This window comes from Mycobacteroides sp. CBMA 271 (assembly GCF_009729205.1).
Classification (GTDB): Bacteria; Actinomycetota; Actinomycetes; order Mycobacteriales; family Mycobacteriaceae; genus Mycobacterium.
This window is the reverse complement of the sequence record NZ_VTHB01000004.1, coordinates 340,979-456,321: the sequence shown is the minus strand read 5'-3', so window position 1 is coordinate 456,321 and position 115,343 is coordinate 340,979. Positions and strand designations below refer to the sequence as shown.

107 protein-coding genes, 1 tRNA gene and 1 pseudogene (2 of these 109 running past the window's edge) are annotated in these 115,343 nt (G+C 64.7%); 28 read left to right on the top strand and 81 right to left on the bottom strand.

From position 1 onward, the window contains the following. From FZI91_RS13530 to FZI91_RS13510, 5 genes are all read right to left on the bottom strand, one after another. Positions 1-197, bottom strand: the start of a protein-coding gene (locus FZI91_RS13530; protein WP_155939454.1) for a YafY family protein. 754 nt of this gene lie to the left of the window's left edge; only the first 197 of its 951 coding nucleotides appear in the window; its start codon is at positions 195-197; its stop codon lies beyond the left edge, outside the window. Beyond that, entirely contained in the window at positions 194-1,186 is a 993-nt protein-coding gene (locus FZI91_RS13525; protein WP_162526399.1) for a YafY family protein, read from the bottom strand. The genes FZI91_RS13530 and FZI91_RS13525 overlap by 4 nt, the downstream gene beginning before the upstream one ends. A 113-nt stretch (positions 1,187-1,299) precedes the next feature. Continuing rightward, positions 1,300-2,658, bottom strand: a complete 1,359-nt coding sequence (gene pafA, locus FZI91_RS13520) for a Pup--protein ligase (RefSeq protein WP_309224156.1) — start codon at positions 2,656-2,658, stop codon at positions 1,300-1,302. A 9-nt stretch (positions 2,659-2,667) separates the two neighbouring features. Next, positions 2,668-3,948 carry an isoprenylcysteine carboxylmethyltransferase family protein gene (locus FZI91_RS13515; protein ID WP_155939452.1) on the bottom strand — a complete coding sequence of 427 codons (1,281 nt, stop codon included), beginning with the start codon at positions 3,946-3,948 and terminating at the stop codon, positions 2,668-2,670. Continuing rightward, positions 3,945-4,916: a hypothetical protein gene (locus FZI91_RS13510; protein ID WP_155939451.1), complete on the bottom strand. Its 972-nt coding sequence runs from the start codon at positions 4,914-4,916 to the stop codon at positions 3,945-3,947. The genes FZI91_RS13515 and FZI91_RS13510 overlap by 4 nt, the downstream gene beginning before the upstream one ends. 138 nt (positions 4,917-5,054) lie before the next feature. Between FZI91_RS13510 and FZI91_RS13505 the strand changes: the two genes are divergently transcribed. After that, a complete protein-coding gene (locus FZI91_RS13505) occupies positions 5,055-6,299 on the top strand; it encodes a glycosyltransferase (protein WP_155939450.1) in 1,245 nt (414 codons plus the stop codon). A 4-nt stretch (positions 6,300-6,303) separates the two neighbouring features. Here FZI91_RS13505 and FZI91_RS13500 read toward each other — a convergent pair whose 3' ends face one another. Further along, positions 6,304-6,948: a pyridoxal 5'-phosphate synthase gene (locus FZI91_RS13500; RefSeq protein WP_309224155.1), complete on the bottom strand. Its 645-nt coding sequence runs from the start codon at positions 6,946-6,948 to the stop codon at positions 6,304-6,306. 115 nt (positions 6,949-7,063) lie between these two features. Between FZI91_RS13500 and FZI91_RS13495 the strand changes: the two genes are divergently transcribed. Beyond that, on the top strand, positions 7,064-8,539 hold the full coding sequence (locus FZI91_RS13495; protein WP_162526397.1) for an amidase: 1,476 nt from the start codon (positions 7,064-7,066) through the stop codon (positions 8,537-8,539). Between the two features lie 135 nt (positions 8,540-8,674). Continuing rightward, positions 8,675-9,901 (top strand): ankyrin repeat domain-containing protein, encoded by a 1,227-nt coding sequence (locus tag FZI91_RS13490; RefSeq protein ID WP_155939448.1) that lies wholly within the window; start codon positions 8,675-8,677, stop codon positions 9,899-9,901. On the opposite strand, the gene FZI91_RS13485 is transcribed toward FZI91_RS13490, so the two are convergent. The 10 genes from FZI91_RS13485 to dop all read right to left on the bottom strand — a co-directional run bounded on the left by FZI91_RS13485 (position 9,898) and on the right by dop (position 18,464). Beyond that, entirely contained in the window at positions 9,898-10,707 is an 810-nt protein-coding gene (locus FZI91_RS13485; RefSeq protein ID WP_162526396.1) for an ABC transporter ATP-binding protein, read from the bottom strand. The genes FZI91_RS13490 and FZI91_RS13485 overlap by 4 nt on opposite strands. Then, complete coding sequence (locus FZI91_RS13480) at positions 10,691-11,719, bottom strand: ABC transporter substrate-binding protein (RefSeq protein WP_155939447.1); 1,029 nt, start codon at positions 11,717-11,719, stop codon at positions 10,691-10,693. Before FZI91_RS13480 ends, FZI91_RS13485 begins: the two co-directional genes overlap by 17 nt. Next, positions 11,716-12,579 (bottom strand): ABC transporter permease, encoded by an 864-nt coding sequence (locus FZI91_RS13475; protein ID WP_162526395.1) that lies wholly within the window; start codon positions 12,577-12,579, stop codon positions 11,716-11,718. The genes FZI91_RS13480 and FZI91_RS13475 overlap by 4 nt, the downstream gene beginning before the upstream one ends. A gap of 125 nt (positions 12,580-12,704) precedes the next feature. After that, positions 12,705-13,877, bottom strand: a complete 1,173-nt coding sequence (locus FZI91_RS13470; protein WP_155939446.1) for a hypothetical protein — start codon at positions 13,875-13,877, stop codon at positions 12,705-12,707. Continuing rightward, positions 13,874-14,224: a hypothetical protein gene (locus tag FZI91_RS13465; protein ID WP_155939445.1), complete on the bottom strand. Its 351-nt coding sequence runs from the start codon at positions 14,222-14,224 to the stop codon at positions 13,874-13,876. Before FZI91_RS13465 ends, FZI91_RS13470 begins: the two co-directional genes overlap by 4 nt. Positions 14,225-14,314: 90 nt before the next feature. Then, positions 14,315-14,959, bottom strand: a complete 645-nt coding sequence (locus FZI91_RS13460; RefSeq protein ID WP_155939444.1) for a phosphatase PAP2 family protein — start codon at positions 14,957-14,959, stop codon at positions 14,315-14,317. A 5-nt stretch (positions 14,960-14,964) separates the two neighbouring features. After that, entirely contained in the window at positions 14,965-15,768 is an 804-nt protein-coding gene (gene prcA / locus FZI91_RS13455; protein ID WP_155939443.1) for a proteasome subunit alpha, read from the bottom strand. Then, the gene (gene prcB / locus FZI91_RS13450) at positions 15,765-16,613 is read right to left on the bottom strand and encodes a proteasome subunit beta (protein ID WP_162526394.1); all 849 of its coding nucleotides are present in this window, start codon (positions 16,611-16,613) and stop codon (positions 15,765-15,767) included. Before prcB ends, prcA begins: the two co-directional genes overlap by 4 nt. After that, a complete protein-coding gene (locus FZI91_RS13445) occupies positions 16,610-16,804 on the bottom strand; it encodes a ubiquitin-like protein Pup (RefSeq protein WP_030095612.1) in 195 nt (64 codons plus the stop codon). The genes prcB and FZI91_RS13445 overlap by 4 nt, the downstream gene beginning before the upstream one ends. 163 nt (positions 16,805-16,967) lie before the next feature. Continuing rightward, positions 16,968-18,464, bottom strand: coding sequence for a depupylase/deamidase Dop (gene dop / locus FZI91_RS13440; RefSeq protein WP_155939442.1), 1,497 nt, complete (start codon positions 18,462-18,464; stop codon positions 16,968-16,970). A 151-nt stretch (positions 18,465-18,615) separates the two neighbouring features. On the opposite strand from dop, the gene FZI91_RS13435 reads away from it, so the two are divergent. Further along, the gene (locus FZI91_RS13435) at positions 18,616-19,440 is read left to right on the top strand and encodes a class I SAM-dependent methyltransferase (protein ID WP_155939441.1); all 825 of its coding nucleotides are present in this window, start codon (positions 18,616-18,618) and stop codon (positions 19,438-19,440) included. A gap of 78 nt (positions 19,441-19,518) precedes the next feature. On the opposite strand, the gene FZI91_RS13430 is transcribed toward FZI91_RS13435, so the two are convergent. From FZI91_RS13430 to FZI91_RS13405, 6 genes are all read right to left on the bottom strand, one after another. Then, entirely contained in the window at positions 19,519-20,553 is a 1,035-nt protein-coding gene (locus FZI91_RS13430; RefSeq protein WP_162526421.1) for an aminotransferase class I/II-fold pyridoxal phosphate-dependent enzyme, read from the bottom strand. 2 nt (positions 20,554-20,555) lie between these two features. Beyond that, entirely contained in the window at positions 20,556-21,599 is a 1,044-nt protein-coding gene (locus FZI91_RS13425) for a 3-oxoacyl-ACP synthase III family protein (protein ID WP_155939579.1), read from the bottom strand. Continuing rightward, entirely contained in the window at positions 21,596-22,300 is a 705-nt protein-coding gene (locus tag FZI91_RS13420) for an SRPBCC family protein (protein WP_155939440.1), read from the bottom strand. Before FZI91_RS13420 ends, FZI91_RS13425 begins: the two co-directional genes overlap by 4 nt. After that, entirely contained in the window at positions 22,242-23,942 is a 1,701-nt protein-coding gene (locus FZI91_RS13415) for a thiamine pyrophosphate-binding protein (RefSeq protein ID WP_155939439.1), read from the bottom strand. The genes FZI91_RS13420 and FZI91_RS13415 overlap by 59 nt, the downstream gene beginning before the upstream one ends. A 191-nt stretch (positions 23,943-24,133) precedes the next feature. Continuing rightward, on the bottom strand, positions 24,134-24,880 hold the full coding sequence (locus FZI91_RS13410) for an anti-sigma factor (RefSeq protein ID WP_155939438.1): 747 nt from the start codon (positions 24,878-24,880) through the stop codon (positions 24,134-24,136). After that, entirely contained in the window at positions 24,877-25,359 is a 483-nt protein-coding gene (locus FZI91_RS13405) for a sigma-70 family RNA polymerase sigma factor (RefSeq protein WP_155939578.1), read from the bottom strand. Before FZI91_RS13405 ends, FZI91_RS13410 begins: the two co-directional genes overlap by 4 nt. 241 nt (positions 25,360-25,600) lie before the next feature. Between FZI91_RS13405 and FZI91_RS13400 the strand changes: the two genes are divergently transcribed. Then, positions 25,601-26,749: a hypothetical protein gene (locus FZI91_RS13400; protein ID WP_309224154.1), complete on the top strand. Its 1,149-nt coding sequence runs from the start codon at positions 25,601-25,603 to the stop codon at positions 26,747-26,749. On the opposite strand, the gene FZI91_RS13395 is transcribed toward FZI91_RS13400, so the two are convergent. Next, the gene (locus FZI91_RS13395; RefSeq protein WP_239001841.1) at positions 26,746-27,354 is read right to left on the bottom strand and encodes a maleylpyruvate isomerase family mycothiol-dependent enzyme; all 609 of its coding nucleotides are present in this window, start codon (positions 27,352-27,354) and stop codon (positions 26,746-26,748) included. The genes FZI91_RS13400 and FZI91_RS13395 overlap by 4 nt on opposite strands. A 142-nt stretch (positions 27,355-27,496) precedes the next feature. Here FZI91_RS13395 and FZI91_RS13390 point away from each other — a divergent pair, with 142 nt between their 5' ends. Then, positions 27,497-28,372 (top strand): SAM-dependent methyltransferase, encoded by an 876-nt coding sequence (locus FZI91_RS13390; RefSeq protein WP_155939437.1) that lies wholly within the window; start codon positions 27,497-27,499, stop codon positions 28,370-28,372. Positions 28,373-28,430: 58 nt separating this feature from the next. Here FZI91_RS13390 and arc read toward each other — a convergent pair whose 3' ends face one another. Further along, positions 28,431-30,239 carry a proteasome ATPase gene (arc, locus tag FZI91_RS13385; RefSeq protein WP_155939436.1) on the bottom strand — a complete coding sequence of 603 codons (1,809 nt, stop codon included), beginning with the start codon at positions 30,237-30,239 and terminating at the stop codon, positions 28,431-28,433. 163 nt (positions 30,240-30,402) lie between these two features. On the opposite strand from arc, the gene FZI91_RS13380 reads away from it, so the two are divergent. Next, positions 30,403-30,918, top strand: coding sequence for a hypothetical protein (locus FZI91_RS13380; RefSeq protein ID WP_155939575.1), 516 nt, complete (start codon positions 30,403-30,405; stop codon positions 30,916-30,918). 117 nt (positions 30,919-31,035) lie between these two features. Continuing rightward, complete coding sequence (locus tag FZI91_RS13375; RefSeq protein WP_155939435.1) at positions 31,036-31,602, top strand: hypothetical protein; 567 nt, start codon at positions 31,036-31,038, stop codon at positions 31,600-31,602. Between the two features lie 7 nt (positions 31,603-31,609). Here FZI91_RS13375 and FZI91_RS13370 read toward each other — a convergent pair whose 3' ends face one another. Next, positions 31,610-32,446: a tRNA (adenine-N1)-methyltransferase gene (locus FZI91_RS13370; protein WP_155939434.1), complete on the bottom strand. Its 837-nt coding sequence runs from the start codon at positions 32,444-32,446 to the stop codon at positions 31,610-31,612. A gap of 299 nt (positions 32,447-32,745) precedes the next feature. On the opposite strand from FZI91_RS13370, the gene FZI91_RS13365 reads away from it, so the two are divergent. Then, positions 32,746-34,056 carry a DEAD/DEAH box helicase gene (locus FZI91_RS13365; RefSeq protein WP_162526392.1) on the top strand — a complete coding sequence of 437 codons (1,311 nt, stop codon included), beginning with the start codon at positions 32,746-32,748 and terminating at the stop codon, positions 34,054-34,056. Between the two features lie 9 nt (positions 34,057-34,065). On the opposite strand, the gene FZI91_RS13360 is transcribed toward FZI91_RS13365, so the two are convergent. Next, positions 34,066-34,986, bottom strand: coding sequence for an acyl-ACP desaturase (locus FZI91_RS13360; protein ID WP_155939432.1), 921 nt, complete (start codon positions 34,984-34,986; stop codon positions 34,066-34,068). Between the two features lie 190 nt (positions 34,987-35,176). On the opposite strand from FZI91_RS13360, the gene FZI91_RS13355 reads away from it, so the two are divergent. Beyond that, complete coding sequence (locus tag FZI91_RS13355; protein ID WP_155939431.1) at positions 35,177-36,100, top strand: RecB family exonuclease; 924 nt, start codon at positions 35,177-35,179, stop codon at positions 36,098-36,100. After that, positions 36,097-36,900: a thioesterase family protein gene (locus tag FZI91_RS13350; protein ID WP_155939430.1), complete on the top strand. Its 804-nt coding sequence runs from the start codon at positions 36,097-36,099 to the stop codon at positions 36,898-36,900. The genes FZI91_RS13355 and FZI91_RS13350 overlap by 4 nt, the downstream gene beginning before the upstream one ends. Positions 36,901-36,905: 5 nt before the next feature. Here FZI91_RS13350 and FZI91_RS13345 read toward each other — a convergent pair whose 3' ends face one another. The 23 genes from FZI91_RS13345 to metH all read right to left on the bottom strand — a co-directional run bounded on the left by FZI91_RS13345 (position 36,906) and on the right by metH (position 63,489). Then, positions 36,906-37,550 carry an MOSC domain-containing protein gene (locus FZI91_RS13345; RefSeq protein ID WP_162526391.1) on the bottom strand — a complete coding sequence of 215 codons (645 nt, stop codon included), beginning with the start codon at positions 37,548-37,550 and terminating at the stop codon, positions 36,906-36,908. A gap of 34 nt (positions 37,551-37,584) precedes the next feature. Next, entirely contained in the window at positions 37,585-38,271 is a 687-nt protein-coding gene (locus FZI91_RS13340) for an ABC transporter permease (RefSeq protein WP_375234377.1), read from the bottom strand. Positions 38,272-38,360: 89 nt separating this feature from the next. Beyond that, on the bottom strand, positions 38,361-39,602 hold the full coding sequence (locus FZI91_RS13335; protein WP_155939429.1) for a fatty acid desaturase: 1,242 nt from the start codon (positions 39,600-39,602) through the stop codon (positions 38,361-38,363). A 99-nt stretch (positions 39,603-39,701) separates the two neighbouring features. Further along, complete coding sequence (locus FZI91_RS13330) at positions 39,702-41,582, bottom strand: hypothetical protein (RefSeq protein WP_239001839.1); 1,881 nt, start codon at positions 41,580-41,582, stop codon at positions 39,702-39,704. A gap of 231 nt (positions 41,583-41,813) precedes the next feature. After that, entirely contained in the window at positions 41,814-43,424 is a 1,611-nt protein-coding gene (gene nuoN, locus FZI91_RS13325; protein WP_155939428.1) for an NADH-quinone oxidoreductase subunit NuoN, read from the bottom strand. Next, positions 43,421-45,016: an NADH-quinone oxidoreductase subunit M gene (locus FZI91_RS13320; RefSeq protein WP_155939427.1), complete on the bottom strand. Its 1,596-nt coding sequence runs from the start codon at positions 45,014-45,016 to the stop codon at positions 43,421-43,423. Before FZI91_RS13320 ends, nuoN begins: the two co-directional genes overlap by 4 nt. Positions 45,017-45,021: 5 nt before the next feature. Further along, positions 45,022-46,920, bottom strand: coding sequence for an NADH-quinone oxidoreductase subunit L (nuoL, locus tag FZI91_RS13315; protein WP_309224153.1), 1,899 nt, complete (start codon positions 46,918-46,920; stop codon positions 45,022-45,024). An 11-nt stretch (positions 46,921-46,931) separates the two neighbouring features. Further along, on the bottom strand, positions 46,932-47,231 hold the full coding sequence (nuoK, locus tag FZI91_RS13310) for an NADH-quinone oxidoreductase subunit NuoK (protein WP_043077524.1): 300 nt from the start codon (positions 47,229-47,231) through the stop codon (positions 46,932-46,934). Further along, positions 47,221-47,967 carry an NADH-quinone oxidoreductase subunit J gene (locus FZI91_RS13305; RefSeq protein WP_203448853.1) on the bottom strand — a complete coding sequence of 249 codons (747 nt, stop codon included), beginning with the start codon at positions 47,965-47,967 and terminating at the stop codon, positions 47,221-47,223. Before FZI91_RS13305 ends, nuoK begins: the two co-directional genes overlap by 11 nt. A gap of 17 nt (positions 47,968-47,984) precedes the next feature. Beyond that, positions 47,985-48,515 carry an NADH-quinone oxidoreductase subunit NuoI gene (nuoI, locus tag FZI91_RS13300; RefSeq protein WP_155939426.1) on the bottom strand — a complete coding sequence of 177 codons (531 nt, stop codon included), beginning with the start codon at positions 48,513-48,515 and terminating at the stop codon, positions 47,985-47,987. Then, positions 48,508-49,776, bottom strand: coding sequence for an NADH-quinone oxidoreductase subunit NuoH (gene nuoH / locus FZI91_RS13295; protein WP_155939425.1), 1,269 nt, complete (start codon positions 49,774-49,776; stop codon positions 48,508-48,510). The genes nuoI and nuoH overlap by 8 nt, the downstream gene beginning before the upstream one ends. Next, the gene (locus FZI91_RS13290) at positions 49,773-52,157 is read right to left on the bottom strand and encodes an NADH-quinone oxidoreductase subunit G (protein ID WP_155939424.1); all 2,385 of its coding nucleotides are present in this window, start codon (positions 52,155-52,157) and stop codon (positions 49,773-49,775) included. The genes nuoH and FZI91_RS13290 overlap by 4 nt, the downstream gene beginning before the upstream one ends. Continuing rightward, on the bottom strand, positions 52,154-53,467 hold the full coding sequence (gene nuoF, locus FZI91_RS23970; protein ID WP_162526390.1) for an NADH-quinone oxidoreductase subunit NuoF: 1,314 nt from the start codon (positions 53,465-53,467) through the stop codon (positions 52,154-52,156). Before nuoF ends, FZI91_RS13290 begins: the two co-directional genes overlap by 4 nt. Next, positions 53,464-54,207 (bottom strand): NADH-quinone oxidoreductase subunit NuoE, encoded by a 744-nt coding sequence (gene nuoE, locus FZI91_RS23965; RefSeq protein ID WP_162526389.1) that lies wholly within the window; start codon positions 54,205-54,207, stop codon positions 53,464-53,466. Before nuoE ends, nuoF begins: the two co-directional genes overlap by 4 nt. Continuing rightward, positions 54,207-55,478 carry an NADH dehydrogenase (quinone) subunit D gene (nuoD, locus tag FZI91_RS13280; protein WP_375234379.1) on the bottom strand — a complete coding sequence of 424 codons (1,272 nt, stop codon included), beginning with the start codon at positions 55,476-55,478 and terminating at the stop codon, positions 54,207-54,209. Before nuoD ends, nuoE begins: the two co-directional genes overlap by 1 nt. A 26-nt stretch (positions 55,479-55,504) precedes the next feature. Continuing rightward, positions 55,505-56,152 (bottom strand): NADH-quinone oxidoreductase subunit C, encoded by a 648-nt coding sequence (locus tag FZI91_RS13275; RefSeq protein WP_309224161.1) that lies wholly within the window; start codon positions 56,150-56,152, stop codon positions 55,505-55,507. A gap of 35 nt (positions 56,153-56,187) precedes the next feature. Continuing rightward, positions 56,188-56,742 carry an NADH-quinone oxidoreductase subunit B family protein gene (locus FZI91_RS13270; RefSeq protein ID WP_155939568.1) on the bottom strand — a complete coding sequence of 185 codons (555 nt, stop codon included), beginning with the start codon at positions 56,740-56,742 and terminating at the stop codon, positions 56,188-56,190. Positions 56,743-56,813: 71 nt separating this feature from the next. After that, the gene (locus FZI91_RS13265; RefSeq protein WP_162526387.1) at positions 56,814-57,200 is read right to left on the bottom strand and encodes an NADH-quinone oxidoreductase subunit A; all 387 of its coding nucleotides are present in this window, start codon (positions 57,198-57,200) and stop codon (positions 56,814-56,816) included. A gap of 209 nt (positions 57,201-57,409) precedes the next feature. Next, entirely contained in the window at positions 57,410-57,817 is a 408-nt protein-coding gene (locus FZI91_RS13260) for a hypothetical protein (RefSeq protein WP_155939422.1), read from the bottom strand. A 56-nt stretch (positions 57,818-57,873) separates the two neighbouring features. Beyond that, on the bottom strand, positions 57,874-58,755 hold the full coding sequence (hisG, locus tag FZI91_RS13255) for an ATP phosphoribosyltransferase (protein ID WP_155939421.1): 882 nt from the start codon (positions 58,753-58,755) through the stop codon (positions 57,874-57,876). A 1-nt stretch (position 58,756) separates the two neighbouring features. Continuing rightward, on the bottom strand, positions 58,757-59,038 hold the full coding sequence (locus FZI91_RS13250) for a phosphoribosyl-ATP diphosphatase (protein WP_155939420.1): 282 nt from the start codon (positions 59,036-59,038) through the stop codon (positions 58,757-58,759). A 16-nt stretch (positions 59,039-59,054) separates the two neighbouring features. Beyond that, positions 59,055-59,738: an HAD family phosphatase gene (locus FZI91_RS13245; RefSeq protein WP_155939419.1), complete on the bottom strand. Its 684-nt coding sequence runs from the start codon at positions 59,736-59,738 to the stop codon at positions 59,055-59,057. 46 nt (positions 59,739-59,784) lie between these two features. Continuing rightward, the gene (metH, locus tag FZI91_RS13240) at positions 59,785-63,489 is read right to left on the bottom strand and encodes a methionine synthase (RefSeq protein WP_309224160.1); all 3,705 of its coding nucleotides are present in this window, start codon (positions 63,487-63,489) and stop codon (positions 59,785-59,787) included. A 378-nt stretch (positions 63,490-63,867) separates the two neighbouring features. On the opposite strand from metH, the gene FZI91_RS13235 reads away from it, so the two are divergent. Next, entirely contained in the window at positions 63,868-64,749 is an 882-nt protein-coding gene (locus FZI91_RS13235; RefSeq protein ID WP_162526386.1) for a PAC2 family protein, read from the top strand. A 3-nt stretch (positions 64,750-64,752) separates the two neighbouring features. On the opposite strand, the gene FZI91_RS24335 is transcribed toward FZI91_RS13235, so the two are convergent. From FZI91_RS24335 to FZI91_RS13220, 3 genes are read right to left on the bottom strand one after another with little or no spacing between them, the layout of a single operon-like run. Next, positions 64,753-65,331 carry an Mce protein gene (locus FZI91_RS24335; RefSeq protein ID WP_162526385.1) on the bottom strand — a complete coding sequence of 193 codons (579 nt, stop codon included), beginning with the start codon at positions 65,329-65,331 and terminating at the stop codon, positions 64,753-64,755. Further along, positions 65,328-65,915, bottom strand: a complete 588-nt coding sequence (locus FZI91_RS13225) for a hypothetical protein (RefSeq protein ID WP_155939416.1) — start codon at positions 65,913-65,915, stop codon at positions 65,328-65,330. The genes FZI91_RS24335 and FZI91_RS13225 overlap by 4 nt, the downstream gene beginning before the upstream one ends. Then, positions 65,912-67,066 (bottom strand): alpha-hydroxy-acid oxidizing protein, encoded by a 1,155-nt coding sequence (locus FZI91_RS13220; protein WP_155939565.1) that lies wholly within the window; start codon positions 67,064-67,066, stop codon positions 65,912-65,914. The genes FZI91_RS13225 and FZI91_RS13220 overlap by 4 nt, the downstream gene beginning before the upstream one ends. Positions 67,067-67,339: 273 nt before the next feature. On the opposite strand from FZI91_RS13220, the gene FZI91_RS13215 reads away from it, so the two are divergent. Then, positions 67,340-68,725 carry a SagB family peptide dehydrogenase gene (locus FZI91_RS13215; protein ID WP_155939415.1) on the top strand — a complete coding sequence of 462 codons (1,386 nt, stop codon included), beginning with the start codon at positions 67,340-67,342 and terminating at the stop codon, positions 68,723-68,725. A gap of 7 nt (positions 68,726-68,732) precedes the next feature. Here FZI91_RS13215 and FZI91_RS13210 read toward each other — a convergent pair whose 3' ends face one another. The 3 genes from FZI91_RS13210 to FZI91_RS13200 are packed head-to-tail and all read right to left on the bottom strand — an operon-like array spanning position 68,733 to position 81,845. Next, complete coding sequence (locus tag FZI91_RS13210; RefSeq protein ID WP_155939414.1) at positions 68,733-72,233, bottom strand: non-ribosomal peptide synthetase; 3,501 nt, start codon at positions 72,231-72,233, stop codon at positions 68,733-68,735. 19 nt (positions 72,234-72,252) lie between these two features. Further along, complete coding sequence (locus FZI91_RS13205) at positions 72,253-76,815, bottom strand: non-ribosomal peptide synthetase (RefSeq protein ID WP_155939413.1); 4,563 nt, start codon at positions 76,813-76,815, stop codon at positions 72,253-72,255. Continuing rightward, the gene (locus FZI91_RS13200; RefSeq protein WP_162526384.1) at positions 76,812-81,845 is read right to left on the bottom strand and encodes a non-ribosomal peptide synthetase; all 5,034 of its coding nucleotides are present in this window, start codon (positions 81,843-81,845) and stop codon (positions 76,812-76,814) included. The genes FZI91_RS13205 and FZI91_RS13200 overlap by 4 nt, the downstream gene beginning before the upstream one ends. 243 nt (positions 81,846-82,088) lie before the next feature. On the opposite strand from FZI91_RS13200, the gene FZI91_RS13195 reads away from it, so the two are divergent. From FZI91_RS13195 to FZI91_RS13175, 5 genes are read left to right on the top strand one after another with little or no spacing between them, the layout of a single operon-like run. Continuing rightward, entirely contained in the window at positions 82,089-82,853 is a 765-nt protein-coding gene (locus tag FZI91_RS13195) for a thioesterase II family protein (protein WP_162526383.1), read from the top strand. Further along, the gene (locus FZI91_RS13190) at positions 82,850-84,163 is read left to right on the top strand and encodes a polyketide synthase (protein ID WP_155939412.1); all 1,314 of its coding nucleotides are present in this window, start codon (positions 82,850-82,852) and stop codon (positions 84,161-84,163) included. Before FZI91_RS13195 ends, FZI91_RS13190 begins: the two co-directional genes overlap by 4 nt. Before the next feature lie 55 nt (positions 84,164-84,218). Then, positions 84,219-87,242, top strand: a complete 3,024-nt coding sequence (gene nbtC, locus FZI91_RS13185; protein WP_309224159.1) for a nocobactin polyketide synthase NbtC — start codon at positions 84,219-84,221, stop codon at positions 87,240-87,242. Between the two features lie 39 nt (positions 87,243-87,281). Beyond that, positions 87,282-87,698, top strand: coding sequence for an MbcA/ParS/Xre antitoxin family protein (locus FZI91_RS13180; RefSeq protein ID WP_155939410.1), 417 nt, complete (start codon positions 87,282-87,284; stop codon positions 87,696-87,698). Then, positions 87,699-88,256 carry an RES domain-containing protein gene (locus FZI91_RS13175; RefSeq protein ID WP_155939409.1) on the top strand — a complete coding sequence of 186 codons (558 nt, stop codon included), beginning with the start codon at positions 87,699-87,701 and terminating at the stop codon, positions 88,254-88,256. A 3-nt stretch (positions 88,257-88,259) separates the two neighbouring features. Here FZI91_RS13175 and FZI91_RS13170 read toward each other — a convergent pair whose 3' ends face one another. From FZI91_RS13170 to FZI91_RS13135, 8 genes are all read right to left on the bottom strand, one after another. Then, positions 88,260-90,200, bottom strand: a complete 1,941-nt coding sequence (locus FZI91_RS13170; RefSeq protein ID WP_155939562.1) for a heavy metal translocating P-type ATPase — start codon at positions 90,198-90,200, stop codon at positions 88,260-88,262. A gap of 236 nt (positions 90,201-90,436) precedes the next feature. Then, positions 90,437-90,760, bottom strand: coding sequence for a hypothetical protein (locus FZI91_RS13165; RefSeq protein WP_155939408.1), 324 nt, complete (start codon positions 90,758-90,760; stop codon positions 90,437-90,439). Positions 90,761-90,863: 103 nt separating this feature from the next. Next, positions 90,864-91,157: a hypothetical protein gene (locus FZI91_RS13160; RefSeq protein ID WP_239001838.1), complete on the bottom strand. Its 294-nt coding sequence runs from the start codon at positions 91,155-91,157 to the stop codon at positions 90,864-90,866. A 47-nt stretch (positions 91,158-91,204) separates the two neighbouring features. Next, entirely contained in the window at positions 91,205-91,549 is a 345-nt protein-coding gene (locus FZI91_RS13155) for a hypothetical protein (RefSeq protein ID WP_239001837.1), read from the bottom strand. A gap of 288 nt (positions 91,550-91,837) precedes the next feature. Next, the gene (locus FZI91_RS13150; protein WP_155939406.1) at positions 91,838-92,284 is read right to left on the bottom strand and encodes a hypothetical protein; all 447 of its coding nucleotides are present in this window, start codon (positions 92,282-92,284) and stop codon (positions 91,838-91,840) included. Positions 92,285-92,362: 78 nt separating this feature from the next. Then, the gene (locus tag FZI91_RS13145) at positions 92,363-93,232 is read right to left on the bottom strand and encodes an SDR family oxidoreductase (RefSeq protein ID WP_155939405.1); all 870 of its coding nucleotides are present in this window, start codon (positions 93,230-93,232) and stop codon (positions 92,363-92,365) included. Positions 93,233-93,252: 20 nt separating this feature from the next. Next, positions 93,253-94,491, bottom strand: a complete 1,239-nt coding sequence (gene mshC, locus FZI91_RS13140; protein ID WP_155939404.1) for a cysteine--1-D-myo-inosityl 2-amino-2-deoxy-alpha-D-glucopyranoside ligase — start codon at positions 94,489-94,491, stop codon at positions 93,253-93,255. A 20-nt stretch (positions 94,492-94,511) separates the two neighbouring features. After that, positions 94,512-95,288 carry a 3'(2'),5'-bisphosphate nucleotidase CysQ gene (locus tag FZI91_RS13135; protein ID WP_162526381.1) on the bottom strand — a complete coding sequence of 259 codons (777 nt, stop codon included), beginning with the start codon at positions 95,286-95,288 and terminating at the stop codon, positions 94,512-94,514. Between the two features lie 55 nt (positions 95,289-95,343). On the opposite strand from FZI91_RS13135, the gene FZI91_RS13130 reads away from it, so the two are divergent. Further along, positions 95,344-96,180, top strand: a complete 837-nt coding sequence (locus FZI91_RS13130) for an LLM class flavin-dependent oxidoreductase (RefSeq protein WP_155939403.1) — start codon at positions 95,344-95,346, stop codon at positions 96,178-96,180. Between the two features lie 3 nt (positions 96,181-96,183). On the opposite strand, the gene FZI91_RS13125 is transcribed toward FZI91_RS13130, so the two are convergent. The 7 genes from FZI91_RS13125 to FZI91_RS13095 all read right to left on the bottom strand — a co-directional run bounded on the left by FZI91_RS13125 (position 96,184) and on the right by FZI91_RS13095 (position 100,871). Then, the gene (locus FZI91_RS13125; RefSeq protein WP_155939402.1) at positions 96,184-96,519 is read right to left on the bottom strand and encodes a DUF732 domain-containing protein; all 336 of its coding nucleotides are present in this window, start codon (positions 96,517-96,519) and stop codon (positions 96,184-96,186) included. 65 nt (positions 96,520-96,584) lie between these two features. Then, a complete protein-coding gene (locus tag FZI91_RS13120; protein WP_155939401.1) occupies positions 96,585-97,508 on the bottom strand; it encodes a hypothetical protein in 924 nt (307 codons plus the stop codon). A 70-nt stretch (positions 97,509-97,578) separates the two neighbouring features. After that, complete coding sequence (locus FZI91_RS13115) at positions 97,579-98,388, bottom strand: SCO1664 family protein (protein WP_155939400.1); 810 nt, start codon at positions 98,386-98,388, stop codon at positions 97,579-97,581. Beyond that, a complete protein-coding gene (locus tag FZI91_RS13110) occupies positions 98,372-98,959 on the bottom strand; it encodes a DUF3090 domain-containing protein (RefSeq protein ID WP_155939399.1) in 588 nt (195 codons plus the stop codon). The genes FZI91_RS13115 and FZI91_RS13110 overlap by 17 nt, the downstream gene beginning before the upstream one ends. A gap of 21 nt (positions 98,960-98,980) precedes the next feature. Then, positions 98,981-99,673 carry a histidine phosphatase family protein gene (locus tag FZI91_RS13105; protein WP_162526380.1) on the bottom strand — a complete coding sequence of 231 codons (693 nt, stop codon included), beginning with the start codon at positions 99,671-99,673 and terminating at the stop codon, positions 98,981-98,983. Then, a complete protein-coding gene (locus FZI91_RS13100; protein ID WP_155939558.1) occupies positions 99,670-100,500 on the bottom strand; it encodes an undecaprenyl-diphosphate phosphatase in 831 nt (276 codons plus the stop codon). Before FZI91_RS13100 ends, FZI91_RS13105 begins: the two co-directional genes overlap by 4 nt. A gap of 56 nt (positions 100,501-100,556) precedes the next feature. After that, positions 100,557-100,871, bottom strand: a complete 315-nt coding sequence (locus FZI91_RS13095) for a hypothetical protein (protein ID WP_155939398.1) — start codon at positions 100,869-100,871, stop codon at positions 100,557-100,559. 90 nt (positions 100,872-100,961) lie between these two features. On the opposite strand from FZI91_RS13095, the gene FZI91_RS13090 reads away from it, so the two are divergent. The 3 genes from FZI91_RS13090 to FZI91_RS13080 are packed head-to-tail and all read left to right on the top strand — an operon-like array spanning position 100,962 to position 103,335. After that, on the top strand, positions 100,962-102,017 hold the full coding sequence (locus tag FZI91_RS13090) for a YncE family protein (protein WP_155939397.1): 1,056 nt from the start codon (positions 100,962-100,964) through the stop codon (positions 102,015-102,017). Further along, positions 102,014-102,274, top strand: a complete 261-nt coding sequence (locus FZI91_RS13085; protein WP_162526379.1) for a DUF5703 family protein — start codon at positions 102,014-102,016, stop codon at positions 102,272-102,274. The genes FZI91_RS13090 and FZI91_RS13085 overlap by 4 nt, the downstream gene beginning before the upstream one ends. After that, on the top strand, positions 102,274-103,335 hold the full coding sequence (locus tag FZI91_RS13080; RefSeq protein WP_155939396.1) for a quinone-dependent dihydroorotate dehydrogenase: 1,062 nt from the start codon (positions 102,274-102,276) through the stop codon (positions 103,333-103,335). The genes FZI91_RS13085 and FZI91_RS13080 overlap by 1 nt, the downstream gene beginning before the upstream one ends. Here the strand turns inward: FZI91_RS13080 and FZI91_RS13075 are convergent. Together FZI91_RS13075 and FZI91_RS13070 are read right to left on the bottom strand one after the other, a co-directional pair. Continuing rightward, complete coding sequence (locus FZI91_RS13075; protein ID WP_155939395.1) at positions 103,332-103,853, bottom strand: YbhB/YbcL family Raf kinase inhibitor-like protein; 522 nt, start codon at positions 103,851-103,853, stop codon at positions 103,332-103,334. The genes FZI91_RS13080 and FZI91_RS13075 overlap by 4 nt on opposite strands. Positions 103,854-103,876: 23 nt before the next feature. Then, complete coding sequence (locus FZI91_RS13070; RefSeq protein ID WP_155939394.1) at positions 103,877-105,232, bottom strand: M20/M25/M40 family metallo-hydrolase; 1,356 nt, start codon at positions 105,230-105,232, stop codon at positions 103,877-103,879. A gap of 100 nt (positions 105,233-105,332) precedes the next feature. Here FZI91_RS13070 and FZI91_RS13065 point away from each other — a divergent pair. Continuing rightward, positions 105,333-105,418, top strand: a tRNA-Leu gene (locus FZI91_RS13065). A gap of 80 nt (positions 105,419-105,498) precedes the next feature. Here the strand turns inward: FZI91_RS13065 and FZI91_RS13060 are convergent. Beyond that, positions 105,499-106,047, bottom strand: a complete 549-nt coding sequence (locus FZI91_RS13060) for a TetR/AcrR family transcriptional regulator (protein ID WP_162526378.1) — start codon at positions 106,045-106,047, stop codon at positions 105,499-105,501. 177 nt (positions 106,048-106,224) lie between these two features. Here FZI91_RS13060 and FZI91_RS13055 point away from each other — a divergent pair, with 177 nt between their 5' ends. Continuing rightward, positions 106,225-106,788 (top strand): carboxymuconolactone decarboxylase family protein, encoded by a 564-nt coding sequence (locus FZI91_RS13055; RefSeq protein WP_155939393.1) that lies wholly within the window; start codon positions 106,225-106,227, stop codon positions 106,786-106,788. Position 106,789: 1 nt separating this feature from the next. Beyond that, complete coding sequence (locus FZI91_RS13050; protein WP_155939392.1) at positions 106,790-107,764, top strand: MBL fold metallo-hydrolase; 975 nt, start codon at positions 106,790-106,792, stop codon at positions 107,762-107,764. Positions 107,765-107,776: 12 nt separating this feature from the next. Here FZI91_RS13050 and FZI91_RS13045 read toward each other — a convergent pair whose 3' ends face one another. The 4 genes and pseudogenes from FZI91_RS13045 to FZI91_RS13030 form a co-directional block, all read right to left on the bottom strand. Beyond that, complete coding sequence (locus FZI91_RS13045) at positions 107,777-108,361, bottom strand: D-alanyl-D-alanine carboxypeptidase family protein (protein WP_375234376.1); 585 nt, start codon at positions 108,359-108,361, stop codon at positions 107,777-107,779. A 278-nt stretch (positions 108,362-108,639) separates the two neighbouring features. Beyond that, positions 108,640-108,835: pseudogene (locus tag FZI91_RS24330) on the bottom strand (hypothetical protein); the annotation flags it as partial. A 45-nt stretch (positions 108,836-108,880) separates the two neighbouring features. After that, entirely contained in the window at positions 108,881-109,717 is an 837-nt protein-coding gene (locus tag FZI91_RS13035; RefSeq protein ID WP_155939389.1) for a DivIVA domain-containing protein, read from the bottom strand. A gap of 229 nt (positions 109,718-109,946) precedes the next feature. Then, positions 109,947-110,240: a YggT family protein gene (locus FZI91_RS13030; RefSeq protein ID WP_155939556.1), complete on the bottom strand. Its 294-nt coding sequence runs from the start codon at positions 110,238-110,240 to the stop codon at positions 109,947-109,949. Positions 110,241-110,450: 210 nt separating this feature from the next. On the opposite strand from FZI91_RS13030, the gene FZI91_RS13025 reads away from it, so the two are divergent. Genes FZI91_RS13025 through FZI91_RS13015 form a run of 3 tightly spaced genes read left to right on the top strand, consistent with a single transcriptional unit; the run spans position 110,451 to position 112,023 of the window. Continuing rightward, on the top strand, positions 110,451-110,915 hold the full coding sequence (locus tag FZI91_RS13025) for an SRPBCC family protein (protein WP_155939388.1): 465 nt from the start codon (positions 110,451-110,453) through the stop codon (positions 110,913-110,915). Beyond that, positions 110,912-111,250 (top strand): metalloregulator ArsR/SmtB family transcription factor, encoded by a 339-nt coding sequence (locus FZI91_RS13020; RefSeq protein ID WP_162526377.1) that lies wholly within the window; start codon positions 110,912-110,914, stop codon positions 111,248-111,250. Before FZI91_RS13025 ends, FZI91_RS13020 begins: the two co-directional genes overlap by 4 nt. Positions 111,251-111,276: 26 nt before the next feature. Further along, positions 111,277-112,023: a DUF899 domain-containing protein gene (locus tag FZI91_RS13015; protein WP_155939386.1), complete on the top strand. Its 747-nt coding sequence runs from the start codon at positions 111,277-111,279 to the stop codon at positions 112,021-112,023. A gap of 60 nt (positions 112,024-112,083) precedes the next feature. Here the strand turns inward: FZI91_RS13015 and FZI91_RS13010 are convergent, their stop codons facing one another. From FZI91_RS13010 to ftsZ, 4 genes are all read right to left on the bottom strand, one after another. Next, positions 112,084-112,716 carry a cell division protein SepF gene (locus FZI91_RS13010; protein WP_155939385.1) on the bottom strand — a complete coding sequence of 211 codons (633 nt, stop codon included), beginning with the start codon at positions 112,714-112,716 and terminating at the stop codon, positions 112,084-112,086. 88 nt (positions 112,717-112,804) lie between these two features. Then, positions 112,805-113,515: a YggS family pyridoxal phosphate-dependent enzyme gene (locus FZI91_RS13005; protein ID WP_155939384.1), complete on the bottom strand. Its 711-nt coding sequence runs from the start codon at positions 113,513-113,515 to the stop codon at positions 112,805-112,807. Next, positions 113,515-114,222 (bottom strand): peptidoglycan editing factor PgeF, encoded by a 708-nt coding sequence (pgeF, locus tag FZI91_RS13000; protein ID WP_155939383.1) that lies wholly within the window; start codon positions 114,220-114,222, stop codon positions 113,515-113,517. The genes FZI91_RS13005 and pgeF overlap by 1 nt, the downstream gene beginning before the upstream one ends. A 20-nt stretch (positions 114,223-114,242) precedes the next feature. After that, on the bottom strand, positions 114,243-115,343 hold the 3' portion of the coding sequence (ftsZ, locus tag FZI91_RS12995; RefSeq protein ID WP_155939382.1) for a cell division protein FtsZ. Its footprint extends 57 nt past the window's final position; only the last 1,101 of its 1,158 coding nucleotides appear in the window; its start codon lies off the right edge, out of view; its stop codon occupies positions 114,243-114,245.

Below are 115,343 nucleotides of genomic sequence, written 5' to 3'. Positions count from 1 at the left end.
GAGAACGACAGGTCGATCAGATCGCCCGGGCCGTAACCGGGCAGACCGCACATCCACAGTTGGTTGAGGTCGGCCATCAACTGTTTGGTGGTGACGCCCAGGTCGGCGGCGGCCTCGGCAGCACTGATGCCCGGGTTGGCCTGAAAGTACGGAACCATATTCAGCAGGCGCGTCAGGCGATTGGATAACTCGGTCATGCCGACACTCCTGAGTGCTCGCGAAGCCTGGCCACAACCTCATCGCGCACCTGCACCGGTTCCAATGCCACCGCATCAGCCCCGTGCGAGGCGATCGAGCGGACCAGCCGATCGGGCGAGGCAACTTCGATCTCGACCACGTCGCCGTCACGCTCCGCCAGCCGCCGCGGTTCGACGACGACACCCATCCGGCGCAGCTCTTGGGCGCGCCCTTCGGCGATCCACACCCGGGCGGTGATCCGCACTGGCCCGTCGCCGACGGCCTTGGCCACAATGTCCCGCAGGTCCACACCCGCTGGGCGCCGTACCGTTCCCGGTTTGTCCAGCATCGTGACGTCCTCGCCGATGCGGGAGAGGCGGAAGGTGCGGGTCGCGTCCCGGTCCCGGTCATGCCCGACGAGGTACCAGCGACCACGATCGGTGATCACACCCCACGGCTCGACGGCGCGGGTGACATACGGTTCAGCACGGGACGGCCGGTGCCCAAATTGCACGGCTTGCCCGGAATCGATGGCGGATAACAGGATTCGCAGCACAGATTCAGATCCACGACCGCCGGGCAGGGCGGCCGGTGCGGCCACCGAAACATTCTCGGCGGCCGGGTCCACGTCCACTCCCGCCGCACGCAGTTTCAGCAGCGCCCCTTGGGCGGCGGTGACCAGCTCGGGCGACTGCCACAGCTGCGTGGCGACCGCCACGGCCGCGGATTCATCGGCGGTGAGGGTGATATCGGGCAGCTCGTAGGCGTCGCGGCGAATGCGATAGCCCTCGGTGGCATCGAAGGACGACACCTTGCCCGTCTCCAACGGGATGCCCAGGTCGCGCAGTTCGTTCTTGTCGCGCTCGAACATGCGGCTGAACGCCTCATCGCTGGGCGAGTCCGAATAACCGGCGACGGAGGTGCGGATCCGCTCGGCGGTGACATAGGTGCGGGTGGACAGCAGGCAGATCACCAGGTTCATCAACCGCTCGACTTTGGAGATCGCCACGGCGGAAAGCTTAGAGGACTATGGCGTGTTTCCTGCCAGCGCTTTAGGGGGTGTTGCGAAAGTTTGTTCGAGCCTTTGCGCCGAGATGACATCCATCTCGACGAGAGCGGGACTTACATGCTGGCGATAAGCCGTTCGACGCGCTCGTCGACGGACCGGAACGGGTCCTTGCACAACACGGTGCGCTGAGCCTGGTCGTTGAGCTTGAGGTGCACCCAGTCCACTGTGAAATCGCGGCCGGCCTCCTGGGCAGCGGTGATGAAGTCACCGCGCAGCTTGGCCCTGGTGGTCTGCGGCGGCTGGTCGACGGCGGCCTTGATTTCCTCGTCGGTGGTAACGCGCGCGGCCATGCCCTTGCGTTGCAGCAGGTCGAACACGCCCCGGCCCCGCTTGATGTCGTGGTAGGCCAGGTCCAGCTGGGCGATCTTCGGATCGGACAGCTCCATGTTGTACCGGTCCTGGTAACGCTGGAAGAGCTTGCGCTTGATCACCCAGTCGATCTCGGTGTCGATCTTCGAAAAATCTTGAGCTTCAACGGCATCCAGGGTGCGGCCCCACAGCTCGACGACCTGCTCGACCTGCTCATTGGGCTCGCGAGTGTTGAGGTGCTCCACAGCACGGGCGTGGTACTCGCGCTGGATGTCCAGTGCGCTGGCCTGCCGCCCCCCGGCAAGCCGGACCGGGCGGCGTCCGGTGAGGTCGTGGCTTACCTCGCGGATGGCCCGGATCGGGTTGTCCAGCGAGAAGTCGCGGAAAGCCACGCCGGCCTCGATCATCTCCAGCACCAGTGCCGCGGTGCCCACCTTGAGCATGGTGGTGGTCTCGGACATGTTGGAGTCTCCGACGATGACGTGCAGACGCCGGTACTTCTCGGCGTCGGCGTGCGGCTCGTCGCGGGTGTTGATGATCGGCCGGCTGCGGGTGGTCGCCGAGGACACGCCTTCCCAAATGTGTTCGGCGCGTTGCGACAAGCAGAAGGTCGCGGCCTTCGGGGTCTGCAGCACCTTTCCTGCGCCGCAGATCAGCTGACGGGTGACCAGGAACGGCAGCAGCACATCAGAGATCCGGGAGAACTCCCCCGCGCGCACGATCAGGTAGTTCTCGTGGCACCCGTACGAATTGCCCGCCGAATCGGTGTTGTTCTTGAACAGATAGATGTCGCCGCCGATGCCCTCATCGGACAAGCGCTGCTCGGCGTCGATCAGCAGGTCTTCCAGGACGCGCTCCCCGGCGCGGTCATGGGTGACCAGCTGCACCAGGCTGTCGCATTCGGCGGTGGCGTACTCGGGATGGCTGCCTACGTCGAGGTAGAGCCGGGCGCCGTTGCGCAGAAAGACGTTGGAACTGCGACCCCACGACACCACCCGGCGGAACAGGTACCTAGCGACCTCGTCGGGACTCAGTCGCCGGTGGCCGTGGAACGTGCAGGTGACACCGAACTCGGTCTCGATCCCCATAATCCGACGTTGCACATATCGAGCCTACTGGGTGCGGCCCCGCTGAGGAGGCAAGGCACGGGGCCCGGCACCGGCCGCGTCGGCAACCAGTTGGACGAACGAGGCCACGACCGGCACTCGCATGATCCAGCCCGCGAGCGCCCAGCCGAGCCCCACATGTTCTAGAGCAGCGCCGATTGCCCGTGTCCCACTCAAGGTCAACCCGTCGGCGGCCTCGTAGCGGACGCGTCGCAACGATTCGTGACACTCCTCGGCGGGACGACACTCCAATGCGACAGGTCGCCGCGCCTCAAGCCACCTTCGGACGTCGCTACACGCCTCGCAGCTCTGCGCCACGTACAGCACCGCCGGCTGGCGCAGATCCGTCGGATGTCCACGCGGCAACCAATCGCGGACCTGTGCGCGGTAGTCGCCCCAGCCCGCTCCGAATCGCGCCCGCAAGTCCTCTTGCTCGCTCCAAGCGGCCAGTCCCGCGCTGAAGGCCGCAGCGACGAGTGCGGCCAGCACCATCACCGGTGACCGAAGGATGGCCGCGATCAACAGCAGCATCACAACCGACGACAACTGCATCGGATTCGCGACATACGCATACGGCCCCGTCGTCACCATTCGCGCCGGCGGGTCCCATGGGTACGGCGTTCCGCCGTGCCTGACGAACTCGGCCACCGCCCGCACCGCAACCACTCCAACCACCACGATCAACTGGCACAACGCCATCACCGGCACGCTGCTCCAGCTGTCCGGGAGGCGGGCGAACCGGTCGACACCGAGCGTCAGCGCGGGCAACACGACGAGAAGGATCGTCGCGAACAGCAGCATCTGCAGGCCCACCCGAATACGCACCTGCCGTTGCTGCGCCGTGAGCCGGCCCAACAGCACACCAGGAACCAAGCACGCTGCCACGGACAGCATTTCACCAAGCCACCAGTGCGGCCGCAACACCACCAACGGTTCCAACGAGCCCATCGCCGCCATATCCCAGATCAGGAGCAGACCGGCCGTCACCGCCGGGTTGATCCACCGGCCCAGCAGGATCGGCGTGGCACCCCATAGCACCGACCAGGCCAGCACCAGATCCACCGGCACGCCGTTCCAGACCGCGCCTTCAACGCCAAAGCTCCACCAGTTCTGCTGCATTGCAAGCATATTCACCGGGACGAGGAACACCGCATTCCACAGTGCGGCCAGGAAGGCCGCACCCCGCGTGCGCGGGTCGGGATTCAACAGCCAGAGCGCGGCGACGAACACGACGGGGACGAGCACCACGCAGGTTCGCAGCGTCGCGCCGTCCAATCCGGTGGTCATGCCGGCAGATCGACCGCGTGTACTAGGTAGTTGGCCGCGCGTTGGACGGTGAAGCGCTCCAGCGGGCCGAAGTACCAGGACGGCGACAGATTCCTGGTGTAGTGAAACGTCCAGGTGATCATCGTTTTTCCGGAACCGTCATCCCGCCAAGATATTTCGACTGACCTCCAGGAAAGCCAGGTGGAGATCGGGGTGGTATCCGCCTCAGCGGTGTAGCGAACATGCCCCGGGGTGCGTTCGGTGACAACGAGTGTCAGTTGGGACCGCGATTCGCCCCAGTGGTGGGATGCGACGAACGGTGGACGGTGATGGGCACCATCGAAGGTGATCGTTCTGCGGTCACCGACGTGGAGGCCGTCGCTGTGATCGTGCTGCGGACGCGGAAACCCGAGCGCCAGCATGCCGGTCAATGGGTGGACATCGAAGTCGATGGGCCGCGCAAGAGCTGCCTCCACCTGAGCCGGCCCGGCCGAAGACAGCCTGGTCGCCGATACCGTCGCATCACCGGACACCGCGATACCCGGCACGACGCCTTCGAAGGACAGCAGCACCAACAGCAGCGGAGCCGCCAGGAATGCCTGTGCGCCAGGGGGCTTGCGTTTATCGCGTGCCTTGTCCACCGACAACGCCACGAGCAGAGCCACCAGATAGAACAGCGGGGCCGCGCAGATGACACACACGAACCCCTCACCGAGCAGCGGCATGGATAACAGCAGGAAGATGGTGAGCACCTTCATCGTCATCCCCACCGCCCGTTTCGACGGGGTCGACAACGTCAGGATCAGCGCAAGGATGGTGGGGATTCCGACATAGAAGGCCGCCGTCTGTCCCAGACCTACGCCCTTGATGAGTTTGAAGAGCACCACCCCGGCCACGAACGCCACGATGATGGCGGCAACCGTCCACTGCTGGCGGGTGGGCCGATAGCTCCCGCCCGATTGATCACCCGAAATGGGCTCCGGCATCATTGCTGAAGTGGACCATATCCGGGTGCCGGATGTGGCATTCGTGCCCGTCCGACCGACTGTCCGTGTGATAGAGCCGACAATCCGATACCGTTCGACCCGGCCGGGGATCACGGCTCGGCTCCTTGGAAGGGTTTCGCAATGCATGTAGCGCTGTTCACCGATCTTCACCCCGAGAGCCTGGGCGGGGCGCAGATCTCGGTGGCACGCCAGCGTCACGGCCTGGAGCGCCTTGGGCACAAGGTGACGGTGTTTACCGCGCCGCTGGCCCACACCGTCGACCCCGACCCGAATGTCGTCGAGGTCAAGCCGGTGCCGTTCGTGGCCGAGGCGATGCGCAAGCTCGGCAAGCATGACGACTTCACCTTCGTGTGGCCGGGAGCGGCCAACGCGGCGCTGATCGATCAGGAGCTTCGCGCCCGCGGACCGATCGACATCATCCACAGCCAGGGCGACCTGGGCGTCTGCATCGCCGGTGTCGAGGCCGCACGCCGCAATGGCATCCCCGTAGTGCAGACCAAGCACACCCGGTATGACGTGTATTTCGAAAAGGCGAGCCCCAACCCGCTGCTGCTGGCCTGGATCTTCAGTCAGATGCAGGAGCGCCACCTGCCCAAGGACTTCCACCTGACCACGGTGCAGGAGTCGGCCGCGTCGCGACGGGCATGGCAGCTGATGATGGCCCAGGCACAGGCCGTCGACCACGAAATCACCCCGACGACGCATTTCGCCAACGCCCTTACCGACCGCGGTCTGCAGCGCCCCATCTCGGTCGTGTCCAACGGCGTCGACGACGAGCTGGTGGACATCGCGCGCGAAGCCGCGGACGACAAGCCCACCGATGACGAGCCGCTGCGACTGATCTGGTGCGGGCGCCTATCCCCGGAGAAGCGAGTGCTGGAGGCGGTGAAGGCGGCGACCCAGGTCAAGAACTGCTTCATGGACATCTACGGCGACGGCCACCTGGAACATGCCATCAAGAAGTACGTCGATTCACACGGCGCGTCCAACCGCATCCGGCTGCGCGGGCGGGTCAGCCAGGACAGCTGCCTGGCGGCGATGGGAGCCAGCAGCGCTCTGCTGTTCACCTCCTACGGCTTCGACACCCAGGGACTGGTTCTGCTGGAGGCGATTTCGATGTCGACCCCGGTCGTTTTCTGCGACGAGATCCTGGGCGAGTCGGTGCCCGACGGTGGTGGCCTAGTCACCGACAACGAGTCCGTAGAGGCGATCGCGAAGGCCATCCGCTCGCTGGCCGATGACCGCGCCAAGCTGCGACAAATGACCGAGATTGTCGCCGCGCACCAGGATGAGCCGCGGCAATCACTGCAGACCGAGAAGATCGTCGCGATCTACAACGATGTGCTGGCGAAGACACGCGCCTGAGGCCCTACGGCCAAAGCAGGGTGTGCTGCCAGCCGCTGTTGTGGCGGCGATACTGAACGCGAGCATGCTGACGGTCCTTGTCCGCCTGCCAGAACTCGACAGATGTTGCGTCAACCGCATAAACCTGCCAGTCCGGTGACACCAGCTCGGGGTTGTCGGCCAGTCGCTTGTCGGCTTCTGCGACGGCCACCTCGCACGTTGCCCGGTCCGGCAAGGGCTGACTCTCATGGCTGGCCAGCGAAACAGCCTTGGCGCCAGGCCCGCGAGCCCGGAAGTCCGCCGCACTCCGATCGAGTGAGCCCGGCCGAACGGCGCCTCTGACCCTGACCTGTCGCGCGACCTCCGGCCAGTAGAAACTCAATGCCGCGCGGGGGTGAACCGACAACTGCGCGCCCTTTACGCTCCGCGCATTCGAGGAGAACCACCACCCGTCGGCGTCGATATCCTTGAGGATCAGCGTGCGTGCATCCGGGATGCACTCGGCATCCACCGTGGACAGTGTCATGGCGTGCGGCTCCGGTACCCCCGCGTCGACCGCTTCGCGGAGCCATCGCTCGAACAGCGCCTCAGGCTCTGGCGGAACATCGTTGACATCGAATTCGCTTATGGCACCGGAAAATACTGGCAGCGAACGAAGAAACTCACGCACCTCCCCGAGACTACCTACCGGCACACGGACGGCAACCGAAATTCGGGACGGGCACCGAATTGTGGAGTACGCGCGTGCCCATGTCACGCGACCGCGCAGCGCCTAGGCTGGTCGGGTGGACTTCACCGAGTACTCCCAGTATGACGCCACCGGCCTTGCCGAGCTGGTCGCCACCAAGCAGGTCACCCCGGCCGAGCTGCTCGCCGCCGCACGTGCACGCGCCGAGGCAGTCAACGGCAAGGTCAACGCCATCATCCGGGACATCCCGGAGGCCGACCAACAAGTCACCGGCGAGCTGACCGGAGCCTTCGCGGGAGTGCCGTTCCTCATCAAGGACCTCCACCAGGACTACAAGGGTCACCCGACCGCGGGCGGCTGCCGGGCATTGTCCACGCTCCCGGCGCAAGAGCACGCGACCATCGTGCAGCGCTGGCTCGACGCCGGTCTGGTCATCTTCGGGAAGACCAATACTCCTGAATTCGGGGCGAAGGGCATCACCGAGCCGGAACTGTTTGGACCAACCCGTAATCCGTGGGACCTGAACCGCACACCCGGTGGATCCTCGGGGGGCTCGGCTGCCGCGGTGGCCGCCGGGATCGTGCCGGTGGCCGGCGCCAGCGACGGTGGTGGGTCGATCCGCATCCCTGCGGCATGCTGCGGACTGGTGGGTATTAAACCCGGGCGCGGCCTGACACCTCAGGGACCGGCATTCGGCGAGCCGATGCACGGTGCGGCCGTGGCCGGCACGGTGTCACGCACCGTCCGTGATGCCGCCGCCATGCTCGACGTCATCGTGGGCCCGGAGCCGACTTCACCGTATCTTCCTGCGGTGTCGGAGGATTCGTACGCATCACAGGTAGGCCGGGACCCCGGCAAGCTGCGGATCGGCGTGCGCGTCCCCACCGTCATCACCCCCAACCCCGATCCCGCTGCGCGGGCCGCCGTCGACAATGCGGTACGCGTCCTGACACACCTGGGCCATGAGGTCGTGGAGGTGAGCGCTCCCTACGACGACGGGCAGCTCGCTCGCGACTTCCTGCTGACCTGGTTTGTGTTTGCCGCGTACGAGGTGGACGACACCAAGGCGCTGACCGGGGCCGGCGACGAGGGCTTCGAACGTGACACCCTGCTGATCGCCGCGCTCGGCCGCAGCACCAGCGGACCCGATTACGTTGCGGCCGTGGAGCGTCGGCACAACTATGTGCGGGAGCTGGCGACCTTCTTCGGCGACTACGACCTGCTGCTCACGCCGACGCTCGCGAAGATCCCGCCGAAGATCGGCGAGTTCAACCTTCCGGCGCCGCTGGCTGCGGTCTCTGACGTGCTGCTGCGCACGAAGACCGCCCGGCTACTCAAGTACGCGAACGTCGTCGACAGCATGATCAACGACAACCTCGGCTGGGTTCCATACACCCAGTTGGCGAATCTAACTGGGCGCCCTGCGATTTCACTGCCGTTGTATCAGACGCCGCAGGGGCTGCCGCTGGGCGTGCAGTTCGTTGCGCCGCTAGGCGGCGAGTCGCTGCTCATTCGGTTGGCCGCTCAGCTCGAAGCGACCCAACCGTGGGCGGATCGGCGACCCACTCTGTAATGTGGGTGCCGGGCGTGCAGGAACGCCCGGTGTCCGCCCGAAGAGGCTCAGCCTCCCTGTCTGCGCCTTCAAAAGGTGCACCGACCTCTTCTCGGCCCGGTCTCGCGGACGTCGGGCTCACGAGAGGAGGCCGTCATGGCCAGCACCCTTCCCGATAATCCGTCGCTCGACCGGCTCCGCGATGACGCGCGCAGGATCCAGCGCGGAGCGCGAGCCGCCGATCCGGAAGCGGTCGCCGTGGTGCAGCAGCATCATCCGCGCCCCGATATCGCTTTGGCGGGTGAGCAATTCGCCTCGCACGATGCCCAGTTGACATTGGCCCGCCGGTACGGGTTCACCGGGTGGCCCGCACTCGTGCGCTATCTGGAGCTCGCCGCCGGCCTCAGCACCGACCCGAGCGCGGTGAACGAGACCGCTCTCGCATCCGCCGACCGGTTCTGCGCCCTCGCGTCGCTGCGATATGACGAGTTCGACGAGCCACCGCGCTGGCAGGCGGCAGCGGACCTTCTCGCCGCCGATCCAGATCTGGTCTACCGGCACGTATGGGCAGCCGCGGCGGCCGCCGATCCGGCCGCGCTCGCGCGGCAGCTGGCGGATCAACCAAACCTGGCGGCCACCGGCGGTGGTCCGTACCAGTGGTTTCCGCTGATGTATCTGTGCTACGGACGCGCACCGCTCGGACGCAGTCTCGACGACACCGTCTCTGCCGCACGGCTTCTCCTGGATGCCGGCGCCGATCCGAACGCGGGGTACCTGTGGCGCGGAATGTCCACCCCGTTCACCGCGCTGACCGGGGTGTTCGGTGAGGGCGAGCAGGGTCCGGGACGCCAACCCCGCCACCCATTCGCCGGTCCACTAGCCGAACTGCTGCTGGAGCGGGGTGCGCATCCGGTGGATCAGCAGACTCTGTACAACAGGATGTTTCGCCCCGACGATGCGCACCTGGAGCTGCTGTTCGCTCATGGATTGGCCGATGCGGGCCCGAGCCCATGGGAACGGCGCCTGGGTGAGGCCATGGAGACTCGGGACCAGATGTGGCGGCGGCAGGTCGACTGGGCCGCCCAGCATGGGTTCACCGACCGCCTGAAACTGCTCACCGCGCACGGAATCGACACCGCGGGAGTCACTCTCGTCGAGCAGCGCTTCCCCACCGATGTCAACGCCCGCGATGAGGAAGGCGCGACACCGTTGCACCAGGCCGCGTGGGCGGGCGATCTCACGCTGATCACCAGGCTCCTGGACGCGGGTGCAGACCGTACGATCACCGACACGCGATTCGGGTCGACCCCGCGGCAATGGGCCGAGCACGCCTACCAGACCGAGGCCGCCGAGCTGTTGCAGGAACCCGCGCAAACAACCTAAGCCGCTGCGGCTTTCACGGCCTTACCCACCTCGATACGCAGTTCTGCGTACTCGGGTGAACAGCGTAGATCGTCGGGATCGATGCCGGTCCTGGGCAAGTCCACCGGGATGTCCAGTGCCACCCGGCCGGGCTGTCGGGTCAGCACCACGATGCGTGACCCGAGGAACGCCGCCTCGTCCGCGCTGTGAGTGACGAATACCGTGGTGCGCCCCGACTCGGCGCTCACCTGCCGAACATCCTCCTGGAGTCGTTCCCGGGTGAGGGCGTCGAGCGCCGCGAAGGGCTCGTCGAGGAGAAACAGCGGGGTCTCCGCTGCCAAGGCGCGGGCGATGGCGACACGCTGCTGTTGGCCACCACTGATCTCCCACGTACGCCGGTCCGCAGTACCTTCCAAGCCGACGCGGCTCAACAGCTGATCGCGGCGTTGCGTCCACCGCTCTCGGGGTACTTTCGCGTATTTCAATGCGAGCTCGACATTTCCCCCAACGGTGCGCCAGGGGAACAGGCGCGGCTGCTGAAACACGACTCCGGAGCTGATGCCCGGCGTGGGCGCGCCGCCGGCCACCTGCACGGCCCCCTCGCTCGGCGATTCAAACCCGGCGAGAAGTCGCAGCAGTGTGCTCTTGCCACAGCCCGATGCCCCGACCAACACGAGGAAGGTCCCTGGATCGACGGTCAGGTCGACGGGCCCCAGCGCCGCCGTCCTGGCAGCGCCGCTGCCGTAGCGGTGGGTAACCCCGCTGATCCGTATCGATCCGGTATTGCGTTCCTCGACAGCGGTTTCCGCATCATCGACCAATGACACCGGGCAGGCCCTTCGTATAGATAGCGTTCTCGAACGTCGACGGCGGTGCTGCCGCGGGGATCTGTTTCTGATCGGCCAGGAATTGCGAGGAACGCTGCAGATCACGTACTACATTGCCCGGCTTCCCTTCGGTGCCCAGCCATTTCGGTGAGGCAATCTCCTCGGGCGTGAGGTAGATCCCCTGTGTGAGCTGACCGGCCACTTCCCGCGGAGTGAGCCCGCTCTCGGCGGCGATCGCCTTGGCTGCCGTGCTTGGATCGTCATGGATGAGCCGTAATGCCCGGGCCTGTTGTTGGCGCCACGCATCGACAATCTCGGGGTGTGCGTCGGCGAACGCATTGGATACCGCCGCAAGGTCAAGCGTCGGCCTGCCCTCCCCGGCCAGCTGGCGGCTGGTAACCAGGTCCCTGCCGTTCTTACGCGCCTGATCGACCGTGGGCAGCCAGGTGTAGACGGCGTCGATATCGCCGCGTTCGAAGGCGGCCAGCGCGGCTTGGGGTTGCAGATCGACCAGCTGAACATCGCTGGCCCCCAGTCCATTCTGCGTTAGGGCGGCCAGCAGGCTGTAATGGGCCGTCGAGGCGAACGGGGTACCTACGCGCTTACCTTTAAGACCGGCGACGGTCGTGACTCCGCCGCGATTGCTGGCCACCAGCGCCTCATTGTCTCCGGCCACGTCGAGGATGAAGGCCACCCGATACGGGATGTTCAACGGCGCCGACAACCCGCGCGCGAAGGGACTGGAGCCCAACGCCCCGAAGTCCAGTTCCCTGGCGATGAATGCGGTGTTGACGTCTGCGCCAGAGTCGAACCGTGTCCACTTGATGTTGTATTCGGGCAATGCCGTTTCCAGCCAACGGTTTTGCTTGATCACGAGGTCGCCGCTCGGGAAGTTCTGGTATCCGATGCGGATGGTGGGCTTACCGTCCCGCAGGCCCGAGTGGTCGATGGCGCACCCCGACAGGACCGCCATCGCCACGGCGAGCGTGGCCGCGATGCGGCCCGGTCTCATACCTTTCCTCGCCACGGCACCACTCGGCGTTCCACCGCGCGCAGCGCGGCGTCGATCACCAATCCCGAGATCCCGATCGAGAAGATCCCGACGAGCACCACCGGCGTGTTGTTGTAGTTACTGGCGTCTTTCACGAGACCACCGATGCCGGGTATGCCGTTGAACAACTCGGCGGCAACCACCGACGAGTAGGCCATACCGACTGCGAGCCGCACCCCGGTAAAGGTTTCGGGGAGCGATGAGGGAACGACGACATCGCGAACCACCTGCCACCCGGTGGCCCCCAACGCCCGGGCGGCCTCCACCAGGCCCACGGGAGCGGCAACCACGGCAGCCGTGGTGGCGACGGCGGCGGGCGGGAGTGCGGCCAGCGCAAGCAGCGTGATCTTGGGAGCTTCATCGATGCCGAGCCAGATGACCAACAGAAAGAAGTACGCCAGGGGTGGCAATGCACGCAAGAAGGTCAGCCAGGGTTCGAGCACACTGCGCACCCACCTGATCGACCCCATGACGAGACCCAACAGCACCCCTGCCGTCACTCCGATCACGACACCGGCCAGCAGCCGGCGCAGAGTCATGTAGAGGTGCTCCCACAGCAGGTAGCCGCCGTATCCGTGCACGCCGTCGTGGTTGGTGGACACCTCGACGAACGCCTTCCAGACACTACTCGGATAGGGCACGAAGGTTTGGTTCCAGATCCCGCTTGCCGCCGCCAACTGCCATACGCCCACGAAGGCGACGACAGACAGGAGCGGCAGGATGGCGCCGATCAGCCGACGGCGCCATCCCGACTGGTGCGCAACGGATTCGGCGGTTTCGGCGGGCGACTCGTCGGGAACGATGTCAACGAAAACAGACACTGTGCAATCGACTTTCTGTGGCTAGGCGCAGCGGGGCGGCGTCAGCCAACGGCAGCGATCTGCGGGCAGTGTGGAAGGCACCCGGTATTGATACCGATCTAAACCCGGGCCCTCAAGGGTCCGGCTCAGCGCGAACGAAATCCGCGTCGCGGAGGTGGTCCGATACCGTCGTCGTCCCCGCGCTCCCAGAGCCCGATGACGGGGTCCGTCCCCCTGGGCAGCTCCCCCAGTAGTTCGCGGGTGTTGTCGCGATTGACCAGGTACTGCGGGCTGTAATGCTCGTTTTCGTCGCCACGACGTTGTCCCGCGTGCGGCGGATACATGCCCATCATCGGCATCATCGCCCCTGCGGGACGCGGTGTCGGCCCACCGCCTGCGCCCGCGACGGTGGGTGTCGCACCGGCGGCGGGCATCCGGTCCGGAGGTAGCGGCAGCGGCGCCGTGCCGCTCGTGGGCACGGCGGTGTCGAATCCCGCACTGCGGGTGGAATTCTCGCGCCATAGCGGGTCGTGCGTCCAGTCCTGGTTCGCGTATACGTCGTCTTCATCGAGATCATCAGCGCGCGAACCGGATGGCGAGTATGCGTCGAAGCCCTTGTCCGCGTTCATGTTACCCACCGCGGTCGGCGGTGTCTGCAAGGGTGTGGCCGCGGCGCCTTGCGGTGTGTGGTCCAGTCCCCATCGAGAGAAGAACTCCTCGGCACGCTCGGCCTGCTCGTCGCGGCGTCCTACGGGCGGATCGACGGCCTCCGGCATCTGCGTCTGCGCACCTGAACCAAACCAAAGGCGTTCGCGGGGGCCGGCCAGTTCGGCCACCGCATTGCCGGCCGCGACCGCCGGGCCGCTGTACACGGTGCGCACGTGATTCAGCGCCGCCTGCCATAGGTCGAAGTCCGGTATGTTCGGGCCTCCCCACCCCGGGTTCTCACCCGGTGCGCCGCCGGCCGGCATGAACTGGGCCGTCATCTTCGACTGCAGATCCCTCGTGGCCGACGACAACACATTCAGTCCGTCCGACAGCGAGTGCGCCTGTGCGAGCATCGCCCGCGAATTCTCCACATACGTGCGCATGGTGCTCAGTGCCGACTGCGCGCCGGTGCCGCTCCAGCTCTCCCCGATCGTGGCGCGCACGTCATCCAGAAAGGTCGAGAACAGCGAATCTAGGCCGTCCACAATTGTTTTCCACTCCCGGGCCATGCGCGAGATATCCTCGGGCGCCATCCGGGCCTGCATGTCCAGGATCGCGTCGTGGCTCCACTTGTCACCGAGCCATACGTCGGGCCGCACGGTGCCGGTCATCTCTGGCGTCCTACTTCCGTAGCGCGGTCGGCCGAGCCTCGGTCGGTATCCAGGTAGGCGTCTCCGATGCGCCGGAAGGTGTCCGCGAACTCGGTCAGCAGGCAGCCGTGTTCCTCAAGCGTGGCAGTCAACGATCCTGTCGGCGCCCAGGCGATGTCATGTAGCACCCGATTCCACCCCCGACCCTCTTCGCAGTCACCGAAGATGGCGTGGTTCACCGGCGCGAACATATCCAAACGTGCGACGGCGCCCGCAAGCTCGCTGCGCAGTAGCTCGCAGCGTGCGGCCAGCTTCTCGCAGGCGCCATCGGCAAGCCGTAGCGTCGTGACATCGATGTATGCAGACATGGCTGCTCCTACCTGGTCAAAACGGTTTCTTGGTAGGTGGGACCACCGATGCGCATGCACGGTTCCATCGTTTCTCGCCCTGTGGATAAGTCAGGCTGCGGACAAGTACCTGGGCGCGTAGGCCGCGTAGACCGATGCCGCCACGATCACGATCACACCGCCGAGAAGCACGCCCCCGGTGACATCGGTGAGCCAGTGCACGCCGAGGTAGAGCCGCGTCAGCGCGACCGCCACCGTGCCGACGGCCACGCCCACCCACAGCCACGTTCGGATGGCCACGCTGCGCCCGTGCCCAAGGATCACGGCGAGCACCCCCAGCACCGAGATCGTCGTCAACGAATGCCCCGACGGATAGGACGGGGAACCCTCCACGACGAGCCGTACGGCGTGTGGCGGACGCTCGGTGCCCACAATGTGTTTCGTCAACGGAATCATGATCCTGGTGGTGATCAGGGTTCCGAAGATCACCAAGGCAGGCAACGGTTTACGCCAGCGCCACCAGAGAACGGCACCAACGACTATCCCGAGCGGCCACATGCCGTCGGGTCCCACCACGTCGGTGATGAATCTCGCGATCGGGGTCAGCCAGTCCCGCCGGTGGCCCAGCATGAAATCCAACACCGAGTGGTCGACGGCGGTGCCGGCATGCGCCCGATGCGCGACGAATCCCAGCACCACAAAAAGCATGGCAAGGATCGAACCGACGACCGCCGGCCACGGTCGAGCCGAAAACATGAAAGCTAGCTGTCCTTGGAACCCTTGGAGTCCTTCGACTCCTTCGATTCACCGGACTCCGGCGCGGGATCGCCGCCACCCTCGAGCTGCCCCGGCGTGAAATCTTCGGGCAGAAGCGCTTCCAGCGCAGCACCCTTGATCCTCCGGAACGCCCGACGCGGGCGGCTCTGCTCCAGGACCGCGACCTCCAGGCCACCGAGCACCCGGCCCTCCGCGGATCCATTGGCCGCACCGGCGCCGGCCTGCAGCGCCTTCACCGCAAATCCGACCGCATCCTTGAGCGTTGCACCCTCGGCGTAGCTCTCCTTGAGGGAGTTGATCACGGGTTCGGTGTTACCGCCCATGACCACCCAATGTGGCTCGTCGGCGATCGACCCGTCGTAGGTGATCCGGTACAACACCGGATCGGTGTCCCGGCCCTGGCGGGCTACCTCGCCGACACACAGCTCCACCTCGTACGGCTTGGCCTGCTCGTTAAAGATGGTGCCGAGCGCCTCCGCATAGATGTTGGCCAACTGCCGCCCGCTCACATCTTGGCGGTCATAGGCATAGCCACGCATGTCGGCCCACTGAATACCACCGCGGCGCAGTCGGTCGAACTCATTGAATTTTCCAACGGCTGCGAACCCCACGCGGTCATACACCTCACTGACCTTCTGCAGCGAGTTGGACGGGTTCTCGGCGACGAAGAGCACACCGTCGGCATAGGTGAGCGCCACCACCGAACGGCCACGGCTGATTCCTTTGCGCGCCAACTCCGAACGGTCGCGCATGAGCTGCTCGACCGAGGCGTAGTACGGAAAAGTCATGAGGGGTCACCGCTCTCGGCTGCTTCGGTCCGCTTTTCGATGACCTCACGCGCGATGCGTTCGATGTCCGCCTCGGGCACTCTGACCGCGCCCCCGGAATCGATCCGAACGGCGGTCGGGAACACCCGGCGCACCAGATCCGGTCCGCCCGTAGCCGAATCGTCTTCGGCCGCGTCGTAGAGCGCCTCCACGGCCACCGCAAGCGCGCCCAGCGCGTCGCCGCTGGACTTGTAGAGCTTCTTGATCGAGGACTTGGCGAACATCGAGCCAGAGCCCACCGCCTGGTAACCGTCACTCTCCACGTGCCAACCACCCGCAACGTCGAAAGATACGATGCGCCCGGCAGTTTCACTCTTCGGGTCGTCGATGTCGTACCCCACCAGCAGCGGCACCGCCACCAGCCCCTGCATCGCGGCGGCAAGGTTGCCACGCACCAGCGCCGAGAGCCGATTCGCCTTGCCGTTGAAGCTCAGCTGCACACCTTCGAGCTTCTCGTAGTGCTCCAGCTCCACGGCGTACAGCCGCGCGAACTCGACGGCAATTGCGGCGGTTCCGGCGATGCCGGTCGCCGAATAGTTATCGGTGATCTGCACCTTGTCGATATCGCGGTTGGCGATGTAGTTGCCCTGCGTCGCACGCCGATCACCGGCAATCAGCACGCCGCCGCGGTAGGTGAGTGCCACGATCGTGGTGCCATGCGGCAGATTCGCAATCACGTCACTGGACGCCTTTCCGAGCGCCGGAAGTAGTTCCGGGGCCTGGACCCTCAGGTACTCCGAAAACGAGGAAAGGTGCGAGTGCCGGATGAACTGCTGGGGCGCGATCGAGTCATCGCGCCAGATCACTGGCCACCCTTTTGGACGTACGCCCGCACGAAGTCCTCGGCGTTCTCTTCCAGCACGTCATCGATCTCATCGAGCAGATCGTCAGTGTCCTCCGCCAGCTTTTCGCGGCGCTCCTGCCCGGCCGGTCCCCCAAGGTCAGTGACATCGTCCTCGTCACCGCCACCACCGCGCTTGGTCTGCTCCTGCGCCATCGCTGCCTCCTGACTCTCACGTCGGTTCTGTCCAGCCTACCGGGCAGCGTCCTTGAGACGGCGGCAACGCACCCGGCACAAGTGCCTTGCATCGAGTGTGACCGCCAGGGCGCGAAAAATGCCGAGTGCGAGCCCTGGTGCTCACACTCGGCATTTGGGTGCGCTACGTGGTGAGCTGGTCAACCAGTTCGGCTGCCGAATCCACCGAGTCCAACAGCGCACCGACATGGCTCTTGCTGCCGCGCAGCGGTTCCAGGGTAGGAATCCTGACAAGCGAATCCCCGCCCAGATCGAAGATGACCGAGTCCCAGCTGGCCGCGGCGATCTCGGCACCGAAGCGGCGCAGGCACTCGCCCCGGAAGTAGGCGCGGGTGTCCGACGGGGGCCGGGTCACCGCGTCCAGCACCTGTTGCTCGGTGACCATCCGCTGCATGGACCCGCGGGCGACCAATCGGTTATAGAGGCCCTTGTCAAGGCGCACGTCGGAGTACTGCAGATCGACCAGGTGCAGACGCGGCGCCGACCAGCTCAGGTTCTCGCGCTGCCGGAACCCCTCCAACAACCGCAGCTTGGCGGGCCAGTCCAGCAGATCGGCGCATTCCATCGGGTCGCGCTCCAACAGATCCAACACCCTGGCCCACGTCTCCAGCACGTGGGTGGCCTGCGGGTCCGGGTCACCGGAAGCGACGAGCTCGGCCACCCGGTCCAGGTAAATACGTTGTAGCGCAAGCCCTGTCAGCTCGCGCCCGTCTACCAGTGCCACCGTGGCCCGCAGCGACGGATCACGACTGATCACGTGCACCGCATGCACCGGCCGTGCGAGTGCGAGGTCGGACAAGTCGGCGCCGGATTCGATGAGGTCGAGCACCAGCGAGGTGGTGCCCACCTTGAGGAATGTCGAGGTTTCGGCGAGGTTGGCGTCCCCGATGATGACGTGCAAACGCCGGTACTTGTCGGCGTCGGCGTGCGGTTCGTCGCGGGTGTTGATGATGCCCCGCTTGAGGGTGGTTTCCAGGCCGACCTCGACCTCGATGTAGTCGGCGCGCTGCGATAGCTGGAAGCCCGCATCGTCACCCGAGGGCCCAATGCCCACCCGACCCGACCCCGTGACCACCTGGCGAGACACGAAGAACGGGGTGAGGCCGGCGATGATCGACGAGAACGGTGTCCGCCGGTCCATCAGGTAATTCTCGTGGGTGCCGTACGAGGCGCCCTTGCCGTCGATGTTGTTCTTGTACAGCTGCAGCCGAGCTGCGCCGGGCACGCTGGCGACGTGGCGCGCAGCGGCCTCCATGACTCGTTCACCGGCCTTGTCCCAGATCACCGCATCGAGCGGGTTGGTGCATTCGGGTGCCGAGTACTCCGGGTGCGCATGATCGACGTACAGCCGGGCCCCGTTGGTAAGGATCATGTTGGCGGCGCCCACCTCGTCGGCATCCACGATGGGCGCCGGGCCGCTGGTACGTCCCAGATCGAAGCCGCGAGCGTCGCGCAGCGGCGATTCCACCTCGTAGTCCCATCGGGTGCGCTTGGCCCGCTGAATCCCGGTTGCCGCGGCATACGCCAGCACCGCCTGCGTGGAGGTGAGGATCGGATTGGCGGCGGGGTCCGTGGGCGACGAAATGCCGTACTCAACCTCGGTACCGATGATCCGTTGCATGACGTTCAGCCTAGATCCCCCGATCGCTGCACTCGCCCCCGCAGGCGGGAGGTGCCCCCAGCCCACCGGCCTTGGAGACGCCACTGAACACCACGCCGGGGACTGTTCAGACTCCTGTGTGTGGCACCGAAACCGCATTAACGTCGCGCTCATGAGCCATCCCGAGAAGATCCACGTCGACCTCAGCGGAGCACCCCAGACCATGCTGGCGACCTTCTACGCCAAGTCCCTGGACGCCGATCTGCCCGAGCCGATTCTGAACGACGTCTACGCGCGCGACATCGTGGATCGCATCGACTACGACTGGTCCAAGACCACGATCACGGCGAAGAGATCCCCCGCGGTGACGACGCGTTCCGCGCATTTCGACAACTGGGCTCGCACGTTCCTCTCCGCGCACCCGGACGCCGTCGTGCTGCATCTGGGTTGCGGACTGGATAGCCGGTTCTTCCGGCTCGATCCCGGCCCTGGCGTCGAGTGGTACGACGTCGACTACCCGGACGTGACGACACTGCGCGAGAAGCTGTATCCCGAACGCGAGCACTATCACGTCGTCGCGGCATCGGTCACCGATCCCGCATGGCTGGCCGGCATCCCGGGCGACCGGCCGGTGTTGGCAATCGGCGAGGGGCTCACCATGTACCTCATGGAAGAGGACGGCATCGCGCTGTTCCGCCGGATCGTCGAGCACTTTCCTTCCGGTGAACTGCAATTCGACGCATTCAACACGTTCGGCATCAAGACGCAGTGGTCCAATGCCGTGGTGCGACGTTCCGGCGCAACGCTGCACTGGGGCGTTGACGGGCCCGACGATCTCATCCGGGCGGTACCGCAACTCCGGCTCCTTGGGTGGGAGTCACCGTTCGATTCGTTCTCGTTCCAGAGAGTTCCGGCCGCGTATCGCCTTCTGGCCAAGGTGATGTCGCTGTCCCCGAAGCTGCGCTACATGGCGCAGTACCACCGCTACGCATTCTGAGAAGTTGGGGTTGGCCGCGGCGGTCCTTGCCGTTTCGGGGCCGGCAATCGGGGGGATGGATCACCGCGGCCAACCGGTCTATGACGCCGGTCTGTTCAACTGACGCGTTGCTCCTTCTCCGGTGTCGTCGACCTCGAGTAGTCGCCGCGCGACAATCGCCATCTCGCGCGGATCGCCGACGGTGAGACGGACGCCGCCATCCGGGTACTCCTTCGCCACCACATCACCGGTTCCGAGGATGGACATCCAGGCCTCACCGTCGCCGCGTGCCGGGAGATACACGAAGTTGGCATGCGATTCGGGAATGTGCGCACCCATCTCGGCAAGCCGCGCCCGGAGCTGGTCACGTTCGTAGACAATCGAATTGACCCGCAGGCGCAGCTCGTTCTCGGCCGCGTAGGACGCCGCCACTGCCACCGCTGCCGCGCGGTTCATACCGAATGGCAGCTGGTATCGGCGGATGACACCGCATACCGCGGGCGAGGCCAGCCCATAGCCAATCCGCAACCCTGCCAGCCCATACGCCTTTGAGAATGTCCGCAACACAACCAGATTCGGGTGCACCGCAAGCAGACGTGGAATGTCCAGATGCTCCTCGGGATCCACGAACTCGATATAGGCCTCGTCAAGGATCACGACACTGGTGGGAGGTGCCTCACGGACAAACTCGTACACCTGATCGGCCGGTATCAACGTTCCGGTCGGATTGTGCGGTCGGCAGAGCACCACAGCGGTCGCATCGGCGTCATACGCCGCACCCAACAGTTCGTCGAGATCGGTCATACCGTTGTCCGCCAGCGGAATCGGCACCTGAATAAGCCCCGCGATATCGGCCAGTATCGGATACCCGTCGAACGTCGGATGCGCGTACACCAGCGAATCACCCGGCTGACACAACGCCTGCAGTACCTGCAGCGCTACCCCGGTGGCCCCGACGCCCACCACCACTTCATCGGGTGTCATACCCACGCGTTCGGCGATCAGATTCGGGAGCACCACGGGAAGGAATTCGGGGTACCGGTTGACCTCGGCGATGTCATGCCTGAGCGCATCACGCACCGATGGCAGTGGACGATAGGGATTTTCGTTCAATGCCAACCGCAGCGGACTCACTGTCACTGTGCATTCTCCTCTTCGCCCACGTGGCTCATCGACCCTCTACCTCCCCATCGCACCGCGGCAGCAGCCGCGAAGTCCCCGGCGTGTGCGAAGCCCGCGAGCATCACGGTGTCGCCGGTCTGGACCGTCCCCTCAGAGATCGCCTGATCGAGCGTGTGCGGAATGCCCACCCCGAACAGGTTCCCGCACTCATCAAAGGTATCCGGGTGCTTCTCCTTGGGTAGCTGCAGCGCGTCCCGCCAGTTCCGCAGGAAGATCCGGTTCGGCTGATTGGTGACCAACGCGTCCAGATCAGTTGAGGGAATACCGATTCGGTCGCAGACGGTCAACGCGACCTCCGGCACCATGCGGTTGCCTCGAGCCAGCACCTTGCTGATCTTGTGCTCGGTGAACGCGACCCGGCCCTGCCCGGAACCGGCCTCCCAGTACTTGCGGTGGGGAGACACCGCATAGGTCATGTCCCCCGCGTACTCGCCGTAGTTGCGGGTCTCGATACCCAAGACGGGAGAGTCGCCGTCGCGGGTGATCAGAGCCGCCGTTGCCCCATCTCCGGGAATCGAGGCCTGGGCGGTGGAACGCACCTGCTCTTGCACAAAGATCTGGCCCGCGGCGTTCTGCATGTTGACCAGCAGAGCCGAGCGCGCACCCGACGACGACATGATCTGTTGAGCGAGCTTGAGCATCAACACAAATGACACGCAGCCGCCGTTGTGCACGTCGAGAATCCACTCCGGGCGGATCTGCAACCTGTTCGCCACCTCCCCACCGCAACCCACGAACGGCAGGTCGGGCAGCTGAGTGTGCGTCAGCAGAATGTCGACCTCGTCGAGCACTGTGTCGCCGTGCCGTTCTTTGAGGCCGGCGACCGCGCGCTCGGCCATGTCGACCGCCGTCTCGTCGGCCGCCACGTGATGCCGGTGGGCCGGGCTGCGGAACATCACGTTCTCTGCCAGGTCGTCGTCCTTGGCGTACTGCGCAAAATAGTCTGCGCTGACCCGGTTCTCGGGCAGATAGCTGGATATGTCGAAAAGACTGATCATTTCATCCACTCCGGAACGATCGGCAGACCGTGGCTGTGGCGATACTCGGCGATGGCCTTGAGGTTCAACAGCTCCAACAGGTGCCCCGCCCCGAACATGTCCCAGAAGTCCCCCACCCAGGGTTTGCGTTCGGGCGGAGCGGTTTCCGGATAGGGATTCTCGTCGTAGAACGGGTGATGGCAGTTGGTCCACAGCACCACGGATCCGGGCTTGTTGAGCACCACCTGCGCGTCAACTACCCGCATGAGATAGATCATCCACAGGTGGTCGCCCTGGTCCCACGCACAGTGATAGTCGACGGTCCCGGATTCGGCATTGGATTCGGTGCGGGTGTAGATGAGTGTTTCCGAGCCCAGCCGGTCGTGCGCCACCCACAGCCCGGGCTCATCGGTCTCCTCGAAGCCGCGCAGGCTGTAGGTCCATTCCTCCAGGCTGCGGGTATCGGACAGATACCTGTGCAGTTCGTCGGGTGGGCAGTCCACGTATTCCTGCACGGTGCAGAACGGCCCGAACACCTGGTCATGCGGATACACCGACCGCATCATGTCCATGATGATCGGGGTGGCCTTCTCCCTCGGCGAGGTCTCGATCCGATGCACCCCGGGCAGTGCTTCCTCGTTGCCGGATTCGGCGACGATATCGCTAAGCGCGGGAAAGGCTTTCAGCCCAGGATCGGACATTTCGGAAATGGTGTCGGTCATGCGTTTCCTCCTTGGGGATTGCGGATGACAAGAACGGGGCGAACGGGGGTACCTCATCGGTGGAGCAGACGACCTCCACCACGGCGGGGCCGTTGTGGGCCAGCGCCTCTCGCATGGCCGCTTCGAAATCGGCTACGGTGTCGGCCGAACGGCACACCAGATCGGGGAACATTGCGGCCAGACCGGCCGCAATGTGCGAGGGCGCGAACCGGTTGAAGCTGTACTGGCCTCCGTAATACAGCTGCTCACGGGTGACGCACATGGCGTGTGCGTTGTTGTTCACGATGACGAACGTCACCGGAAGTCGGTGTTCGACGGCCGTGTGAATCTCCATGCCGTGCATGAAGAATGCGCCATCACCCGCGATCACCACGGTGCGACCCGCCCGAGCAAGTGCGCAGCCGATGCCGGCACCGAAGGCGTATCCCATGCCGCCCATCCCGAGGGCGACGACATAGCGCCCTCGAGGCCGCGCGCCCAGGTAGTGCACGGCCGCGGCCCCGGTGTTACCCGCGTCAACGAACACGTCAGCCCCGGCAGGAATCGCCCGATCCAGCACGTGCATGGCATCGTGATATCTCACGCCCGCCCCGTCATACACGGGCGGTTCGAGATGAGCCGGTGCATAAAGTGTTTCGCTGTCAAGGTCCTCCGCGCGTGCGGGTAGAGCGGCGGTGAGGCCGGCCAGCGTCGACGACAGATCCTCGGTCTGTAGGTGCCGAGACGCGATATGCGGTGTGGCCGATCCCACGGATAGCACTGGTGTGGTGGAGAAGTCGACGCCTCCGCGGGTCATCACGGGCATCGTCGTGCCGATGCACACGCAGGTGACACCGTGGTGCAGCACCTGCTCGACGGCGGGGTGCCCCATCACCCCGATCACCCCGAGCAGACGTGGATTCTCACTATCCACAGCATCTTTGGCGTCGGGTGATACCGCGACGAACGCGTCAAGCCGATCAACGAGCTCCGAAAGTTCCTCGCGGGCATCGTGACGCGCCACCTCGGGTCCCACCACCACCAGGATGCGGCCGGGCGTGTCGGCCAGATGCTCGGCGAAATCGGCAAGCTGCGCGGGCACCGCTCCGGCCCGAACATGGGGTTCCCGTATCTGCGGCACGGCCGTCAGGTGAGCCTGCTGAACATCCTTAGGTATCAGAAGAACCGCCGGCAGTCCGTCGCGAATCGCGGCCAAGGCATGCGTGAGCGCCTCTGCAATCTCTTCGGGGCGCGCAACCCGCGTACAGAATCCGGAAATCGGACGGAAGACTGCCTGTAGATCCATGCTTCCGGCGCGTCCACTCCCATCCTGAAACGCACCGTTGCCCTCCAGAGGCCGCGGCGGCTGGCCGACGATCGCCAACACCGGAACCCCGCTGGCATAGGATTCTGCAAGCGCCGGAACGAGATTGACGGCACCACCGCCCGATGTCGTGGCTACCACACTCATCCGTGAGGTGGCACGCGCGTAACCGTCGGCCATCGTGCCTGCCGAGAATTCGTGTTTGGCAACGATTGCTTCCAGGCCGGGCGTGTAGTGCACGGCATCGTAGAGATCCTCGATGTTCGCGCCGTCCACTCCGAAGATGAAGTCGATATCGTGGCGACGCAGCTCAGCGGCGAGCCAGTCAACCACTCGCATGTACCCGTCTCGAGCGCATATCGGCGTGGTCATGACTAGTACACGACCTCCACACGTGACGGGTTCAACAATCCGCCAGAAAAAGTGATCAAGTCATCTCAATCATGCCATGGCACAACATGAATCGAGTTTCAGGTAATCCCAGTTTGGGCACGTCACAGCGCCAAGGGACCGCGCAAGGGGTGAGAACGTCAGCGGCGCAGTTCGAGGAACACCAGCGGTGAGGCGTCGCCATGGTTGTCGATCACCTGGACGCTCTCGATCTGGTCCTGCGCCGTCGGGATAGTCGTCGAGGTCATCATCGTCGACCCCGGCTTGGCCGTCCACGAACTGGCGATGATGTTCCCGCCGTTGCGGGTGCCGATCCGCAGCGCATACGGCGCCGCCGTGTCATCGGCATCGTCGCCGTACACCGGGTAGCTGCACCACATTTCGATGCGGGTGCCGACGCCGTCGCGAACCAGTGCCACCTGGGCGCTCAAGGGCGACGGTGTTACCTGGCGCATCGGTTGCCAATGCTCACCCGACGGTAGCGAGCCCGCCGCGACATTCATCGGTGCGGGCCGGTGATACCAGGGCGGCGGAACCAGCGACACCGTCAGCGCAATGGCCGCCGCTACCGCGAGCGCACCCGCATAGGCGAGCCGACGCACGGCGCTCTGCCTGCGCCACCGAGCCTGCAGCTTGGGCCACAGTGCCTGCACCGGGCAACTGGTGGCCGGCCTAGCGAGCGTCGGAGGGTCTTCGAGTTCCATCTTCTCGGCGTAACCGCGATCAACCTTCGACAACAGACCGGGCATCGCGGTGACCTCGGAGAGCGCGCGCTGGCAGCTGGCGCAGTCGACCAGGTGCTGCTCGTACTCGCGGCGGTCGGCCGACGACAACGCGCCCAACACGTAGGCCGCATCCCAGTCGGAGTAGACATGTTCGACAGTCATCGCGTGACCCCCATTTCCTGCAGCGACAACCGCAGCGCACGCACGCCATAGTGCAGGCGTGACTTGACGGTACCTTCGGGCACGCCCAGCTCGGCGGAGATATCAGCGACCGAGCTCCCGCGGTAGTACGCACGCAAGATTACGGCTCGGTGATCGGTGGATAGTGTGCGCAGCGCCTCGGCGACGAGCCACGCATCCAGCGTCGCGTCCACCTGGTCGGGCCCCGCGAACTCGGGCGTCTCTGCGGTGGCAATCTCGCTGCGGAAACGCGAGCTCCGTGCGTTATCCCGGACGAGGTTGTGGGCGACCGTGAAGAGCCAAGCGCGCGCCGACCCTTCAGTCTGGTCGACGAGCGTCGGATGCCGCCACGCCCGCAACAACACCTCCTGCACGATGTCTTCCGCCAGCGCCGAATCGTGCGTCAGATGCATGACATAGCGGTGTAGCGGGCCCGCATACTCGTCGTAAAAGGCGCGCATCAGGGATGATGAGCCGCTTGCGCGAAGACCATCATGCTTCGACGAGCCGCCTACGCGACGCCCGTCAGGCTTCGCCTGCCCATCCGCCATGCAACACCTCCGACGGTTACACGATTCGACCGCCCGATTGGTTCAAAATACGCGCGTTCTACTCGGCCGAACAGCCTTTTCGCTCGTCACACCCAGAAACACGCCGCGCTGCGTCGACGGGTATCGCCGCCGCTCGGGTGATCATGACGTGGTGCGCAATCTTGAGGACGTCCATGAGTGGTTCCTGGGCCGGGGGCTGCCCGTCGTCCTGGACCGTCGCGTCCGTTCGCGCGAGCTGCTGGACCGCTCCGCACCCATGATCGGGGTGGCGGGCGCTGGCGTCTCGCTGTACGAATTGGTCTCCACCGACAACGACACCCGCTCGATCGTGCTGATGATCCTTCTGGTGGTGCTGGCTCTGCTAATGGCGGCGCAGCCGTTGGTGCTGACGACACTGCAGCGCCTCGGTACCGTCCGCGCCGACACCGTGCGCCGCGCCCTGTCCTGGCTCGTCATCGCGATCTTCGTGATCGTGCTGCCCCTCGCCGATACCGGCACATGGGCCGCCGCCGCCACGATGATGCCCGCGTTTCTGGTGGCCGCGCTGGTGCTGATCTGGCTGACCTACCTGGGCGCCGGTTCTATCGGTCTGTGGGCACTGCGTTACGCCTCAACACAATTCGGAGCGCTCGGCACACTGATGTCCCGCGCGTTGCCGCTACTCATGTTGACCGTGGTGGTGTTCTTCACCGGCGAGCTATGGCAGCTGTCGGCGCGTGTCACCCGAGAAAGACTCTGGCAGACAATCGGTTTCCTCGCGCTGACGGCGGTGGCGTTCATGGCGGTGACTGTGCGCGACGAGCTGGCCAGCCTGCGCGAGAACCGTGCCGGACAACCAGCGACCCGGGCGCTGCTGGTGGGGACGCCACTGGCGGACCTCGCCGAAGATGAGGCGCCGAGCCCCGCCTTGCGATGGCCGGAACGGTTGAATGTGCTACTGGTCATGGTGGTCTCCCAGGCAATCCAGGTCGCGTTCTTCACCAGCGGGGTGTTCGCCTTCTTCATGCTGCTCGGCATTGTGGCGGTGCCCCACGACGTCATGGCACTGTGGTCCAACGAAGCCACCTGCCCTTCCGGGGCGGCACCACCGTGCGCCGGGACATGGTTCGGTATCCGAATCGGGGTGCCACAGACGCTGATTCACATGGCGCTGTTGGTCGCGGTGCTTTCCGGGCTGTACTTCACGGTCAATAGCAGCGTTGACCCGCAGTACCGCAGCCGATTCTTCGACCCACTGATTGCCGATGTCGCGGTGAGTCTGGCGGGCCGCGACGCCTACCTGGTTGCCGCGCGCGTTTAGCGCATGCGATCAGCCAAGGTCGGTACACCGTCGCCGTCCAGTTCGCCGAGCACCACGGGGCGGCCCGCCATCGCCAGCACCAAGGCCTCCCCGGTGCCGCGCACCTCGGGCCCGGTTCCCTTGGCCCACCCAGGCACATCGGTTGCCACGAAACGCAGCCCTTTGGTGTACCGCTTAGGGTGCGCACCAAAATCCGGATGGTCTAGGGCGAAGACCAGCCGCTGCTCGGGTATGGTCCGCGGCCTCCCCAATGGTCGCCTGATGTCCTGGTGATGCACCATGGCGTCGGTATGAAGCGCCGCCGGCGCCATCTTGCCGAAGGCGCCGGGTTGTACCGCCGACTCGAAATGACGCAGCAGGTCCCGATTCGACAAATGTCCGGTGCGTTCGATGAGGGCGCCGTTGAGTTTGTTGATCGACGGGTTTCGCAGTGCGGTCCCCAGATACGCACCTAGCGAGACCGCGTCGACTGACGCGTGCGCCACCACATCGCGGACGGTCCATCCGTCGCACAATGACGGCGCCAACCAGTCATCTTCGGACAGCGTGTGTAGGAACTCGGCCAAGCTGGCACGTTCGGCGGCGAGCATTTCCTTGGGCTTCATACGTCCTCCCATGTGGGCTGATGTGGGCTGTGCTCGTCATGCTAGGTCGATCGCCCTCACCAGCACCGCCGCAACCTGCCAGGCACTGCCATGCACTGCCAGCACGTCAATTTCGACCACCGCGTCTCTCTATTCTCGCGGTATGCCCAAGCGACGACTCGACCAAAGTGCAAGCCTGACCGCACAGTTCAACGCATGGCAGCGGGCGGCCGAGTCCCTTCAGCGCGACGGCCTGCTGAACGATCACCCGTCCGGACGGTTCGTCACCAATCCGCTGTTGCGTGCCACGCTGACGTCACCACGCCTCGCGCGCTGGGGACTGCGTCTGGTGGATCGTTGGTGCGCCGGATTGCACGCCCACATCGTGTTGCGGCGGCGGGTGTCCGATGACCAGGTCCGGTCTGCAGCGGTCGCCGGTATCACCCAGGTAGTGGTGCTAGGCGCGGGCTTCGACACAACGAGCCAGCACCTAGGCTCCTCGCCTGTCACGGTGTTCGAGGTGGACGCACCCACTACGCAGCGCGCGAAGCAGATCCGCATGCACTCGAGCGGCGCCGATGGGTCGCGGCTCGTCTGGGTTCCGTGCGACTTCGAGCATGACGACGTAACAACCCTCCTACTCGATGCCGGATTCGATACGGCCGCAACGGCACTCGTGGTGTGGCTCGGGGTGACGTACTACCTCACGGAGGCCGCGCTCGAATCGACGCTGACGCAGTTGGCAAAGCTCTGCGCGCCGGGCAGCAGGCTCCTTATGGACTACGGCGATCCCGACATCGTCGGCCACCACAGCCCGCGCCCCGAGGTGCGTCGGGTGTCCAAGTCCGTGACGCGACGGGGCGAGCCGTATCGCACAGGGATGACGAGTGTTCAGGTCGATGAATTGCTTGCGCGCCACGGCTTTCAGACGATCGAACACCTACGCGTTCCAGACCTTCTGGGCCGCTATGATCCCGCCGACGCGCGTCGGCTCGCCCCCGGCGACTGGCAGGCGGTGATGACCGCGCGCCGAGTGTGAAGTTATAGCGGGTTTCCGCGTGATTCTCCGCAACAGCTTCACGCTCGGCGTTCAAGCGTTACAGGTACTGGCCCAGGCTCGATTCGGTGTCGATGGCGCGGCTGGCACTGGACGACTTGCCGGTGACCAGCGTGCGGATGTAGACGATCCGCTCGCCCTTCTTGCCCGAGATCCGTGCCCAGTCATCCGGATTGGTGGTGTTGGGCAGGTCCTCGTTCTCGGCGAACTCGTCGACGATCGAATCCAGCAGATGCTGAATCCGCAAGCCCCGCTGCCCAGTCTCGAGCACCGCCTTGATGGCGTTCTTCTTCGCGCGGTCCACGACGTTCTGAATCATTGCCCCGGAGTTGAAGTCCTTGAAGTACATGACTTCCTTGTCACCGTTGGCATAGGTGACCTCCAGGAACCGGTTGTCGTCGATCTCGGCGTACATCCGGTCCACGACCTTCTCGATCATCGCCTTGACTGTCAACCCGCGGTCTCCGCCGAACTCGGCCAGATCGTCGGCGTGCACCGGCAGCTTCTCGGTGAGGTACTTCGAGAAGATGTCCTGTGCCGATTCGGCATCCGGTCGCTCGATCTTGATCTTGACGTCCAGGCGGCCGGGCCGCAGGATCGCCGGGTCGATCATGTCCTCGCGGTTGGAGGCACCGATGACGATGACGTTCTCGAGGCCCTCGACACCGTCGATCTCACTGAGCAGCTGAGGCACCACCGTCGTCTCCACATCGGAGCTGACACCGGTTCCACGGGTGCGGAAGATCGAGTCCATCTCGTCAAAGAAGACGATGACGGGCGTTCCCTCGGAAGCCTTTTCGCGGGCCCGCTGGAAGATCAAGCGGATATGCCGCTCGGTCTCACCGACGAACTTGTTGAGCAGCTCCGGGCCCTTGATGTTCAGGAAGTACGACTTCGCCTCGCGCGAGTCGTCGCCGCGCACCTCGGCCATCTTCTTGGCCAACGAGTTGGCAACGGCCTTGGCGATAAGGGTCTTTCCGCATCCGGGTGGTCCGTAGAGCAGCACACCCTTGGGCGGGCGCAGTGCGTACTCCCGGTAAAGGTCCTTGTGCAGGAACGGCAGCTCGACCGCATCGCGGATCTGCTCGATCTGTCGGGTCAGACCACCGATGTCGCTGTAGCTGACGTCCGGAACCTCTTCCAACACCAGGTCCTCGACCTCGGCCTTGGGAATGCGCTCGAAGGCGTATCCGGCCTTGGTGTCCACCAGCAACGAATCGCCGGGCCGCAGTTTCCGCGGCTTCAGGTCATCGTCATTGTCGTCGTCCGTCTTGTCCGCGAGGTCAGGTGCAATCAGCGGATCGGCCAGCCAGACGATGCGTTCCTCATCGGCATGCCCCACCACGAGTGCCCGGTGCCCGTCGTCGAGCAACTCCCGCAAAGTGCTGATCTCACCGACCGATTCGAAGTTGCCGGCCTCGACTACGGTGAGCGCCTCGTTGAGACGCACAGTTTGTCCGCGGCGCAGCTCACTGGTCTCGATGTTGGGAGAGCAGGTCACGCGCATCTTGCGGCCTGAGGTGAACACGTCCACCGTCTCGTCGGCCTGCACGGCCAGCAGCACGCCGTAACCACTCGGCGGCTGCCCCAGCCGGTCGACCTCCTCGCGGAGCGCTAAGAGCTGCTGACGGGCCTCCTTGAGGGTGTCCATCAACTTGGCGTTGCGCGCGTTCAGAGAGTCGACGCGGGCCTCGAGCTGATTGAGATCGCGGAGGCGAGCGGCATCACCGGGCGCGTGCGTGGCGCTGTCTTCCAGCTGTTGGCGCAGCGCGGCAATCTCTCGGCGTAGCCGCTCCACTTCGGCGGCATCCGGTGTGCTGAACGCCTCAGAACGCTCCGACTCACTCATGATGTCCTCCTTTCCCACACCGAGAATTGGTGCGGTGGATACTTCAACGCTACCGGCGATTGGCAAGCCGTGCGGGGTCTACCCGTTGCCTAGGACGTCTACGCTGTTAGCGTTCGTCACATTCAGGTAGATCGAAAGGACAACCGTGAGCTCACGAACCAGTATGTCGGGGGCCGCCATGCTGGGTTTACTCACGGTGGCAGCGGTTGGCCTGGCCATGCCGACAGCCAGCTCTCCTGGTCCCGCAGCAACGACCGCTATGCCAACCGCCGTGGTCCCCGCAGCGTGGGATGTTCCGATGGACGTACCCGCCGACCCGGCCGAAGCGGCGCCCACCTCCGACGAGCTGAGCGGTTTGCTGTACTCGCTCGCCGATCCGGGCGTGTCGGCCCTTGCCAAGGGCGGTCTCGTCGAGGGCGGCATTGGCGCCGGCGAGGCGATCTATGCCGACCGCGCCTTCAAGAACGCCAACCGTGACGGTTTCCTACCGCTCGCATTCACCGTGTCCGATATCAAGTCCACCGGTCCGGGCCTGGCCGCAGCCGCGGTCACCATCAGCGGTCCCAGAACGCAGGCCTACTCCACGAAGGTCAACTTCGTGAATCAGGACGGCTGGAAGATCAGTAAGGCATCGGCCATTTCACTGATCCAGGCGGCGTCCGGTAAGTCTGGGCGGTAGAACGGTAGGACGTAGAACCGCGCGATGGACGGCGGAAAGATTTTCACGAACCCGATCACCGCACATTGTCACCGCACTGTCGAACGATTTCGCCGACAGACTTAGCCGATACGTCGAATGGGAGTCACCTCGATCATGGCCCGTCACTTTGGTCTCGCTGTCGTCGCCGCCAGCGCAGCCTTTCTCGCCCTGACCGCTTGCAGCAGCTCGAGCGATAAGGCAGGTCCGGCCACGTCGTCGGCGACGCAGACGGCATCGTCGGCTGCCGCCGCGGCCGTCCCGGATCATCCGCTGCCGGATCCGGCGGTGCTCACCGACGTCCTGAACCGCCTCGCCGATCCGAACCTGCCGGGCACCGAAAAGGTCAGCGCCGTGCAGGGCGCCACCCCCGAGCAGCTGGATAAGTTCACCAAAGCGATCGGTGACGCCGGGTTCTCGCCGCTATCGTTCACCGTGAAGGACCCCAAGTGGTCGACGGAGACGCCGGGCGACGTCGATGCCGTTGTCACCATCAACAGCCCCAGCCCGAAGATGGGCGGATTCGCCGTCCCGATGTCCTTCTCGCCCGAGAGTGGCGGCTGGAAACTGTCGAAGCGGACTTCCGACCTGCTACTCAAGACCGGAACCTCACTCGCGGGTACTGGCGTGCCGAGTGAAGCGCCTGCCCCTACGCCCACCCCCTAGGCGAGCCCTAGCTCGGTAAGCGCTTACGCCGCAGCGGCGTCGGGGTGATCGTGCCCGGCGCCAGGCGGCGGGCGCTGACCAAGAACGCGGTGTGGCCGCGCATGTTGTGCTCGGGTCGCACCGCCAGGCCCACGACGTTCCAGCCGCGCTGCATCGTTTCCCAGGACCGCGGCTCGGTCCAGCATTGCTGCTCTCGCAACGCCTCGACCACACGTGACAGCTGGGTGACGGTAGCGACGTAGACGATCAGCACGCCGCCGGGCACCAGCGATTCGGCGACCGCCGGCAAAACCTCCCAGGGCGCCAGCATGTCCAGGACCACCCGGTCGACCTCGCCGGCGTCGGCCGGCCGCTCAGCAAGATCGCCGAGCACAAGCTCCCAGTTGCCTGGTCGCTCACCGAAGAACGTTGTGACGTTACGCACAGCGTGTTCGGCGTGATCCTCACGAATCTCGTAAGAGATCACCGTTCCCTCGGGCCCCACTGCTCGCAGCAGTGAACAGGTGAGAGCGCCCGAACCCGCGCCGGCCTCCAGCACCCGCGCGCCGGGAAAGACGTCACCGTCGTGCACGATCTGCGCGGCATCCTTCGGGTAGATCACCTGGGCGCCACGCGGCATCGACAACACATAGTCGACGAGCAACGGACGCAGCACCAGGAACTGATCGCCGTTGGTGGACTTCACGACGCTGCCTTCGGCAATGCCGATCACCTCGTCGTGCACGACTGCGCCGCGGTGGGTGTGAAATTCCTTGCCTGGCTCCAGCACCATCGTGTAGTGCCGACCCTTGGGGTCCGTCAGTTGTACGCGATCGCCGACGACAAATGGTCCGGTTCGAGACATGCGCTCACCTTGCCAGGTATGGGTTGACGATTGCTAATGGGCCGATCTACCCGACAGATAGCGCAGTCTTACCACTGTGTTTCGCCGCACAGATTTAGCTATCGACGCCAAGAGGCAGTACTGTCTTGCATTGAGCGCTGATTTTCGCGCTCGCGTCGAAGAACGTTTCTTGCGTCAGCCACGCTGACTTTCAGGCTCTTCTCTCGGCGATCGATATTGCCCATCGGCAATCTCGCCACCACGATGCCTCGAAAGGCGTTCAAACACCCATGTCTCAACCCACATTTGATTCTCTCGGCGTGCCCGCACCATTTATCGATGTCTTGCAGGGCCAGGGAATCAGCGCGCCGTTCCCCATCCAGGCCGCGACCCTTCCAGACACACTCGGCGGACGTGACGTACTGGCCCGCGGCAAGACCGGCAGCGGAAAAACCCTCGCGTTCTCCATTCCCGTTGTCGCCCGTATCGCCAGTGGCAACCGGGCGCCGGGCAAGCCGCGCGCACTCGTGCTTGCGCCGACACGGGAGCTTGCGACCCAAATCAGTGCAGTCATCGAACCTTTGGCGACAGCCTGCCGCCTCAAGGTCACCACGATCTTCGGTGGCGTCTCCCAGCACCGGCAGGTCCAAGCCCTCTCGGCCGGCGTCGACATCGTGGTCGCCTGCCCAGGACGCCTGGAAGATCTTCTGAAGCAACGTCATCTGACTCTGGACGCCGTGCAGATCTGCGTCCTGGACGAGGCCGACCACATGGCAGACCTCGGTTTTCTCCCGGTTGTGACCCGACTGCTGGCCGCGACGCCGAGTTCCGGTCAGCGCCTGCTGTTCTCGGCCACCCTCGATAACGATGTCGACAAGCTCGTCAAGCGATTCCTGCACAACCCCGCCGAGCATTCGGTCGATTCGGTCGACTCCCCTGTCGCCGCAATGACCCATCATGTGTTCACCGTCAGCGGCCCCGACGCCAAGCGTGATCTCGTCAACACGCTGGCCTCCGGCACCGGGCGACGCATTCTGTTCATGCGCACCAAGCATCAGGCGAAACGGCTTGCGCAGCAGCTCAATCAGTCGGGTATCCCATCGGTTGACTTGCACGGCAACCTTTCTCAGGGTGCACGTGACCGTAATCTCGCGGCCTTTTCCAACGGCGAGGCACGTGTGCTGGTCGCGACGGATGTCGCCGCCCGCGGCGTCCATGTCGATGACGTGACACTGGTGGTGCACGTCGACCCGCCCGCCGAACACAAGGCGTACCTGCACCGCTCGGGCCGTACCGCGCGCGCCGGCGGCGCCGGCGACGTGGTGACCGTGGTGCTTCCTGAGCAGCGCCGCGACGTCACTCAGCTGTTGCGCAAGGCGGCCATCACAGCCACCCCGCAGCAGGTGACGGCCCATTCCGACGAGGTCAAGACGTTGGTCGGCGAGATCGCGCCGTACGTGAAACCCGCTCCCGCGCAAAAGGTTACCGGATCACCCGCGGCGAACAATCAGCGTGGCCAACGCCAGCAAAGGCACCGCGGTGGCGCCGAGGGTCGTCCGGCACGTGCACCGCGACGCAGCGGGAACGGCCAGCGGTCCACGCGCAGAGCGGGCAGCGCCAGCCCGAAGTAGGTCAGGCGCTCACGCGCCCCTAGCCAGGCGCGCGGCAGCCTTCTCTTCGTAGTACTTTGCGCGGTCATCCACGGCAGCAAGGAATTTCGCAAGAGTCTCGCGGGCCTGCTCACCCTCTGGCCCGATGTCGGCACGTTCGAACACCTGCCAGAAACGCAGGATGGGCTGCAGGACGTCGTCGTGGTGGATGCGCAGGTCGTAGATGCCGGCCTTGGCTATGGCTATCGCGTTCTGCGCAAAACCCGCCATGCCCATACCAGGCATCGAGAAGCCGACGATCTCCTTGCAGATCGCCTGCATCGCGGCATCGGGCTCGATGTCGAGCGCTGCCGACATGAGATTGCGGTAGAAGACCATGTGCAGGTTCTCGTCCAGCGCGACCCGCGCCAACAGCTGGTCGGCAATCGGACAACCCGAGGCCCTTCCGGTGTTGCGATGGGATATTCGGGTGGCCAGCTCCTGGAATGACACATAGGCCAGCGCCTCCAGCGGCGTCTTATCGCCCGAGTCATAACCGGCCACGGTGTGCGCCATACGCATTGCTTCGAGGTTGTCCGGGTCGACGCCGCGGGTGACCACCAGGTAGTCGCGTAGCGCGATGCTGTGCCGCCCTTCCTCGGCGGTCCATTGGCCCACCCATGTCCCCCACGCACCGTCGCGCCCGAATCTCGTGGCGATCTCCCGGTGATACGACGGCAGGTTGTCTTCGGTCAAGAGGTTGACGACCAACGCCGACTGCGCCACCGGGTCGAGCGGGCTGTCCTCCGGTTTCCAGTCCTCACCCCCGAGGAATGCGAAGTCCCGACCCCTACTCCAGGGCACGTAATCGTGTGGAGACCAGGGCCGCGCGGCCCCTAGATGCCGTTCGAGATTCGCCTCGACAACGGGCTCCAACTCGGTGAGTAATCGCGTTTGTAAACCAGTCACCATCTCATCCACCTCTCTCGCAGTCGATCGACCATCCCTAACCTACGGTACCGTAAGTTACAGAAAAATGGGTGGCCGATTCGGTGAACCGCTGCGGGTTACGCGGACGATCGGACGGCGACGCTACCTGGCTATATGCCTGCGTTGGCGTGTCGGTGGCGTGTTGTCGGACCCGTTGCCTACGCTGCCAACCATGGAGGACGGTCTTCGCGCAAGCGGCTCATCCGCGGAGGAAACCACGCAGAACCGGCCGCGGCGCCGGCCGGCGCTGTCTCCTTCACGCGCCAGCGACTTCAAACAGTGCCCGCTGCTATACCGGTTCCGCGCGATCGACCGGCTCCCCGAGCCCGCGTCGACCGCACAGGTGCGCGGCAGCCTGGTGCACGCCGCCTTGGAAGATCTGTACGCGCGCCCCGCGGCCGAACGCGAGTACGCCACCGCCGCCGGTTTAGTGGAGCCCGCGTGGGAGCGTCTCGTGGAGTCGAAGCCCGAACTGGCCGAGGTCGTCGAAGCCGAACGCTTGCCACGATTCCTCGACGAGGCACGCGACCTGTTGTCCGGCTACTACCGGCTCGAAGATCCCACGGGATTTGACCCCGACAGTTGCGAGGAACGCGTCGAGGTCGAGTTGTCCGATGGCACGATGCTGCGCGGCTTCGTCGACCGCATCGATGTCGCCCCCGGGGGCGCGATGCGACTGGTGGACTACAAAACCGGACGCTCACCCCGCGCCTTGTTCGAGGCTAAGGCCTTGTTCCAGATGAAGTTCTACGCGGTGGCGTTGTATCGCACCCGCGGCGTGGTACCCCGGCGGCTACGGCTGCTGTACCTCTCCGACGGCGAAGTCCTCGACTACAGCCCGGACGAGGCAGAGCTACTCAAGTTCGAGAAGACGCTGATGGCGATCTGGAAGACGATTCAAAACCTGGGCACCACAGGCGATTTCCGACCGAACCCATCCCGACTGTGCGATTGGTGCGCGCATAAGTCATTGTGCCCCGCCTTCGGCGGCACCCCGCCGCCCTACCCGGGCTGGCCCGCTGATTACGGCGTCTCCGACTCCGATATCGAAGACGCCGAAGACGCCGCGACCGCGATTCCGGGAGATGCCGCATGACATTGGACCTGACGGGCTATTACTACCGACGGCTGGAACCGGCCGGCGAGTTCCAGATGTTCGAGCCCACCGAGCTGACCGCGAGCGGTTGGGGCCCGAATCTGCAGCACGGCTCGCCCCCTATGGCGTTGTTACTCAAGGCCATCGAGGAGTTACCCGAGCCGCGCGAGAGCCTGCGAATCGGGCGGGTGGCGTTGGACATCCTGGGCGCGGTGCCCCTGGAACCGGTGCGGGTGCGGGCCTGGATCGAGCGGCCGGGCCGCCGGATCGCGCTTGCCGTCGCCGAGATGGAGGCGCACGCCAACGGCGGATACCGAGCGGTCGCGCGGGCCAGCGCCTGGCTACTGGCTACGTCAGTGACCGCCGACAAGGCCAGCGACCGATACCCGCCACTGCCCGACTACCCGGGCGCCCCGAAACCGCCCGGGTTCGAAGGCTCCGGTTATGCCAAGTCCGTTGATTTTCAATGGTTCTCGGTGCCCGAGGGTGACGCACAGGTGGCCTGGATGCGACCGCACGCGCACATCGTCGATGCCGAGCCGACCACACCATGGCAGCGCCTCGCCTCGGTGATCGACTCCGCCAACGGAATTGGTGCGGTACTCAATCCACTGCGGTTCGTCTACATGAACACCGACACCGTGATGCATGTGCATCGAATTCCGCAAGGAGACGATTTTGGCGTGCGTGCCCGCATGTCGGTCGGGCCCGACGGGGTCGGAGTGACCAACGCAGAAATCTTCGACCGCCACGGCTACATCGGCACCAGCGCGCAGACGGTGCTCGTGCAGCGGCGGTAGTCACCTCAGCTTCTGCGGATGACCGTCTCCTTGATTCGCGCCGGCAGCGCGTGTGCGTCCAAAAGTTGCGGGAGCAGCTCTTGTTCCCGGGTGAGCGCACGGAATGCAAGCCCCACGCTCACATCATGCTCGGGCCGGTTCCGGACGGTGATGCAATCACCCTTGCGCACTGCGCCCGGCGAAACCACCCGTAAGTATGCGCCGGGAATGGCTTGCACCGTAAAGGTTTTGACCCAACCTTGCAGATCCAGCCAGGCCGCGAAGGTCCGACACGGTATCCGCGGGGCCGACACTTCCAACACAAGACCGTCGGTCCCGATGTGCCATTGCTCACCGATTCGCGCGTCCGTCACGTCGATATCGCGGGTGGTCAGGTTCTCACCGAACTGTCCGTTGCCGAGTTCCTGGCCGAGTGCGTCTTGCCACCAGTCCAGATCTTCTCGGGCGTACGCGTACACGGCTTGATCGTTTCCACCGTGCACGCTGTGATCGCCGATGGCGTCGCCGTCCAGGCCGCTGCCGACCGCCGCAACAGGTGCGCGAACGATGACCGCCGAATCGCTGGGACGCTTGTCGATTCCGGTGGGCGTAGCTCCGCGCGCCGGGTTCGCACGCAGCGTACCGATGTTCACCGTCAGGACTGTTGCCACTCCACCAGGGTACGGAGCGCGGCAGTGCTGGAGCCTAGGCGGCGCCACCCTCCGTGGCCACCGGCCGACTCAATGCGGAAACGGCCTTGTAGCAGGCGATCAGGCCCCCAATGAACCCAAGGACCGCAGCCTCGACCACCAGAATGAGGACGTTAGTGGGGCTTATCAGCTGCGTCAGGTTGCCGGTGAATTGACTTATCGGAGTGTGCTTGCCGAAGGACGAGAAGAAGAAGACACCCGCCGCCCCCACCGCGACTGCCGCCAGGGGTACCGCGGCAACCGCGGTGGCAAGGACGCGTGGGACAACGAACCCTTGCATGGCGTCTTTGCCCCTGAGTCGGATGGCGTCGATCTCCTGTTGTAACTGCGACGAATCAGCTTCGGCAAAGAGCACGGTGGCACCCGTAGCCGCCGCCACCAAGACAGCGTGCGTCGGGAATCCCGTTGGGCCGAAAACCAAGGCCTCGAGGATGAGTACCAACAGCACTGCCAGCGGTATGGCCACCATGCACATGGGCAACAGTGACGCTCTGGATATCGACCACGCCTGCCGGAAGAATTCGGGCACGGCGGGTGGGCGAGTCAGCATCGTGACGAACGTATCGCGTGCCATCGCCAAGAAACCGCCGACGGAGCGCCTGGGCTTCTCGGCAGAACTCAAGATCGGACTGTCCCCTCGGTCCGCCGCGGCCGTTCTGGGGGCTTCTAGATACGTGGTCACCCATGACTACATATCGCGTTCTGCCCGCCGCCGCGGCGGAATCACGAAAATCCGCCAAAGAGGCCCTGCCGCACCCTGCGGCGCAGAAGCTAGGCGGCAACCTTCTTGCGACGCCGCTCCCGCACCATGGCGATGGCGGTCTTGAGTCCGCGCCGCTGGTCCGAAGGCTGTTCGGCGACGGGAGTCTCGAGCATGACGAACATCCGCTCGCTACGTGTTTCCGGCGCATTGTCGGCGGTGGCGCGCAGGAATCGGTCGGGCAGAGACAATTTCGCGATGGTCCGCCAGGTCTTCGCATATTGGAAAAGCATCGAGCCGGTGGTGTACGGCAGGTCGTAACGATCGCAGATGTCCCGCACCCGCACCGAGATCTCGTGCAGCCGGTTGCTGGGCAGATCCGGGTAGATGTGATGTTCGATCTGGTGGCACAAATTGCCGCTCATCAGGCGCATCGTCGGGCCGGCGTTGAAGTTAGCGCTGCCCAAAAGCTGGCGCAGGTACCACTGGCCCCGCGTCTCGTTCTCCATGTCCGTCTCGGTGAATTTCTCGGCGCCGTCCGGGAAATGTCCGCAGAAAATGACCGCGTTGGACCAGAAGTTTCGGATCACGTTGGCCGTCGCGGTGGCGGTCAGAGTGGAGCGGTAGCTCGCCCCCGGCGACAGCGCGGTGAGCGCAGGGAACGCCACGTAGTCCTTGAAGACCTGCTTGCCTGCCGAGGTGGTCAGCTCACGCACCCGCAGCGCGGTTGCCGCGCGGGTTTCCTTCGTCCAAAACTTCCGGAACTCCAAGTGTTGCAGGGCGATCCCCCACTCGAATCCGGCGGCAAGTATGAAGTTGAGGGGCAGGTTCAGGAGGTTGCGAACCTTCCACGGCTCGTCACGTGTCACTCGCAGGATTCCGTAGCCCACATCGTCGTCCAGGTCCAGGATGTTGGTGTACTTGTGGTGCTCGACGTTATGCGTGACCTGCCAATGCTTGGCAGCACCGGCCATGTCCCATTCCCACGTTGAGGAGTGGATCTCGGGATCGTTCATCCAGTCCCACTGACCGTGCAGGACGTTGTGGCCGATCTCCATGTTCTCGATGATCTTGGCAACCGCGAGCGTCACCGTCCCTGCCCACCATGCGGAGCGTTTCTTGCTTGCCGCCAGCAGCACCCGGCCGGTCAGCTCGAGGGCGCGTTGCGCGGCGATGGTGCGCCGGATGTACCTGGCGTCGCGCGTGCCGCGCGACTCCTCGATCTCGCGCCGAAGCCCATCGAGCTCAACAGCTAGGTTCTCGACGTCCGCACTGGTGAGATGCGTGAATGCCGAGATATCTGTGATTGCCATCGGCCTCCTTCCGCGATCACGATACCGTCACCCTACGGTCCCGTAGGTTACTCGTCGGTAAATGGGAGCGCTACAGGTGGTGACTTCCGAGATCAACGACTACGGCGCGGGGCAGAGGCTGAACGTGCAGCGTTCGTGTAGCCGGATATGGACAATCGCCTCCCCTGCGGCACTCGCCGTCACCTCGTGCTCCTGACCGCCGCCAATCAGCCGATACCGACGCCCCGGATGGAGCCGAGCCAAGCGCAGCGGCTCGTGGGCCCTCGGACCGTCACCTGGCTCGAGGATCATGCTCAGCTCGCCGCCGAGTGCGACCGCTCGGGCAACCAGCACGTCAGGATAGGCAACCTCCGCCAGCATCGGCGATGTCGCATCCGCCGTCGCGACCGCCGCCCGATGGAATCGTGCAGCGGCGTAACCAGCGTTGGTGAGGACCGACAAACGCGGGAAGTAGCTCATGCCCTCCCTGGTATCGCGGACGGCACACCGCTCGACCGCAGCGAGCATTCCCTCCCTGATTTCTCCATCACCCAGGACCGCCGCCGCGGCGGCCAGCGCCGCGTATGTCGCCGCCGACGATGGCCGGTACGTTCCCGGGTCCACTCGTTCCCACGGGGCCATCCGAACATCGATCTCGCCATCGCGGAACCGAATTGCGTCGTCCCGCATAATGTTCCACGTTCTATGAGCAATATCAGGCAAGACGGGCTGCAGCACCGCGGCAATGGCTGCGTCATTGGCGGCCATGCGCAGCATGGGAAGAGTCAGGCCGAGCCTGCTCGAACGCATGAGGAGAGGGCGCCCGGAGTAAGCCAGGAACTCCTCGTCCCACGATTTCCGAAAACGCGGGATGACCTGTGCAGCCAGCGAAGTCCCGTGACTCTCGTCATACGCAAACAGTCCTGCCAGGCCGATCGCGTTGCACACCGGGTAGATGAAATTCGGCTCGCACGGATAGAGGCAGAACTCCCCACGGATCATGTTGGTGTGCACGGCCTGCGCGACGCGCCCGTGGTCGTATCGGAATTCATGTCCACCCGACCGAAAAACCAGGCAACCCTCGATGTCGAAGCTAGTGTCACTCGTCCCGAGGCGATAGGTGCCGAGCATCGCCCCGAGGTACCCGCTGAACATGATGTTGTCCCTCGCTACCGGATCACGGTCGATCCGGAAATTTCCGATCAGGTTCTCCCAGAACCAATATCGCCACACGCGCGCATCAGTCATCTTGCGCACCGTCGCCTGTTGGGCCTCGACCAAGTAGCCGCCGAACGCCGGCGTGTGTGCCGACTGATACACGGCAAGTGCCGTCTGCACTGCGGTCAGCTGGTACCGGATCGAGCTGGTCTGAAACTGATCGATGAGATCGAATCCCTCGAACGAATCCACTGGTTGCAGCACGAGATTGAGTAGATATCGCAGCAGGCCAAGATCTTGGCCGCCCGGCTCAACAGGCGGAGTCGACGGCCACACACGGGGAGTTCGAACATGTTCAGCCAGACGAGCATTGACCGTTTCGGTACGTCGTCGGGCGATTACCCATGCGACCGCGCGCGCCGCTATGCAGCCCGCCAGGAAGAGCCCCGTGACAACGGGAACGAGCCACCGCGCCGCCGGCCACACAGTGAGGTGGTGCCCGGAGGCGTGATGGGCAGCCAATCCCGCAGCACCGATCCATAGCAATGGCCACACGAACATGGCCCCGGACAGGATCCAGACCAGACCACCCAAGACGATCACCACCACAACGGCGACAGCTGCCTGGCCGGGCGAGGCCACGAGCCATAGCCCCCCGCCCGGCGAGATCAGACCGAGCCCGAAGGCGGTCCACGTCGGCGATTGCGACGTCACGGCCAACCCCAGCCCACTGGCCGCAACCAAAAGGTAGACAGCTAACGTCCGTTGTAGTTTTTTTGAGGTAACCGGTCCCGCGAGTGCGGCGCGCCCCGGAAGCGGCGCAGGCAGGGTGTCGCTGCTCATCGATATTCCCACTAGAGTGGATCCATGATCTGCTGCGTTATCGCAGGTGTCGTTGTTTCGCTACTACTTGCTCCGCTCCGTCTGGTCCGCGGCACGCGGAGAAACAACGGCGGTGCGCAACCACCTGCTGCACGACGAGAGTTTGGGCAACATTCGTCCATGCCGAGTGACTATATATACAAATAGAGCTTCTAGTCTCTATATGTGAGGCGCGAATCCGCCCCGCATTGCTCACTTCACGAAACTGGCTAGATTCCCGACCAGCTCGAGCAGCGGCTGAGGCACGACGCCCAGCAGCACGGTGACAAAGGCACTGACCCCGATCGATATCGCCACCGCCGGACCGGGAATCCGAAGCACCCCCGAATCCTCGACCGGGTCGGCGAAGAACATCAACACGATGACCCGCACGTAGAAGTACGCGGCGATCGCGCTACACACCACACCCACCACCACTAGGGGAACCGCACCACCGGAAGCCGCCGCCTCGAACACCGCGAACTTGCCGACGAATCCGCTCGTCAACGGGATGCCCGCGAATGCGAGTAGAAACAGGGCGAAGACGATGCCGAGCACCGGAGCCCGGCGACCTATTCCCGCCCATCGACTCAGATCGGTCACCTCGTCGTCATCGTCGAAGTCGCCGTCCGCACCATCGTCTGTGTTACCCGAGCGCACCAGCCCGGCGACGGCGAACGCCCCTACGGTGCTGAAACCGTATGCAGCCAAATAGAATAGCGTCGACGAAACGCCGCGCTCGTTGGCGGCGGCGACACCGGTGAGCAGAAATCCGGTGTGCGCCACCGCCGAATAGGCCAGCATTCGCTTCACATCGGTCTGCGTCACGGCGCCGATTGATCCGATCAGCATGGTGGCGATGGCCACCGCCCAGAGCACCGGGCGCCAATCGGATGCGATGCCCGGCAGCGCGACGTAGAGAACCCGCAGCAGCCCACCGAAGGCCGCGATCTTGGTGGTGGCCGCCATGAAGGCGGTGACGGGGGTCGGCGCCCCCTGATACACGTCGGGGACCCAGAAATGGAAAGGCACCGCCCCTATCTTGAACAGCAGGCCCACCGACAGCATGGCGACACCGAGTAGCAGGAAAGACCTCTCCCCCGCATCCGCGCTCACCGCACGCGCGACGGCATCGAGTTCGACCGTTCCCGCGTATCCATACACAAAAGCCGAACCGAACAAAAAGAACGCGGACGAGAAGGCGCCAAGCAGGAAGTACTTGAGTGCCGACTCCTGCGACAACAGACGGCGGCGCCGGGCAAGCGCGCACATCACATAGAGCGGAAGCGAAAATACCTCCAGCGCAACGAACATGGTCAACAGGTCGTTGCACGCCGGAAACAGCATCATGCCGGCGATGGCGAACAGTGTCAGCGGGAAGATCTCGGTCTGGGTGATACCGGTCCGATTCAGCACCCGTTCCGGCTCGCCGCCCGGAACGCTGGAGGCCTGCGCGGCAAAGGCATCGAGCCCATTCCCCACCGAGACCTTTCCGGGCAGTGCCGCGGTCGCTCTGCGCTGGGCCATGACCGTCAGCGCCAGCGCCGAAGCCACCAGGATGAGCCCCTGCAGAAACAGTGTGGGGCCATCGATGGCCACCGCACCGTTCATCACCACCTCACGCGAACCGGCCAGCGCCACCACGGCAATGAAGGAACCGAGCACGCCGCCGCCTGCCAGCACCAGTTGGGTGACAAGCCGATAGCGCCGCGGCGCAAACGCCTCCACCAGAACAGACACCACCGCGGCGCCGAACATGATGAGCATCGGTGAGAGCGCACCGTAGGCGATCGACGGAGCCGGAAGGATCCCGATATCGGTCATCGTCGCTCACCTTCATGCCGGAGTGCCACATCCGCGACCGCCGGCGACGGATCCTTCTCATTGACGGTGCGTAACGTCTGTTCCACAGCGGGATTCACGATATCCAGCAGCGGCTTGGGATAGATGCCCAACACCAGCAGCAGCGCGACCAACGGCGCCACCACGGCGAGTTCACGGCGTTTGAGATCACCGATGCTCTCGTTTCCGGGGGCCAGTGGTCCCGTCATCATCCGCTGGTACATCCACAGCACGTAGATGGCAGCCAGGACCAATGCGATCACGGAACACGCCGCGGCGACCGGATAACGCGTGAATGTTCCTACCAAAACTAGGAATTCGCTGATGAACGGTGCCAACCCGGGTAGGGACAGGGTGGCCAGACCGGCCACCAAGAAGGATCCGGCGAGCACCGGCGCCACCTTCTGCACCCCGCCGTATGCGGCGATGAGACGGGTCCCCTTGCGGGACACCAGGAAACCGGCCACCAACATCAATGCGGCGGTGGATATACCGTGGTTTACCATATACAGCATCGATCCCGATTGCCCTTGACTGGTCATCGCAAAGATACCCAGGATGATGAAACCGAAGTGCGATATCGAGGTGTAGGCGATCAGACGCATCACATCGGTCTGGCCGATGGCCGCGATCGCACCATAGATGATGCCGACAACGGCCAGTGTGATGATCACCGGCGTGAAATACCTACTGGCATCGGGGAACAGCTGGATGCAGTATCGCAGCATCGCAAAGGTGCCCACCTTGTCGACGATCGCCATCATCAGCACCGCGCTCGCCGGGGTGGCGTGCACCGCGGCATCGGGCAGCCACGTATGGAACGGCCACAGCGGGGCCTTGACCGCGAATGCGAACATGAATCCCAGGAACAGCGCCTTGGCGATGCCCGGATCGATCCCGAGTGCCCCGGTGGCCACCATTTCAGTGATATCGCGCAGATCGAAGGTACCCACTTGGTGGTCCGGCCGACTTTGCGCGGTGACCACGTACAGCCCGATCACCGCGGCCAGCATGATCAGCCCGCCAAAAAGGTTGTACATCAGGAATTTCACCGCAGCGCGGGACCGCTGCTTAGCATCCGAGTGTGCACTTCCGAATCCCCCGATGAGGAAATACATCGGGATGAGCATCGCCTCGAAGAAGATATAGAACAGCAGCACGTCCAGAGCACTGAAAGACAGCAGCACCATGGATTCCACGACCAGGATCAGTGCGACATAACGTTGCGCCACTGGACGGTTGGCGTACCCGGGGGCCTCAGCGCCGTCGTTCCATCCGGCCAGCAGCAGGACGGGAAGAAGTCCGGCCGTGAGCAGCACCAATGCGAGGCCGATGCCGTCGAGACCTACCACGTACTTCATCCCGAATGCCGGTATCCACGAATGCGATTCGACGAATTGGTACTGCGGGCCACCAGGCTCGAAGGCAACGGCCAGCCCGAGGGCGAGGATCAATACGAGCAGCGAGGCGCCGAGCGCGGTGTACTTCGCCAATGTGCGCTGGTGAGTCGGCATCGCCAGCACGGCGCCGGCCGCCGCCAATGGAATGAGCCAGAGAGCTGTCACGACACCCATGGCATTCACCACCTCACTGCCATCAACGCCGCCACTACGAGAGCCGCGCCGGCACACATGGATAACGCGTAGGAGCGGACGTGGCCGGTCTGCATGTGCCGGACCCAGCCGGAAACCGCGCCCAGCGTGGAGGCAACGCCGTTGACCAGGCCATCGACTCCCTTGTCGTCGGCGAGCACCAGGCCGCGGGTGAGCCGCTGTCCGGGACGCATGAATACCGCCTCGTTGAGCGCATCGCCGTAGAGGTCTCGACGCGCGGCAACGGTCAGCACCGAGCCCTGCGGCGCCGTCTCGGGGATCTCGGCGCGGTACATCCGGTACGCCACACCCACCCCGCACAGCACCACCGCGACGGTGACGACACTGATCACCCATGCCGGGACGGGCAGCTCACCATGGTGAGCACCAACGACCGGCTCCAGCCAATTCTGCAGGGCTCCACCGAAGCTCAGCAGGAATCCCGCACCCACTGAACCGACGGCGAGCACGATCATCGGCCACGTCATCACCGATGGCGACTCATGTGGGTGAGCCGGTGCTTGATGCTCTTCGCCCGAGCGGCTCATCGCGGACGCCCACCGTGCTTTACCGAAGAACGTCATGAGCATTACCCGCGTCATGTAGAACGCGGTGATTCCGGCGCCCAGCAGCGCCGCGGCGCCCAGCAGGAAGCCTCCGGCGCCGCCGTGTCCGAAGGCAACCTCAATGATCTTGTCCTTGGAAAAGAACCCCGCGAACGGCGGAACACCAATGATGGCAAGGTAACCGAGGCCGAAGGTCACAAACGTGATCGGCATGACGGTGCGCAACCCGCCGTAGCGGCGCATGTCGGTCTCTTCGTTCATGCCGTGCATGACCGAGCCGGCGCCGAGGAACAGCCCGGCCTTGAAGAATCCGTGCGTGAGCAGATGCATGATCGCCACCGCGTATCCGGCCGGCCCGAGCCCAGCCGCGAGCACCATGTAGCCGATCTGCGACATCGTGCTCGCGGCAAGGGCTTTCTTGATGTCGTCCTTGGCGCAGCCGATGATCGCACCGAAGAGCAGGGTGACGGCGCCGACGATCACCACGGCGGCCTGTGCGTACGGGGCGTGTTCGAAGATCGGGCCGGATCGGGTAATCAGGTAGACGCCCGCGGTCACCATGGTGGCGGCATGGATGAGCGCCGACACCGGGGTGGGGCCTTCCATGGCGTCGCCGAGCCAGGACTGCAGCGGCACCTGAGCCGATTTTCCGCAGGCGGCCAACAGCAACGCCAGTCCGATTGCGGTGTCGCGACTCTCGCCGGCCGCACCCGCCGACCCGAGCACCTGAGCGAAGCCGACCGAGCCGAAGGTTGCGAACATCAACATCATGGCCAGGGCCAGACCCATGTCGCCGACCCGGTTGACGATGAATGCCTTCTTGGCCGCGGCGGCCGCCGACGGTTTCTGATACCAGAACCCGATCAGCAGATAGGACGCCAGACCCACCCCTTCCCAGCCCACGTAGAGCCCCAGGAAGCTGTCGGCGAGCACCAGCAGCAGCATGGCCGCCAGGAACAGATTCAAATAACCGAAAAACCTTCGCCGTTCGGAATCGTGCGCCATGTATCCGATCGAGTAGATGTGGATCAGTGAACCCACCCCGGTGATGAGCAGCGCGAAGCACACCGACAGCTGATCCAGGGTCAACCCGAAGTCGACGTGCAGCGCCCCGACCGGCACCCAGCTGAAAAGGTGCTCGTGCACCACCCTTTCGGTTCCGGGCCGGCCCACCATGCCGACAAATGAGACAACGGCAACCAGGAAGGACGCCAGCGCCGTCGCGCAGCCCAGGAGGTGCCCCCAGGCGTCGCCTCGGCGGCCGACGAGCAGGAGAACGACGGCACCCGCCAGGGGCAGTGCCGGCATGAGCCATATCACGGATACTCCCCCTAGAACTTCAAGAGATCGGCGTCATCGACCGAGGCCGACCTACGGGTCCGAAATATGGTCATGATGATCCCCAGCCCCACCACCACTTCGGTGGCCGCGACCACCATGGTGAAGAAGGCGATGACCTGACCGTCTAGGTTTCCGTGCATGCGAGCGAAGGTGACGAAGGCTAGATTGGCCGCATTGAGCATGAGTTCGACACTCATGAAGACCACGATCGCGTTGCGGCGCAACATCACCCCGGCGGCGCCGATCGTGAAGATGAGCGCGGCCAGATAGAGATAGTTGTCAGGATTCACGCCGGCTCACCTCTACCTCTATATCCCGTGGGGTAAGCACACCACTGACTGACAACTCCGAGAACGAACCGTCCGGGAGCAGCGCCGGAACATCCACCGCGTTATGCCGCGCGTACACACCGGGATTCGGCAGTGGCGTGGCCCGCTCTCCATGTTGGAAGCGCCGGATGACCAACTCACGCTGCCCGCCGGTATGCCCCAGCTTTTCCCGGTGCGCCAGTACCATCGCCCCGATGGTCGCCGTGATCAGCAGGGCGCCGGTCAGCTCGAATGCCCACAGGTAGTCGATGAAGATCCGCTCGGCTAGACCCTCGACATTTCCGCGACTGTTCACCTGGTCAAGACCGACGAACGCTGTGGTGGAGGCGCTTCCGATGCCGGCGACGGCCAGGATGCCAAATCCCAGGCCAGCCGCGATGGCACCCACGCGCTGGCCCGGCAGGGTCTCCACCAGCGAGTCCGAGGAATCCACGCCGACGAACATCAGCACAAACAGGAACAGCATCATGACCGCGCCGGTGTACACCACCACCTGGGCGACGCCGAGGAACAGTGCCCCCTGCGCGACGAAGAACACCGCAAGAATGATCATCGTCATGGCGAGGAAAATCGCCGAGTACACCGCCTTGGGAGCGGCGATCACGCCCAGGGCGCCGAGCACGGCAATGGCGCCAAGCACCCAGAAGGTCACTCCTTCCCACGTCGGCGTGCGGGACAGTCCTTCGGCCACAAGCAATGTCATGTGCTGCGCGCTCACTTGACGTCACCCTTCGGCACATTGCCCAGGTAATAGTCGGTGTCGGTGGCGCCCGGATACATTGCGTGCGGCGGCAGCGCCATTCCCGGCTGCAGGGGCGCCAGCAGCTTGTCCTTGCCGTAGATGAGGTCGGCCCGGTTGTCATCGGCCATCTCGTAGTCGTTGGTCATCGTGAGGGCGCGAGTTGGGCACGCCTCGATGCACAGTCCACAGCCGATGCACCGCAGATAGTTGATCTGGTAAACCCTGCCGTAGCGTTCGCCGGGCGAGAAGCGTTCCTCTTCCGAATTATCTGCGCCCTCAACGAATATCGCGTCAGCCGGGCACGCCCAGGCACACAGCTCACAGCCGATGCACTTCTCGAGCCCGTCGTCGTACCGGTTGAGTTGATGACGCCCGTGGTAGCGGGGCGCGGTGGGCTGCTTCTTCTCCGGGTACTGCTCGGTGAGCCGTTTCTTGAACATCGACGAGAAAGTCACCCAGAACCCCGCGAGGCCATCGACCGAACGTCGCAGCAGATCAGGCATGTGCGTCCTCCTTGGAGGTCGGGGTGGGGTTTGTATCGACGCGCTGACCGGGTAGCGGTGGCACCGGAAAACCACCAGCCATGGGGTCGAAGCTGGTAGACAACACGGATCTTGGCGGTTCGGTACGGCGAGATAGCACGCCGACCAGCGCGATGCTGCCGACCGATACGACAAGCCCGGTGATACCGAGGATTATCGACGGATTTCCGAATCCGTAGAGCGCCATGGCCTGTACGACACCAACGACAACGATCCACACCAGCGCCACCGGGATGAGTACCTCCCAACCAAGTCGCATGAACTGGTCATAGCGCAGCCGTGGCAGCGTGGCGCGCAGCCACATGAACAGGAACAAGAAGCCCCAGACCTTGGCCACGAACCACAGCACGCCGAGCCATCCGTCGTTCGCACCGTCGATCATGCTCAGCGGCCAGGGTGCGTGCCAGCCCCCCAGGAACATGGTGGCGGCCAGCCCGGAAACCGTTGCCATGTTGATGTACTCGGCGAGCATGAACATCGCGAAACGCAGGGAGGAGTACTCGGTGTGAAAGCCCCCAACCAGCTCGCCCTCGGCCTCGGGCAGATCGAATGGCGCCCGGTTGGTCTCGCCGACCATCGCAGTGACGTACACAAGGAAGGACGGGAGCAGTAGGAAGACGTACCAGCGTCCCGCCTGAGCCGCGACGATCCCCGAAGTCGACATCGTTCCGGCAAGCAGGAACACCGCCGCGAAGGTCAGGCCCATCGCGATCTCGTAGGAAATTACCTGCGCCGATGATCTCAATCCGCCCAGCAGCGGGTAGGTGGAACCGGATGCCCAGCCTCCCAACACAATCCCGTACACGCCCACCGAGGTGACCGCTAGCACGAACAGAATTGCCACCGGCAGGTCGGTGAGCTGCAGAGGCGTCCGGTGGCCGAACACCGAGACCACGGGGCCGAAGGGGATGACCGCGTACGCGACGATTGCCGGCACTACCGAGATGATCGGCGCCAGGAGGTAAATCGGCTTATCGACTCCGGCCGGGGTTAGTCCTTCCTTGAGGGCAAGTTTCACACCGTCGGCCAGACTCTGCAGCAGCCCGAACGGGCCCACTCGGTTGGGGCCGATCCGACGCTGCATCCAGGCCAGCACCTTGCGCTCCGCCAGGATGGCAACAAGCACTGTGAGCACCAGAAATGCGAATACCGCAACGCATTTGACGAGAACGAGCCACAACGGGTCGATCCCGAACTGAGATAGGTCCGTCTTACCGGTCATCGCGCCACCTCGATGCGTACGACGGCCCCCAGCGCCGGACCCAACTGCTGGTGCACCTCCGACCCCGCCGAGCGCATGGGCGCCCACACCACTCTGTCGGGCATCTCGGTAACCCGTAGCGGCAAGGTAATCGACCCGCGGATCGACTCCGACATGCTGCGCACGGTCACCGATTCGCCGTCGGAAGCGCCGATTTCATTGGCTGTTGCCTCCGAGAGCCGGACCTCGGCCCGATGCGCGGTACCGGCGAGAAACTGCTCGCCGTCCTGCAACCGACCGGCATCCAGCAGCAGCCGCCATGACGCCAGCACCGCCTCGCCGGCATCCGGCTGAGGCCGCGCCGTCGCACGCACCGCGCCCGGCGCCTCCCGCGGTCCCTCCCACGGGCCGATGTCTGCGAGCTCGGCGAGCGCATCAGTCCCGCGCGCCAGGCCTATCGGTCGGTCCATCCGCTGGGCTAGTGCGGCCAGCACCCGCAGATCATCCAGCGCGTCGCTGCCTTCCAGAGTGGTCTCGAACGGCCGCAACCTGCCCTCCCAGTTCAGGAAGCTGCCAGACTTTTCCGCCACCGCCGCGACCGGAAGCACCACATCGGCGAGCTCGGTCACCGCGCCATGGCGCATCTCAAGGCTCACCACGAACGCTGCCGAGAGAGCCGCAACCGCTGCGGCCGGATAGGGAAGATCCGCGAGTTCGACGCCACCGACAAGAAAAGCCCCGAGCCCGCTACCGGGATCCAACATGGCGGTCGCGTCGAGCCCCGGCGTATCGGGTAGTGCTATCACACCCCACTTTTCGGCGATCTGCCGTCGTGCCGCGCTGTCGGATACCGGGTGCGCGCCCGGCAGGATCCTGGGCAGTGCTCCAGATTCCAGCGCCCCGCGTTCGCCGGCCCGGCGTGGAATCCACACCAGTGTTGCCCCCGTCCTGCCGGCCAGCTGTACCGCCGCTGACAAGGCGCCTGGTACCGATGCCAGCCGTTCCCCCACCATGATCACCGCTCCGGGCTGCCGCAGCGGCTCCGAATTGGACAGGCCGGCGATGGTTTCCGGTTCCGTTCCCGGGATAGCGGCAATGACGTCGGCCGAGAGCTTGGACGAACCCCGACTGCTGAACGGCGCGATAGTCAACACCTTCAGTCCCCGTTTGCGGACCCCCTTACGCAGCCGCAGGAAGACGATGGGCGATTCCTCTTCCGGTTCGAATCCGGCCAGCAGGACCGCAGGCGCCGCCTCCAGGGCCGCGTATGTTTGCGTCATCCCGTGCCCGGCCACCGCGGAGCCGAGGAAGGCGGCCTCCTCGGCGCTATGGGCGCGAGCCCGGAAGTCGATGTTGTTGGTGCCCAGCACCATGCGAGCGAACTTCACGTAGGCATAGGAATCCTCGACGGTGAGTCGGCCACCCGTGAGCACCCCGGCGTTGGTGCCCGCATCGGCCAAACCCTTTGCGGCAGTTTCCAAAGCCTGCGGCCACGACACCGGCACCAGATTCCCGGACTCGTCGCGGACCATCGGGGTGGTGATCCGGTCCCCGGCCGTAGCGTATGTGAACGCCCAGCGCCCCTTATCGCAATTCCATTCCTCATTGACTTCCGGATCGTCACCGGCCAGCCGGCGCAGCACCTTCCCCCGCCGATGGTCGGTGCGCTGCGCACATCCACTGGCACAATGCTCACAAACGCTGGGAGAGGACACCAGATCAAATGGGCGGGCGCGGAACCGGTATGCGGCGCCGGTAAGCGCACCAACCGGGCAGATCTGCACGGTGTTGCCGGAAAAATAGGACTCGAAGGGCTCGTCGTCGGCGATGCCGACCTGTTGCAGCGCACCGCGTTCCAGCAGCTCGATGAACGGATCCCCGGCCACCTGCTGGGAGAACCGAGTGCATCGAGCACACAGCACGCAGCGTTCTCTGTCGAGCAACACCTCGGTGGACAACGGAACCGGCTTGGGGAAAGTCCGTTTGGCCTCGGTAAAGCGGGTTTCGGCGCGCCCGCTCGACATGGCCTGGTTCTGCAACGGGCATTCCCCGCCCTTATCGCAGACCGGACAATCCAGCGGATGGTTGATGAGCAGCAGTTCCATCACACCGCTTTGCGCCTTCTGCGCGGCCTCGGACGTCACCTGAGTGTGGACAACCATTTCGTCGGCGACGGTGGTAGTGCACGCGGCCAACGGTTTACGCTGCCCCTCCACCTCCACGAGGCATTGGCGGCATGCGCCCACCGGCTCAAGAAGCGGGTGATCGCAGAACCTGGGGATCTGTACACCGATGAGTTCGGCGGCGCGAATCACCAACGTGCCCTTGGGTACCGAGATGCTGGTCCCGTCAATGTTGACGGTGACCAGGCCTGTATTCGTGGCCGGCTCTATGGCAGTCATCGGCTCCCTTCCCCGAATGCGGTGCTGGCGACCGGATCGAACGGGCACCCGTTTTCCAGGTGCGCCTCGTACTCGGCGCGGAAGTATTTGAGAGAGGACATGATCGGGCTCGCCGCGCCGTCGCCGAGAGCGCAGAACGACTTACCCAGCACGATGTCCGAAATATCGAGAAGTTTGTCCAGGTCTTCGGCCGCACCCTCGCCGGCCTCCAGCCGCTCCAGGATGCGTACCAGCCAATAGGTGCCCTCGCGGCACGGCGTGCACTTCCCACAGGACTCGTGCGCGTAGAACTCGGTCCATCGCAGCACCGCGCGCACCACGCAGGTGGTGTCGTCAAAGATCTGTAATGCCTTGGTGCCCAGCATTGATCCGGCAGCACTGACGCCCTCGTAGTCCAGGGGTACATCCAGATGCTCGGTGGTGAACAACGGTGTCGACGAGCCGCCGGGCGTCCAAAACTTGAGTCCATGCCCGTCCCGCACTCCCCCGGCCAGCTCCAGGAGCTGGCGCAGAGTGACCCCCAGCGGAGCCTCGTACTGACCGGGCGTACGCACATGCCCCGATAGCGAATACAGCGTGAATCCCGGCGACTTCTCCGACCCCATCGTCCGGAACCAGTCGACCCCGCGCCGCAGGATGACCGGGACGCTGGCGATGGACTCGACGTTGTTGACGACCGTCGGACTGGCATAAAGCCCGGCGACAGCGGGGAACGGGGGACGCAGCCGCGGCTGTCCGCGCCGTCCCTCCAACGAATCCAGCAGCGCGGTCTCTTCACCACAGATGTATGCGCCCGCACCTGCGTGCACCACCAGTTCCAGGTCGAAGCCACTGTCAAGGATGTTGCGACCGAGATATCCGGCCTCGTAAGCCTGCGCCACCGCAGTCTGCAATCGCCTGATCACCGAAACAACTTCGCCGCGCACATAGATAAACGCGTGCGAGGCGCGGATTGCGTAGGCAGCGATGACGATTCCCTCGACGAGAGTATGCGGTGTCGCCAACATCAACGGAATGTCTTTGCAGGTACCGGGTTCGGACTCATCGGCGTTCACCACCAGGTAATGCGGCTTGCCCCCGGCTTCACCGCCCTGCGGGATGAAAGACCACTTGGTACCCGTCGGGAATCCGGCGCCGCCGCGACCACGCAGACCCGAGTCCTTGACCAACGCGATGACCGCGTCGGGTTCCATGCCGAGCGCGCTGCGCAGTCCCTGATAGCCGTCGTGGCGCAGATATCCATCGAGCGTCCAGGAGTCGGCCTCGTCCCAATGCTCCGAGAGAACCGGGGTAAGGATCGTGGACGTCACGGCGCGATCCCCTCTGCCATCCCCTTCACATCGCGCTGAACGTCCCGGGCCAGCCGCAGGCCCGCCAGGGTCGGACCGCCCGCCTCGGCGGCGGCCACCGCGTCGGGACGCTCGTCGGCGAATCCGGCCAAGATCCTGGCGGTCTCCTTGAAAGTGCACGGCGGCGCACCGCGGCGGGGTACGGGAATTCGACCGCCCCGCAGCCCATCAACGAGATCAGCTGTCGTGTCCGGGGTTTGGTTATCAAAGAACTCCCAGTTGACCATCACGACCGGGGCGTAGTCACAGGCAGCGTTGCATTCGACATGCTCAAGGGTGACCTTGCCGTCTTCGGTGGTAGCGCCGGGCCGAATGCCCAGCTCGTCCACCAGCCGGGCCAGGATCGCGTCACCGCCCAGCACCGCGCACAGAGTGTTGGTGCAGACACCGACGAGATAATCCCCGGTCGGGCCGCGCCGATACATCGAGTAGAAGCTCGCCACCGCGGTGACCTCCGCGGACGTCAATCCCACTTGCCCGGCACAGAATTCGATGCCTGCCATGGTGACGTATCCGTCCTCGGACTGCACCAAGTGCAGCAACGGCAGCAACGCCGACCGGCGGCTCGGATACCGATCGAGAATCACCTTGGCATCGATGGCCAGCCGCGAAACCGCCTCCGGCGGATAGCTCTTGCGGCCTGCGAACCTACCTGCGTCCTCCGGCGGACGGCTCCCCAACTCCAGAAATACATCACTCATTATCGGTCCACCCCGCCCATCACCGGATCGATGCTCGCCACCGCGGCGATCAGATCGGCCACCATCCCGCCCTCGCACATCGCCGAGACCGACTGCAGATTCGTAAAGGAGGGATCGCGGAAATGTACACGGTAGGGCCGGGTTCCGCCGTCGCTGACCATGTGCACGCCAAGCTCGCCCCGGGGCGATTCGACCGCGACGTACACCTGCCCGGCCGGCACTCGTATTCCCTCGGTCACCAGTTTGAAGTGATGGATCAGGCCCTCCATCGAGGTCCCCATGATTTTGGCTATGTGTTTGGGCGAGTTACCCAAACCATCAGGCCCCGAGGCGAGGTCGGCGGGCCACGCGATCTTCTTGTCGTCGACCATGACCGGTCCCGGCCGCAGCCGATCTAGACACTGCTGGGCAATCTTGATGGACTCGTGCATCTCCTTGACCCGGATCAGGTAGCGGCCATAGGAGTCGCAGTCCTCGTGCGTGATCACGTCAAAGTCATAAGAGTCGTACCCGCAATATGGCTGCGCGCGGCGCAGGTCGTGCGCCAGGCCGGTCGCGCGCAGTACCGGGCCGGTGATGCCCAGGGCCATGCATCCGGTGAGGTCCAAGTAGCCGATGCCCCGAGTGCGCGCCTTCCAGATGTAGTTCTCGTTCAACAGGTTTTCCATATCGCGCAACCTGCCGGGCAGAATGTTCAGCAGATCCTGCACCTCCTGTTCGGCGCCATCGGGCAAATCTTGCGCAAGCCCACCGGGCCTGACGTACGCGTGGTTCATGCGGAGTCCGGTGATCGCCTCGAAGACCTTGAGGATCATTTCGCGTTCACGGAACCCCAGGAACATCGCCGTCATCGCGCCGAGCTCCATACCGCCGGTAGCGAGCGCGACCAGATGCGAGGAGATGCGGTTGAGCTCCATCAGTAGTACCCGAATCACGGTGGCGCGCTCCGGGATTTCGTCGCTGACATCCAGTAACTTCTCCACACCCAGGCAGTAGGCGGTCTCGTTGAAGAACGGTGACAGATAGTCCATCCGGGTGACAAAAGTGACGCCCTGAGTCCAGTTTCGGTACTCCAGATTCTTCTCGATACCGGTGTGCAGGTAGCCGATCCCGCAGCGCACGTCAGTGACCGTCTCCCCTTCGATCTCCAGGATCAGACGCAGCACGCCGTGCGTCGACGGATGCTGGGGACCCATGTTGACAATGATCCGCTCATCGGTGGCTTGCGCTGCGGCAGTGACGATATCGTCCCAGTCCTGACCACCGGCCATGAGATGGGTTTCGGATCCTGCTGTCATTAGTTGTAGGACCTCCGCTGATCGGGTGGCGCGATGGTCGCACCGTGATACTCGACCGGAACGCCGCCGAGCGGATAGTCCTTGCGCTGAGGATGCCCTTCCCAATCGTCCGGCATCTCTATCCGAGTCAGCGCGGGGTGATCGTCGAAGACGATGCCGAAGAAGTCGTAAGTTTCCCGCTCGTGCCAATCGGTGGTCGGATACACGGCGTTCAACGAAGGAATATACGGATTATCTTCCGGCACAGACACTTCCAGCATGATACGGCGATTCCACGTGATCGACATGAGCGGGTAAACGGCGTGTAGTTCACGCGCGGTGTCCTCGGGATAGTGCACACCGCTGACACCGAGGCTGAGCTCGAAGCGCAGTTGCGGGTCGTCCCGCAGGGACTGGGCCACCTGGACTAGGTGTTCGGCCCGCACGTGGATCGTGAGCAGATCCCGGAAGACGACCACGCCCTCGATGGCATCGTCGAAGGTGACGTGTTCCTGGGCCGCGAGCACCGATTCCAGCCGGTCGACAACGTCATCGAAGTACCCGCCGTAGGGGCGGTTCGAGCTCGCGGGCAAGGAAATTGGCCGAACCAGCCCGCCGTATCCGGAGGTGTCGCCACTGCCCCTGACCCCGAAGAGGCCGCGCCGCACCCCGATGACCTCATTTGGCTTCTGCTCGTTACCCGTCACCGCAGCAGGCCCTTCATCTCGATGGTGGGTGTCGCCGCAAGTGCGGCTGCCTCCGTTTCACGGATGACTTCCTCGCGATTGACGCCGAGCGGCATCTGCCCAATTTTCTCGTGCAGCTTCAAGATCGCATGCAGCAGCATCTCCGGGCGCGGCGGACAGCCGGGAAGATAGATATCCACGGGGACAACATGATCGACACCCTGGAGGATGGCGTAGTTGTTGAACATGCCGCCCGATGACGCGCAGACGCCCATGGCGAGCACCCATTTCGGTTCAGCCATCTGGTCGTAGATCTGACGCAGCACCGGGGCCATTTTCTGGCTGACTCGTCCCGCCACGATCATGAGGTCGGCCTGCCGTGGTGTCGCCGAAAACCGCTCCATACCGAAGCGGGCGATATCGAACCGCGGGCCTGCCGTCGACATCATCTCGATGGCGCAGCAGGCCAGCCCAAAGGTGGCGGGCCACAACGAACCTTTGCGCACATACCCTGCCAGCGTCTCGACGGTGCTCAGCAGAAATCCGCTAGGCAGTTTTTCCTCAAGACCCATGACTCTCCCAACAGGTGTGCTCATTCGTGATGTTGCAAGGACTTACGCACCGCCCCACCTACGCACCGGGGCTAATCCCAGCTCAGGCCACCGCGCCTCCATTCGTACGCGTACGCCACCGACACATTGACGATGAACAGGGCCATGGCGAGCAGTCCGAACACTCCGAGGGCGTCGAAATGGACGGCCCACGGATACAAGAAGACGATCTCGATATCGAAGATGATGAACAACATCGCGGTGAGGTAGTACTTCACGGGCACCCGATGGCCGCCCGACGCCGCACCGTGATGATCACGGCCCATCGAGTGTGGAGTGGGCTCGATCCCGCATTCGTATGCCTCAAGCTTGGCCCGGTTGAACCGGCGGGGGCCCACGAACGACGAAATCCCAACGGAGAAAACGGCAAAGGCCACCGCAATGGCGCCAAGTACCAAGATCGGCACGTACGCATCCACGGCAGACCAGCCTCCCGAATAGATCTATCGGGTCCCTGTAGCTGGATCGGCAACACTGCCGCGTCATTGCTGTGTGTGGTCGAGGGCTGCCGACCAGTACAGATGTGACCTAACAAACACACTATCGGTTGGGGCGTGATCCATGCCACCGTTTGACGGTGTTTTGCGTAATTAAGTACCGGCGCCGCCGGGCATTGAAAGGTGCGAAGTCAGCGGCGCGATGCGGCGGCTGTACCGAGCAGTTCGATCACGACGGCAGTGAGCCGCATCGGGTCGATGGGCCGCGGCACCACCGCCTCGGCGCGAGACCAGTTCGCCAGCCAGTTGTCCTGTGGCCGACCGGTCAGGACCACGATCGGCGGCGGCGCGTCGACCTCGTCCTTGACCTGCTTGGCCACGCCCATCCCGCCGAAGGGAGTCGCTTCACCGTCCAGGATGGCCAGATCGATGCGCCGTTCTTCGGACGCGTCAGCGAGGCATTCGATGACCATGGGCCCGGTCGCTACCTCGATGAACTCCAATAGCGGCAGTGCGGTATCCGGCCGAGTGCCGATCCCCTGAATTACCTTGCGCCGGACCGTGATGTCATCGCTATAGACGAGGACGTGCAGCGCCATGCCGCCATGCTAGGCCGTTTCCTCCCGCGATGACCCGCCTTCTCGCAAAGAACTTGCTAGGCGCGGAAGAAGCGGACCTCGGAAGCCAGGATGGCCTTCGCGCCGATCGCAGCCAGCGCGTCCATGGTGGAGTTGACGTCCTTACGCGGAGCGAGTGCGCGCACGGCCACCCACGCCTCGTCGGCCAGCGGGGCGAGCGTCGGAGACTCAAGACCGGGCGTCACCTTGAGCGCCGCGTCGAGAACCTCGCGAGGGCAGTCGTAGTCGAGCATCAGGTACTGCTGGCCGAATACAACACCTTGGATGCGCGTGGTGAGTTGCATGCGAGCCGTTTCCGTTGCCGGATCGGCGTTCTCCCGCTCGATCAGCACAGCTTCCGAATCGCACAACGATTCCCCGAACGCCACCAACCCGTGCTGGCGCAAGGTACGGCCGGTGCCGACGATATCGGCGATCACATCGGCCACACCGAGCTGGATCGAAATCTCGACCGCTCCATCTAGCCGGATGACGTCAGCTTCGATCCCTTTGGTGGCCAGATCCTTTCGCACCAGGTTGGGGTATGCGGTGGCGATCCGTTTGCCCGCAATGTCGTAAATCGTCCAGTCCCGCTCTGCCGGCGCGGCGTAGCGGAAGGTCGAACCGCCAAATCCCAGCGCGAGCCGCTCGATCACCGGCGCATCGGAGTCCAGCATCAGATCACGACCGGTGATACCGAGATCAAGCTCGCCCGAGCCGACATAGATCGCTATGTCCTTGGGCCTCAAGAAGAAGAACTCGACGTCGTTCTGCGGATCGAGCACGGTCAGGTCCTTGGCGTCGCCCCGCCGCCGATAGCCCGCCTCCGACAGGATCTCCGATGCGGCCTCGCTGAGTGCCCCCTTGTTGGGGACGGCCACCCTCAAGGCCCTGTGCAGGGCTCCGTTTGCACCAGTCATGTCAGAGCTTCCGGTAGACGTCGTCGAGAGTCAGACCGCGGGCGATCAGCAGCACCTGTGCCCAATAGAGCAGCTGACTTACCTCTTCGGCCAGCGATTCGTCGCTCTCGTGCTCGGCGGCCAGCCATACTTCGCCTGCCTCTTCGAGCAGCTTCTTGCCCAGGGTGTGCACCCCCGCATCGAGGGCGGCGACGGTGCCGCTCCCCTCAGGCCGGGTCTTGGCGCGGTCACTGAGCTCAGCGAACAGCTCATCGAAGGTCTTCACGGGTGGCGATTGTGTCATGACCAGGCCCGGCGAGTCATATGGGTTTGCATGCGGTACCGGAAAAGACGTCGGCGTGGGTCAGCCGCAGATCGTCAGGCGACAGGCCCGACAACGAGGTGACATGCCTGCGCTGCACGCCGCCGGGCACCTCGACGTGGTTGGGTACCACCAGCACCGCACAGCCCGCGGCCTCCGCGGCGATCGCCCCGGTCACCGAGTCCTCGATGGCCAGGCAGTCTCTCGGGTCCACTCCCAGCAGCTCCGCGGCCCGCCGATACGGGTCGGGGGCGGGTTTGCCGTCGGCCACCTCGTCGCCGCACACTGACGCGGTAAACCATTGTGTACCAATGGTCTTAAGGGCCTGGTTGGTAAGCGACCTGATGGTGTTGGTGACCAGGGCCATGGGCACCTGCTCGGCAGCGAGCTGTACCAGCATGTCCTCGGCGCCGTCGCACCAGGTGAGTCCGGTCTCGAAGAGCTCAGATGTGTACTCGTGCAACCAATCGTTCTCGCTGGCCATCAGCACCGGATCGGGCTCGCGTCCCAATGCCTCGAACACCATCCGCATGGTGGCATCCGCCGCGCCACCGACGAGGGCGGTCCGCAGCTCCGTGGTCATCTCACCGCCCAGCCGTCGACACAGCTCGCGCATCGAGATGTCCCAGAGCTTCTCCGATTCGATGAGGGTGCCGTCCATGTCCCACAGCACCGCACGCATACGACCAATTCTGTCAGAGGTCGTCTGCTGCCGATGACCCTGGTGCTCAGTCCTCCGGGTTGTAGCCGAGGTTCGGGCCGAGCCAGCGCTCCGCTTCCTTCAGCGTCCAGCCCTTGCGCTTGGCGTAGTCGGCGACCTGATCCTGAGCCAACCGGCCGACCACGAAGTACTGCGACTGCGGGTGCGAGAAATACCAGCCGCTGACCGCGGCGCCGGGCCACATCGCCATCGATTCGGTCAGCTCGATGCCGGTCCGCTTCGTGACGTCCATCAGGTCGAACAGCGTCGCCTTCTCGGTATGCTCCGGGCAGGCCGGGTAACCGGGTGCCGGACGGATTCCCCGGTATTTCTCGCCGATGAGCGCCTCGTTGTCCAGCTGCTCGTCGGGTTGGAAACCCCAGAACTCCTTGCGGACCCGCTGGTGCATCCGCTCGGCGAAGGCCTCGGCCAGTCGGTCGGCGACCGACTCCAGCAGGATCGCGCTGTAGTCGTCCAGATCCGCCTTGAACTCCATGATCTTGTCCTGGCTGCCGAGCCCCGAAGTGACCGCGAAGGCGCCGATGTAGTCGGCCAGGCCAGTGTCCTTGGGCGCGATGTAGTCGCCCAGCGACCGGTTCGGGATGCCCTCGCGGTGCTCGCCCTGCTGGCGCACGTTGTGCAACGTGCTGAGCACCTCGGTGCGGGAGTCGTCGGTGTAGACCTCGATGTCTTCCATATTCGAGCCGACCGCATTCGCGGGGAAGAAGCCGATCACCCCGTTGGCCGTCAGCCATTTCTCCTTGATCAGGGTGTCAAGCATCTCCTGGGCGTCGTCATACAGCTTGCGCGCGGCCTCACCGGTCGCCGGGTTGTTGAGGATGTCGGGAAAACGACCTTTCATCTCCCAGGCGTTGAAGAACGGCTGCCAGTCGATGTACTCCCGCAACTCGGCGAGGTCGTAATTAAGGAACTCTCGGACCCCAATCCCCACGACGGGTACCGGCGGCGTGTATCCGTCCCACTCGACCGGTGTCCGGTTGGCTCGGGCCTTCTCCAGCGTCAGCGTCGGCCGCTCGTTCCTCTGCGCATGCCGTTCGCGAAGCGACGCGTAGTCCTTCTCGGTGGCCTCCAGTAGTCCTGGCCGCTGCTTGTCGTCGAGGAGTGCGGCGGCGACCGGCACCGAGCGGGACGCGTCCTTGACCCAGACCACCGGGCCCTTGCGACGCGGCGAAATCTTCACCGCTGTGTGGGCGCGCGAAGTGGTCGCGCCACCTATCAGCAGTGGGATCTCCAGACCTTCGCGTTCCATCTCGACGGCGAAGTTGGCCATCTCGTCCAGCGACGGGGTGATCAGGCCGGACAGCCCGATGATGTCGGCGTCGTGCTCCTTCGCCGCGTCCAGGATCTTCTGGGCGGGCACCATCACACCGAGGTCGATCACTTCGAAGTTGTTGCACTGCAGGACAACCCCGACGATGTTCTTGCCGATGTCGTGGACGTCGCCCTTCACCGTCGCCATGATGATGGTGCCGTTGGTGTCCTTCGAGGCTCGGACATCCCCCGTCGCTTCGCTCGCCCCGGCGGCGGCCGCGTACTCTTCCTTTTCTTTCTCGATGAACGGCAGCAGGTACGCGACGGCCTTCTTCATGACCCGCGCCGACTTCACCACCTGAGGCAGGAACATCTTGCCGGCGCCGAAGAGGTCACCGACGACGTTCATACCGTCCATCAGTGGACCTTCGATCACCTCGATCGGACGGCCGCCCGCCTCGGCGATCTCGGCGCGCAATTCCTCGGTGTCAGCGTCGACATGGGCATCGATTCCCTTGACCAGGGCGTGCGTAATCCGTTCGCGCACAGGAAGACTGCGCCATTGGGCCGCGACCGGGTCCTCGGCCTTGTCGCCCGAGCTGTTGAACCGTTCGGCGATCTCCAGGAGCCGTTCGGCCGCGTCCGCGCGACGGTTCAGGACGACGTCCTCGATCCTTTCTCGCAGGTCTGGGGCGATCGAGTCATACGGCACCAGCGCACCGGCGTTGACGATGCCCATATCCAGGCCGGCCTTGATGGCGTGGAACAGGAACACAGCGTGAATCGCCTCGCGGACGGGGTTGTTGCCGCGGAACGAGAACGACACGTTCGAGATACCGCCGGAGATATGCACCCCCGGCAGGTTCTCCTTGATCCAGGCACAGGCCTCGATGAAGTCGATCCCGTACGTCGCATGCTCCTCGATACCTGTCGCCAGCGCGAAGCAGTTGGGGTCGAAGATGATGTCCTCGGCCGGGAAGCCGACCTCTTCGGTCAAAATCCGGTAGGCGCGTCCGCAGATCTCCTTGCGCCGTTCCAGATTGTCGGCCTGGCCCTTCTCATCGAAGGCCATCACCACTACGGCGGCACCGTACTTGCGGCAAAGCCGTGCTTCGCGGATGAACTTCTCCTCGCCCTCCTTCATGGAGATCGAGTTGACGATCGGCTTGCCCTGCACGTTCTTCAAGCCGGCCTCGATGACCTCGAACTTGGAGGAGTCGATCATCACTGGAACACGGCTGATGTCCGGTTCGGCCGCGATCAGCTTGGTGAACCGGTCCATCGCGGCGACACCGTCGATCATGCCCTCGTCCATGTTGATGTCGATGACCTGCGCACCGACCTCGACCTGCTGCAGCGCCACTGAGATCGCGGTGTCGTAGTCCTCGGCCTTGATCAGGTTGCGGAACCGGGCCGAACCGGTGATGTTGGTGCGCTCACCGATGTTCACGAACAGCGAGTCTTCGGTGATGTTGAGGGGCTCCAGGCCGGACAGGCGAGTCGCGATGTCGATGCTCGGTACATCCCTTGGCTTCACACCCTCGACAACCTTGGCGATCTCCGCGATATGCGCAGGCGCGGTCCCGCAGCACCCTCCAACCAGATTGACCAGGCCAGCCTCGGCGAACTCGGCAAGGTAGCCGGCTTGGTGCTCAGGGGACTCGTCGTACTCGCCGAAGGCGTTGGGCAGACCTGCGTTCGGATAGCAAGAGACGAAGGTGTCGGCAAGGCGCGACATCTCGGCGATATAGGGCCGCATCTCCGGGGCCCCCAGGGCACAGTTAAGGCCCACCGCGACGGGCTTGGCGTGCCGGATCGCGTTCCAGAATGCCTCGGTGACCTGGCCGGACAACGTCCGCCCCGACGCGTCGGTGATAGTGCCCGAGATGATGATCGGCCAACGCCGCCCGCGCTGCTCAAACAGCGTCTCTACGGCGAACACCGCCGCCTTGGCGTTCAGCGAGTCGAAGATGGTCTCCACGAGGATGATGTCGGCACCGCCGTCGACCAGGCCGTCGGCCGCTTCGAGGTAGGCGGCGACCAGCTGGTCGTAGGAGACGTTGCGGGCTCCGGGATCGTTGACGTCAGGCGAAATCGACGCGGTCCGGGTGGTCGGCCCCAGCGCCCCAGCGACATAACGGGGCTTCGCAGGGGTGCTGTACTCGTCGGCAGCCGCCCGCGCCAGCGCGGCACCGGCATAGTTCAGCTCGTAGCTCAGCTTTTCCATACCGTAGTCGGAGAGCGACACCGCGTTCGCGTTGAACGTGTTGGTCTCGAGGATGTCCGCGCCTGCCTCAAGGTACTCACGGTGGATGCCCTCGATGATGTGCGGCTGCGTCAAAGTCAGCAGATCGTTGTTGCCGATGAGGTCGCTCGGCCAGTCGGCGAACCGTACGCCGCGGTATCCGGCCTCGTCGGGCCGATCGCGCTGGATCGCCGTACCCATCGCACCGTCGATCACCAGGATCCGCTGTTCGAGAGCAGTTGTCAGCGGGTCCGTGCAGTCGGGCCGGATATTCGGCTCGCCGACTTTTGGCTCAAGGGCGTTCACGCGCATTCCTTCCAGAGCGGAAGGCGTCCTTAACTCTGCCGAGCGTGGCGGTCACGGGTTGTGATCCGGAACCGTTGCAACGCCTCTCGACCAGATGGAGTCTACGTCGTCACCCAACAGTCGTGCGAACGACTAAACGTTGCGAACGCCCAGTTCGTCCTGCGGGGTGTCGTGCGGTTTACCAGGGCGGTCATATCAACCGGTCATGTCAACACTGTGACCCGGCTATCCAATCCATTCTCCGCCAGCCGCGGCTCGTCCCCGTCACGCGGGGCTTACGCTGACACCGTGACCCTGTCGGATATCCCCCAGAACGGGCTACCCGTGCTGCGCGACCCAGTGGTGGTTGCCGCTTTCGAGGGCTGGAATGACGCCGGCGATGCCGCCAGTGCCGCGCTGGAGCACCTGGACACCATCTGGCAGGCTACCCCGCTGATGAGCATCGACGACGAGGATTACTACGACTACCAGGTCAATCGTCCCATCGTCCGCTTGGTGGAGGGCGTAACCCGCGAGCTCGAGTGGCCGGGCATGCACATCTCCTACTGCTCGCCGCCCGGCTCGCAGCGCGATGTGGTCCTAATGCACGGTGCCGAACCGAACATGCGCTGGCGCACCTTCTGCAACCGCTTGCTAGCCATTGCGGACCGCCTCGAGGTATCGACCGTGGTGATCCTGGGCGCGCTGTTGGCCGACACCCCGCACACCCGGCCGGTGCCGGTGAGCGGGACCGCCTATTCCCCCGAAGCCGCCAAGTTCTTCGGCCTAGAAGAGACCCGGTATGAGGGCCCCACCGGAATCTCCGGGGTGTTCCAGGATGCCTGCGTGAACGCGGGCATTCCCGCCGTCGCGTTCTGGGCGGCCGTGCCGCACTACGTGTCACAGCCGCCCAATCCGAAGGCGACGGTGGCGCTGCTGCAACGTGTCGAGGACGTGCTCGACGTCGAGGTACCGCTCGGGGACCTGCCCGAGCAGGCCGAGGAGTGGGAGCAGGCGGTCACCGAAATGACCACAGAGGATGAAGAGATCGCCGAGTACGTGCAGTCGCTTGAGGAGCGCGGCGACGCCGAGGTGGATACGACAGAGATTCTCAGCAAGATCGACGGGGACGCCTTGGCTGCCGAGTTCGAGCGGTATCTGCGACGGCGTGGCCCTCGCTTCGGGGGCTAGTCCCTAGACGTATTGCAGCTTGCTCGCGAGCCACCGGCCCTCGACCAGTTCCATGGTCATCTTGAACCGGACCTTGTCCACGCGCGGAGCCCGCACCTGGTCGTTGGTAATGGACTGATCCACCGCGAGCAGGACTACCACCTTCTCCGGCTTGTCGAGACTGCTGAACTGCACGGCGGAAGTGATGACCTTGCCGCTCGCGACGGCATGGTTGTCGACCAGCAGTTGACGCAGCTGGATGCTGGCCTGCGTGAACTCCTTCTTGAGATCGCCGGTGGAGGCGTCCAGAACCTTGGCAAGGCCGTCATCGATAGTGCTCGAATCGATTGACGTCAACATGACGGCCACCGACTCGGCGGTTCCGCGCGCCTGCACGCGCAACTCGTCCATCCGACGATCGCGTTCGACGTCGGCATGTTCCTGAGCGGCCTTCTCGAGCTTTGCATCCACGATGGGACCCTCGTGGAGCAGCTTCCAACCCAGGAATCCACACGCACACAACACGACGATGGCAGCACCAATCAATATGCTGGCCACGATGATTCGCGCCTGACCCGTTCGATTCGGCGACTGTCCGGTCATAGGATCTCGACCTTGCTCGCCAGCCAGCGGTCGCCGACCTTCTCCATGGTGATGCTCACCCGACTTCTGTCCATCCGCCCGTCCGGCACCGCGGTGTTGCTCACGCTCTGATCGATGAAGAGCAGCACAGTCACCTTGTTCGCAGATTCAGACGCAATGGCGGAGTCGACGACGATGCCATGGGCCTTCGCCTTGTTGTCGACAATCGTCCGACGCAGTTGGTCAGTGCTCTTCGCATAGGTGTCCTTGAATTCGCCTGTCGAATTCTCCAGCGTGGCAGCGACATTTCGGTCGAAATCCACGTAGTCCAGGTTGATCATCAGCCCGGCGAAGGCCTTGGCCGCCTCGTGCGCCTGACCGCCCGTCGCACGCGCGTCGCGATCCTGCTCGAATTCGGTGTGCCACTGCGCCGAGGTCTGGGCCGCGTCCCGCTGCGCCGCAAGCTTCCACACCAGGAACCCGCACGCACACAACGCCATCACGGTGACCACGCCAGCCAGGACGATCGCCACGGCCGGCCAGCGACTCGGTCGGGGCGTCGTGTCCGGGTACAGAGTGGGCCCTTGGGGCCACTGCTGGGTCATGACACCCGCTGCACTGACAACTCGTCAAGTGACAGATAGCAATTGACCGCCATCGTCAGATCGGCCTCGGCGAGCAGCGACTGGAAGACGTGCTTGACTCCGTTGGTGCCGTCCAGCGCCAGCCCGTATACATACGGGCGCGCGATCCCCACCATGCTGGCGCCCAACGCAACGGCCCGCAGAATGTCGACGCCATCGCGGACCCCGGAGTCGAATGTCACCGGAACCGACCCGGCCGCTTCGACGGCCGCGGCCAGACCATCGATGGCGGGAATTCCTCCATTTGCTTGTCGCCCACCGTGATTGGAGTAGGCGATGGCGTCGACGCCGCGATCGACGGCCTCCCGTACGTCGCCGACATCGCAGATGCCCTTGAGGATGATCGGCAGCTTTGTCAGCTCGCGGTAGTGCTCGATATCCGCCCATGTCAGCCCCGGGTTGCTGAACAACGACGCCCACACCAGACCCGCATGCATCGGCGCCAGCTCCGCGGCCGAACGCACCCCGGCGATCTCCAGGAAACGCGGATCGGAGGTGTAGTTCGCAAGACAGTGCCCGTGCAACATCGGCAGATAACCGTGTTTCAGATCGCGGGGACGCCAGCCCAGCATGCCGGTGTCGAGGGTCACCGCGAGTGCGTCGAATCCCGCCGCCTCGGCACGCCGGACGAAGTTGTCGGTCAGCTCTTGATCCGATGACGGGTACAACTGAAAGACCCCGTACGAATCACCACGCTCTGCCGCGACCTCCTCCAGGGTGGCCGCCGAAAGTGTCGAATACATGGCGGGCAGGTCGAGCTCCCGGGCGGCGGTCGCGGTCAACAAATCGCCGCGATCGCGGACCGCGCCCAGCACGCCGACCGGGCAGATGAACGCCGGGCTGGGGAACTGACGCCCCAGGAACGACGTCGACATGTCCCGGGCAGTGCGGTCCCGCAACATCCGCGGCACCAGCCCGTAGCGGCGCAGCGCGGTGGCGTTCACGTCTTGAGTGTGTTCATCCCCGGCGCCGCCGCGCACGTAGCCGAAGATCCCCTCACCCAGCGCCTGTTCGGCACGGCTCTCCAGCTCGGCAAAGGTGAATGGAAGGGTAGACACCTTTCCGAGCGCACCCGCCGCATAGAACTGGAGCTGGTAATCGGCGAACGTCATCGAATACTCCTCGTCGGTACGCGTCGTCACTGGAAGTTGAGCGTACTGGGCACTTTCCGCTTCAGCCAGCACATTCCCCAAGGTGCACGCGGATGCTCGTTCGTCGGACCGCACATCGCGCCCACTGTGCGGGAATCTCACGCGCTGAGTCCGTTGTCAGCAACCCGACCCTCCAGCAAATGCGAACCCAGGTTAGGGGTACCTTACCGGGGTTCCTTATCATGGGCACGAACGCTGTTCGTCCGCGTTGCCACATCTTCCGGAAGGCTCCCGTTGTCCCCTCTCACCTATCCTGCCGGGACCCGGTTCGCCCTGCGCGAGGGCGCAACGTGCCTCGTCACGGCGGCGGGCGGGATCCTCCTGAACCCGCCGCGCAACGAGAAGCTCACCGGGCTCACCGGTCAGCAGCGGCGCGTGCTCAAGACGCTCAACACCGGCCCCGCGACACTCGCCGAACTCAGCGGCGACGCCGCCGGCGAGGACACCGAGACCCTCGTCACACGACTGCTCGAGGGCGGCTGGCTGTCGGTGACGGTCCGCGACGATAAGCATGACCTCTACGCCATCGAGTGCTTCGGAGTGCCCAGTCCCCGACCCACCACCGCCGTGCCGTCCACCGCCCACCTTTCGAAGTTCTCAGTGCTGCACCGTGATCCACGTGGGTATGTGCTTGAAAACCCGCTGAGCTGGTGCGATATCCGCATCCAGGATCTGCGCCTGCTCCCGCTTCTCGATGGGCCCGGACGCTCCGATGCCACCACCGGCCTGCCCGGCGATGTCGCGGCGCGCTTCCTGGCGGATCTGCGCTGGGCGGGATTCCTCGTCGCCAGCACCGATGACGAAAGCCACGAGTTCACCTCCATCAGCTGGAGCGCACCGGATCTGTGGTTCCACCGGCGCAGCACCCTGGGTGAGCGCACCATCACCTGGGACCGCTTCGGACCGACGAAGTGGGCCAAGGGCAAGTTCCCGCAGCCCGCGGCGCGTAGACCCGACTACCCGGGCAACCCCGTCGCGTTGCCCGCGCCGGACTTGGCGGCGCTTCGCGCCGGGGACCCGACCCTGACCGCGGTTATCGAGGACCGGATCTCTGTGCGTGCATTCGATGAAGCCAATCCTATTACTGTCCAACAGCTTTCCGAGCTCCTCTATCGCACGGCCCGCACCCGAAGCACGCGATCGGAAAGCGATGGCGAGGAACTCGTATCCCGCCCCTATCCATCGGGTGGCAGCGTGTACGAGCTCGAGTTGTACCCGGTAGTGCGCAATGTCGCCGGGCTCGCGTCCGGCATGTACCACTACGACTCCTTTGAGCATGTGCTGCGGCCCGTCGCCGAGGCGGACTCCACCGCCGTGAAGCAGCTTCTGAAGACCACATCGGCAACGCTGGAGGGCGGCGCCGAACCTCAGGTGCTGCTGGTGATGGCGGCCCGCGCGGGTCGGGTGATGTGGACCTACGAGCAGGTCGCCTACTCGGCCATCCTCAAGCACGTGGGGGTGCTCATGCAGACCATCTATCTGGCCGCCACGGCCATGGGTCTGGGTGCCTGCGCCCAGGGATTCGGTGACACCGCGGCGTTCACTGCCGCCGCTGCACTCCCCGAGCTGCAGGAGTGCAGCGTCGGCAGCATGGTGCTGGGTACGCCGGCACCCGCCTGATGCACCGCTAGCTGGTGCCGGCGAGGATCTCCTCGTCGGTCATCGCCGCGATCTCCAGATAGTGCCCCGCAATGACGGCCAGACGATCCGGCGTCCCCCGCTCGGCCTCGCGCTTCTGCAGTCTGTCGGCCAAACCGGCGATAGTGCGGGTCGCGAAGAAGTCACCGACGAGTGCGTGATCGACCTCGAGCCAGTCACGCACCCGGGCGATCACCGTCGTCGCCAGTACCGAGTCACCGCCCTGCGCGAAGAAATCGTCGTGCACCCCAATGGATTCCACGCCGAGCACACCCGACGCCAGATCGGCCAGGGCCGCGTCGAGATCGTGCCTCGGCGCGGAGTCGACGCTCCCGGTGCTCACCTGCTCCAACAGCGCGGCGACCGCTCGTCGGTCGACCTTTCCGTTGGACGTCAGCGGCACCTGATCGAGGAGCTCGACACGGGTCGGGATCATGTAGCTCGGGACCAGCTCACCCAGGAGCGCGAAGAAATCCACCGACTGATCCATCGAACCCGCAACCGCAGCAACCAAATTCGGTACATCGCCACCGACGATGGCGGCAACCGCATGGCGCACCCCCGGCACCAGCCGCAGCGCGCTCTCCACCTCGCCCAGCTCAACGCGGTACCCGCGGATCTTGACCTGATGGTCGGCGCGGCCTAGGAATTCCACCGTCCCATCCGGCCAGTACCTCGCCATGTCACCCGTGCGATACCAACGCAGCCCGTCGTGCTCGACGAAGCGTTCCGCGGTGCGTTCGGGGTCGTTGCGGTATCCGGAGGCCACACCGGCACCGCCGATCCACAGCTCCCCCGGCACCCAGTCCAGGCAATCACGACCCGCCGCGGAAACGACGCGGCACCGCACATTGCGCATCGGCACGCCGAAAGGAACTGTGGCCCAATGCTCGGGCGGATCGCCAACCACTTCGCAGAGCGTGCTGTGGATGGCGGCCTCGGTCGCCCCGCCGAGACCCGTGAAGCGGCAGCCCGGGACCTGTGCGGCAAGCCTGCGGGCCAAATCCGAACTCACCCAATCACCCCCGAGGATGACGGCACGCAGGGAATCTCCCAGTTCGCTCCCACCGATCTCCAAGATCATGTCGAGCAGGCCGGGCACACAGTTGATGATCGAAACCCGATGACGCCGTAGGAGTTCCACCCAGGTGGTGGCCTCGCCGCGCTGAGCGGTGTCCACGGCGACCACCGCGGCGCCCACCGAAAACATGCCGAAGATGTCGTACACCGACAGGTCGAACTCCAGCGCGGACAACCCGAGCGCACGGTCGGAAGACACCACCTCGAACTCGTCGTTCAGCGCGTCGATGGTGTTCATGGCGGCGGCGTGCGAGACGTCGACGCCCTTGGGGGTACCGGTGGATCCGGAGGTGAAGAGAACGTACGCGATCTGCGCGGCATCGGGCAGCACCGGTGCCGCGAGCGGTTCCGGGTGCCTGCGGGCGGTGTCGATCGGCAGATGGTCGACAGGCATGTCGGATCCATCGGTGGTGAGAGCCATGGTGATTCCACCGGTTTCGAGAATCGTGGCGCGGCGCTGGGCCGGCTGATCGAACCCAATGGGCACGTAGACGCCACCGGCGGCCAGCACGCCTAGCACGGCGAGAATTTGGTCGCGCCCCTTCGGCAGCTGCACGGCAACCGAATCGCCCGGGCGCACTCCGTGGGCTCGCAATGCCCCGGCCACCGCCAGAGCCTGGGCGGCGAGCTCGCCATAGGTCCACACGCCATCCTCACCGCCTGAGCCGTCGCCGAAGCCCCATAGCACTGCGGGCGCACCGCGGTGGGTGTTCGCGATGTCGAAGAAACCCTCATGCAGACGACGGCCCGTGACCCGTCCGTCCGTCGCGTTGACGACCCCGCGCACCTTCGCCTGATCCGCCGGAAGCCGCACCGCGGCCTCGGCATTCCAACCGGCATCGCCCGTGCACAACGCGGCCACCGCGTCCGTGTACCGGGTGAACATTGCCTCGACCATGCCCTGCGGGAAGGCCGATTCGCGCACATCCCAGTTCAACAGGAGTCCACCGCGCACCTCGGTGACCTGGGCGTCCAACAGCACCTGGGGACCCTGCGAAATGATCCACACCGGTTCGCCGAAGGTCTGCATCACCGAGTCGGCAAACAACTCCCCCAGATTTAGCGCACTCGTGTACACGATCGGCGCCAATACCGGTTCGCCGCGATGCCGGCCCAGATCGCGCAGCACGTTGAGCCCCGGATATGCCGAGTGCGCCCCACTCTCATACATGTTGCGCTGCAACGCCCGTGCCCTGTCTGCCACCGACATGTCGTGGGTGAGATCAACGTCGAGCATGATCGACGAGGTGAAATCACCAATCACTCGGTCGATATCGGGATGCACCGATTCACGGTGAAACAGCGGAACATTCAACAGGAATCGGCTCTGTGCCGACCAACCGCCGATGGTCTCCGCGAAGACGGCGGCCATCGCCATCGCGGGAGTGATGCCGCGCTGGTGAGCGGTAGCGAGCAGCTGCGCCTTGGCCTGTGGCTCTAGCCAGTAGTTGTACCGGACCGTACGGTGCGGATCTGTGCGCTCGCTGACCGGGACGACGGGCAGTTCCGGCGCTCCCGGCAGGTCGTCGAGGCGTTCCTGCCACCATTGCTTGTCGCGCTCCCGCGCCGACCCATCTTTCGCGGCCTGGGCGATTTCCTCCGTGCGGTACTGCCGGTAGGTGTACTGCGGCTCCGGTTGCGCGGCACCGTGATACAGCGCCGCCAGATCCGAGACCAGGATGCGGTAGCTCATCGCGTCGCCGGCGAGCATGTCGACATCCAGATGCAGCCGGCTGCTCTGCTCGTCGCGCAGGGTCAGCGTGACATCGAGCACCTGGCCATCCTCGATGGCGAGACGTTGATGCGTCTTGACTTCGCGTAGATCGGTCAGCGCCGTCTCGATCTCCGCCGCCGAACGACCACGCAGATCCACCACGCTGAACACGTCGCGGCCCGGCGCCGTCAGTGTCTGCTGGGTGCCGTCGGGCAGAAACTTGGTGCGCAGCATCGGATGTGCGCCCACCAGCTGATCGACCGCGCGCCGTAGCCTGTCGGGGTCGATTGCTCCACCGTCGAACTCGACGTACAGATGCGCAGCGACTCCGCCGAGCTCCTGATCCTCCGAACGCCCGATCCAATAGGCATGCTGCATGGTGGCCAGCGGGTACGGAGCCTCCGCCGCGTGGTCCGCAATATCCGTTGCGTTGGAGGCACTCTCGTCCCCGCTGTCGACAACCGAGTCGGTGCCGCTGCCGAGCAGCGAGTACCAGGAATCGACAGACGGCTCCGCGGCGAGCTGCGCAAAGGTGATGCCGCTACCGCGCTTTCGCCACCCGCCGGCCAGCGTCATCATCCTGATGGAGTCGAGCCCCAGCGTGATGAGGTCGTCACCGTCCGAGATCTCCTGCGGGGTAAGCCCGATGAGGTCGGCGACTGACGCCTTGATTTCGTCCCTGCTGATTGCATCCATCCGTAATGTCTTCCTCTAGCTATCCGTCGAGTGCCGCGGCCAGCGCGGTGACACTTCGTTCCCACAGCCGCGCCAGCGCATCGGCGTCGGAGGGTGTGAACAGTGCAGAGCTCAACTGCCAATTGGTGATGAGCTGCGGGCCATCGGGGGTCGTCATGACCGCCGCGCCGATGTTGATCGCGAAACGCAGCGGCAGATCGGGTTCGGAATCCGGCGGCACAGCGAGGCTGCGCACATCGGTGATCAGTGACCACGGCTGATCATCGATACCACTGATATCCATCCGGCCCACATAGTTGAACTGGATCTGGGGATCCCGCGCGGACGCCAGCTCGTCGCAACGCTCGCCATAGCGCAGCAGTCCGTAATCCAGCCCCTGATGAGGAATTTCGCCGAGATGCTCGGTCACCCCGGTCAACAACCGCCGGGCAACCTCGCTGTCGCCTTCCACTCGGTCGATGTCTATCGCCGTCTCACCAGCTCCGACCCGCACCGGATAGACGGTGGTGAACCAGCCGACGGTGCCGCTGGTATCGGTGTCGAGCTCAGCGTCCGCCCTGCCGTGTCCCTCCAGGGACACCACGGTGCCTGCAGCCGGATCCTGTCCCCGCTGTACCCGCCAACTGGCCACCGTCACCGCCAGCGCCGCCAACAAGAATCCGTACACACCTTCGGGTTTGTTCAACGAGGCCAGTAGGTGCGCGGTCGTATCGACCGGGGTCGGCACCGCCGTGGTCTGCAAGGTCCCCCAGGTGTCGCGGTCCGGGTCGGCGTGCCGAGAGCCCAGCTCCGGATCGGCGCCGGATACCTGCGCGGCCCAATAGTCCCGCTGACCCAACACGTCCCGACTCGAGGCCCGCTGCTGCATCAGCTGACCCCACTGCCGATAGGAAGTGAATTCCATGGGTGCCTTGGGAGTTCCGCCGGCTTCCACCACAGCCCAGGCGTCGGCGAGGTAGCCGAGCACGATATGCCAGGACACCACATCCATCGCCAGATGGTGGACGGTCAGCAGCAGTGCATCATCCGAGGCGCCGCCCGCCAGCCAGGTTGCCCGCAGCATTGCGCCCGACCGCGGATCCAGTGCATCGAAGGAGTCACGAGCAGCCGCGGTGATCGCCGCGTGCTCGGCCTCATCTGCGGGCAATTCCACTCGGCTGAGCACGCTTTCGGCGCGCACCACACCCGGTTCGCGGGTGACGACTCGGGGACCGTTCGGGGTGTCCACCAGTGTGGCCCGCAACATGTCGAACCCGTCCAACAACAGCTGAAGCATCTGCTCGATCAGCGGGCGTTCGACACCCTCGGGCAAGCGCACAAGCACTGACAACGAGAGCCGACGGTAGGTTTCGCTGTCGTACATCCACGACACCACCGGCAGCGGCGGGACCTCACCGTAGTCGGCTTCTCCAGCAAGGGAATTCAGGTCTTCGGAGCGACTAGCTCTGTCGTCGATAAGGGCTGCGAGCTGGCGGATGGTCGGTGCCGCCAGCACCATCCGCGGGGTGATTGTCAGGTCACGCTTGCGCGCCTTGTTGACCAACGAGATCGCGACGATGCTGTCCACCCCGAGCGCGAAGAAGTCTTCGTCGATTCCCGGCGAAGTGCCATCGAAAAGCTCGGCGCAGCACTCACACAACGCGCATTCGGTGGTGCTGACCGGCTGTGCCGCTTCGCCTTCGGCAGTGCCCCCGGTCAGCGCGTCCAACGCGAGCCGCTCCAACACGTCCCCGTCCAGCTTGCCGTTCACCGTGACCGGCAACCGTGGCAGCTCCACCAGACGCGCTGGCATCATGTAGGACGGCAACCTGTCCGCAAGTCGCAGCAAGGCACGAGCCGAATCGAACTGTGTTCTATCCTTTTGGGCCTCGTTCTGTTGGGAGACAACGAAACCCACGAGCGTCGCGCCGCCGGCGCGGCGCACCACCGTCACCGCGGCGGTCTGCACACCCGGTTGCACACGCAGCGCTGACTCGATTTCGCCGACCTCGACGCGGTAACCACGAATCTTCACCTGCGAGTCCGCACGGCCCAGATACGCGAATCCACCGTGCTGCAGTCGACGCACCAAATCGCCTGTCCGGTACATCCGCAGACCGGGGCGCTGCGGATCCGCCACGAAGGCAGCCGCCGTTACTCCGGGCTTTCCGGCATAACCCCGCGCAAGCTGGGCACCCGCGAGGTACAGCTCGCCTACGGCGCCGTCCGGCACCGGCCGCAGCCGCGAATCCAGGACGTACCCGGCCATACCCTGATTGGAGGTGCCGATGGTGGGCGTCGGATAGTCCTTGACCGTCGCCACCACGGCTTCCACCGTCGTCTCGGTGGGGCCGTAGCAGTTGTAGACCGCAGTCCCGGTCAGGGATCTCAGCCGATCCCACAGCGCGGTCTCGATGGCCTCGCCGCCGAGCGCCAGCACCGCCAGCTCTCGATCCAGCAGGCCCGCCGAGGACAACTGCGCCAACATCGACGGTGTGGTGTCGATCATGTCGATACCGTGCTCGGCCATGCCGTGCACCAGTCGACGCGCGTCCCGCATTGCCTCGGCGTCGAACAGGTGCACCGTGTGACCGTCCAGTAGGCCGATCATCGGCTGCCATGAGGCGTCGAAACTCAACGACCACGCGTGGGCAATGCGGAGTTTGCGCCCCAATCGCGCTGTCGCGGGCCGGTACACGCGGTCGCGATGATCGGCGAAGTAGCTCATTAGCGCACCGTTGGTGCCGATGACACCCTTGGGCTCCCCCGTCGATCCGGAGGTGAAGATCAGGTAGGCGCTGTGCTCGGGATGCCTGGACACACTGGGGGCTAGGACGGGCCGGCTCGTAATCCGCTGCGCGACCGCCGACTCGTCGAGCACCAGCGTGGGGTATTGCTCTCCGGCAACGGCGCGGCACTCGGCGACGGTGACAATAAGCTTCGGATCGGATTGGCGCAGAATCGATTCGATACGCGCGGATGGCAATCCGATATCAATCGGGACATAGGCTGCCCCCGCGGCCAGCACCGCGAGAATGGCGACAATTGAATCCGTGGAGCGCGGAAGAACCAGTGCCACTGAGGCCTCCGGGCCCACGCCGTGTTCGGCCAGTTCGACACTCAGACGACGGGCAGCGTCATGCAAGTCCGCATAGGTGTGCTGCTCGTCGGCGCCTGCGGTGAGTGCGACCGCCTCCGGGTTCTGGGCCGCCTGGCACGCGAACAGCTCCCATACCGATGCCGCTGATTGATCAGCCGCCGAGGCGGTGACGGTGATTTCGGCACGCTCGCGCGCGGTCAGGACATCGAGCGCATCGGGTGTCCGGTCGCCGATCTCCGGGAGCTGACGCAGCACCGACACCAGCCGATCGCCGATATCAGCACCCGAAAAGTGCGGCAGTGCTTCGGGAATGGCCTCGATGAGTACCAGCAGCGAGTCACCGTGCATGTGCGACACCACGGTCACCGGGTAATGGGCCAGGCTTTCCATCTCGACCGGACGGAAGCGTGCTCCGTCCGGCATCTGGATATCTTGGGTGGTGTCGCCGATAGGGGCGTTCTCGAAGACGAACAAGGTGTCGAACAACGCGGCACTGCCTTCGGCCCGTTGCAGCGCCGACAGACTCAGATACCCGATGTCACGCATGGCCGCCGATTCGCGTTGCAGCTGCGCGCATTGCTCGATCACCGAGGTCGCGTAGTCGATGTGATGCACCATCGGCACCGAGTTGATGAAGAGGCCGACCATCCGCTCGACATCGGGCAGTTCCTTGGGACGTCCCGACACGATGGTGCCGAAAACGACATCGGTGCGATCGGTAAGCCTGCCGAGCACAAGCGCCCACGCGAAGGCCGTCACGGTGTTCAGGGTGAGTCCGTTTGCGCCCGCCCATTGCCGCAGCCGCGCGGTTTCCGCTGGTGTCAAAAGGAATTGCGTCTTCTCGGGCACGCTGTCATGTGCGGCGACGACACCCTCGGCCAGCATCAACGGCCCCGATACGGTGCTCAGGTAGCGCGTCCACCGCTCGGTTGCGGCTGTGGTGTCTTGCGCATTGAGCCACGCGATGTAATCGCGATACGGACGCACCGTCGGTAATCCGTCGGCCGAACCGCCCGCCTGATAGGCGGCGAGCATCTCGCTGAAGAAGATCGCAATCGCCCAGCCATCCATCAGGATGTGGTGGGTGGTGACGACCATCCGGTACCGCGATTCCCCCGGAACACTCAGCAGCACGATGCGGATGGCCGGCCCCTTGCCCAGGTCGAACGGGCGGCGGCGCTCACTCAGTGCGATCTCATCGAATTCGGTTGGTCGCGCGGCACGTTCCTCCCACGGGATGTCCGCGTGCGTGGGCACGATCTGCACGGGCTTGGGCAGTCCACGGTCCCAGAAGGCGGCGCGCAGGTTGGGATGCCGGGTCAGCATCGCCTGTGCGCTGCGGTGCAGCAGATCGGTATCGAGGCCGCCTTCGATGTCGGCGACGAACTGCATGCTGTACAGGTCAACGCTCTCGTCGGCGAGCTGGGACAGCGCAAAGAAACCTTCCTGCAATGGGCTCAGCGCCAGCACGTCCTCGATCTGCGGCTGCTGCGTTCCCGTCATGACTGTGCCTGCCACGAGGCCGCGAGATCGGCGAGCGCTTCGGCGCTCAGGCCGGAGGCGCTCATCGGTGCACTCGGTGCTGCCGGGGTTTCGGCAGCCGAATCCGCGTCAGCCACAGCCGGGTCGGCGGAGTCAACGGCGGCCGCCAATTGCGTGATGGTCGCGCATTCGAACACCATCTGCGGAGTCATCGCCAGCCCGCGTTCGGCTGCGCGCGTAGACCATTGGATGGAGATGACGCTGTCGCCGCCGAGTGCGAAGAAGTTGTCGTCGGGGTCCACGTCGGTGATCTCCAGCAGTTCCTCGAGGATGGCGATGAGTGTGCGTGTGGTCTCCTCGGATCCCTTCCCCAGCGGTCGCATCTCACGTTCGATTGCGGCGGAGGCCGGCGCAAGCAGTCGTTCCATGGCATCGTCCGGCAGCAGTGCAATCTCGGAAATCCGGGTGTCCTGATCGGAGACGAACGCGTCGAATGCCGTATCGAGCGCCCGCGCGATCAGCCCCGTCGTCTCCGCGTCGTACAGATCGGCGTTCGCCACCACCGAAACGTCGAGGCCGCCCTCGGGGGTGACGTGCAGGGCAAAGTTCAGGTCCAGGAATGAAACGTCAACTTCCATGGGCAGCGGGACCATCGACGTTCCGCCTGAACCTGTCAGGTCCCGCGCCTGCGTCCCCCAATCCGCGCCACGGAAGTTGACCATGATCTGGAACAAGGGATTCCAGGACAGAGACCGTGCGGGGTTGATGGCCTCTACCAGTTTCTCAATGGGCAGTTCCTGGTGTGCGTGCGCGTTAAGCGTGGCATCGCGGCTTCGCTCCAGCACCCCGCTCAATGTTGGATCGCCGGAGAGGTCGTTCCGTAGCGCGATCATGTTCGCGAACAGTCCCACAAGCTTTGCGACATGCGGGTGCACCCGAGCCGCAACCGGACTGCCGATCACGATGTCGGCTCCGCCGCCGAGCCGATGCAGCATCGTGGCCAATGCGGCCTGATAAACCATGAACTCGGTGACACCGCTTCGTTCGGCCATCCGGGTCAAGGCCTGCCGGCGCTCGGGCGAGACGGTGAATCTCTCCACCTCACCGCGCTTTCCGAGGATCTGCGGTCGGGCACGATCATGCGCCACCGCAATCTCGGCGGGCACTCCGGCCAACTGTTCACGCCAGAAGCTCACTTCCGCCTGTCCGAACTCGCTGTCGGAGCCGAAGGCGTCGCGCTGCCACAGGACATAGTCGGCGTACTGCACTGGCTGCGGGTCCCATTGCGGCGCCTCACCCGTGATACGGGCGCGATACGCGGCCACGAGATCGTCGACGATCACCGTAAACGACGCATGGTCCACCACGATGTGATGCACCACCAGCGCCAGCACGTGGTCCTCGGCACTCAATTCGACGATGGTGGGGCGGATCAGTGATTCCGATTCCAGTCCGAACACATGGTGGCGCAGTTCGGCCAGGGTGTCCGCCAGGCCTTCCGGCTCGGTGCGCACGATCGGCACCGACAGCTCGCGCACCGGCCGCACGATCTGATAGGGCGCGCCCTCGTGGATCGCAAAGTTGGCACGCAAGCTCTCGTGCCGGGCGACCACATCGTTGATCGCTGCGGTCAACGCCGATGTCTGCAGCGGGCCGTCGAACCGCAATGCCAACCACATGTTGGCGATATCGGTGACGCCCTCCATCTGGCACTCAAACCAGACTGACAGCTGAGACGACGACAATGGCAGACGCTCCGGGCGCACGGCCTGGACAAGATCCGGGCGACCGTCCTGTGGGGCGGCCTCCATCTCGTCGGACTCATCGAGATCCAGCTCGTCGAGCTCGATCTCGAATTCCTCACGGAAATACGAGACAAGCTGCGCGGCCAGCCCCGTAGGCGTCGGGTTGTCGAACACCGCACGGACCGTCAATTCGATGCCGAACTGGGCACGAATCTGTGCCACCAGGCGCGCGGCCAGCAGCGAGTGCCCACCCAATTCGAAGAATGAATCGTCTGTGCTGACTGTGTCGCGCCCGAACAGGTGCGAAAAGATTGCACACATCCGACGCTCCGTGGGAGTGGCCGGAGCACGAAATGTTCGTTCCACGTGCGCATCCGGCGCGGGCAACGCTCGCTTGTCGAGCTTGCCGCTCGTGGTCAGCGGGATCTCGGGGATCATCACAAGGGAGCTGGGCACCATGTACCCGGGCAGTGTTTCCTTAGCGCGCGTGCGCAATTCGTCCAGATCGATAGCCGCAGTGCCGCCAGCAGCGGGCACCACGTAGGCGACCAGCATCGGCCCCACCTGAGCATCCTCGATGACGGTGACTACACAGTGCCCGACCCGCGGATCGGCACCGATGACTGCCTCCACTTCGCCGAGCTCGATGCGGTACCCCCGCACCTTCACCTGTTCGTCTGCGCGTCCAACAAATTCCATCTGTCCGGAAGCATTGCGGCGCACGAGATCCCCGGTGCGATACAGGCGCTCACCGGATCCGAACGGATCGGCCACGAATCGCTCCGAGGTGAGCGTGGGACGGCCGAGGTAGCCGCGCGCGAGCTGGGCACCGCCCAGATACAGCTCGCCGACCACACCCGCGGGCACCAATGTCAGCGCCTCGTCCAGCACATAGGTGTACACGTTGCCGTTTGGACTTCCGATCGGCACCACCGAATTGCCCTGCGGGCCGTCGACTGGCATGTAGGTCGAACACACCACCGCCTCGGTGGGCCCGTAGTGATTTCGCAGCTCCGCATCGAACATGGTCGCGAACTTGTCCGCCACCTCGCCCGGAAGCGCCTCGCCGCCGACGGGCACGTGCCGCAGTCCGCGAAGCTCGCGAACCTCTGGCAACAACATCACCGAACCGAGCAGCGACGGCACCATGTGCAGCACTGTTACACCGCGGCGCCGAACCAAGTCGATCACATACCCGATATCGGAGAACGGATTCGGTTTCGGGATGACGAGCTGAGCACCCAAAGACAGCGTGCACAGAATGTCGGCCAAGGAGGCATCGAAGCTGACCGAGGTCGACTGCAGCATCCGATCGTCGGCGGTCATGCCCCATTCGGCGGTGAAGGAGACCACATGCTCGGCGATGGCGGCATGCGCGACGGCGACTCCCTTGGGCCGCCCGGTGGACCCCGAAGTGTAGATCACATAGGCCAGGTTCTCAGGCAGCAGTGGACGTAGCCGGTCGGCGTCGGACACCGGGGTATCGGCGAGCTCGACAGACTGCGACTCGACGGCCCGGAACTCTTTCGCGTCCAACACCATCCGTGGCCGGGCATCGGCCAGCAGATACTCGATGCGCTCCTCGGGGAGCGCAGGATCGATCGGCATGTATGCCGCGCCCGATTTGAGTACTCCGAGCATCGCCACGATGAACTCGACAGAGGTAGACATTCGCAGAGCGATGACATCTTCGGTGCCGGTTCCCTGGGCGATGAGCCACCGCGCGAATCTGTCCGAACGCTGTTGCAGTGCGACGTAAGTGAGTTCAGCATCATCTGCCACGAGCGCCAACGCGTCAGGCGTCGCCCGCGCTGCCACATCCAGAACGTCCACCAGGGTCACCCGCGCAACATCGGACAGCGTTCCATGTGATTGTTCGAGCACACCGGCACGTTCCTCGGCACCGAACGGATCCAGTTGCGCGAGCGGAGCTTCCGGCCGGTCTAACCCCTCCGCAAGGAGCCGCCCGTAGTGCGTAAGGAGCTGGTCGACAAGCCATTCCGGCAGTGCGTCGGTCTGATACTCGATCTCGACCATGGTGCCGGCCGATTCTGCGGCGATCGCCAGAGACACTGGCAGTTGCGCGGACACGGCACTCAGATCGAGCTGAGTTGTCTCGACGCCTTCCAGTCGATACCCACTGGCGTCCTTGCGCATGCTGAAGCCGACCCGGACCAATTCATCGAGTCCGTCGTGCCCGGCGGCACGACTTGGATTGATCTCGCGCACCACCCGGTCGATGCCGACATCCTGGCGACCAAACGCGCCGAGGCACATCTCGCGCACCGAGGCCAGGTATGACGCGAAACTCTGCCGCGGATCCATCGCCGTGCGCAGCAATAGCGTGTTGCCAAAGTATCCAATTGCCTTTTCCGCGTTAGCCTTGCGCTCCGCCACCGGAATCGCAATCACGAAATCGGACGCCGCGGTATACCGATGAATGAGGGTCCCGAATGCCGCCAGCAGCACCATGAACGGAGTCGCTGAGTGTTCGCGCGCGAACTCCTCGATCCGCGCCGCGGTCTCGGCAGGCAGCGGGACTGCGCGCCGGCGCGCGGCGCGGGAGGAACGCGCGGCGGCCCCGGGACCCGGGAGCTCCAGGGCGTCCGGAAGCGGGGTCAGGGACGTCCGCCAATACTCGACATCCATGTCCGATGGCTCGCCACCGTCGGTCCCGACCACCGCGAATTGCGGAGCTACCCCCGGCACGGGACGGCCGTTGTAGTGCTCACTCAGCTCGGTGAAGAACACCTCCCAGGAGCTGTCGTCCCAACAAATATGGTGCACCACCAGCATCAGGACGAAGTCCTCGGCACCAAGACGCAGCAGCGTGACCCGTAGCGGCTGGTCGGTGGCCAGGTCGAACGGCCGCCCGAACTCGCGGTCAGCCAACGCCCGGATCTCTCGCTGCCGTCCATCTGCGTCGAGGGACCGCATATCCACTGTGGTCCAAGGCAACTCAACTTCGTCGGCAAAGCTCTGATACGGCTCTCCGACGGCGTCTACGCCATAGGTGGTGCGCAGAATGTCGTGACGCGCGATGACCGCGGCGAACCCGTCACGCAACCTCGATTCGTCAAGCGATCCCCGCATCTGGTGTGCGACACAGATATTGAGGGTGGTGTCGTCCGCGTCCGCGGTCTGCATGAACCACATGCGGCGCTGACCCGACGACAGTTCGCGCCGCTCACCCGCCGCAATCCGGGGCGTCGATTCCTCGGTATGCGCGGCAACGCCGCTGTCGGCAAGCCGTTTGCGCAGCAGCTCTCGCCGACGGTCAAGTGCAGACAACCGATCGCCACTCACCGAGCGTCACCGTCGATGACAGAAGCCTGGAATCCGAACGGCTCCGCGCGCATGAATCGAACCACCTCAATTTGGGAACTATGCCTAGCCTTACCTTAATGTCTGCGCGAGGCGACGGGTAACGCCCCATGGGCGCCCCGGACCGGCTATGCCCTGCGGTCACCGCCAGATGCGGAAGTACAAGACCAGCCGAGAGTTACGTTAGGCTAATCTAACTAACGGTGACCTGGAAGGAAGCACGGCGTGGATCGCAAACTCGGATGGATCAGGCAGTTCCATAAGCCCGAATCACCCGATTCGCCGCTGCTGCTGATCTTCCCCCATGCGGGAGCTGGCGCATCGGCCTATCGCACGCTCTCGAAAGCCTTGGCAGCAAAGTTCAATGTCATCATCTTCCAATACCCGGGGCGACAGGATCGTGCGGGCGAACCGGCCCTAGCCTCGCTCGCCGACATCGCCGCCGGCGCGTTCGCCGAGTTCCAGTCGTCCGATCACCGTCACGACGTCCCGATCTATACCTTCGGCCACAGCATGGGCGCGGTGGTGTCCTTCGAGTTCGTCAGGCTCGCCGAGGCCGCGGGACACCACGTGCATCAGCTCACCGTCTCCTCGGCGGTGGCGCCCGGCAACATCGCCGACAAGCCACCTCTTCCGACCGACGACGATTCGGTGCTGGCTCATATGGGCGCATTGGAGGGCACCAACTCCACAGTCATGGCCAACCTCGACGTGATGCGGATGGCGCTCCCGGTCATGAAGGGCGACTACCAGGCCTTCAACGCGTACACCTGCCCAGCGGACATCAAGGTCGCCGCGCGAATCCATTCCATCGGCGGCGATCAGGATCCGATGATCAGCATGCGAGACCTGTACGGCTGGGGCCAGCACACCGACACGTTGGACGTGACGTTATTCGACGGTGGGCATTTCTACCTCAACACGCACATCGAGGCTCTCGCTGACCTGATGGCCTCGGGCGCCGCCCACACGTCGTCGCCCCAGTCATGAGTACCGACACAGATCCCGTCGTCATCTCCGGGATGGCGATCGAGGCTCCCGGCGGAATCGATACCACCTCGGCGTTCTGGAATGCACTGGCCGACGGACGCGAACTCATCGGCCCCTTCCCCCGCGATCGGGATTGGCCCATCGACGAACTGCTGTCGCTGTCCGATCGCGATGGGTGGGGGAATGTCTCCGACGCTGGCGGATTCCTTACCGACGCAACCATTTTCGATCCCGGATTCTATGGATTCACACAACGCGAAGCCGTTGCGATGGACCCCCAGCAGCGGATCGGGATGCGGGTTGCCTGGCGCGCTCTGGAGAACGCCGGTCTCAATCCCAATGACCTGGACGGTGCCGAGGCCGCCTGTTTCATCGGCGCCTCCCCCAACGAATACGGCCCGCGCGCGGGCGAGATAAACGCCCATAGCGGCCACCGTGTCGTCGGTGGCGGCCAGCTCGGCATCGCTGGCCGGATCTCCCACGGCCTCGGGCTCGTCGGACCCTCGATGTGCGTCGACTCCGCGTGCGCATCATCGTTGTCGGCACTGCATCTGGCCGCCTCTGCGGTGCGGGCCGACGAATGCGAATGGGCCCTCGCCGGTGGCGTCTGCGTCATGGGTTCCCCTGGCGGGTTCTTCGAATTCTCCAAGCTCCACGCGCTCGATCCGGACGGCCATTGTCGCTCGTATTCCGATGAGGCAAACGGCACGCTGTGGGGCGAGGCCGCCGGAATGGTTGTGCTGGAACGTGAATCGCGAGCACGGGAGCTTGGACACCGGGTGTACGGGCGCATTATGGCCATTCGCACCAACCACAACGGCGGGGGCAAGCCCATCCTGGTTCCGCGCGGGCGCGCACAGGCAAAGCTGGTTGCGGCGACGATCGCTGCGTCCGGGATCGATCCTGCCGATGTCGGCATGCTCGAAGGGCACGGTACGGGCACCCGCGCCGGCGATCCGCTCGAGATCATGGCCCTGCAGAGCACTTACGGCGCCGGCGGCTCTCAGGCGCTGCTAGGTTCCGCGAAATCCAATGCGGGACACGCGCAATCCGCCGCGGGCATGGTGGGCCTGATCAAACTACTGCTGTCGGGGCAGAACGGGCATATTCCGCCGACGCTGTATGCGGACAATCCGACCACCAGAATCGACTGGAACATGACGGGGATCCGACTGTCCACCAAACTGCACTCCTGGGAGCCGAAGAACGGCATTCGATATGGCGCGGTCTCATCATTCGGGGCCGGGGGCGCCAACGCTCACGCCATCATCGCGATGCCCGACATGGGATCCGGCGGCAACGATGTCTAACCACCGCTTGCCCAACGGAGCCACTCCGGTCCTGCTGTCCGCCGACACCCCCGAGGTGCTGCGCCGCGAGGCCTCGGCGCTTCTTGCCTATGTACTCGATCACCCTCGGCTTGCTCCGAATCGCATTGCGGGCATGCTCTTTCGGACCCGCACCGCACGCCGGTACCGCGCGCTGATCGGGGTGACAGACCATCAGCAACTCGTCGCGGCCCTGCGGGCCGTCGTCGCCGGTGAGGACCATCCGCTGGTGGCCTGTAATACCGATCCCGCGACCGCGCGCCGAGTCGGATTCGTGTTCCCGGGTCAAGGTGGTCAGCGCCCGGGAATGGGACGGCTTTTCTACGATGCCTCTCCCGAATACCGCGCCGAGGCCGACCGCTGCTCCGAGCTCTTCGCAAGTCAATTCGGCCGCTCACCGTTGAATTACCTTTTGGACGAAGGTGTTTCCGCGGATGACAGCGCGAGCGTCGTGCAACCTGCCCTGTTCACCCAGATGGCCGCCCTGGCAGCACTCTGGCGTTCGGTGGGCGTCAATCCGGATGTCACCATCGGCCACAGTCAGGGCGAAATCGCCGCGGCCTACATTTCGGGCGTCACGTCCCTGGCCGATGCGGTCACCGTGGTGGGCACGCGGGCGCGGATCGCCGATGGGTTCCCTGCCGACGACTACGCCATGGCCGTCATTGCGGCAGATCGTGACACCTGCGAGAGACTCCTTGCCCGGCAATCGGGTTGGGCCGAGCTCTCGGTGATGAATTCGCCGATGATGATGGGCATCTCCGGTCAGCGCGAGACCGTCCACCAGATCGTCGAGCGTCTCACCGAGGACGGAGTCTTCGCACGGGTGATCCCGGTGCAGTATCCGGCGCATACCAGCATGATCGCTTCGATCGGCGCCGAGATTCGCAAGGCGCTGGTCGAGAAGCTCGGTGTTAACGAGTTCGTGTCCTCTGAAATCGAATGCATCGGTGCGACACTCGGTGGGCCGCTCACCCCAGACCTGCCTGTCGACCAGTACTGGTTCTGGAACCTGCGCAACATCGTCCGGTTCGACCGCGCCGTCGCGACCGCGGCAGGCGCTCAGATCGACACCTATGTGGAGCTGGCCGAGCACCCCACCTTGCAGCTCGCGATTCGGGACAATCTGACAGCACTGGGCACCGAACGCGCGGTCTGCGTGGTCGGCACATCCACTCGGACCGCGACCGATCTGGGCGAGTTCACCGCCAACCTCGCGAACCTTGCCGTGCACGACCTCGACTACAACTGGGACGCGCTGCGCACAGCGGCATCCGAACCGGTATCGCTACCGCTGCGCGATTTCCCGAATGTTCAGAACAACGACATACGGCTCTGGCTGTCGTATCGCCGATCCGGAAGCGAGGGTTCTATCGCGCAGGCACCCGCCGCCGCCCCGGAGGCTCACCCGACAGAACGCGTGGGGGTGTATCCGCGGCTGCTGCGCGAAACCTGGACCAAGGTCACCCGACGCACCATGATGCCGCCCAGGTCGTACTGCATTGTCGACGCCACCGGTAAGTCCGCGGACCTCGCTGCGGCACTCTGCGACGGCGCAGCCGACTTCGGTTCTTCGGCCCAGATCCTGGATAGTGCAAGAGAATCCGGGACCGGCGACGCCGATACCCTGGTGATCGTGCTGCCCGCCGCGGGGCACATGAACGATCATCAAGCCACCGCGGCGATCGCGGAGTTCTTCGGCGACCGCACCTGGTGGCCCGAGCTGGCCAGCACGGTCACCGAATGCTGGATTGTCACCGTGGACGGCGAGCAGATCCGCGCACAGAACGGCGCTCCGCACCCAGTGCCTGCGGCGATTGCCGCAGGGTTCCGCTGCATGGGCACCGAACATCCGGGCATTGCCTTCCGGCACCTGGACGTGACACCCGATATCGCGCAGCCGGACAATGCCGGCACCATCCTGGCCGCGCTGCAGTCGGCGGGGGAATCGGAGCTGGCACTGCGCCCAGATGGCATGTACGCCAAGCGCGTCGTTGACGCCAGCGGCGATCGTGACGGTTCTGCCGTCCCGGATACTGCACCCAAACACCTCGTGATCGTGGGGGGCACAGGAAAACTCGGCCAAGAGTTCTGTGAGCACTACGCCCGGTTGGGTAGCCAGCGGATCACGCTGATCAGCCGTTCTGGAGAGACCGATGTGGTTTCCGGACGACTCGAAGCCATCCGCCGGGATACCGGTGCCGATGTGCGGGCGGTGTCGTGCGATGTCACCGACGCGTCTGCCGTCGCCACGCTGGCAGAAGGCCTTCGCGAAACGCCCGCGGATCAGATCATCCATGCCGCGGTGGATTACTCGGATATGCCGCTTGCCGAGGTCACTGCCGAGAAGTTCCACCAGGCATTACGCGCCAAGGTCGGTGGCATTGTGAATGTGCTTGATGCCCTGCCGCGCACGGATTCCTGCCGTGTGATGTTGTGTTCCTCTCTCTCGGCGACCATCGGTGGCAAGGGCCAGCTGATGTACTCGGCCGGGAACCGGATGCTCGACGTCCTCGCGGTCCGTCAGCGCGCCGCCGGTCTGGACTGTGTGTCCGTGCAGTGGGGCCAGTGGACCGTGCATCTCGATCTCGATGACGCGGGTATCGCGAAACTGGCTGCCGCAGGGGTTCATCCGATGCGGCCGGTGGATGCACTCGCCGTCGGAATGGGACATGAGGGCGGCAATACCCTGGTGGGCGCGTTCGACCTCGCCCAGGCCCGTTCGGTGCTGGGCGCCTTCGGGTACGGCCCGCTGCTTTCCGAGCTTGCGGACGACAGCGCACCAGCGCCGATTGCCGAGGTGACGCAACCCTCGACCATCGTGCGCGAAAACCGATCCGGACACCTGGTGCAATTGCTCGCCGAGGTCATTGGCGCCGATCACGTCGACTCGATCGACACCGCCATGCCGATGGTGGCCATGGGCCTGGACTCGCTACAGGCACTCGAGTTCCGTCGACGCGTACAAGCCGAGCTCAATTTCGAGCTGCCGGTGGCAGATCTGCTCGGCGGCGCGTCCGTCGATCACGTCATCGAGGTGCTGGGCTCGCAGACCCGGTGATGGCCGGCGCCCAACAAATTTGTTGGGTAGGATGGTGTCATGGCGGCGACAGAGCGAGGTAGCAGGACTACATCTCCCGCGGTGCGCAAGACGTTACGCGTGGTCGGTGCGCGGCCTGCCGACGATCCACTAGCCCCACTACGCGTCTCGTATCTGGTGGATGCGCTGGGTGGAGCCACTCAGTTGGCCCGGTTCATCGGTGTGAACCGGTCACAACCGTCACGCTGGATCTCCGGCGAGGAACGCCCCGGGGGCCGCGCTGCTCCGCTGATCATCGATCTCGAACACATCGTCTCCCGGGCGAGATTGGTGTGGGGCGAGCAGGCGGCGGCCACCTGGCTGGAGAGCGCCAACAGCTATCTTGAGGGCGCACGACCACTGGACGTACTACAGAGCGAGGGCCCCGGCAGGGTTCTCGATGCCTTGGATGCGGTTGCGGCCGGATCGTTTTCGTAGATGCTGGTCTACCGGACCTTCCCGTACATCGTCGGCGCGAGGGCGGGGCAACCCGGCCATCCGCTGTATCAACATCGACCACAACGCGGCGGCCGGATCGACCATCCCGACTACTACGTCTGGTATCTCGGCACCCGACCCGAAGTGGCCTGCGGAGAAGTCTTCGGGGATCTGCAGGCCTGGGACGATTCGATGTTCGAGTTCCCGCTGTTGGAAACCCGCAAAGCACTCGGGGTGTTCAGCCTTCCCGATGACCTCCGGATCTGCAATCTCGATGATGCGAAACAGCTTGTGAAGCTTGGGCTTCGCCCCACCCAGGTGGTAGCGCGGAACCTGGGCGTCACCCAGGCGTGGGGACATCAGATCTGGTCGGAAACCATGGCAGACGGCGGGGATCAGCGGTGGCAGGCCGTCAGCTGGTGGTCATATCACCGGCCGTCGTGGCCGGTGATGGCCAGTTGGGTTCGCCCGAAACTCGAACGGGTCGAGCCCCTGGATCTCGAACACCCTGCCATTGTCGATGCCGCCGCTGCGCTGAACCGTCCGATCATCCACTAACCCCTATCTGCCGAGGATGCGCCGGGCGCTTTCCTCCGGACGAAGATCTAGGCGGCGCAGCAACTGTGCGTTGAGTGCGACGACCACGGTGGATGCCGACATCAGGACGGCGCCGACGCTCATGGGGAGCACGAAGCCGATCGGAGCCAGCACACCGGCCGCCAACGGAACCGAGATTAAGTTGTATCCGGCTGCCCACCAGAGATTTTGCTTCATCTTGCGGTAGCTCGCCCGAGACAGCTCGATGACCGACAGCACCGACCGCGGATCTGAACTGCCCAAAATGACTCCGGCGGAAGCGATCGCGACATCGGTGCCCGCACCGATGGCAATACCGACATCGGCCTGAGCCAGCGCGGGAGCATCGTTGACGCCGTCGCCGACCATCGCCACGGTGTGCCCTTCGGCTTGCAACTGCGCTACCGTCGACGCCTTGTCCTCGGGTCGCACCTCGGAGAACACCCGGTCCACGCCGAGCTCGGACGCGACAGTGTTGGCCACGGCATGGGCATCCCCGGTGATCATGACGACCGATACGCCCAACCGGTGCAGCGCGTCGACGGTGTCACGGGACTCCGGCCGGATATCGTCGGCCAACCGCAGCGCGCCGGCAACCTGCCCGTCCGCCACGACATGCAGGATGATCGCGCCTTCGGTTCGCCATCTTTCGGCAATCGGGAGCTCTTGTGCACCATGCCGTTTCAGCATCGCGGGTCCACCAACGGCCACCTGTACCCCGGCGACATCCGCAGTGACGCCCAGCGCCGGTTCGGAGGAGAAGCCACTAGCGGCGCTGATCGACAGCCCTCGTCCGCGCGCAGCCTCCACGATGGCGCGGGCCAGCGGATGCTCGCTATCGGTTTCGACTGCGGCTGCCAGCGCCAGCAGCGCCTCCGCGTCGCGCCCGTCGACGGGTTCCACGCCCGTCACTGTGGGAGCACCCTTGGTCAAGGTTCCCGTCTTGTCGAACAGCACAACGTCTACCGTGCGCATCTGTTCCAGTGCCAGACGGTCTTTCACCAGCACCCCGCCGCGGGCTGCGCGTTCGGTGGCGATGGATACCACCAGTGGAATGGCCAGACCCAGGGCATGCGGGCAGGCGATCACCAGCACCGTGATGACGCGCACCACCGCGGCATCGGGCTCCCCCAGCACTGTCCATGCCAGAGCCGTCAGCGCGGCGGCCCCCAGTGCGAACCAGAACAACCAGCCGGCCGCGGTATCGGCGATCCGCTGGGCGCGCGAGCTGGACGCCTGTGCGTCGGCAACCAGACGCTGGATCCCGGCCAGCGTCGTGTCATCACCGACAGCTGCGACTTCCACTCGAAGTCCGGAGTCGGTGGCGACCGTACCCGCGACCACCTGATCGCCGGGTCCGCGACGCACCGCACGGGACTCCCCCGTCACCATCGATTCGTCCAAATGCGCACTGCCCTCGGTGATCCGGCCGTCCGCGGGCACCGATCCGCCCGGGCGCACTACCACGATGTCACCCACCCGCAGATCAGTCGGCGCGACAGGCACGATCTGGTCACCTTCGACACGTTCCGCGGTATCGGGCAGCAGCGCCGCCAGTGAGTCCAACGCGGAGGTGGTCTGCGCCAGCGACCGCATCTCGATCCAGTGGCCGAGCAGCATGATCAGCACGAGCAGCGCCAACTCCCACCAGAAATTCAGCTGGTGGTCGATCACGCCGAGACTCGCTCCCCAGGACGCGACGAAGGCCACCGTAATCGCCAAGGCGATCAGCAGCATCATTCCCGGCTTGCGACTGCGTATCTCGCTGACCGCACCCGTCAGGAACGGTTTGCCGCCCCAGAGGTAGATGACGGTGCCGAGCACCGGCGATATCCACTTGACCCAACCGGTCGTGGGCAGCTGATAACCGATGACCATCGCAAACATGTCGTTGAAGGCCACCACCGGCACCGACAGCGCCAGCATGATCCAGAACAATCTGCGGAACTGCCCGACGTGATCGCCATGGCCTCCATGGCCGTGATGGTCGTGTTCGTGTGCCCTGCCATGCTCGGCATCAGTTTCGACTTCGCATGCGGCGTCAGACGTGTGTGATGACGGATGCACGGCGTGGTCATGGTGAGCACTCATATCGTCAACATATACCCCCCAGGGGTATCAGTCAACGGGCGCTAACAGGGACTGTGCTGCGCTCGTGCCGGTCAGCACTGGATGTCGACGTGGTAAACGCTGTAGAGCCATACTCGCTTAGTGGGCCCCGACGAAATGTTCGGATAGATCCGCGGGCTGCCGTAGACGTCAAGGTCTTTGCGCACCCGAGTAGCCACACACTGCGAGAGTGGTTTGTTACCGGCCTTGGTGACGATGACCTTGTTGCCTTGTCCTTTGAGGCCGTCGATGACTTGTTCAGCATCACCGAGCGAACCCGGGCCGGCCCGAGCGGTCGGGGCCGCCAGCAATGTTGCGGAAAGGACGACCGTGGCGAGTGCCAATCTAGGTAGACGACCACGAAAGCTGGTGTTCATGGCAAGGAACCTCATAGGTCTCGGGCCGCATCGACACGATGCGGAATGAACAAAATGGTTAGACGCCGGTCGGACCGGCTGCGATCAGCGCCCCCGCACGGGGTCAACATTGAACGTCGACGTACACGGTGCGATACAAGAGTTGGGTCCCCACTCCGCTGTTGCGTTTTGCGGGCGCGGGATCGGCGATACGGGGGTGTGTCCACCAATACTCGGACTTGCCTTCGCGTACCGAGGTCACGACGCACATCTGCAGCGGCTTATCGCCCTTCCTGTTGACGATGACCTTGTCTCCCTGGCGTCGCAACTGCATGATCACCTGGAGAGCGTTGGCCCCTGCCGGACCGGCTGCGGCTACTGCAGGCGTGGCGAGCATCAGCATTGCGGCCAGGGACATGGACGCCACGATCCAGCGGGGAAATGGTTGTCGTACATGATGATTCCCTAGCATTGGACGGTGACATACATGACGTGGGAAGCCAGCGAGCGGGTTGCCAACCCCTTGCGCTGCGGTACCTGGCTGTAGATGTGTCGGCCGACACGTACTGAGGGTGCGATGCATTGCGACAGCGGTTTGGAGGGGCCGTTGCGGTTGATGATGATCTGATCTCCGCGGCTCTTCAGTGCGGTGATCACGGCCTGCGCGTTACCCGGTCCGTGTGGTCCGGGTTGCACCGGGCCAGCGGACGCAGGAGCGGCCAATACGACGGCAGCGAGCCCCGCCGCCAGCGCCGCGCCGGTGGCACGAGCGATCAAGATCCGAGGTGGCGACAAAGATGATCTAGCCATGGCGATGGTTTCCCTATCTGAAAAATGTTGCAATCATGGGTAATTGGTAGCCTGCGATACATGGCCAGATGCCCGTCAGGCGGCTGAGTGTCGATCGACATGCGTCGCGGAGATAGCGCCTGCCCCGATGAGAGACCAATGGTCCATCGGCGACCGCGGCGGATACGACTGCGGTCGATGATGTTGACGCCGAAGGTGATTCCCCGCGCGAGGCCATACCGAACGCGGATTAGAGGTGGACGCGAAGACCGGACCGGCGCCTCAGATAGGGGCACCGGCAGATATCAATCAGCGCCGCATTACGCAGAAATGCAAAAGATGGTCACGACCATTGCTCAACAACCAATGGGGCTGTCCCCGAGGCGGGCCACGCGTGCCCAGTCGCCACGTCGCCCACGCCGCGAGCACCGCCAACGCCACCACTGAGGGAGCAGTGACCCATCCATGCAGGGTGCTTGTCGCGGCGGCGTTTACCGCCGTGACCACGGGCAGAAGCGGGCACTCGTGATGATCCCCCGTGCTTGCGGCAGTGGCCAGCACATACGGCACTTCAGCGACACGCGCCGGCGCAGCCTCGATGTCCTGGCCTGCGGCGGTAACCCCGGCCGCCGCAGCCGGCGCCGGCGCACACGTTAACACCGGCGCGAGCACGACAGCGATGATCAACAGCGCGCGCAGCAGCACTGCCGCGGCGAGATCCACACCCCGCGCCGCACAGTCACCGCTGAGGGCCATGCGACCACCGTACACCCTATACCCGTAGCGGGTATTTGACTTCGTGTGTTCGAGTGGTCGAGACGGCGCTGGTAAGCGCTAGGCGCCGTCCATCTTGCGGCGGGCGGCACATTGCAATGCCGCCACCTCGGCGTCCATCCGCGGCAGAATCTCGGGAACCATGCCCCGCACCGGGATCTCGCCGAGCGGCGTCGAGAACACCGGCTTGAGCCAGCGCGTCACCCCGACCCAGCCCGGTACGTTGATACGCCTGCGACGCTTTTCGATGCCCTTCACGAATGCCTTGCCGCACGCCTCGACGGAGGTCACCGTCCCCAGCGGCGGTGGCAGCCGGGTCAACATCTCCGAGAATGCTGACAGGTTGGCCTTCTGGTCGTTCACCATTGACGTGTCGATCCACGACATGTGTGCCGAGCCGACATCGACACCGTGGTGCGCCACCTCCAGGCGCAGGGCGTTCGCGAAGTGTTCGACGGCCGCCTTGGAGGCGTTGTACGCCGTGACGCCCGGAGCGGCGGCATACGCGGCCAGCGAGGACACGATAAGAACATATCCCTGCCGCTCGATCACCGACGGCAGCGCCGCCCGCGCTGTGTGAAATACCCCGAGCACGTTGACATCCAGGAGCTTCTTGAAGGCGTCCGGGTCAATCTGCAGCACCGAGCCAAAGGCCAACAGACCCGCATTCGCGAGCACCACATCGATCCCGCCGAACCGCTGCACCGCCCCCGCGACGGCCTTCTCCATGGCCGCAAGATCACACACATCGGAGACGGCGACAAACACCCGATCACGGCCCAACTCATCGGCAATCGCCGCGAGTTTGGTCTCGTCCAGATCGGTCAGCACCAGGTTGGCGCCCTGGGCATGCAGCCGGTGGGCGACCTCCACGCCGATACCGCCGGCTCCCCCAGTGATCATGACGGTCTTGCCTGCCATCGAAGCCATGGGCCGACGGTACTGCGCAGTTAGAGCTGCACTCCCAGCAGGGCATCCACCGCGTCGCGCACCTGCGCACCGGCCACGGCGTCGTGCCCGCCGTAGGCGAGCGCATCGGTCACCCAGTTATCCAGGGCAGCAAGCGCTTTCGGCGTGTCCAGATCGTCGGCGAGATAGCGCCGCACCCGCGACACCACATCGCGCGCGCTCGGCGCGGTCGGCAGTGCCACGGCATGGCGCCACCGTGCCAGCCGGCCCTGCGCGTCGGAGAGCACCGCGTCGCTCCAGGAGCGATCGGCGCGATAGTGACCGGTGAGCAGCCCCAGCCGGATCGCCGCCGGATCCACCCCGTCGGCCGTCAATCCGGACACCTTCACCAGGTTCCCCCGGCTCTTGGACATCTTGTGCCCGTCCCACCCGATCATTCCGGCGTGCACATAGTGCCGCGCGAAACGACGTTGCGACGTCACGGCTTCGGCGTGCGCGGCGCTGTATTCGTGGTGCGGGAAGATCAGGTCGCTGCCGCCGCCCTGGATGTCGATGCCGGCGCCGAGCTCGCGCAGCACGATCGCCGAGCATTCGACATGCCAGCCCGGGCGACCCGCTCCGAAGGACGCCTCCCAGCTGGGCTCTCCGGGACGCTCGGCACGCCACAGCAGGGCGTCGAGCTCGTTGGCCTTACCGAGCCGGTCCGGGTCGCCACCGCGTTCGGCGAAGAGCCGTGACATGGTCTCGATGTCGTACCCCGACTCGTAGCCGAACTGTTCGGTGGCGTCCACGCGGAAGTACACGTCCGGATACTCGGGATCGTCCACCACATACGCGGCTCCCGACGCCAGCATCTTCTCGACGAGTTCGATGATGCAGGCGATCGACTCGGTGGCGCGCACATACTCCCGGGGCGGCAACACCCGCAGCGCCGTCATATCGCCGCGGAACAGTTCGGTCTCGCGGTCGCCGAGCTCACGCCAGTCGATGCCGTCGCGGTCGGCGCGTTCGAACAGCGGGTCATCGATATCGGTGACGTTCTGCACGTAATGCACATCCAAGCCCGCGTCGAGCCACTGCCGATAGATCAGGTCGAACGTGAGATACGTTGCGGCGTGGCCCAGATGGGTGGCGTCGTACGGCGTGATACCGCACACGTACATGGTGGCGGTTTCGCCGGTCGTGACGGGACGGACCTGCCGGTCGGCGGTGTCGTACAGCCGTAGCTGCGGTCCACGACCGTCGAGTTCAGGAACCGGCGCCGACGCCCACGACTGCATGCCACCACTGTATGGGGCGCTTATCCGAGCCGGGTGACCGCGTCCAGCAGGAGCGGAGCCAGATCCGGCCGGCACATGACGAGGTCGGGCAGGTACGGGTGCGGCTCGTTGTACTTCAGCGGGGAGCCATCCAGCCGGGAGGCGTGCAGCCCGGCGTGCAGGACCACCCCGGCGGGCGCCGCCGAATCCCACTCCCATTGACCGCCGCCATGCAGATAGGCGTCGGCCTCGCCGCGCACCACTGCCATGGCCTTAGCCCCGGCCGAGCCCATCGGAATCAGCTCGATGTTGAATTCCTCGGCCATTTGAGTGAGGAGCTTGGGTGGGCGGCTGGCGCTGACGACGACACGGATCGGGTCCGCTTCGTTGCGGGATGCCGGCGTCACCCGCGTCTCGTCCGTGCGGAACACGGTGCCCAACGCGGGCAGCGCCACCGCGGCGTCGGTAATGGAGTCGCCGCTGTCGCTTCCCTCTGGGCCCGACTGCCACAGAGCGACGTGCACGGCCCAGTCGTCGCGGCCCTCGATCCCGAACTCACGGGTGCCATCAAGCGGGTCGATGATCCACACCCGCTGCGCCCCAAGCCGGACCTTGTCGTCGACGGCTTCCTCCGAGAGCACCGCATCCCCGGGACGCTCGATCGCCAGCCGTTCCAGCAGCAGCGCATTGGCCCGCTTGTCACCGGCCGCACCCAGAGCCTTGGGGTCGTCGAACCCGAGCTCGGCGCGCACCTGTAGCAGCAATTGTCCGGCGTCGTGGGCCAGCTCGGCAGCGAGCGCGGCATCGGTAACAGTCACCTGGTCAGTATTACCCGACCCGGATTTGTCGTACCTCGTCGGCATACTCGCGGGCATGCAGTACGGAATCATCCTGACAACCGGAGACGCGGCCGACGTCGCCGAGCTGGCGGCGTTGGCCGAGGAAACGGGCTGGGACGCCGTCTTCGGCTGGGAGCCGGTGTGGGGCGTCGATGTCTGGGTCGCCCTGACCGCGGCGGCCATGCGTACCAGCCGGATCAAGCTCGGCACCATGCTCACGCCACTCTCCCGCCGCAAGCCGTGGGACCTAGCATCCACCACTGCGACGCTGGACCGGCTGTCAAACGGGCGGGTCATCCTTTCGGTGGGAATGGGTGCGCTGCACGACAATTGGCTGGCTTTCGAACGCGACCAGGGCCGTAAGGCCCGCGCCGAGCTGCTCGACGAGGGACTCGACGTCATGTTCGGGCTGTGGGCGGGTCAGCCGTTCAGCTACGCGGGCAAGCACTATCAGGTGACGCCGACGACACACATGGCGCCCGATCCCCCGACCCAGCAGCCGCGCATCACCACCTGGTGTGTCGGTTTGAGCGGGTCACGCAAGTCCATGTCCCGAGCCGCCCGCTGCGACGGACTGCTGCCCAACATCGTCACCGCCGACGGACAGTTCGACCCCGATCCGCCGTTGGCGCGCTGGCTCGACGCCGCACGCGAAGTGCGTTCTCTGCGTGAAGAATTGGGACTTACCGGCGCCTACGACGTGGTCTACGAGACGACCACCGACTTTGGCGACCTCGATGGGACGCGAGAGAAAATCGCGACACTGCAGGAGGCCGGTTACACCTGGTATCTGGACTCCGACTGGCAGACCGAACACGAGGATCCGCTCGCGGCACTGCGTGCCCGCATCGAGAACGGGCCACCGCGTTAGGCGTCAGTGCTTGACGTCAGGGCACATGGTCTGGGGTGCGTACTCGACGACCGCTTTCGATGCCCACTTCGGCGACCACGGGAGCAACGTGGCCGCCGCGATGGCCTCGTCCTTCGACCCGCCGTTGCGCAGCACCCCACAGGCCATGTTCCCGGCGTGCACATACATCGCGGCACTGCCTGCGTTGTAGGGGTTTGCCCCGGGGATGTTGTCGTTGATGAGCTGCAAGAACTCGCCCTCGCCGTCAGCATGTGCGGGCGCGGCGAGACCGATGCCCCCGGCACCGAGCGATGCGACGAGAATTCCGGCAGCCGAGAACCGGCGGAAGTTTGTGATCATGATGTCCCCTCTGATGAGGAGATGATCTTATGGTCTCGCTGCGCCCGACGGAGGGGATTTCAAGATCACGGCGCAGCCTCACCGGCGCAGATCGCCATCGGCGGGTCGGGGAATGCAAAAGCATGCGGTGCCCTCCGGCGTATGCATTCCGCCTTGTCCGTGGTCCCCTGAACAACAAACAGCACGGGGAATGCCTTCGGGGCCTGGCAGGAATCGGCAGCGACGAAGACGGTAATTCCCATCACCGTCGCCGTCTGGTAGCAGGATCCGATACGCAGTTGCGGGACAACGCAATACGAAAAATTACCGGCCGTGAATCCCGTATAGGTCTGCTTGCACTTGCCACCGGGAACTAGCTCGAACACCCGCCACGCCGCTTTGGGGTCCGCGCACGGCAACACCTTGTAGTCGTCGGGATTGGCACTAAATGCGACGCAATCGCCGACCGACGCCGCCTGTCCCGGAGCCTTTGGCGGTCCCGTCGGCGCCGGGGGCGGAACGGGCAGGGGCATCGGCGTGCTGGGCGGCACCGTCGGTGTCTGATACGTCGGTGAGCCGCTGATTGTCGGCTGTTCGGGCGGCGCATACGACGTCGTCGTGCTCGGCGCAGTGGCCGATTGCCGCGGATCGTGGTTCCGATTGAGGATCAACACCAACACCACCGTGAGCACGACCACGACGGCGGCGGCGATCGAGGCGATCAGGATCCATGGCTTGGACTGCTTCTGCAGGGCACTGGGATCCTGCCCCGGCAGCCCCGGATACATCGGGGGCACCGCATACGCGTGTGGGACTCCGTCGTACAGGCGGCCAATCGAATCGTCCGGATAACTCGACGGTGGATAGTTGGGGTCGTAGCCCATCGGCTGCTCTGGGTAGTCGGCGGGCGGATACCCGTACGGATTCTGCGGCTGCGGCGCCCCGTACCCCTCGGGCGCTCCCCACTGCCCCGTCCCCCCCTGCTGGTACGGGTCATTCGGTCCCGTCATGTCCGCACCCCCTCTGCCCCGTTCCTGCCCGGAACATCATGCTTTGCCGACCAGGCTAGACGATCGGCAATCAAAAGGCGGGCCACGGTATGGGCCTGTTGCGATCAGGCATCGGCATCACCGGCTCATCCAGCGTTATCGCAGCACGTTGACGTAATGCCACCACTTCATCCGTAGTGATGTGAGCCGTCAGGGCGTCGCCCAAATCCCCGCGCAATGCCTCCTCGAGGCGCACCACGTCGGCCAGCAAATCGGGCTCGACGGGCTTGCCCGCCCATCCCCAGAGGACGGTCCGCAGCTTGTCCTCGGCGTGTAGGGAGATCCCGTGATCGACGCCGTAGACACCACCGTCGGCGCCCCGCAAGATGTGACCGCCCTTGCGGTCGGCGTTGTTCACCAGGGTGTCGAACACCGCCATCCGGCGCAGCAGATTGTCATCGGCATGCACCAGCACGATCTCGGCGCCGTCGGCGTCCAGTGCACGCAGGATCGGCAGGTAACCCGTCGGGACCGCCTCCGGCAGGCAGATATCGACCAGATCGAGCGCACCCTCGGCGAGCTCCGGCTCGTGGATCCACCGCTGAACCATGCCTACACCCGCGGGACCGTCACGAAATACTGTGTATGGCACCACATTCCAGCCCAACTCGGCCGAAATCAGGTATGCGGCCACCTCACGTCCGGCCAAGGTGCCGTCCGGGAAATCCCACAGCGGACGCTCGCCCCGTACCGGTTTGTAGACGCAGTGCACACTGTCCTCCGCCTGGCCCGAGACCTCGCACAAATACGTCGCGTTGCTCGCCGACCGGATGCGACCGATGACGGTCAGCTCTCCCTCACGGAGGGTGGCGTCAGGACGCTCGCTAGGATTCCAGGTCATCTGCTGCCCCGGGCACCGTCCCCCGGCGGTAGCCGTTGGTGCGGACGCAGATGTGTCCGGCGGGGTCGAGCGGCTCCTCACACAGCGGGCACGGGGGCCGGCCCGCCGATACCACCCTGGTGGAACGGGTCGCGAACTGTCGCGCCGCCTCTAGTGACAGGAACACCCGCACGGCGTCGGGGCCGTCCTCGGAATCGTCGAGCACCACCGAGGCATCGAACTCCGTCTCGCTGACGGCCAGCAGCTCCACCACCACCGAATTGGCCTCGGCGTCCCAGCCCAGCCCCATGGTGCCGACCCGGAATTCCGCGTCGACGGGCATTGCCAACGGGTCCAGATCCTCGACCACCTCGGGTTCGGGCGGGATGTCCGTCCCAAACCGGCGGTGGACCTCTGCCAGCAGAGTTCCGATGCGTTCGGCGAGCACCGACACCTGCTGCTTTTCCAACATGACGCTGACGACGCGGCTCTCATGGACGGCCTGCAGGTAAAACGTCCGGTTCCCTGGCTCTCCAACAGTCCCGGCAACGAAACGGTCCGGGGTGCGGAATACGTGAATCGATCGCGACATGGTGTCTCCAAAACTACCGGTCTAGTCGGTAGTACCGCCCACGGGCGCGTCGGAGACGTCCCCGGCGGGTTTCTCCGGAGGCCGGGCGCTCAGCGCGCTCGACAGGTCGGCGCCAGTGTGGTTGACGTGCAGAACGAAGGGCCGCAGCTCCGTGTATCGCACAGCGCTCATCGAGGCCGGATCCGCCACGATGCGCTGGAACGCATCCAGGTGGGTGCCGAGCGCATCGGCCAGCACCGATTTGATGACATCTCCGTGCGTGCACGCCACCCAGACGCAGTCGCCGCCATGCTCCTCGGACAGCCGCCTGTCGTGCTCACGCACCGCCGCGACCGCGCGGGCCTGCACCTCGGCAAGCCCCTCGCCACCCGGGAACCGGGCGGCGCTCGGCTGCTGCTGGACGACCTTCCAGAGAGGTTCGGTGAGCAACTCGGCGATCTGACGGCCGGTCCAGTCTCCGTAATCCACCTCGGCGAGCCGATCCTCGATGACCGGCGTCAGGTTCAGCTGCGCCGCCAGCGGCGCCACCGTCTGCTCGCACCGCAGCAGCGGAGACGTGACGATCGCCTGGACCGTCACCGCACCCAATCGCTCCGGAATGCCCTGCGCCTGCACCTGGCCCTTCTCGTCAAGCTCAACCCCCTGGCTGCGGCCGGCGAGGGTATGCGCGACGTTGGATGTGGAACGCCCGTGGCGCAGCAGGATGACCGTCACGACGCACTCACCACCCCGGCAGCAAGCAGACCCATCACCGTCAGCCCCAGGACCACGCGATATCCCACGAACCAGTACATGCTGTGGGTGCTGATGAAGCGCAGCAGCCAGGCCACGGCGGCGTATCCGATGACGAACGCGATCAGGGTGGCCACCAGCAGTTGCGGGCCGGTCGCGCTCATGCCCTCGGTCACCGGGTGGAAGGCGTCGGGCAACGAGTACAACCCGGAGGCCAGCACCGCGGGTATCGCCAACAGGAATCCGAACCTGGCGGACGCGGGCCGGTCTAGACCGAGGAACAGCCCGGCACTAATCGTGGAACCGGACCGGGACACACCCGGGATGAGTGCCAAAGCCTGTGCGCTGCCAACAATCACGGCGTCTTTCATGGTGAGCTGCTCGGTGTGGCGCACCTGACGTCCGTAGTATTCGGCAACGGCAATCACCAGTGCAAAAACGATGAGGGAGGCCGATATCAGCCACAAATTCCTTGCACCGGAACGGATTTGGTCCTTAAACGCCAGCCCCAGAATGCCGATGGGCATGGTGCCGACAATGACGTACCAGCCCATCCAGTAGTCAAAGGTCCTGTGCGCCTTCACGAATAGGCCGTCAAACCACGCGCGGAGAATGCGCCAGATGTCCTTGGCGAAGTAGAGCAACACCGCGGCCTCGGTACCCAATTGGGTGACCGCGGTGAATGACGCGCCCGCGTCGTCGTTGAAAAACACGCGCGACACGATGGCCAAATGCCCCGACGAGGAAACCGGCAGGAACTCCGTGATCCCCTGGACCACCGCCAGCACGATCACTTGCAACCAGGACATTGCCGCTACTGCCGTATCCACGACAGCGACCGTACTGGACGCTCCTCGGTATTGACCTAGCCGGCCAGCAGCCGGGCGAGGCGGCTGGTCGCCATCGGTTGCGCATCGGCGACCAGATCGCGCACCGCGGCAATGATGCTGCGCTCATCGGTGACATCGAGATCGGTGATCGGCCGGGCTCCGACAGCCACCACGTCGCTCTCGTCGGGAACTAACTCGGTTCGGAAGGCTCGGTAGATCTGAACCTGCAGCAACGAACCCTCGATGCGGAACGCGAAGCTACGACCATCGCCCACCTCACCAAATCCATTCGCGTGCACACCCGTTACCAGGACCTCGACAGTGAAGACCGGATTATCGGCAAGCGTCATGATCTCCACGATAGCCCCCAGCTACCGAATACTCGCACCAAACGCGCAGAGAAAGTCATCTCCCGTTCTCCCAACCCCAGGTCAATTGCGATGATGGAGGCGATGAATCGTCTACCGGGCCGCGATCTGCGCGGCATAAGGGGCACTGTCGCCGCGCTAGCAGCCGTCGTCACGGTCGTTTCGGGCTGCTCATCCGATGGGAATTCGGCCAATCCTGCCGATCCTCCCGTCATCACCCCCGCATCCGCGGCCCAGTCACCCCCGCTGACCTCGGCTCCTTCCGGAACGGTGCACAAATTTGCCGGACGGGCCAGCACTGTGCTGCTGGACACGTCAGCCCGTGCAATGTCGGTTCTGTCCGATGACGGTCGGATCGTGACGTTATTCACGCTGCCGAATCTCGACACACCTGGCCGCACCGTTCAACTCCCCTCGCCGGCCACCGCGGCGATCGGCGACGGCCACGGGACCCTCTACCTGTCCACGGACGGCGGCTTCTTCAGCCTCGACATCGCCGCCGGGCGTGCCGACAAGGTCGATATCAGCGGCCACGAACGCACCCCGTTCACGGCGATCACCCGCCGCGCCGATAACCGAATTGTCGTGGGAGATCGGGACGGCACCGTCTACACCCTGGACGCCCAGCACCGCGTGTCCGCTCAAGTCGCCGGCTTCGCACGCATCGATTCCCTTACGTCCCAGGGAAACACCGTCGCCGCGCTCGATCGCGCACAGAGTTCGCTGACCACCTTGTCGGAGGCCGGCGATCGCACCGTGCACGCACTGCGCGCAGGCGAGGGTGCCACCACGATGCTCACCGACGACAAGGACCGCATTCTTGTCGCGGACACCCGCGGCGGTGCACTGCTGGTGTTCGGGGCGGCCGACTCGCTGATCCTGCGTCAGCGCTACCCGGTACCCGGCTCCCCGTACGGGTTGGCGTATTCGACCAAGCTTGTATGGGTGTCGCAGACGGCGACGAACACGGTTATTGGCTACGATCTGTCCACTGGCATACCCCAGGAAAGGACGCGATTCGCGACTGTGCGGCAACCTAATTCACTGGTCAGCAACGGAGACACGCTGTTTGTGGCCTCCGGGGCCGGTGACGGAATCCAGGCGATCGATATCAGGAGCGTCGGGTGAGTAGGGCCGCACGCAGCGGATTTCCCGTGGGTTGGGAGACCGGTCCGGATGACGACTATGACTATTACCCGCTGCGGCTGCCGCCGGAAATCACCAGGATCACCGCATCAATCCGGCTCGCGATCCAGGCCGAATTCGGCGGGTGGGAGTTGACCCGAGTCCGCCTTTACACCGATGGGAGCCGACGAGTTTTGTTGCGCCGCAAGAAATCACGTGGAGAACTGGCCGTCGGGCCACTAACGCCCGTGGTGCTGTAATGCTGTACGGCATCCTGGTTCGGCTGCTTTTTCTGGTGCCGGCCGAACGTGTGCACTCGTTGGTATTCCCCACCCTGCGCGCCCTGGCGGCCTTTGCGCCCACCCGGTGGCTGATGAATCGTGTACTCGCTCCTACCGATCCCATTCTTGCCAGCGAGGTGTTCGGGGTTCGCTTCCCGGCACCGCTGGGATTGGCCGCCGGCTTCGACAAGGATGGCGAGGGCCTCAAGCTCTGGGGCCCCTTGGGATTCGGCTACGCCGAGGTGGGCACGGTGACGGCCATTGCGCAGCCAGGCAACCCGAAACCGCGGCTCTTCCGACTCAAGGCTGATCGGGGTCTGCTCAACCGAATGGGCTTCAACAACCACGGTGCGGCGGTGCTCGCGCCCCGGTTGGCCATTCGAAAGTCCACCGTGCCCATTGGCGCCAACATCGGCAAGTCGAAGATCGTAGAAGGCCCAGTGGCGGCATCCGATTACCGGGTGAGCGCGCGGTTGGTAGGGCCCGCCGCCGACTTCCTGGTGGTCAACGTGAGCTCCCCCAACACCCCTGGGCTACGCGACCTTCAAGCCATCGGCGAACTACGCAAGATCCTCTCGGCGGTGCTGGAGGAGACCACCGCGCCGGTGCTGGTGAAGATCGCCCCGGATCTCTCCGATGCCGATATCGACGAGATCGCGGGTTTGGCAGTGGAACTGGGCCTCGCCGGAATCGTCGCCACCAACACCACCATCAGCCGTGCCGGGTTGAAGACACCGGACGTCGAAAGTCTTGGCGCCGGCGGGGTTTCTGGACCTCCGGTGGCCGCACGGTCACTTGCGGTGCTCCGTCAGCTGCACCGCCGGGTGGGCGACCGCCTAGTGCTCGTCAGTGTCGGCGGCATCGAGGACGCCGACGACGCGTGGGCACGGATCACCGCGGGAGCCTCACTGCTGCAGGGGTACACCGGTTTCATCTACGGGGGCGGGTTCTACGCCAAGCGTATTCACGACGGCCTCGCCCAGCGGCTGCGTGAGGGCGGATTCAGCAGCCTGAGCGAAGCCGTCGGATCCGCTTCCTAGTGCTGTTCGTGGGTGCCGTGGATGACGGCGCGAGCGATCGCGTGCCCGAATAGGTTGAAGCCCAGGTACGCCGGGGTGGCGTTCTCGGGTAGCTCCAGCTTCGGCACGCTGACCGCGTGCACGGCGATGTAGTACCGGTGTGGACCGTGCCCGGCCGGCGGGGCCGCTCCGATGTACCGCTTGAGGCTCGCATCATTGGCCAAGGTGATTGCGTCACCGGGCAATCCGCTTCCATCGCCCACGCCGGCCGGCAGCTGCGTGGTCGTCGCGGGCAGGTTCGCCACTGCCCAGTGCCAAAATCCCGATGCGGTCGGGGCGTCCGGGTCATACACCGTGACGGCAAAGCTCTGGGTTTCCTCGGGGAATCCTGACCAGCTGAGCTCGGGTGAAACGTCCTGTCCCCCAGCGCCCATGATCCCGCTCACCTGCTCGAGGCCGAGCGGCTGCCCATCGGCGAGGTCCGCCGAGGTCAGGGTGAAGGTGGGCAGCTGCGGCAGGGCGTCGTACGGAGAAGTCATCTGGTGTCCTTTCGGGAATGCGGTCAGTGGTTGAGCAGGAAGTGCTGAAGAACCTTGGTGCCGAACGTCAACGCGTCCACAGGCACCCGCTCGTCGACGCCATGGAACAGCGAGGCGAAATCCAAATCCGGCGGCAGCTTCAGCGGCGCGAAGCCGAAGCAACGAATACCCAAGCGTGCGAACGCCTTTGCATCGGTGCCGCCCGACAACATATATGGCACGGTGCGAGCCTCAGGATCGAACTCGAGCACCGCGGCATTCATCGCCTCCACCAAGTCGCCATCGAAGGTGGTCTCGTAGGCGGGGAGTAACTGCACCCACTCCCGTTCAACGTCCGGGCCGATGATCTCGTCGACTTCCCGCTCGAACGCCTCTTGCCGCCCCGGCAGGACCCGGCAGTCGATCACCGCCTCGGCGGTCGCCGGAATCACGTTGGCCTTGTAACCGGCCTTGAGCATCGTGGGGTTGGCGGTGTCCCGCAGGGTGGCGCCGACAATCTTGCCGATCGATCCCAACTTAGCGACCGTTCCCTCCAGATCCGGTGAGTCCGCATCGAAGTCGTAGCCGGTCTCCTCGGCCACCGCGGCAAGGAACTGGGTGACCGCTTCGGTCAGCACGATCGGGAACCGATGCCGACCGAGTTTCGCGACGGCCTCGGCGACCGCGGTGACCGCGTTGTCCTCGTGCACCATCGAACCGTGGCCGGCCCGCGCCTTGGCGGTCAGCCGCATCCAGGCGATGCCCTTCTCGGCCGTCTCCAGCAGGTACAGGCGGCGTTCCCCGCCCTCTTTGCGGGGCACGGTGAGCGAGAAACCGCCCACCTCACCGATGGCCTCGGTGACACCCTCGAACAGGTCGGGACGGTTGTCCACGAGCCATTGAGAGCCCCACTTGCCGCCGTTCTCCTCATCGGAGACGAACGCCCAGACAATGTCCCGCGGCGGTACCGTCCCGGAGCGTTTGAAGGACCGGGCGATGGCGACCATCATGCCGACCATGTCCTTCATGTCGACGGCCCCGCGACCCCACACGTAGCCGTCGGTCACCGCCCCCGAGAAGGGGTGCACGCTCCAGTCGGCGGCCTCGGCGGGAACCACGTCCAGGTGGCCGTGCACCAGCAAGGCACCGCGATCGGGGTCGACCCCCGACAGCCGCGCAAAGAGGTTTCCACGCCCCGGAGCGCCCGCCTCGACGTACTCACAGGTGTAACCGACCTCTTCGAGCTGCTGCTGGATCCACCGGGCGCACTCGGCCTCACCCTTGGTGGTTTCCAGCTCGCCGGTGTTGGAGGTGTCGAAACGGATCAGCGTGCTGACCACATCGACAACCTCGTCCTCGGGTGCTGAGAAGTCAGAAGTCACAACTACCTTTCCTACCATCGTCGGTCGCGACGCACCGGGCTCCGACGACCGGTTTGGGCTCTGTACAGGGTTTCCGCTAGCCTATGACGGCGACCACGGGCCGTGACGGCCCGCACTTGTCCGAGTGGCGGAATGGCAGACGCGCTAGCTTGAGGTGCTAGTGCCCTATTAACGGGCGTGGGGGTTCAAGTCCCCCCTCGGACACACACGACTGAGACGAGCGAAGCCGCAGTCACACATTTAGCGGGAAGCCACGACCTCTTCCACAGTCGAGTTTCCGCTTTCTAGCGGTCGCGCGACGTGAGATTGATCAACGGCAGATAGACGGTGTCGAACAGCTCCGCAAGCTTGTCGCCGTCAAGCTGCTTGCGGGCGAAAAATAACTCATGGCGCATGAGCGCGAGAATGCTTGTCGCAACGGGCAATGGGATGTCTTCCGGGCCGATCTCACCGCGCTCGCGGGCCTCGGCCAAGGCCTGCAGCACCGTTTGGTCGACCCATCCGGCGATTGCCGTAGTCATTTCTTCAGCCAGCTCGTCGTCGGCCTCGGCCAATAGGCAGCGGTAGTTACCGATCCCGATGCGCTGGAGCTCCCTGAGCAAGGCCCCCAACAGTGCCAATACGTCTTCACGCAGGGAGGTGGCCGATGCGAGCCGGCCAGGTGGGTATCGCAGCGTCGGCAGCGCGTCGGCGACCATGTGCGCGCGAGATCGGTAACGGCGGTACAGCACCGGCTTGCTGGTCTTGGCACGACGGGCCACACCCTCAAAAGTGACCCCGGAGTAGCCATGCTGCTTCAGCTCCGCGTACGTCGCATCACGGATTGCCGACATCAGCGCTTCGTCGCGCCGCCGTGTGCCACCATCCGCCCGTGGCGCTTCCGCGCTTTCCCTCAAGCCTCCAGTAGACACGTTGCGTATCTTACGCCGTGATACGATCAACACGTACAAGATACGATCCGTATCTTGTTGCAGCATTTGCCGCCAGGGCTGCCCAAGGAAAGGAAACCCATGAGCGTCGTTCTGCCGGCGGTGGCCGATTTGAGCCCCGCGCAACGAGAAGCGTTCGAGCTGTTCCCGGCCAATCTGACCCGGGGCCTGGTGATGACGAGGAACAGCGCCAAGCCCTATCTCACCTTGGGTCTCTCCTTCAGAGACGGCGAGTTGTCCCCCGAGACCAGAGAATTGGTCATCTTGCGTGTCGGTGCGGTCACGCGCGCGCAGTACGAGATACACCACCACGCTCCGGAGGCAAAGCGAGTCGGAGTGCCTGCCAAGGTGATCGACGCGGTTGTGTCTGGAGCGGACTCGTTCGACGATGAGCGCCTCGCTGCGCTCATCGGTTTCGTCGACGAACTCCTTGCCGGGATCACAGGCCCAACCGCGACTACCGATGCTGCCCAGAAGTTTTACTCAGACAACGAAATCGCCGAAATCGTACTGCTCACCGGGCATTACGTGATGACGGCACTCTTCCTCAAGACGCTGGGCATCACTCCCGAGGGCGAGGGCGCGACGCAGGACATTCTCACGACCGCTACGAACACGTTGCGTTCAGAAAAAGGGCAGAATTGACATGACGCAGGATTTTGCGTTCCACAAGGGACTCGTCCAACTCGGCGGAGGCGCACACGTTTTCCTTTCCGGCGACGAGGGCTTCGGGCTGGCCAACGCGGGTCTGGTGGTGAGCGATGGCGAATCACTGGTCGTGGACACCCTTTACGATGTGCGGCACGCGCAGGAGATGCGTGATGCGTTCGGTCAGCACACGGCCACCGCCCCGGTGCGATATGTCTTCAACACGCACACCGACGGCGACCACTTCTTTGGTAATCAGATATTCGCCAACGATGTCGAGATCATCGCCACGGAAGCCGCGAGCACGCTCATGGTGCAGGAGCACGCCGACCTGACAGCCGAGCTCCTGGGCGGCAGCGCCGACCCGTCATCACATATGCACGTGTTGGCCCCACTGGCCAAGCCCTTCCGCTTCGATGAAGTACGCGTTCGGCCCGCGGACACCACGTTCTCGGGCGAGAGGGCGCTTCGAGTGGGCAAGCTCGACGTCGAGTTGCATGAGCTCGGTCCGGCCCACACTGTCGGAGACGCGATCGCCTTCCTCCCCGAACACAAGGTGCTTTTCTCAGGTGACTTGCTCACCCACGCCATCGTGAAAGTCGTCTGGTCGGGTTCGGTCCCTAACTGGATCGCCGCGTTGGAGCGTATCCGCGCCTTTGGCGCCAAAACCGTTGTGCCCGGTCATGGTCCAGTGCTGGTCGGCGCCGAGATCGACGCGGCCATCGATCGCGGCATCGCGTTCTGGTCGGACTTACACGAGCAAGTAAACCGTCTCTACGACCAGGGCACCCCCGTCGAGGACGCGACAGCCCGCATCCATGTCACGAAATATCCTGAAGCGACGATCACTTTGCCGATCATCATCGCGGCGATCTACCACGAACGCGACCCCGCAGTCCCCTTCCAAAGCCTCACCCAGGCACTGGAATCCATCTCAGGTCAGCTCGTCAAGGCCGCAGCCGGTCCGAGGTAGAAGCGAGTCTGGTTAGCCTGCCGCGTTGGTACGCAACGGTGGACATTGCCCCTCGGCATCCGCGGTGAGCTCGTAGTGCCACTTCTCATTGGCGAAAACCTGACACAGGCCGAATTGCGTGCTGTGCGCCAGCATCCACCCGTAAGCCGCCGCGGGACCGATATCGACAGCCTTGCCCTGCACGTGGTGCGACTCGTCGGGAGTAGCCACCCACTGCCGGGCGACCGCGAGGCTCCCGTACGTCTGAACGGCATCGTCAAGCAACTGCTGCTGAAAGGCTCGCGACCGCCAGCCCGACGTGACCGTGAGTGTCACACCGTCCGCCGCGGCGCTGTTCGCCGCGTCTTGGACCGCGCGTAACAACGGGGGGTCAAGCCGGATGACGGCCAAGGAGGAGGTATCGAACGGGCTCACCGGCTTGGACAACCAGCCACCGTCCGTCTCCTGACCAACCGTGCTCGGGGCGGGCGGCGGTGGCACGGTCGTCTGAGCCGTCACCAGGACGACGGTCGCACGGGCGGCAGAGTGGCTGCCTGTAGCCGGCGCGGCGGCGTGGCATGCCGACACGATAAGCGCGACCGCCGCGGCCATACCCATCACAGTGCCGCGTAACATCTAGCCAGGTCCCCGTCAGCGCCGGTGCGGCTCGTCCTCGTCCTCGTCGTCGACGTCGAACTGTTCGTAGGTCTCTTCGGCCGACGAATGGATATGGGCCGAGGTGGCAGCCTCCTTGAGGCTCACGGCCGCGGCGGCGGGAGACACCTTCTTCGCATAGTCGCCGGGTTCGGCCGACTCTGGAGCCGCGGCAACGCCTTCGGGCTCATCGAAGTCACCCGCGTCCTCGGGGTGGTCTACCGCGTCCTCGGCGTCATGCTCGTCGCCGTCCGCGGGCTCCTCATCGGCGTCGAGAGCGCCGGTATGCCGGTCCCGGATGGCGTCAATGATCATGAGCACCACACCGACGGCCGCCGCGGCGATACACACGAACGCTAGAACCTCGTTACTGGTGACTACCGCCGTCACCAGGGCCGCCAAACCGATGGCGGCCAATACCAATGCGACGATCAGCATCGCGAATCACTCCTCATACGTGCCGCGAGCATTGACCGACCTAGTTCAGTAGTTGTTCCCACGGTTGAACTGGCCGAATCCGGCTTCCTTTGTTGCGTTTTCGTTCGAGGCACCCGCGTCGACGGGGGCCGCCGAACCACGCTGGCCGAGCTCTTCAAGCTGCGACTCCAGGTAGGTCTTGAGCCGAGTGCGGTACTCGCGCTCGAATGTACGCAGCTGCTCCAGACGTCCCTCCAGCACCGTGCGCTGCTGGTTGATGGTGCCCATGATCTCCGAGTGCTTACGCTCGGCATCGGATTGCAGGGCATCGGCCTTCTCCTGCGCCTGGCGCAGCTGGGTCTCGGAACGGGTCTGGGCATCCGAGAGTAGCGCTTCGGCCTTGGTCCGCGCCTCGGTGACTGTCTTGTCGGCGGTGGCACGAGCCTCGCCGACAATCTGGTCCGCATTTGCGCGAGCATCGGAGAGCAGCTTTTCCGACTCGGACTTGGCATTCCCGGTCAGACGGTCCGCGGTGTCCTGTGCCAGACCCAGAATCTTGGCCGCGCGCACGTGGTGTTCCTCGGTGGACGCCACCGCAGGAGCCGCCGCCACGACGGGTGCCGGCGTGGGCTCGGGCTTAGCGGGCTCGGGCTTCTTCTCGGGCTTGGGGGCCTCATAAATAGGGGCGGCTACAGCAGAGCCCCCACCCTTGCGGGCCTCGGCCAGCTCCTGGTCCAGTTCCTGAACACGCTGGCGCAGATCCGAGTTCTCCTCGATCAGGCGGGCCAGCTCGTTCTCCACCAGGTCGAGGAAGGCATCAACCTCGTCCTCGTTGTATCCACGCTTACCGATGGGTGGCTTACTGAACGCAACGTTGTGTACATCTGCTGGTGTAAGCGGCATTGCCTGCCCCTATCAAGTCTCGACGTCTGGAATCGTATTGCAGTGTAAAGCGAACATGCCGTCCCACTGTAACTGGCGTCCATCCTGTCACATCAGACCCGCCGGTCGCAGCAGAGCTCATTAAGTATCCCTCTGACGTGCATAAAAATACTCTGAGGCTTTGGATATGACGCGCTTTCGTATCCAGATCGATGTGAGTTGAATACCGAAATTCGGCAAGCCCGCAGGCTTAGCCAGCCGCCATCCCGAACGCCGCCTTCATGCCAATGAATCCCACAAAAAGCAGCAAAGTAATGGACAGATCTAATCGCACTGCACCGAGCGACAGCGGTGGAATGAGACGGCGCAATAACCGCACGGGCGGGTCGGTGACGGTGAAGATGAGCTCCAGGATCACCACCGTGGCGCCCCGCGGATGCCAATCACGGCTAATGGACTGAATGGTCTCGATCACTACACGCGCAAACAGCAGCAAACAGAAGAGCAGCAGCGCGTAACCAATGATCTCAAAGAACAGCGTCAACGGACCCCTCACCGGACAGGCGTGAAATCCCACGCGCGGGCTTCTGGTAACAGCAGCCCCAGCCTACCGGCCGACCCGGCCAGACCGTCTGCCGCGCGGAGAATCCGCTGGACCGCGCCGCCAACCACCCCTATATGCAACAAATGGTTGCATACCGGCCAGATGGGCACTACGTTGATACGCAACCAATAGTTGCAAGTAGGGAGAGACATGTCATACGAACGAATCGAACGCGAGCTCCACATCGAGGCGTCACCGGAGGTTGTCTTCTCCGTCCTGAGCCGTCCGGAGCATATGAAGCAGTGGTGGCCCGATGAGGCCGAGTTCGCGGCGGCCCCCGGAGCGCGGGGCCAGATCTCCTTCCTTGGCGACGAACCCGGCGAGGTCCACGTCTACGGACTCACCCTCGTCGATGTCGACCCGCCACGACGATTCTCATTCCGTTGGTGTTATCCGGAGGCAGACACCGCAAATTCTGGAAATTCGCTACTGGTGACATTCGACCTCACGCCGTGCGGGGCGGGCACCCTCCTGCGGATGACCGAGATCGGCTTCCGGGACCAGGGCCGAACCGAGGCGGAGGTTGTCGAGCAGTACGAGTCGCATGTCGAGGGATGGGCGCTACACCTGCCGCGCATCTCGCCGTGTGTGGGCGAGCTGGTGGCCCGGTCGTGACCGTACTCATCGACGACGACCTCTGGGCCGCGGTCGGCGACCCAACCCGGCGGAGGGTCCTCGACCTCATCTTGACCGATGGCATGGCGACCGCCACGACCTTGAGTGATCGCCTCCCCGTCACCCGCCAGGCCGTCACCAAACATCTCGCGGTCCTCGACAAGGCCGGTCTGGTGTGCGGGACCCCCAGTGGGCGCGAGAAGCAATATCGCGCCAATGCCGAACAGGTCGCGCGCATCGCCGAGCAGCTCACCGCGGTAGGTGCGGCATGGGACCGACGGCTGGCACGGATCAAACAGATCGCCGAAAGCATCGAGAAGTCCACAAATAACTAGTCAGCACCCTAAGAAAGGAGAGAACGATGAGAACACCCCAGATCGTCTCGACGCAGGAATGGGACACCGCGCACCAGCAGATGCTCATCGAGGAGAAGGCCTTCACCCGCGCCCGCGACGCACTGGCTGCCCAACGCCGGCGCATGCCGTGGACCGCGGTGGACGCCTCGTACCGGTTCGAGGGGCCCGAGGGCGCGGTGAGCCTGCTCGAGCTGTTCGGCGGCCGCCGCCAGCTCATCGTGTATCGCGCGTTCATCGACCCCGGCACCGGGGATTGGCCGGAGCACGGCTGCACGGGCTGCTCGCTGATGGCAGACCACATCGGCAACCTGGCCCACCTGAACGCCCGCAACACCACACTCGTCTACGCCTCCCGCGGATCCCAGGCCGACCTGGAGCGCATCAAGACCCGCATGGGTTGGCGAATCCCTTGGTACACCATGGTTCCCGAGAGCACCTTCGACCGGGACTTCGGTGTGCACGACTGGCACGGCCACAACGCGTTCATCCGCGACGGCGACCGCGTGTTCCGCACCTACTTCATCAACAACCGCGGGGACGAGGCGTTCAACAACACCTGGACCTTCCTCGATATGACGGCGCTGGGGCGCCAGGAGACGTGGGAAGACTCGCCGGAAGGCTATCCACAGTCCCCCGCCTACGAATGGTGGGACTGGCACGACGAGTACGGCTCACACGAGCCCTCTCGGTGGTTCGGCGACCCGGATCCCGATGATCCACACGATCCGCGGCCCGCCACGTTGTGCCACTAACGACGAATGCGAGCCTGGCGCGGAAACCCGCGCCAAACTCGCACTCGGCCAAGCTATTTGCTACTGGTAGGAGTAGAAACCGCTCTCGGCGATCCGGCGGCGCTCTTCGGCGCTCACGTCGATATCGGCCGGAGACAGCAGGAAGACCTTCGTCGCCACCTTGTCGAACGACCCGCGCAGCGCGAACGCCAGCCCGGCCGCAAAGTCAACGACCCGCTTGGCATCGGCGGTGTCCATCGACACCAGGTCCATGATGACCGGTGTGCCGTCGCGGAAACGCTCACCGATCGTGCGGGCCTCGCTGTAGTCCTTGGGACGCAGCGTGGTGATCTTCGACAGCGGGCTACCCTCCTCGAAGATCGCGGCACGCCGCGGGTCCATCGCTAGTGCACCGCGGGTGGGAGCGCCATTGCCCCGCAGTGAGCCCAAACGCGGTGCCGGACGGTCAAATTCGCGGCGAGGCGCAAATCGGTCCTCGTCGGCGTAACCGGCCGGGCTGGCCGGACGATAGCCCGGCTCGTCGTAGCCGTACTCGGCATCGTCGGCGAACCGCTCGCCTCGACGCGGGTACCGGCGATCCTCGACGGGCGCGCGGCGAGGCGCGTGAGCGTCGGCATCGTCGTAGTACTCGTCGTCGTAGTCGTCCATCGGAGCCATGCCGAAGTAGGCCTTGACCTTGTGCAGCGTGCTCATCGCGTGACCTTCCGTGCCGGGGCTAAATGGAGTTCAGTTGTTCGCTCGGTCTCTACAGCTGTGTTGCAAATGTGACTGGAGTGACGATCTACCGTGACGTTAGCGGTCGCTGTCCCATCAACGCCGTTCCGACACGCACACAAGTGGACCCATATTTAATGGCCGTCTCCAGGTCGTTGGACATTCCCGCCGACAAGCGGTTCGCCTGCGGGTAGGACTGCTGGACGCGTTCATGTTCTTGCTGGAGCCCGCGAAAGGCCTGGTCGGGATCGGCCTCACGGGGAGGCAGAGCCATCAGCCCGGCAAGCCGCAGATGCTCGCTGGCAACGATGTGCGCGCACATCTCGTCCACCCCGTTCGGGTCGGCGAGATCCAACCCGCCTCGGGCGGTGTCACCATCGAGGCTGATCTGTATGTACACCTGCAGCGGCTCTCGCTGCTCCCCTGCCCCGCAGGCCGTATCCAAAGCGGATACCAAGCGCGGGCTATCCACCGAGTGCACCGAGTACGCCCAATGGGCAACCGATTTCGCCTTGTTGCGCTGCACGTTGCCCACCATGTGCCATCGGATATCCGAGTGACCGACCTCCACCACCTTGGCGGCGGCCTCCTGGTCTCTCGATTCCCCGAAGGCGCGGCAGCCCAAGAGATACAGCTCCTCGACATCGGCGGCCGGAAAGAATTTGGTGACGGGCAGCAGTTCGATCTCATCCGGATCGCGTCCGACGGCGACCGCGGCTCGATCGACCCTGTCGCGCACGGCGACCAGTGCGGCGGACAGTTCTTGAGCGCGTGTCATCAACTGAGCCAGATCACCGATGCCAGCCGACCGGTTCGTGGCTCCCGGCGATAACTGAACAGATCGGAATCCTCGACCGTGCACCGCGGGTCGATATCGATGGCCGTGACGCCCAATCCGGAAAGCTGCCGGGCAATTCCGGCCCGCAGATCCAGGCCCGGCGTACCGGCAGCGGTCGTGGTGCGACTACCCGGCAGCCCGGCCTCGACATCGGCGGCCATATCGGCGGGCACCTCGTAGTGACGACCGCTCACCGCCGGCCCGAGAAAGGCCGAAATGCGCTCCACCTTGGCGCCGGCGGCCACCATGGCCTCGACGGTCCGCGGCACGATGCCGAGTTTGGCGCCCACGCGTCCAGCATGGGCCCCGGCGACGACGCCCGCGTTCGCATCGGCGAACAGCACCGGGACGCAGTCGGCGGTCAGAACCGCCAGTGCGATACCGGGTTCGGTGGTCACCAACGCGTCAGTCTCGGGGATGACCGACGTCCCGGGCCCCTCGACACGGTGCACGTGGTCGCCATGTACCTGCTGCATCCAGATCAGGTGATCGTCCGCGAGTCCGAGGGCACCCGCCAGACGTGATCGGTTGGCTGCCACCGCAGCGGGATCGTCACCGACGTGATCGCCGAGGTTGAAGCCGTCAAATGGCGCGCGTGACACCCCACCGCGACGGGTGGTGGTAACGCGCCGAACTCGAAAACCCATACCTCAAAGGGTAGTTCGGCTCATCGCCGCATGAACGGCGGCACGTCGACATCGTCCTCTTCCCCGCCGCCTAGGGTCACCGTCGAGCCATTGGTGTCCCTAGGCAGGCTCTGGGCGTCGATGGTGTCGAAGATGCTGTTGCCGTTCGAGCGAGACCCATTAACCGCACCGGCCTTACCGGGGGCCACGGCGCCCGGGGCCGCTGTTCCACTGATCGGCGTGCGGCTGGGACCACCGGCATCGAATCCGGCGGCGATGACCGTGACCCGCACCTCGTCGCCGAGGGAGTCGTCGATCACGGTGCCGAAGATGATGTTGGCTTCGGGGTGAGCCGACTCCTGCACCAGTGTGGCCGCCTCGTTGATCTCGAACAGGCCCAGGTCGCTGCCGCCGGCGATGGACATCAGCACACCCTGAGCGCCCTCCATGGAGGCCTCCAGCAGCGGCGAATTGATCGCGGTCTCAGCGGCTTTAAGCGCCCGGCCGTCGCCACGCGCCGACCCGATACCCATCAGGGCGCTACCCGCGCCCTGCATGACGCTCTTGACATCGGCGAAGTCGACGTTGATCAGTCCTGGTGTGGTGATGAGGTCGGTGATGCCCTGCACGCCATTGAGCAACACCTCGTCGGCACTGCGGAACGCGTCCATGAGCGAAACCGCGGCATCGCCCATCTGCAACAGCCGGTCGTTGGGGATGACGATGAGCGTGTCGCAGCTCTCACGCAGCGAGCCAATACCGTTCTCGGCCTGGCCACTTCGGCGCTTGCCCTCGAAGGAGAAGGGCCGGGTGACCACGCCGATGGTGAGCGCGCCCAGCTTACGCGCGATGCTGGCCACCACGGGTGCACCACCAGTGCCGGTGCCACCACCCTCGCCGGCGGTGACGAAGACCATGTCGGCGCCCTTGAGGAGCTCCTCGATCTCGTCCTTGGCGTCCTCGGCTGCTTTGCGGCCCACATCGGGGTCCGCACCGGCGCCCAGGCCACGGGTGGAGTCGCGGCCGACATCGAGCTTGACGTCGGCGTCGCTCATCAACAGCGCTTGCGCGTCGGTGTTGATCGCGATGAACTCGACCCCCTTGAGGCCGTGTTCGATCATGCGGTTGACGGCGTTGACGCC

Coding starts and splice junctions, on each gene's coding strand:
- FZI91_RS13515 (WP_155939452.1), bottom strand. CDS start 3,948: ATGACCACCGGATTGGACGGCGCGACGCTGCGAACCTGCGTGGTGCTC.
- FZI91_RS13510 (WP_155939451.1), bottom strand. CDS start 4,916: ATGATGCCGGAGCCCATTTCGGGTGATCAATCGGGCGGGAGCTATCGG.
- FZI91_RS13505 (WP_155939450.1), top strand. CDS start 5,055: ATGCATGTAGCGCTGTTCACCGATCTTCACCCCGAGAGCCTGGGCGGG.
- FZI91_RS13490 (WP_155939448.1), top strand. CDS start 8,675: ATGGCCAGCACCCTTCCCGATAATCCGTCGCTCGACCGGCTCCGCGAT.
- FZI91_RS13480 (WP_155939447.1), bottom strand. CDS start 11,719: ATGAGACCGGGCCGCATCGCGGCCACGCTCGCCGTGGCGATGGCGGTC.
- FZI91_RS13470 (WP_155939446.1), bottom strand. CDS start 13,877: ATGACCGGCACCGTGCGGCCCGACGTATGGCTCGGTGACAAGTGGAGC.
- FZI91_RS13465 (WP_155939445.1), bottom strand. CDS start 14,224: ATGTCTGCATACATCGATGTCACGACGCTACGGCTTGCCGATGGCGCC.
- FZI91_RS13460 (WP_155939444.1), bottom strand. CDS start 14,959: ATGTTTTCGGCTCGACCGTGGCCGGCGGTCGTCGGTTCGATCCTTGCC.
- prcA (WP_155939443.1), bottom strand. CDS start 15,768: ATGACTTTTCCGTACTACGCCTCGGTCGAGCAGCTCATGCGCGACCGT.
- FZI91_RS13445 (WP_030095612.1), bottom strand. CDS start 16,804: ATGGCGCAGGAGCAGACCAAGCGCGGTGGTGGCGGTGACGAGGACGAT.
- dop (WP_155939442.1), bottom strand. CDS start 18,464: ATGCAACGGATCATCGGTACCGAGGTTGAGTACGGCATTTCGTCGCCC.
- FZI91_RS13435 (WP_155939441.1), top strand. CDS start 18,616: ATGAGCCATCCCGAGAAGATCCACGTCGACCTCAGCGGAGCACCCCAG.
- FZI91_RS13425 (WP_155939579.1), bottom strand. CDS start 21,599: ATGATCAGTCTTTTCGACATATCCAGCTATCTGCCCGAGAACCGGGTC.
- FZI91_RS13420 (WP_155939440.1), bottom strand. CDS start 22,300: ATGACCGACACCATTTCCGAAATGTCCGATCCTGGGCTGAAAGCCTTT.
- FZI91_RS13415 (WP_155939439.1), bottom strand. CDS start 23,942: ATGCGAGTGGTTGACTGGCTCGCCGCTGAGCTGCGTCGCCACGATATC.
- FZI91_RS13410 (WP_155939438.1), bottom strand. CDS start 24,880: ATGACTGTCGAACATGTCTACTCCGACTGGGATGCGGCCTACGTGTTG.
- FZI91_RS13405 (WP_155939578.1), bottom strand. CDS start 25,359: ATGCGCGCCTTTTACGACGAGTATGCGGGCCCGCTACACCGCTATGTC.
- FZI91_RS13395 (WP_239001841.1), bottom strand. CDS start 27,354: ATGAAGCCCAAGGAAATGCTCGCCGCCGAACGTGCCAGCTTGGCCGAG.
- FZI91_RS13390 (WP_155939437.1), top strand. CDS start 27,497: ATGCCCAAGCGACGACTCGACCAAAGTGCAAGCCTGACCGCACAGTTC.
- arc (WP_155939436.1), bottom strand. CDS start 30,239: ATGAGTGAGTCGGAGCGTTCTGAGGCGTTCAGCACACCGGATGCCGCC.
- FZI91_RS13380 (WP_155939575.1), top strand. CDS start 30,403: ATGTCGGGGGCCGCCATGCTGGGTTTACTCACGGTGGCAGCGGTTGGC.
- FZI91_RS13375 (WP_155939435.1), top strand. CDS start 31,036: ATGGGAGTCACCTCGATCATGGCCCGTCACTTTGGTCTCGCTGTCGTC.
- FZI91_RS13370 (WP_155939434.1), bottom strand. CDS start 32,446: ATGTCTCGAACCGGACCATTTGTCGTCGGCGATCGCGTACAACTGACG.
- FZI91_RS13360 (WP_155939432.1), bottom strand. CDS start 34,986: ATGGTGACTGGTTTACAAACGCGATTACTCACCGAGTTGGAGCCCGTT.
- FZI91_RS13355 (WP_155939431.1), top strand. CDS start 35,177: ATGGAGGACGGTCTTCGCGCAAGCGGCTCATCCGCGGAGGAAACCACG.
- FZI91_RS13350 (WP_155939430.1), top strand. CDS start 36,097: ATGACATTGGACCTGACGGGCTATTACTACCGACGGCTGGAACCGGCC.
- FZI91_RS13335 (WP_155939429.1), bottom strand. CDS start 39,602: ATGGCAATCACAGATATCTCGGCATTCACGCATCTCACCAGTGCGGAC.
- FZI91_RS13330 (WP_239001839.1), bottom strand. CDS start 41,582: ATGAGCAGCGACACCCTGCCTGCGCCGCTTCCGGGGCGCGCCGCACTC.
- nuoN (WP_155939428.1), bottom strand. CDS start 43,424: ATGACCGATATCGGGATCCTTCCGGCTCCGTCGATCGCCTACGGTGCG.
- FZI91_RS13320 (WP_155939427.1), bottom strand. CDS start 45,016: ATGGGTGTCGTGACAGCTCTCTGGCTCATTCCATTGGCGGCGGCCGGC.
- nuoI (WP_155939426.1), bottom strand. CDS start 48,515: ATGCCTGATCTGCTGCGACGTTCGGTCGATGGCCTCGCGGGGTTCTGG.
- nuoH (WP_155939425.1), bottom strand. CDS start 49,776: ATGACCGGTAAGACGGACCTATCTCAGTTCGGGATCGACCCGTTGTGG.
- FZI91_RS13290 (WP_155939424.1), bottom strand. CDS start 52,157: ATGACTGCCATAGAGCCGGCCACGAATACAGGCCTGGTCACCGTCAAC.
- nuoE (WP_162526389.1), bottom strand. CDS start 54,207: ATGAGTGATGTATTTCTGGAGTTGGGGAGCCGTCCGCCGGAGGACGCA.
- nuoD (WP_375234379.1), bottom strand. CDS start 55,478: ATGGCCGGTGGTCAGGACTGGGACGATATCGTCACTGCCGCAGCGCAA.
- FZI91_RS13270 (WP_155939568.1), bottom strand. CDS start 56,742: ATGGGTCTTGAGGAAAAACTGCCTAGCGGATTTCTGCTGAGCACCGTC.
- FZI91_RS13260 (WP_155939422.1), bottom strand. CDS start 57,817: ATGGCGCTGCACGTCCTCGTCTATAGCGATGACATCACGGTCCGGCGC.
- hisG (WP_155939421.1), bottom strand. CDS start 58,755: ATGACTGGTGCAAACGGAGCCCTGCACAGGGCCTTGAGGGTGGCCGTC.
- FZI91_RS13250 (WP_155939420.1), bottom strand. CDS start 59,038: ATGACACAATCGCCACCCGTGAAGACCTTCGATGAGCTGTTCGCTGAG.
- FZI91_RS13245 (WP_155939419.1), bottom strand. CDS start 59,738: ATGCGTGCGGTGCTGTGGGACATGGACGGCACCCTCATCGAATCGGAG.
- FZI91_RS24335 (WP_162526385.1), bottom strand. CDS start 65,331: ATGACCGGACAGTCGCCGAATCGAACGGGTCAGGCGCGAATCATCGTG.
- FZI91_RS13225 (WP_155939416.1), bottom strand. CDS start 65,915: ATGACCCAGCAGTGGCCCCAAGGGCCCACTCTGTACCCGGACACGACG.
- FZI91_RS13220 (WP_155939565.1), bottom strand. CDS start 67,066: ATGACGTTCGCCGATTACCAGCTCCAGTTCTATGCGGCGGGTGCGCTC.
- FZI91_RS13210 (WP_155939414.1), bottom strand. CDS start 72,233: ATGGATGCAATCAGCAGGGACGAAATCAAGGCGTCAGTCGCCGACCTC.
- FZI91_RS13205 (WP_155939413.1), bottom strand. CDS start 76,815: ATGACGGGAACGCAGCAGCCGCAGATCGAGGACGTGCTGGCGCTGAGC.
- FZI91_RS13190 (WP_155939412.1), top strand. CDS start 82,850: ATGAGTACCGACACAGATCCCGTCGTCATCTCCGGGATGGCGATCGAG.
- FZI91_RS13180 (WP_155939410.1), top strand. CDS start 87,282: ATGGCGGCGACAGAGCGAGGTAGCAGGACTACATCTCCCGCGGTGCGC.
- FZI91_RS13175 (WP_155939409.1), top strand. CDS start 87,699: ATGCTGGTCTACCGGACCTTCCCGTACATCGTCGGCGCGAGGGCGGGG.
- FZI91_RS13170 (WP_155939562.1), bottom strand. CDS start 90,200: ATGCTGGCGCTGTCGGTGCCGGTGGTGGCCTTCAACGACATGTTTGCG.
- FZI91_RS13165 (WP_155939408.1), bottom strand. CDS start 90,760: ATGAACACCAGCTTTCGTGGTCGTCTACCTAGATTGGCACTCGCCACG.
- FZI91_RS13160 (WP_239001838.1), bottom strand. CDS start 91,157: ATGTCCCTGGCCGCAATGCTGATGCTCGCCACGCCTGCAGTAGCCGCA.
- FZI91_RS13155 (WP_239001837.1), bottom strand. CDS start 91,549: ATGGCTAGATCATCTTTGTCGCCACCTCGGATCTTGATCGCTCGTGCC.
- FZI91_RS13150 (WP_155939406.1), bottom strand. CDS start 92,284: ATGGCCCTCAGCGGTGACTGTGCGGCGCGGGGTGTGGATCTCGCCGCG.
- FZI91_RS13145 (WP_155939405.1), bottom strand. CDS start 93,232: ATGGCTTCGATGGCAGGCAAGACCGTCATGATCACTGGGGGAGCCGGC.
- mshC (WP_155939404.1), bottom strand. CDS start 94,491: ATGCAGTCGTGGGCGTCGGCGCCGGTTCCTGAACTCGACGGTCGTGGA.
- FZI91_RS13130 (WP_155939403.1), top strand. CDS start 95,344: ATGCAGTACGGAATCATCCTGACAACCGGAGACGCGGCCGACGTCGCC.
- FZI91_RS13125 (WP_155939402.1), bottom strand. CDS start 96,519: ATGATCACAAACTTCCGCCGGTTCTCGGCTGCCGGAATTCTCGTCGCA.
- FZI91_RS13120 (WP_155939401.1), bottom strand. CDS start 97,508: ATGACGGGACCGAATGACCCGTACCAGCAGGGGGGGACGGGGCAGTGG.
- FZI91_RS13115 (WP_155939400.1), bottom strand. CDS start 98,388: ATGACCTGGAATCCTAGCGAGCGTCCTGACGCCACCCTCCGTGAGGGA.
- FZI91_RS13110 (WP_155939399.1), bottom strand. CDS start 98,959: ATGTCGCGATCGATTCACGTATTCCGCACCCCGGACCGTTTCGTTGCC.
- FZI91_RS13100 (WP_155939558.1), bottom strand. CDS start 100,500: ATGTCCTGGTTGCAAGTGATCGTGCTGGCGGTGGTCCAGGGGATCACG.
- FZI91_RS13095 (WP_155939398.1), bottom strand. CDS start 100,871: ATGACGCTTGCCGATAATCCGGTCTTCACTGTCGAGGTCCTGGTAACG.
- FZI91_RS13090 (WP_155939397.1), top strand. CDS start 100,962: ATGATGGAGGCGATGAATCGTCTACCGGGCCGCGATCTGCGCGGCATA.
- FZI91_RS13080 (WP_155939396.1), top strand. CDS start 102,274: ATGCTGTACGGCATCCTGGTTCGGCTGCTTTTTCTGGTGCCGGCCGAA.
- FZI91_RS13075 (WP_155939395.1), bottom strand. CDS start 103,853: ATGACTTCTCCGTACGACGCCCTGCCGCAGCTGCCCACCTTCACCCTG.
- FZI91_RS13070 (WP_155939394.1), bottom strand. CDS start 105,232: ATGGTAGGAAAGGTAGTTGTGACTTCTGACTTCTCAGCACCCGAGGAC.
- FZI91_RS13060 (WP_162526378.1), bottom strand. CDS start 106,047: ATGTCGGCAATCCGTGATGCGACGTACGCGGAGCTGAAGCAGCATGGC.
- FZI91_RS13055 (WP_155939393.1), top strand. CDS start 106,225: ATGAGCGTCGTTCTGCCGGCGGTGGCCGATTTGAGCCCCGCGCAACGA.
- FZI91_RS13050 (WP_155939392.1), top strand. CDS start 106,790: ATGACGCAGGATTTTGCGTTCCACAAGGGACTCGTCCAACTCGGCGGA.
- FZI91_RS13045 (WP_375234376.1), bottom strand. CDS start 108,361: ATGGGTATGGCCGCGGCGGTCGCGCTTATCGTGTCGGCATGCCACGCC.
- FZI91_RS13035 (WP_155939389.1), bottom strand. CDS start 109,717: ATGCCGCTTACACCAGCAGATGTACACAACGTTGCGTTCAGTAAGCCA.
- FZI91_RS13025 (WP_155939388.1), top strand. CDS start 110,451: ATGTCATACGAACGAATCGAACGCGAGCTCCACATCGAGGCGTCACCG.
- FZI91_RS13015 (WP_155939386.1), top strand. CDS start 111,277: ATGAGAACACCCCAGATCGTCTCGACGCAGGAATGGGACACCGCGCAC.
- FZI91_RS13010 (WP_155939385.1), bottom strand. CDS start 112,716: ATGAGCACGCTGCACAAGGTCAAGGCCTACTTCGGCATGGCTCCGATG.
- FZI91_RS13005 (WP_155939384.1), bottom strand. CDS start 113,515: ATGACACGCGCTCAAGAACTGTCCGCCGCACTGGTCGCCGTGCGCGAC.
- pgeF (WP_155939383.1), bottom strand. CDS start 114,222: ATGGGTTTTCGAGTTCGGCGCGTTACCACCACCCGTCGCGGTGGGGTG.